General features: G+C 59.3%; 78 protein-coding genes. 28 read left to right on the forward strand and 50 right to left on the reverse strand.

The annotated features are described in order from the left end of the window. Positions 1-14 precede the first annotated feature (14 nt). On the reverse strand, positions 15-506 hold the full coding sequence (locus ACGSLL_RS23150; protein WP_090284622.1) for a sigma-70 family RNA polymerase sigma factor: 492 nt from the start codon (positions 504-506) through the stop codon (positions 15-17). 101 nt (positions 507-607) lie between these two features. Further along, positions 608-1,753, reverse strand: coding sequence for an MFS transporter (locus ACGSLL_RS23155; RefSeq protein ID WP_394508069.1), 1,146 nt, complete (start codon positions 1,751-1,753; stop codon positions 608-610). Positions 1,754-1,849: 96 nt separating this feature from the next. On the opposite strand from ACGSLL_RS23155, the gene ACGSLL_RS23160 reads away from it, so the two are divergent. After that, complete coding sequence (locus ACGSLL_RS23160) at positions 1,850-2,614, forward strand: AraC family transcriptional regulator (protein WP_394508070.1); 765 nt, start codon at positions 1,850-1,852, stop codon at positions 2,612-2,614. A gap of 56 nt (positions 2,615-2,670) precedes the next feature. Here ACGSLL_RS23160 and ACGSLL_RS23165 read toward each other — a convergent pair whose 3' ends face one another. Beyond that, positions 2,671-3,111, reverse strand: a complete 441-nt coding sequence (locus tag ACGSLL_RS23165) for a carboxymuconolactone decarboxylase family protein (protein WP_394508071.1) — start codon at positions 3,109-3,111, stop codon at positions 2,671-2,673. Between the two features lie 187 nt (positions 3,112-3,298). Between ACGSLL_RS23165 and ACGSLL_RS23170 the strand changes: the two genes are divergently transcribed. Continuing rightward, a complete protein-coding gene (locus ACGSLL_RS23170; RefSeq protein WP_394508072.1) occupies positions 3,299-3,652 on the forward strand; it encodes a hypothetical protein in 354 nt (117 codons plus the stop codon). Between the two features lie 160 nt (positions 3,653-3,812). Here the strand turns inward: ACGSLL_RS23170 and ACGSLL_RS23175 are convergent, their stop codons facing one another. From ACGSLL_RS23175 to ACGSLL_RS23195, 5 genes are all read right to left on the reverse strand, one after another. After that, a complete protein-coding gene (locus ACGSLL_RS23175; RefSeq protein WP_394508073.1) occupies positions 3,813-5,381 on the reverse strand; it encodes a sensor domain-containing diguanylate cyclase in 1,569 nt (522 codons plus the stop codon). A 233-nt stretch (positions 5,382-5,614) separates the two neighbouring features. Beyond that, the gene (locus ACGSLL_RS23180; RefSeq protein ID WP_394508074.1) at positions 5,615-6,136 is read right to left on the reverse strand and encodes a hypothetical protein; all 522 of its coding nucleotides are present in this window, start codon (positions 6,134-6,136) and stop codon (positions 5,615-5,617) included. Next, on the reverse strand, positions 6,136-6,864 hold the full coding sequence (locus tag ACGSLL_RS23185) for an alpha/beta hydrolase (RefSeq protein ID WP_394508075.1): 729 nt from the start codon (positions 6,862-6,864) through the stop codon (positions 6,136-6,138). Before ACGSLL_RS23185 ends, ACGSLL_RS23180 begins: the two co-directional genes overlap by 1 nt. Positions 6,865-6,867: 3 nt before the next feature. Next, positions 6,868-7,365 carry a PAAR domain-containing protein gene (locus tag ACGSLL_RS23190; protein WP_394508076.1) on the reverse strand — a complete coding sequence of 166 codons (498 nt, stop codon included), beginning with the start codon at positions 7,363-7,365 and terminating at the stop codon, positions 6,868-6,870. Between the two features lie 137 nt (positions 7,366-7,502). After that, entirely contained in the window at positions 7,503-8,168 is a 666-nt protein-coding gene (locus ACGSLL_RS23195) for a ribonuclease T2 (RefSeq protein ID WP_394508077.1), read from the reverse strand. A 164-nt stretch (positions 8,169-8,332) separates the two neighbouring features. Here ACGSLL_RS23195 and ACGSLL_RS23200 point away from each other — a divergent pair, with 164 nt between their 5' ends. After that, positions 8,333-8,806, forward strand: a complete 474-nt coding sequence (locus ACGSLL_RS23200) for a hypothetical protein (RefSeq protein WP_394508078.1) — start codon at positions 8,333-8,335, stop codon at positions 8,804-8,806. Positions 8,807-8,912: 106 nt separating this feature from the next. Continuing rightward, the gene (locus ACGSLL_RS23205; RefSeq protein ID WP_394508079.1) at positions 8,913-9,704 is read left to right on the forward strand and encodes a transporter substrate-binding domain-containing protein; all 792 of its coding nucleotides are present in this window, start codon (positions 8,913-8,915) and stop codon (positions 9,702-9,704) included. 3 nt (positions 9,705-9,707) lie between these two features. On the opposite strand, the gene ACGSLL_RS23210 is transcribed toward ACGSLL_RS23205, so the two are convergent. After that, positions 9,708-9,917 carry a hypothetical protein gene (locus ACGSLL_RS23210; protein ID WP_394508080.1) on the reverse strand — a complete coding sequence of 70 codons (210 nt, stop codon included), beginning with the start codon at positions 9,915-9,917 and terminating at the stop codon, positions 9,708-9,710. A 1,196-nt stretch (positions 9,918-11,113) separates the two neighbouring features. Between ACGSLL_RS23210 and dusA the strand changes: the two genes are divergently transcribed. Continuing rightward, positions 11,114-12,100 (forward strand): tRNA dihydrouridine(20/20a) synthase DusA, encoded by a 987-nt coding sequence (gene dusA, locus ACGSLL_RS23215; RefSeq protein ID WP_394508081.1) that lies wholly within the window; start codon positions 11,114-11,116, stop codon positions 12,098-12,100. A 49-nt stretch (positions 12,101-12,149) separates the two neighbouring features. Here the strand turns inward: dusA and ACGSLL_RS23220 are convergent, their stop codons facing one another. Continuing rightward, entirely contained in the window at positions 12,150-12,983 is an 834-nt protein-coding gene (locus ACGSLL_RS23220; protein WP_394508082.1) for an undecaprenyl-diphosphate phosphatase, read from the reverse strand. Between the two features lie 509 nt (positions 12,984-13,492). Between ACGSLL_RS23220 and ACGSLL_RS23225 the strand changes: the two genes are divergently transcribed. The 3 genes from ACGSLL_RS23225 to ACGSLL_RS23235 all read left to right on the forward strand — a co-directional run bounded on the left by ACGSLL_RS23225 (position 13,493) and on the right by ACGSLL_RS23235 (position 16,945). Further along, positions 13,493-14,230 (forward strand): winged helix-turn-helix domain-containing protein, encoded by a 738-nt coding sequence (locus tag ACGSLL_RS23225; RefSeq protein WP_394508083.1) that lies wholly within the window; start codon positions 13,493-13,495, stop codon positions 14,228-14,230. Between the two features lie 278 nt (positions 14,231-14,508). Next, positions 14,509-15,168: a winged helix-turn-helix domain-containing protein gene (locus ACGSLL_RS23230; protein ID WP_394508084.1), complete on the forward strand. Its 660-nt coding sequence runs from the start codon at positions 14,509-14,511 to the stop codon at positions 15,166-15,168. A 382-nt stretch (positions 15,169-15,550) separates the two neighbouring features. Continuing rightward, positions 15,551-16,945 (forward strand): undecaprenyl-phosphate glucose phosphotransferase, encoded by a 1,395-nt coding sequence (locus ACGSLL_RS23235; protein WP_090284665.1) that lies wholly within the window; start codon positions 15,551-15,553, stop codon positions 16,943-16,945. Positions 16,946-17,431: 486 nt separating this feature from the next. Here the strand turns inward: ACGSLL_RS23235 and ACGSLL_RS23240 are convergent, their stop codons facing one another. The 6 genes from ACGSLL_RS23240 to galE all read right to left on the reverse strand — a co-directional run bounded on the left by ACGSLL_RS23240 (position 17,432) and on the right by galE (position 23,632). Further along, positions 17,432-19,510 carry a YjbH domain-containing protein gene (locus tag ACGSLL_RS23240; protein WP_394508085.1) on the reverse strand — a complete coding sequence of 693 codons (2,079 nt, stop codon included), beginning with the start codon at positions 19,508-19,510 and terminating at the stop codon, positions 17,432-17,434. Then, positions 19,507-20,268, reverse strand: coding sequence for a capsule biosynthesis GfcC family protein (locus ACGSLL_RS23245; protein ID WP_394508086.1), 762 nt, complete (start codon positions 20,266-20,268; stop codon positions 19,507-19,509). Before ACGSLL_RS23245 ends, ACGSLL_RS23240 begins: the two co-directional genes overlap by 4 nt. Then, on the reverse strand, positions 20,265-20,930 hold the full coding sequence (locus ACGSLL_RS23250) for a YjbF family lipoprotein (RefSeq protein WP_394508087.1): 666 nt from the start codon (positions 20,928-20,930) through the stop codon (positions 20,265-20,267). Before ACGSLL_RS23250 ends, ACGSLL_RS23245 begins: the two co-directional genes overlap by 4 nt. An 11-nt stretch (positions 20,931-20,941) precedes the next feature. After that, positions 20,942-22,057, reverse strand: a complete 1,116-nt coding sequence (locus ACGSLL_RS23255) for a polysaccharide biosynthesis/export family protein (RefSeq protein WP_172833260.1) — start codon at positions 22,055-22,057, stop codon at positions 20,942-20,944. 90 nt (positions 22,058-22,147) lie between these two features. Then, positions 22,148-22,384 (reverse strand): hypothetical protein, encoded by a 237-nt coding sequence (locus ACGSLL_RS23260; RefSeq protein ID WP_016775457.1) that lies wholly within the window; start codon positions 22,382-22,384, stop codon positions 22,148-22,150. Between the two features lie 231 nt (positions 22,385-22,615). Then, positions 22,616-23,632, reverse strand: coding sequence for a UDP-glucose 4-epimerase GalE (gene galE / locus ACGSLL_RS23265; protein WP_394508088.1), 1,017 nt, complete (start codon positions 23,630-23,632; stop codon positions 22,616-22,618). Positions 23,633-24,019: 387 nt separating this feature from the next. Here galE and galU point away from each other — a divergent pair, with 387 nt between their 5' ends. Together galU and ACGSLL_RS23275 are read left to right on the forward strand one after the other, a co-directional pair. After that, on the forward strand, positions 24,020-24,853 hold the full coding sequence (gene galU / locus ACGSLL_RS23270) for a UTP--glucose-1-phosphate uridylyltransferase GalU (RefSeq protein WP_090284675.1): 834 nt from the start codon (positions 24,020-24,022) through the stop codon (positions 24,851-24,853). Between the two features lie 47 nt (positions 24,854-24,900). Next, entirely contained in the window at positions 24,901-25,311 is a 411-nt protein-coding gene (locus tag ACGSLL_RS23275) for a phosphohexomutase domain-containing protein (RefSeq protein ID WP_394508089.1), read from the forward strand. 106 nt (positions 25,312-25,417) lie between these two features. Here ACGSLL_RS23275 and ACGSLL_RS23280 read toward each other — a convergent pair whose 3' ends face one another. The 8 genes from ACGSLL_RS23280 to ACGSLL_RS23315 form a co-directional block, all read right to left on the reverse strand. Next, entirely contained in the window at positions 25,418-26,548 is a 1,131-nt protein-coding gene (locus ACGSLL_RS23280; protein WP_394508090.1) for an SGNH/GDSL hydrolase family protein, read from the reverse strand. 162 nt (positions 26,549-26,710) lie between these two features. After that, complete coding sequence (locus tag ACGSLL_RS23285) at positions 26,711-27,757, reverse strand: acyltransferase family protein (RefSeq protein ID WP_394508091.1); 1,047 nt, start codon at positions 27,755-27,757, stop codon at positions 26,711-26,713. 12 nt (positions 27,758-27,769) lie between these two features. Beyond that, positions 27,770-28,873: a hypothetical protein gene (locus ACGSLL_RS23290; RefSeq protein WP_394508092.1), complete on the reverse strand. Its 1,104-nt coding sequence runs from the start codon at positions 28,871-28,873 to the stop codon at positions 27,770-27,772. Further along, positions 28,864-30,096, reverse strand: a complete 1,233-nt coding sequence (locus ACGSLL_RS23295) for an MATE family efflux transporter (RefSeq protein ID WP_394508093.1) — start codon at positions 30,094-30,096, stop codon at positions 28,864-28,866. Before ACGSLL_RS23295 ends, ACGSLL_RS23290 begins: the two co-directional genes overlap by 10 nt. Further along, positions 30,093-31,205 carry a polysaccharide pyruvyl transferase family protein gene (locus ACGSLL_RS23300; RefSeq protein ID WP_394508094.1) on the reverse strand — a complete coding sequence of 371 codons (1,113 nt, stop codon included), beginning with the start codon at positions 31,203-31,205 and terminating at the stop codon, positions 30,093-30,095. Before ACGSLL_RS23300 ends, ACGSLL_RS23295 begins: the two co-directional genes overlap by 4 nt. Before the next feature lie 14 nt (positions 31,206-31,219). Further along, a complete protein-coding gene (locus ACGSLL_RS23305; RefSeq protein WP_342454848.1) occupies positions 31,220-32,302 on the reverse strand; it encodes a glycosyltransferase in 1,083 nt (360 codons plus the stop codon). 40 nt (positions 32,303-32,342) lie between these two features. After that, positions 32,343-34,571, reverse strand: a complete 2,229-nt coding sequence (locus ACGSLL_RS23310; RefSeq protein ID WP_394508095.1) for a polysaccharide biosynthesis tyrosine autokinase — start codon at positions 34,569-34,571, stop codon at positions 32,343-32,345. 39 nt (positions 34,572-34,610) lie between these two features. Further along, a complete protein-coding gene (locus ACGSLL_RS23315) occupies positions 34,611-35,051 on the reverse strand; it encodes a low molecular weight protein-tyrosine-phosphatase (protein WP_208940419.1) in 441 nt (146 codons plus the stop codon). A 294-nt stretch (positions 35,052-35,345) separates the two neighbouring features. Between ACGSLL_RS23315 and ACGSLL_RS23320 the strand changes: the two genes are divergently transcribed. Together ACGSLL_RS23320 and tal are read left to right on the forward strand one after the other, a co-directional pair. Continuing rightward, positions 35,346-36,302 (forward strand): cellulase family glycosylhydrolase, encoded by a 957-nt coding sequence (locus ACGSLL_RS23320; protein WP_394508096.1) that lies wholly within the window; start codon positions 35,346-35,348, stop codon positions 36,300-36,302. A gap of 202 nt (positions 36,303-36,504) precedes the next feature. Next, positions 36,505-37,431: a transaldolase gene (gene tal, locus ACGSLL_RS23325; RefSeq protein ID WP_394508097.1), complete on the forward strand. Its 927-nt coding sequence runs from the start codon at positions 36,505-36,507 to the stop codon at positions 37,429-37,431. 199 nt (positions 37,432-37,630) lie between these two features. Here the strand turns inward: tal and rssC are convergent, their stop codons facing one another. The 3 genes from rssC to ACGSLL_RS23340 all read right to left on the reverse strand — a co-directional run bounded on the left by rssC (position 37,631) and on the right by ACGSLL_RS23340 (position 40,328). Then, positions 37,631-38,113, reverse strand: coding sequence for an anti-sigma factor antagonist RssC (rssC, locus tag ACGSLL_RS23330; protein WP_003226553.1), 483 nt, complete (start codon positions 38,111-38,113; stop codon positions 37,631-37,633). Then, positions 38,113-39,294: a two-component system response regulator RssB gene (rssB, locus tag ACGSLL_RS23335; RefSeq protein WP_394508132.1), complete on the reverse strand. Its 1,182-nt coding sequence runs from the start codon at positions 39,292-39,294 to the stop codon at positions 38,113-38,115. The genes rssC and rssB overlap by 1 nt, the downstream gene beginning before the upstream one ends. A gap of 344 nt (positions 39,295-39,638) precedes the next feature. Continuing rightward, entirely contained in the window at positions 39,639-40,328 is a 690-nt protein-coding gene (locus ACGSLL_RS23340) for an MlaA family lipoprotein (RefSeq protein ID WP_394508098.1), read from the reverse strand. 198 nt (positions 40,329-40,526) lie between these two features. Here ACGSLL_RS23340 and ACGSLL_RS23345 point away from each other — a divergent pair, with 198 nt between their 5' ends. Further along, positions 40,527-41,147, forward strand: coding sequence for an HAD family phosphatase (locus tag ACGSLL_RS23345; RefSeq protein ID WP_394508099.1), 621 nt, complete (start codon positions 40,527-40,529; stop codon positions 41,145-41,147). Between the two features lie 108 nt (positions 41,148-41,255). Next, positions 41,256-41,519 carry a DUF4404 family protein gene (locus ACGSLL_RS23350; RefSeq protein WP_203418780.1) on the forward strand — a complete coding sequence of 88 codons (264 nt, stop codon included), beginning with the start codon at positions 41,256-41,258 and terminating at the stop codon, positions 41,517-41,519. Between the two features lie 189 nt (positions 41,520-41,708). Here ACGSLL_RS23350 and queF read toward each other — a convergent pair whose 3' ends face one another. Continuing rightward, complete coding sequence (queF, locus tag ACGSLL_RS23355; protein ID WP_394508100.1) at positions 41,709-42,539, reverse strand: NADPH-dependent 7-cyano-7-deazaguanine reductase QueF; 831 nt, start codon at positions 42,537-42,539, stop codon at positions 41,709-41,711. Between the two features lie 61 nt (positions 42,540-42,600). Further along, positions 42,601-43,134 (reverse strand): copper-resistant cuproprotein CopI, encoded by a 534-nt coding sequence (copI, locus tag ACGSLL_RS23360; RefSeq protein ID WP_394508101.1) that lies wholly within the window; start codon positions 43,132-43,134, stop codon positions 42,601-42,603. Positions 43,135-43,297: 163 nt separating this feature from the next. Between copI and ACGSLL_RS23365 the strand changes: the two genes are divergently transcribed. Both ACGSLL_RS23365 and ACGSLL_RS23370 read left to right on the forward strand, forming a co-directional pair. Next, on the forward strand, positions 43,298-43,978 hold the full coding sequence (locus ACGSLL_RS23365) for a heavy metal response regulator transcription factor (protein WP_394508102.1): 681 nt from the start codon (positions 43,298-43,300) through the stop codon (positions 43,976-43,978). Further along, positions 43,978-45,324 (forward strand): heavy metal sensor histidine kinase, encoded by a 1,347-nt coding sequence (locus ACGSLL_RS23370; RefSeq protein WP_394508103.1) that lies wholly within the window; start codon positions 43,978-43,980, stop codon positions 45,322-45,324. The genes ACGSLL_RS23365 and ACGSLL_RS23370 overlap by 1 nt, the downstream gene beginning before the upstream one ends. A 98-nt stretch (positions 45,325-45,422) precedes the next feature. Here ACGSLL_RS23370 and ACGSLL_RS23375 read toward each other — a convergent pair whose 3' ends face one another. The 3 genes from ACGSLL_RS23375 to ACGSLL_RS23385 all read right to left on the reverse strand — a co-directional run bounded on the left by ACGSLL_RS23375 (position 45,423) and on the right by ACGSLL_RS23385 (position 48,672). Next, positions 45,423-46,667, reverse strand: coding sequence for a lipoprotein-releasing ABC transporter permease subunit (locus ACGSLL_RS23375; protein WP_394508104.1), 1,245 nt, complete (start codon positions 46,665-46,667; stop codon positions 45,423-45,425). A gap of 63 nt (positions 46,668-46,730) precedes the next feature. Continuing rightward, positions 46,731-47,429, reverse strand: coding sequence for a lipoprotein-releasing ABC transporter ATP-binding protein LolD (lolD, locus tag ACGSLL_RS23380; RefSeq protein WP_093099885.1), 699 nt, complete (start codon positions 47,427-47,429; stop codon positions 46,731-46,733). Then, a complete protein-coding gene (locus ACGSLL_RS23385; protein WP_394508105.1) occupies positions 47,422-48,672 on the reverse strand; it encodes a lipoprotein-releasing ABC transporter permease subunit in 1,251 nt (416 codons plus the stop codon). Before ACGSLL_RS23385 ends, lolD begins: the two co-directional genes overlap by 8 nt. A gap of 94 nt (positions 48,673-48,766) precedes the next feature. On the opposite strand from ACGSLL_RS23385, the gene ACGSLL_RS23390 reads away from it, so the two are divergent. Next, complete coding sequence (locus ACGSLL_RS23390; RefSeq protein WP_394508106.1) at positions 48,767-49,348, forward strand: PilZ domain-containing protein; 582 nt, start codon at positions 48,767-48,769, stop codon at positions 49,346-49,348. A gap of 14 nt (positions 49,349-49,362) precedes the next feature. Beyond that, positions 49,363-50,085, forward strand: coding sequence for a glycerophosphodiester phosphodiesterase (locus ACGSLL_RS23395; RefSeq protein WP_090284724.1), 723 nt, complete (start codon positions 49,363-49,365; stop codon positions 50,083-50,085). A gap of 42 nt (positions 50,086-50,127) precedes the next feature. On the opposite strand, the gene sthA is transcribed toward ACGSLL_RS23395, so the two are convergent. Together sthA and ACGSLL_RS23405 are read right to left on the reverse strand one after the other, a co-directional pair. Further along, positions 50,128-51,522, reverse strand: coding sequence for a Si-specific NAD(P)(+) transhydrogenase (gene sthA / locus ACGSLL_RS23400; RefSeq protein WP_090284726.1), 1,395 nt, complete (start codon positions 51,520-51,522; stop codon positions 50,128-50,130). Positions 51,523-51,723: 201 nt separating this feature from the next. Next, positions 51,724-52,770: an FAD:protein FMN transferase gene (locus ACGSLL_RS23405; RefSeq protein ID WP_394508107.1), complete on the reverse strand. Its 1,047-nt coding sequence runs from the start codon at positions 52,768-52,770 to the stop codon at positions 51,724-51,726. Between the two features lie 75 nt (positions 52,771-52,845). On the opposite strand from ACGSLL_RS23405, the gene tcuC reads away from it, so the two are divergent. Next, positions 52,846-54,147, forward strand: a complete 1,302-nt coding sequence (tcuC, locus tag ACGSLL_RS23410; RefSeq protein WP_394508108.1) for an MFS transporter — start codon at positions 52,846-52,848, stop codon at positions 54,145-54,147. Positions 54,148-54,360: 213 nt separating this feature from the next. Here tcuC and ACGSLL_RS23415 read toward each other — a convergent pair whose 3' ends face one another. Then, on the reverse strand, positions 54,361-55,824 hold the full coding sequence (locus ACGSLL_RS23415; protein WP_016775482.1) for a glyceraldehyde-3-phosphate dehydrogenase: 1,464 nt from the start codon (positions 55,822-55,824) through the stop codon (positions 54,361-54,363). 354 nt (positions 55,825-56,178) lie between these two features. Here ACGSLL_RS23415 and mfd point away from each other — a divergent pair, with 354 nt between their 5' ends. Genes mfd through ACGSLL_RS23430 form a run of 3 tightly spaced genes read left to right on the forward strand, consistent with a single transcriptional unit; the run spans position 56,179 to position 62,906 of the window. Further along, positions 56,179-59,628, forward strand: coding sequence for a transcription-repair coupling factor (gene mfd / locus ACGSLL_RS23420; RefSeq protein ID WP_394508109.1), 3,450 nt, complete (start codon positions 56,179-56,181; stop codon positions 59,626-59,628). Positions 59,629-59,637: 9 nt separating this feature from the next. Continuing rightward, a complete protein-coding gene (locus ACGSLL_RS23425) occupies positions 59,638-60,204 on the forward strand; it encodes a CsiV family protein (protein WP_394508110.1) in 567 nt (188 codons plus the stop codon). Between the two features lie 11 nt (positions 60,205-60,215). Then, positions 60,216-62,906, forward strand: coding sequence for a DEAD/DEAH box helicase (locus ACGSLL_RS23430; RefSeq protein WP_090284734.1), 2,691 nt, complete (start codon positions 60,216-60,218; stop codon positions 62,904-62,906). Positions 62,907-63,035: 129 nt separating this feature from the next. On the opposite strand, the gene ACGSLL_RS23435 is transcribed toward ACGSLL_RS23430, so the two are convergent. From ACGSLL_RS23435 to ACGSLL_RS23450, 4 genes are all read right to left on the reverse strand, one after another. Next, entirely contained in the window at positions 63,036-66,326 is a 3,291-nt protein-coding gene (locus ACGSLL_RS23435) for a DEAD/DEAH box helicase (RefSeq protein ID WP_394508111.1), read from the reverse strand. Between the two features lie 9 nt (positions 66,327-66,335). Then, positions 66,336-67,073 (reverse strand): S-methyl-5'-thioinosine phosphorylase, encoded by a 738-nt coding sequence (locus ACGSLL_RS23440; protein WP_394508112.1) that lies wholly within the window; start codon positions 67,071-67,073, stop codon positions 66,336-66,338. Positions 67,074-67,084: 11 nt separating this feature from the next. Then, positions 67,085-68,095: a beta-N-acetylhexosaminidase gene (gene nagZ, locus ACGSLL_RS23445; RefSeq protein WP_394508113.1), complete on the reverse strand. Its 1,011-nt coding sequence runs from the start codon at positions 68,093-68,095 to the stop codon at positions 67,085-67,087. Between the two features lie 158 nt (positions 68,096-68,253). Next, positions 68,254-68,961: a TetR/AcrR family transcriptional regulator gene (locus ACGSLL_RS23450; protein ID WP_394508114.1), complete on the reverse strand. Its 708-nt coding sequence runs from the start codon at positions 68,959-68,961 to the stop codon at positions 68,254-68,256. A 229-nt stretch (positions 68,962-69,190) separates the two neighbouring features. On the opposite strand from ACGSLL_RS23450, the gene lexA reads away from it, so the two are divergent. Both lexA and sulA read left to right on the forward strand, forming a co-directional pair. Then, positions 69,191-69,799, forward strand: coding sequence for a transcriptional repressor LexA (gene lexA, locus ACGSLL_RS23455; RefSeq protein WP_064588433.1), 609 nt, complete (start codon positions 69,191-69,193; stop codon positions 69,797-69,799). A gap of 11 nt (positions 69,800-69,810) precedes the next feature. Further along, positions 69,811-70,284 (forward strand): SOS-induced cell division inhibitor SulA, encoded by a 474-nt coding sequence (gene sulA / locus ACGSLL_RS23460; protein ID WP_394508115.1) that lies wholly within the window; start codon positions 69,811-69,813, stop codon positions 70,282-70,284. A gap of 92 nt (positions 70,285-70,376) precedes the next feature. On the opposite strand, the gene ACGSLL_RS23465 is transcribed toward sulA, so the two are convergent. The 7 genes from ACGSLL_RS23465 to ACGSLL_RS23495 form a co-directional block, all read right to left on the reverse strand. Further along, positions 70,377-70,610 (reverse strand): hypothetical protein, encoded by a 234-nt coding sequence (locus ACGSLL_RS23465; protein WP_394508133.1) that lies wholly within the window; start codon positions 70,608-70,610, stop codon positions 70,377-70,379. A 106-nt stretch (positions 70,611-70,716) separates the two neighbouring features. Further along, positions 70,717-71,241: a DUF6586 family protein gene (locus ACGSLL_RS23470; RefSeq protein ID WP_394508116.1), complete on the reverse strand. Its 525-nt coding sequence runs from the start codon at positions 71,239-71,241 to the stop codon at positions 70,717-70,719. A gap of 142 nt (positions 71,242-71,383) precedes the next feature. Continuing rightward, positions 71,384-74,017, reverse strand: coding sequence for a type I DNA topoisomerase (gene topA / locus ACGSLL_RS23475; protein ID WP_394508117.1), 2,634 nt, complete (start codon positions 74,015-74,017; stop codon positions 71,384-71,386). Positions 74,018-74,131: 114 nt separating this feature from the next. Then, the gene (locus ACGSLL_RS23480; RefSeq protein WP_093099868.1) at positions 74,132-74,368 is read right to left on the reverse strand and encodes a DUF1653 domain-containing protein; all 237 of its coding nucleotides are present in this window, start codon (positions 74,366-74,368) and stop codon (positions 74,132-74,134) included. A gap of 93 nt (positions 74,369-74,461) precedes the next feature. Further along, positions 74,462-75,637, reverse strand: a complete 1,176-nt coding sequence (gene fadA / locus ACGSLL_RS23485) for an acetyl-CoA C-acyltransferase FadA (RefSeq protein WP_007910465.1) — start codon at positions 75,635-75,637, stop codon at positions 74,462-74,464. Positions 75,638-75,666: 29 nt separating this feature from the next. Next, positions 75,667-77,814 carry a fatty acid oxidation complex subunit alpha FadB gene (gene fadB / locus ACGSLL_RS23490; protein ID WP_394508118.1) on the reverse strand — a complete coding sequence of 716 codons (2,148 nt, stop codon included), beginning with the start codon at positions 77,812-77,814 and terminating at the stop codon, positions 75,667-75,669. Between the two features lie 524 nt (positions 77,815-78,338). Next, positions 78,339-78,776, reverse strand: a complete 438-nt coding sequence (locus ACGSLL_RS23495) for a hypothetical protein (protein WP_394508119.1) — start codon at positions 78,774-78,776, stop codon at positions 78,339-78,341. 102 nt (positions 78,777-78,878) lie between these two features. Between ACGSLL_RS23495 and ACGSLL_RS23500 the strand changes: the two genes are divergently transcribed. Continuing rightward, the gene (locus tag ACGSLL_RS23500) at positions 78,879-79,316 is read left to right on the forward strand and encodes a universal stress protein (protein WP_203418802.1); all 438 of its coding nucleotides are present in this window, start codon (positions 78,879-78,881) and stop codon (positions 79,314-79,316) included. 192 nt (positions 79,317-79,508) lie between these two features. Here ACGSLL_RS23500 and ACGSLL_RS23505 read toward each other — a convergent pair whose 3' ends face one another. Then, positions 79,509-81,431 (reverse strand): ATP-binding cassette domain-containing protein, encoded by a 1,923-nt coding sequence (locus tag ACGSLL_RS23505; protein WP_394508120.1) that lies wholly within the window; start codon positions 81,429-81,431, stop codon positions 79,509-79,511. 214 nt (positions 81,432-81,645) lie between these two features. Between ACGSLL_RS23505 and ACGSLL_RS23510 the strand changes: the two genes are divergently transcribed. Next, positions 81,646-83,574 carry a transglycosylase SLT domain-containing protein gene (locus ACGSLL_RS23510; RefSeq protein WP_394508121.1) on the forward strand — a complete coding sequence of 643 codons (1,929 nt, stop codon included), beginning with the start codon at positions 81,646-81,648 and terminating at the stop codon, positions 83,572-83,574. A 75-nt stretch (positions 83,575-83,649) separates the two neighbouring features. Here ACGSLL_RS23510 and ACGSLL_RS23515 read toward each other — a convergent pair whose 3' ends face one another. Together ACGSLL_RS23515 and ACGSLL_RS23520 are read right to left on the reverse strand one after the other, a co-directional pair. Next, positions 83,650-84,681 (reverse strand): Fic family protein, encoded by a 1,032-nt coding sequence (locus ACGSLL_RS23515; RefSeq protein ID WP_394508122.1) that lies wholly within the window; start codon positions 84,679-84,681, stop codon positions 83,650-83,652. A gap of 56 nt (positions 84,682-84,737) precedes the next feature. Continuing rightward, entirely contained in the window at positions 84,738-86,522 is a 1,785-nt protein-coding gene (locus ACGSLL_RS23520) for an ABC transporter transmembrane domain-containing protein (protein ID WP_394508123.1), read from the reverse strand. A gap of 259 nt (positions 86,523-86,781) precedes the next feature. Between ACGSLL_RS23520 and ACGSLL_RS23525 the strand changes: the two genes are divergently transcribed. Next, a complete protein-coding gene (locus ACGSLL_RS23525; protein ID WP_394508124.1) occupies positions 86,782-86,961 on the forward strand; it encodes a PA1571 family protein in 180 nt (59 codons plus the stop codon). A 166-nt stretch (positions 86,962-87,127) separates the two neighbouring features. On the opposite strand, the gene pdxB is transcribed toward ACGSLL_RS23525, so the two are convergent. Further along, positions 87,128-88,270: a 4-phosphoerythronate dehydrogenase PdxB gene (gene pdxB / locus ACGSLL_RS23530; RefSeq protein ID WP_394508125.1), complete on the reverse strand. Its 1,143-nt coding sequence runs from the start codon at positions 88,268-88,270 to the stop codon at positions 87,128-87,130. A 158-nt stretch (positions 88,271-88,428) separates the two neighbouring features. Between pdxB and ACGSLL_RS23535 the strand changes: the two genes are divergently transcribed. After that, positions 88,429-89,838: an MATE family efflux transporter gene (locus ACGSLL_RS23535; protein WP_394508126.1), complete on the forward strand. Its 1,410-nt coding sequence runs from the start codon at positions 88,429-88,431 to the stop codon at positions 89,836-89,838. The last annotated feature ends 230 nt before the right edge of the window (positions 89,839-90,068 follow it).

Consider the following 90,068-nt stretch of genomic DNA (forward strand, 5'->3'; position numbering starts at 1 on the left):
GAAATCGCCACCGGTCATGACTGCAAACCGTCGAGGCGATCGCGCAGATGCCGCAGGGTGCGGATCATATACTTTTCGACCATGTTCTTGGACAACCCCAGGCGTTCGGCGATTTCCGCCTGGGTCAGGCCTTCGATCTTCTGCCAGACAAAAATCTTCCGACAATTGACCGGCAACTCGGTCAGTGCACGCTCGATGGAGTCGGCCAACTGGATCGCATGCATGTAATGCTCCGGGTCGCCGGTCGACGACGCACTGTGCTCGATGGCCTGCGATTCCAGGGCGCCACGCCGGTCCTCACGTCGATAACCGTCAACGGCGATATTGCGCGCGGTCTGATGCAGATACGCCCGGGGCTGCTGCACCGCCGCTGAATCGGCCTCGAGCACGCGCACAAAGGTATCGTGCGCCAGATCCTCGGCCTGCGCGCGATTGCGCAGACGCCGGGTCCAGGTGCCGATCAACTCTTCGTAATGCTCGAAAAAGCCGGGTCTACGGGGACGCATGAGGTAGGAAACGGCGCGATGAGGAAAGGGCGTGAATAGTAATGCTTCGTATTAAGGCGAAGCAATGAATTCCTCGAATGGCTGTTTTGCGCCCCGGTTGATCAGTGTTGCCTTACTCGACTGGAATTCGCTTCGGCCCGGATCGCCAGCAGCCATGCAACGGCCGCGCACATCATCAGGGTTGCGCCAAGCGCCTGGAACCAGCCTGCCAGGATCAGGCCCAAGCCAATCAGCACGTAGTACATCAAGCCCAGTAGTGCTCCAGCCGTGCCCAACCGATCTGCATATTCAGCCAACGCAGAACCGAGAATGTTCGGGATCGCCATGCCGAACGCCAAGACCACCAGGAGCATCGGCAATACAAACGCGACATGGTTGTGCAGCAACCACACGCCCATGCCACCGAGTAACGCAGTGCCACTGGCGAGGCGGATCAGTTGCGACGGCTTGAACCCGTTGCTTAACAGAAATTTGTTTAACCACGCCCCCGACCCCGAACCCAACGCGAGCAGCACACCGCTGTAGCCAAACCAGGCCGGGTCTGCTCCCAGTCGCTCAAACATGAACGGCGCCAGGCTGTAATAACTGAACAGCGCGATGTTGAAAGACGCGATCAACAATGCAGAACGCCAGATACGCAGGTCGCGCAGCATGCGTGTGAGGGTTTCGAGCAGACCGACAGGAACGGGTGGTGCTGGACGGGTTTCCGCCAGTGCGCACCAACACCACAGCCACAGCAGCATTGCCAGCAACAGCAACGCGCCCAGTGCACCGCGATAACCCAACGCCTGAACCAGGCTGGCGCCGCTGAACAAGCCAATCGCCGGGCTGGCCGCGAGCGCGATGCCCATCAAGGAAAATACCTTGGCCAATTCGGCGCCGTTGAAGCGGTCGCGCAATACCGTTTGCGTGACCACCGAGCCCACCGCCGCGCCGAACGCCGCCAACATCTGTGCGAGCAGCAAAGCGCTAAAGCTGCTGACCCAAAGACCTGAGAACGTCGCCACGACATACATCGCCAGCCCAGCGAGCATCGTCGGCCGTCGACCGATACGGTCACACAGGCGCCCCCACACCACGACTCCGGCAGCAAAGGCTAGGAAATACACGGACATGAATTGCGACGCGGCTTGCGCACCGACGTTGAACTGACGCCCGATATCGCCCAACGCAGGGCTATACAAGCTTTGGGCTATTTGCGGGAACGCCAGCGCGATGATCAAGAGCAGCAGACTTCGATGAACCATTCTTGGAAACTCCTCAGTTAACGGCGAAGAGTTTAAGAATTGACGACTGGCGTATTATCGGAACTTCGCCAATCTATCGTTGAAATCGGACATACCATGGCTTGGCTTCATGCCCACGCGCGTTTTGACCCAGATCGTTTCACCGCACCAGTGATCGGTATCGCTTCGACGCTGGGCGATCATGATTCAGGCTCCCATCGCCACCAACGCGGCCAATTGCTTTACACCCGAGAGGGCTGCACGCGAATCACCCTGGCGCAGCATTTATGCTTGTTGCCACCGTCGCGGGCAGCGTGGATTCCACCCGGTATCAGCCACCGGGCGGTGATGCAGCGAAGCGTTGATTACCGCTCCATCTACCTGATCCCGCAGCTGTGTCAGGCCCTGCCGCAGCAGGTCTGCATCATCGAAGTCAGCCCTTTGCTGCGCGCGGTACTGGAACCCATGGCAGTCGCGGCGTTCGATACCGACTGGCAGCAAGGTCGATTCGTCCATTTGCTGGGCCTGTGCCTGAGCGAAATCGCTGAAGCAGCACAGCAACCGATGTTGTTGCCGTTGCCCCAGGACAAACGCCTTGCTCCGCTATTGAAAACGCTCACGCAACTGCCGCCGGAGCTCCAGGTTCTGGAACAACAGACAGGCGCGAGCAGTCGCACCATCGGACGGATTTTTCAACGCGAAACAGGTATGAGCTACCAGCAGTGGCGTCAACAATGGCGCCTGATGCGCGCCATGGAATGGCTCGTGACCGGACGCAGCCTCGGCTACTGCGCAAGCGCACTGGGCTTTGCCAGCGACAGTGCATTCATTGCGTTCTTCAAGGGCATGACGGGGAATACACCGGGGCATTGGCTCAAATGAAAAAGCGGCCGATCAGTCAGCAATGTCGCAACTGATCAGCCACTTTTGGCAAAGCCTCAAGCCTGCGGCATTTTTCGAAAGCCCACCGCCAAACGGTTCCAGCTATTGATAGTGCTGATCGCCACGGTCAGGTCGACCATTTCCTTCGGTGTGAACTGTGCGGCGACCACTTCGTAATCTTCATCAGGGGCATGAGTCAGGCTCAGTTGCGTCAGTGACTCGGTCCAGAGCAGCGCGGCGCGTTCGCGGTCGCTGAAGAACGGCGCTTCACGCCAGGCGGTGACCGCGAACAGCCGACGCGGGGTTTCGCCGTCCTTGATCGCGTCGGCGGTGTGCATGTCGATGCAGAATGCGCAGCCGTTGATTTGCGAGGCGCGCAGTTTGACCAGTTCGATCAGGGTCTTTTCCAGCGGCAGTTTGGACACTGCGGTTTCCAGCGCCATCATCGCTTTCAGGGCATCAGGGGACGCGGTGTAAAAATCGGTACGAGGTTGCATGGTGACTCCGGGTCGCAAGTGAATGTGCGACTACGTTAGTCCCAGCGGCGGTTTACAAAAATAGCCAATATCCACGAAGTTCAGGAGGCCACTTGCCTGGCCGCCGACCACTCGTCAGCCGACTGGCACCAAGGCTTTCGCGCGTCGGACCAATATCAGGTACATGCCATTTTTCAGGAGAAGGACCATGATGACGCGCAAATTCACTTCGCTGTTGCTGGCCGGCCTGCTGACCACCGCCTCGGCCGCCAGCTTCGCGGCGAACGACAGTACCGACGCTACCGGGACCAAATCAGGCGGCGCCAGCAGCTCGACCATGCCACCGGACAACACCCCCGGCGCGCCTTCTGGCGGCAGCGGTTCATCGGGTGGTTCCACTGGCGGTACGGGGACCAATTCAGGCACCGGTTCCATGGGCACCGGTGTTGGCACTGGCACCGGCACCAACGGTGGTGCCAGCGGTTCAGGCTCCGGCGCGGGCGGTGGCACCGGTTCGGCCGGCGGCGGCACTGGCGGTGCGGGCGGTGGCTCGGGCAGCTGAACGAACAAGAGCCATCCCAGGTAGGTAGGCAGGTAACCTTTCACTGTGGGAGCGAGCCTGCTCGCGAAAGCGGTCTATCAGTCGACATTTGCATGACTGACATTCTGCTTTCGCGAGCAGGCTCGCTCCCACAAGTTTTGCTTCAAGTCGAGGTCGACAGTCAGCGATCCGAGCGCATCAATTCGGCAAAGCCGCTGTCCAGTGACAACACCGCCGCGCGATTGCGGCCGGCATTTTTCGCCTGATACAACGCCGCGTCCGCGCGCTGGATGAAGGCTTCCGGGCTGTCATTGCCGCTCGGGATGAACGCGTAACACCCCAGACTTACCGTCAGATACCCGGTCGGCGAGCCGCTGTGGATGATGTGCTTGTCGATCACGCTGCGACGAATCTGCCCGGCGATCGCCAGCGCACCGTTGATGTCGGTGTCCGGCAGCAACACCGCAAACTCTTCCCCGCCGTAACGCACCGCCAGATCGGACTTGCGCTGGCAACACGTCCTCAGCACCTGGGCGACCTGCGTCAGGCACTGATCACCGGCAACATGCCCGTAGGCATCGTTGTAGCGTTTAAAAAAATCGATATCGAGCATGATCAGGCTGACCGGACTGACCTGCCGCGCGCCACGGGCGAATTCGATTTCCAGCGAACGCTCGAACAAACGCCGATTGGCCAGCCCGGTCAGGCTGTCGTGCGTGGCGATCTGCTCCAGCGCCCGTTGCGCCTTGCGCAGGTTTTTCTCGATGCGCTCGCCATCGCGTACTTGATGGATGAACACCCAGCCGAACAGGCCAATGCCGAGGATGACCAAGGCAACGATCACGCTCGACTGAAACGCGCGCTCATACCAACCCTGAAGAATCGTATCCCGCGAGGTCGCCGCCGATACCACTAGCGGATAAGACGCCAACTGCCGATAGCCATAAAGCCGTTCCGTGCCGTCGACATACGAATCGAGCATCGCCGTTCCCGCCGTGGCATTGGGCAGTAGCGTTTGAAAAATCTGCCCACGCGCCACCGAGGTGCCAATCAGCGATTCATCGAACGGCCGCCGCGCTAGTAGCGTTCCGTCAGTCAGGGCGAGGAACATGATGCCGTTGTCGTCGAGGCTGAAGCTTTTGAAGAACTGATCGAAGTACGACATCTTGATGCCGGCCATCAACACACCTTCGAAATGGCCGGCATGGTCATTGATGCGCTTGGAGATAGGGATGATCCATTCGCCATTTTCGCGGCTGCGAATCGCCGGCCCGATGTGCGCCAGCGTCGACGCGTTCTGCTGGTGAAACCTGAAATATTCGCGGTCGGCAACACCGTCGCCACGCGGCAGATTGGCAAACGAGGTGATCACCCACTGCCCGTCGCGATCGAACAGAAAGATGCCGTGCAACTGCGTCAGTTGCTGCGCACGCCGGGCGAAAATGCGCTGCAACCGCGGCTTTTGCGCAGCGCCGTAACCGTCATCCTCGATCCAGTCGACCAGACTGGTCATCACCAGATCGGCCGCCAGAAACGTATCCTCGGCCTGCTGTGCCATCGCCCGGGTCAGATTGCTCGAAGCCGCCTGCGCCACCGCCAGATCCTGACGCTGCGACTGCTGCAGTTGCAGATACAACAAACCGGACAGGCACAGGCTCACCGCGACGATAAACAGCACCGCTGCTTTACGTAACGGCAAGCGTTTAAGCGCGCCGGGGGCGTGTTGCTGATCGGGAATGGGGAAAGGCAAAAGCAAGTCCTGGGCAGATACGACGAGGGCGCCAGTGGAAAACCCTTATGTTTTTGAGCGTAGCCCAGCGGAATGTCCCCGGCAAACGCAGCGCCCATGCCTGTTATATCGGCGTGTGTCAGGAATGAATGATCGCGTTTCGTCGATTTATTTTGCGGCTTGGTCGGGTGGATTTTGCGGCTGCATGACGGGAGAGATCGTGGGGAATTCGCGCCTGGAACTCCCCGGGTTTTTCAGCGGGATTTGTTGATTTCCCGCAGCAGATCGGCGACGGGGATGTGCAGGGTGTTGGAGTAATAGGGTTTGTAACCGTAGGCGGTGACCACGACTTTGCAGGGGATTTGTTGTTTGTTGGACAGGAGGTGGTTGAGTTCTGTGGCTGATAAGTCTCTACGCGAACCACCACCGTTAGAAACTTCACTCAAGAACGCACTGCTGAGATAGGAATATTTGGCATGGTTTCCATCATTTTCTTCGGGCTCAATCGAACCAGTTGCAGAAAACCGGATGAATTTATCGACCGAAAAATCTTCGTCCCCTGCCAAGGCACACTCCAGCGTAGCGGAAGCCATCCCTTTTCCTTCCCCTCGATCAAAAAGATCAAGCACATCAACATCCGAATCAAATCTAACGTCGTATATAAGTGTGGTTTCGCGCTTAACAGAAACAAAATCAAGATTCGCAGGTGGTTTCGTGTGGTCTTTTGCACAGCCAGAGCAGAAAACCATCAGTACGCAAAGGAGTAACTTTTGCATCAGGAAAACTCCTTCATGATCGACTCATACAAAAAATCGCTCGCTGATTTATTACCCGCGATTACTGCTGTGAATAGTCCCGGTGCATCTGCATGATTGGTGTCGACGTTGGCGTTCAATGACGGGCCGCAAGAGATGATCCACTTTTCGCCAAAGTCAGCAACCCCATCTGAAGGATCTCTTTTAGTCGGAGTCGCTTTAATATTTATCCAATCCGCAGCGACCGGTTCTGGACGCTCGCGATAAATGTCCGAGCCTAGCCAAACGAGAGAACCTTCTCCGACGGGATCCAGCGTAATCAGCATTTGGATACGGTAACCCCAGTCCGTCATGATCTTTGTCAGGTGCGCGCCGTTCCATCCGCCAAGGCTATGTCCGACGATGTATACCGGACAGCTTTTATACGGTATCAATCCTAGAACATGCCGTTGAATATCTCGCGTTCCTCTGACCTCGTTGTAGCCCAACCACTCTGACGTATATCGGCCCTGTGTCATTAGCGCTTCAGTTCGTTTATTAAAATTCAACCACGCCAGCCGTATGTTCCTGTACGGACCCGAAAAATAATAACTCTCCTTATCCCCTGCCCCACCAATGAACAGAACAATCGCCTTGGTGCTCTCCACCGGCACAGCCTTCACTCTGACATCTTTCTTGTCCGTCAGCGCATGTTCCTTGTGCAGCTTGTAATTGTTGCCTTTCGGGCACGTTACCGTTTCAGTCGCCATGCCTCATTCCTCCAGAAACAACTTGATGGTTTCAGGCAGATGCGAGCTGACTTCGTGGGTAAACCCGGTGGCGTCAGACACGCCATGTTCCATGCGCCCGTCCGCGCGCTGGATCATGTAGGGGTGATCGGGCATAGGCTCACCGGTCACGTCGTTGACCAGTTGCAACTTGTCGGTGAAGTGCACCGGCATGGGCAGCAAACCACTGAAGGGCGCGGTGATCACCGTGTCACCGATGATGACCGTGCCGGAACCGCCAATGACCACGTTGCCATGGCCACCGGTGCTGTCCAGCGTTGCGGCGTTCAAGCCATTGATGAACACCGTCGAAGACACCGCGCCGGTGATAGCGCTGCCGCAGGCAGATTCGTCGGTCATGCGTGCAGCCGCCAGGCCATCGAAATTGACGTTTGGCGAACCGCTAACGATAGGATTGGTACCATGTCCCGGCAGCGGGCAGGCGGTTGGATCGGTGACGCGGGCAGCGGGTTTTCCGCTCATGAACAGCTCCTTGCAATCTAGCGTGTCGTCCTTTTGGGTGCGCAAGCATGCGGGAAATGCGCAGGTGCTTCAAACCTTCAGGCAAAAAAACAGGCGCCTTGCCGGGCGCCTGTTCTTGATCGCTGATACCGCTCGGATCACCGCGACGGCGGTACTCGGATATCGCCCGCCCGGCACTGGGTTTTCACGCCTTTGCCGCACGCCGCGAACTGTAGATCCTTGCCCATGCACACGCGTACTTCGGACAGTTCCGGGCCGCTGCAGATCACCGCGACACCATCGGCCGGAATCCCCGGGTTGGCCTTGCGGAACAACTGGGCAATCTCCTGCGCCTCGAAGTAATACGAGGTGCTGAACGGCTGCAGCTCGTCCGGGATTTTCACCGCCGCTACGGCCTTGTCCGCTTCATCCAGATACCCCATCGCGCCGAGGCCGCTGCAGGTGCCGTGCTTGGACCATTCGTGATCGAGCAGTTTTTTCGTTGGAAACAGGGTCAGGCCTTTGCTGGTTTCCGCCGCCGACAATTTCGTCAGCGGCGGGCAGGATTGCGGCCAGCCACCCGCGGCATATTGCGGCCACAGCCCGTGCAACACGAAGCCGTAACCCTTGCCGGAACACTGCACATCATCTTTATGGGTCAGGCAAAACGTTGGCGACCACGACAGCGCCAGCAGGTAGTAGTCGAACACCCCCGCCACCGATTCCGTCTGAGCCTTGCTTGATTGCGATTGCCGCGCCGAACTCAGGCCGATGCTACCGGCCGTCAGCGCAATCACTGCGAAAATTGTAAACAGCTTTTTCATCTACCCACTCCTTGGGACGCCTGCGTCCATGGTTTCGCTCCGGACCCGCCCGGGCCAGCGCTGATTTCGCCACGCTTGTGTTGCAAGCGCATGACGCAAGGCAAAGCCTGACGTCTTCGCAGGGTCTACGATTAACAGGCAGACATCCAACCAAGGGATCCGACATGAGTAAAGCAGACGAACTCGCCGCCAAACTCAAGCACGTCCATGCTGACGACATTACTTGCGCTGAACTGGAAATCGATTGCTGGCCCGCTCAGGTGTATGACTTGTACCACCGCATCGAAGCCTGGTTACAGCCCGTCACCGAGGTCGGACTGAAGATCCGGCGCAATCCTACGCATGTTTGCGAAACTTCACCGGACGGTGAAGCCCACGACTACGCCATCGACCAACTGATCATCGAGGCCAATCACCACAGCCTGACGTTCGACCCGATTGCGCGTTTTACCGAGGATGGCTGCGGACGGGTGCAAATCAATGTGCCGGGGCGCGATCATTCGTTACTGCGCACGGTTGATGAACATCACGAAAGTCATTGGTGGTTGCAGTCGGTCGAGACCGGGCAGGAGCTGGATGCGATTGCATTGACGGAGAACAATCTGTTGCAGGTGGTGCAGGAAGGGTTGGGGCTGTAGCGCGTTCCGTCATTTGCGCCGAGTTCAACATCGGACTGGATCAACGCTGAGAACGTGTTTAACTTCGAACACGTCCTCTCCGCCCATCCAGAGAAAAATCCGACAGATGCAAACGACAAAAACCACAATACTGCTCGGCGCTCTGCTCGCGTTGCCCTTCACCGCTCAGGCAGCCGACCCGATCACCCACCTCGACAGCATCCAGCAACAAGGCGAGCTGCGTGTTTGCACCACCGGGGACTACAAGCCCTACACCTTCAAACGCGCCGACGGCGAATTCGAAGGCATCGACATCAGCATGGCCCGCTCGCTGGCCGACAGCCTAGGCGTCAAAGTGCAGTGGGTGCAAACCACCTGGAAAACCCTGATGCCCGACATGCAGGCCGGCAAATGTGACATCGGCATGGGCGGCATCTCGGTCACCCTTGAGCGGCAGAAAAAAGCCTACTTCAGCAACACCCTCGACACCGACGGCAAAATCCCGCTGGTGCGCTGCGACGACGTCAGCAAATACCAGACCGTCGAGCAGATCAACCAGCCCAACGTGCGCCTGGTCGAACCCGCCGGCGGCACCAACGAAGCCTTCGTCCACGCCTTCCTGCCCAAAGCGCAACTGGCCCTGCACGACAACGTGACGATCTTCCAACAACTGCTCGACAACAAGGCCGACGTGATGATCACCGACGCCTCGGAAGCGCTGTATCAGCAGAAACTAAAACCGGGACTGTGCGCAGTGAACCCGCATCAGTACATGCAATATGGCGAGAAGGCTTATCTGCTGCCGCGCGATGACATTAGCTGGAAACTGTATGTCGACCAGTGGCTGCACCTGAGCAAAGTCACTGGCAAGTATCAGAAGACCTTGAGCGAGTGGATTGCCGTGCCTGATGCGCAATAAGGCTTAGTCGTCGTGCAGCATGCCGGAACTGTATTGGTTAAGGCTGCTGCCGATGCTGTTGCCGCCGAACTTCAGGGTGTTGGCGTTAGGGCTCTGCGGTGATTGGCAGTCGCTGAAGAAACAACTGGTGGTGGTCAGGCCGCCCGCTCCCGAACAGGCACTCAACATCGATACCGCTGCGGCAATAAGCAGCACATTGAAGATAAGGCGCATGGCACGACTCCCATCGGGATAAAGTGAAAAACCTGTGCAACATCCTAAGCCTGCGCTGAACGCGGCAAGATGAAACTGTGCTGATGGACAGCGCGTGTTCAGCATCGATCGCGGGCGATACGTAACCAGATCAGCGTTTTTGAGCAGAGCGAAATTGGTGAGCAGTTCGCTGGCGATGCATAAGCAGCACATCATGAGTCTTAGCGCGAAACCTACAGTCGCCGACGAAATCCCCTACGCGACCAGATGAAATGACTGAGCTCAGTAAATCATTTTTGACAGTTTAAGCATCAAAAAAAACCCGCTGCAGCCGAAGCTGAAGCGGGTTCCTCCCCTCAAAGATCGACCGTTACTTCAGGTCGTCAAAGTGGTCTCGCAGGAACTCGTAAAAGCGAAACGCTTTTAGCAATCTCCATACGAGGCTCAGCGTACGCAGCAAAAGCTTCATACTTTTGGCCTCCAGTTTGGGGGCCAAACCTCGAGAACGCTTACCGGATCACGCGCTCCTTCGGCTTACACGTCAATGTAGCCAGTGAGGCGGCCGGTTGAAGTCCCTCCGAGAAATCAATCCGGCACGGGTGCAAAACCGTGTCAGGGGGCGTGAAACTGTTAAGTCACCAGCCAAACCTCACCGCGGCACTAACATGTGAGCCCCGGCATGTTAACTTAGAAATTGCAGCCCGAAGACCACTCATTTGATTTGTCATAGACGCTGATCGGTCATATTTGTAAACCGTTATTTCTGCCAGTATCGCCAAAAAAACAACAATGCTCCAAACGGCTAACCGCAGGCAAAAATGACGTTGCATGTGCGCGCAAAGATTCATACCATGACCGCACGTCAATGTAGCCAGTGATGCACCAGTCTCGGTCGCAACTCGAGACTTGAAAAAACCGCCCAGCAAAGGCGGTTTTTTTTCGACTGGAATCTTGGGGCTACGTGCCAACCATTCCCAACGTCGCATTTTTTTTCAGTGCGCGATCAAGCTTGGCGCAATTCGAGTATTCTCGGAACAGCTCGCAGCTTCGCGAATGGAATTAGGGGCCAAATGGAATTAGGAGCCAGACCATGATACTCAGAGGATCTGCTCCAGATTCATAGCGAACGGGAACACGTGGTCACGACGCTTGGGACTCTGCCCCACGCTATTCCTGATAAACTCCCTCACCTTCGCCCCTCTGATCCAGATTCCCCAATGCCTTTACAACCCGCCCCACTCTCCCGCCGTTTTTCCGTCGCGCCCATGATGGATTGGACGGACCGCCATTGCCGTTTCTTCCTGCGCCTCCTGTCGAAGAACGCCCTGCTCTACACCGAAATGGTCACCACCGGCGCTCTCCTCAACGGCGATCACGAACGTTTCCTGCGTCACAACGAAGCCGAGCACCCTCTCGCGTTGCAATTAGGCGGTAGCGTTCCGTTGGATCTGGCCGCCTGCGCACGCATGGCCCAGGAGCATGGCTACGACGAAGTGAACTTGAACGTTGGCTGCCCAAGCGATCGGGTGCAGAACAACATGATTGGCGCCTGCCTGATGGGTCATCCGCAACTGGTGGCGGATTGTGTGAAGGCGATGCGTGATGCGGTGTCGATTCCGGTGACGGTGAAGCATCGCATCGGCATCAACGGTCGGGACAGTTATGCGGAGCTGTGTGATTTCGTCGGCACGGTGCGCGATGCCGGATGCACCAGTTTTACCGTGCATGCGCGGATTGCGATTCTCGAGGGGTTGTCGCCGAAGGAGAATCGCGACATTCCGCCGTTGCGCTATGACGTGGCGGCGCAGCTGAAGGCGGACTTTCCGGAACTTGAGATTGTGCTGAATGGCGGGATCAAGACGCTGGAGTCCTGCCATGAGCATTTGCAGACGTTCGACGGGGTGATGCTAGGGCGTGAGGCGTATCACAATCCGTATTTGTTGGCGGAGGTGGATCAGCAGTTGTTTGGCAGTGCGGCACCGGTGATCAGTCGGGCCGAGGCGTTGGCGCAGTTGCGTCCTTATATAGCTGAGCATTTGCTGGCCGGTGGTTCGATGCATCACATCACGCGGCATGTGCTGGGCCTGGGCACGGGGTTCCCGGGGGCGCGCAAGTTTCGTCAGTTGTTGTCGGTGGATATTCACAAGGCCAAGGATCCGCTGGCGTTGCTGGATCAGGCGGCTGAGTTGCTTGAAGGGCGTTGATGCCCTTCCCATCACTTTAGCCAGGCGGTAGATCCGCCTGGCTTGTCCTTCATGCCGCCGCAGCAGCGGTCCAGTTCACCCACCCAAACCCCCACGTCGCCAGAATCAACAAACCAAAACCAATCCGGTACCAAGCGAACGCGGCATAGCTGTGATTGGCAATAAACTTCAGCAAACCGCGCACGGCGATCATCGCGAAGATGAATGCGGTGACGAAGCCGAGGGCGAAGACTGGCAGGTCGTTGGGCTGGAACAGGTCGCGGTATTTGTAGCCGGAGTACACGGCGGCGCCGACCATGGTGGGCATGGCGAGGAAGAACGAGAATTCGGTGGCGGCTTTGCGCGACAGGCCGAACAGCAGGCCGCCGATGATTGTTGAGCCGGAGCGTGAGGTGCCGGGAATCATCGCCAGGCATTGTACGAAACCTATCTTCAGCGCGTCGGACCAGCGCATGTCGTCGACGTGTTCGACGCTGATCACATGGCTGCGTTGTTCGGCCCACAGCATCACGATGCCGCCGACGACCAGTGCCACGGCGACGGTGACCGGGTTGAACAGGTATTCATGGATGGCGTCGGCGAACAGCACGCCCAGGACAACGGCCGGCAAAAACGCGATCAACAAGTTGAGGGTGAAGCGTTGTGCATTGCGTTCGGTGGGGAGGCCTTTAACGATGTCGAAAATCTTCGGTCGAAACTCCCAGACCACGGCGAGGATGGCGCCCAGTTGAATAATGATGTTGAACGCCATTGCGCGCTCACCGCCGAACTCCAGCAAGTCGGCGACGATGATCTGGTGGCCGGTACTCGAGATGGGCAGAAACTCGGTCAGACCTTCTACCGCACCTAATATCAACACCTGGAAAAAGGTCCAGAAATCCATTAATCCTCCATCAGAGCGCTCTTTGAGAGCGACCGGTCAACTGCACTCAGGAATTGAGTATCGGAAATAAAACAATCGGCACGCCATTCCCATGAGCTGACGCGGCGCCGGCAGAATATGTCTTATCAAAAGCTACACTCAAGTCATGTTAGTAATCGTCGGCCGACGAACTAATCGACAAATATTTAGTGCAGGAGTGGAAAAAAGTTAACGCGCGCAATAAAGTGTGATCCAGTGCACAATATGAACAGATGGCGATACAGTGGCATATCGACATATTAAAAGCTGTCGCAATAGACTCAAAATAGTGGCACCATCGCATATCGCCATCATCTAAGCCGTAGTTCACTCTCTCGAGAAAATCAACTAAAAGCCTGAAAAGCTTACTTATTGTTAGAAATCTCGCGAGGCACGTCTAAAATCCGCGCAAATGTTACCAATTGTCAGTCACAGATGAGAACCGGTGCTTTAACATCCCGATGTCAGCACCTAATTCGAGTCAATGCACGATGCTCTCAGCGAACTTGGCGACTAGAAGCCCGCGCCCGACAAATGACGAACCCGGTGTTCTTACTCTGGGTCGTACCCGTGGCGTGGCCGAACATTTTAGAACGCTGATCGCCCAGCATGTCCGCAGCGACATGGCGCTTGAAGCCAGTGCCTACGCTAGTTCATATAACTTTAATGAACACGTGGGATCTTACCGGGCAATCTTCCTGGTTATCGATAGCCCACAAGCGCTCGAGGACAATCTCGCGCTAGTGGAGAATCTGCGCAACGATAACTTGAAGCCGATTATTTGCGCGGTTATCACCGGCCGCGGCGCCTTCAACAAGATCAAGTACTATCTGGCGGGTGCTGATATTTGTATCAAACTCAACACGCTTTCCGACGACGGCGCAGAGTTGCTGGGCGAGTTCTTCACCAGTGAGGAATGGCAGCGGGATATCAATCTGACGCTTGACCCGACGCGCATTTGCCTGATGGACAAGAGCAAGAAACTCGACATCTCGTTTGCCGAGATGAAGATTCTCGAAGCCTTTGCGCAAACCGGCAATCACATCCTGAGCCATGATGAAATCGCCGGCATCATGGGCCTCAATACCAATTTCTACGACCCTCGAGCGCTGGAAAAATCAATCAGTCGCTTGCGTGGAAAAATCAAGGACATGTATGGTACAAACGCGATTCAGAGCATTCGCGGTTATGGCTATCGCCTGCTGCGGGGTCTGATATCGACTGCCTGAGTCTCGGGCAGCCAATCCCTTTTGCAACGTACGAAGGATCGTCCAATGCAGCCATACAGCTCCTTTTCTGCTCCGCTTCTGTTTGAAATCAAGCAATTGAATGAGCGCGTCAACACGACCCATAACAATAAAACTCCATAACATAGCAGCAGTTCGAGTGGAATTTATCGAGGGCCAATATTGGGCCCAGACCCTGCCTATCGATTACTTCCGAGGAAGCTATTGCTCGCCTGCCGATTTTCTTTTAGCCAATTTTGGTATGTATTCAGGAGAGAGACATGGAAACCAGTACAACCCTCCCAAGGAAATATTTTGTTGTCGTGACTCACAGTACAACGTCGCAACGTGAACTGGAGAGCATCCTGTCCAGCGAACGTTTCAACTCGTTTGGCACGTCGCAGGCACAAATGTTTGTTGAAGGTGTTGCTTCGCCCTCCTCCGCGCCAATGGTGATGGAGTTCACATATCCGCACATCAGTCGAAAAAATGTCGCGCGCAGTATCGAGCACGATACTCAGCGAATTCTGGCCACACTTGAATCGGAATGGCTGGCCGCGCAATCGGCAAATACGTTCCAGCACAACTCTGTCATTACCGGCGATATCAGCAACATGCCCCCTGCCGTTCAAAATGATATGCCGGATAGCGCAACCTGGCATCTTGACCCGGAGCAAGGCGCGCTGATCAAAGAAGACATAGAGATCAGTCTGACCGGGCTGGAAACAGCACTGGTGCGCAAAATGCTCAGCCATGAAGAGCGTGTTGTCAGTCGTGACGACTTGATCATCAGCATCGGTCGCGAACCGGAACAATACCGTGGCCTGGAAATGTGCCTGAGTCGTCTGCAAGACAAATTCAAAAGCGCCAGCAACGGTGAGCGTCTGTTTCGCGCGGTAAGAAATCGCGGTTATTGCCTTATCCAGGACATCGTCGCGTAAATAACGCGAACCTCCGCCAATAAAACAAACAGAACAAGTGCGATTACAAAAACAACAAGAGCACTCTGTTTGGCTTTATCCCTCCTTGAGTTGTACTTTCCTGCCTCCAACAGTAACAAAACCCACACCGCATAATCACCCCCTGCTCTGCGACCTTTTCTAACAGCCTGCTATTTAATTATTAAAACAGTTGGCACTGTGCCATCTTGTTAGAACTCGTCAGACACCATTCCCGGCAATAACTTAGTCTATTGACTGACGACAGTTCGGCATATCGATGTTGTTACCTCAGGACACTCGCTACAACAAAAACAATAAGTCTGCATAACAACTCGGATTTCAACTGTTGAAACCTGAATGGACGTCTTTTGGGGATATTCGTATGGATCTTTCTCTCAGTATCAATCGAAACACGGGCCTCAAGGGACTGACCTTTTGGGGCCAATGGGCACTCGCTCAGGCGTTCGTGGTCACGCTGCTGTTTATCCTGGCCGAGCAACACACCGGTACGGTCGCGTTCTATTACCGAATGTGCGCAACGCTGGCGGTACTGGCCTCGGTTCCGGCCTACACGTTCACCGGTGTCTATCGCAAACGCGACAACTACCTGACCGGCCTGGGCCGGCTGTTCATGGGTTGGTCGATGACCATGGCGGCGCTGGCGTGCATTGCGTTCGTCTGCCAGGCCGATGAGCTGTTTTCGCGTCAGGTGATTCTGAGCTGGGCGGTGTATGGCTTCCTCGGTCAGGCTTTTCTCTACGCACCGCTGCACGCGTTTTCCAAGTACTACCAGCGTTCGCGCAAGAGTGAACACAAGACGCTGATCGTTGGTACCGGTGAACTGGCGCTGGGGCTGGCGAAGAAGCTCAGCCAGCTGGAAAACCTGCCGCTGGTGGGGCTGGTCAGCAACGGCGACGTGACCACGCTGGGTTCCGATGCGCCGCGCGTCGTCGGCGCACAGGAACAGCTGCTGGACCTGATCGCCGCCCATGACATTCGCCGTCTGTACATCACCCTGCCGCTGTGCGAAGCAGCGAAGATCGAGGCGATGTACGTCGATCTGCTGGGCGCCAACGTCGATGTGGTGTGGGTGCCGGATCTGAACAGCCTGACGCTGCTCAACCACTCGGTGAAAGTCGTGGACGGTCTGCCGGCGATCTACCTGAACGAAAGCCCGCTGACCAGCCGCCCGACCGCCGCACTGAGCAAGAGCCTGGTGGAGAAGGCAGTGGCGTTTCTGGCGATCATCGCGCTGAGCCCGATCCTGCTGATCATTGCTCTGGCGGTGAAGCTCAACTCCCCGGGCCCGGTGTTTTTCAAGCAGGATCGCCATGGCTGGAACGGCAAGGTGATCAAGGTCTGGAAATTCCGCTCGATGCGTGTTCACGATGACCGTGATGTGAAGCAGGCCAGCCGCAATGACTCGCGCATTACCGCCGTCGGCCGCTTTATTCGTCGCACCTCGCTGGATGAGTTGCCGCAACTGTTCAACGTCCTGCAAGGGCACATGGCCCTGGTTGGCCCACGTCCACATGCGGTCGCGCACAACAACTACTACTCGGGGAAAATCCTTGCGTACATGGCGCGCCACCGGATTAAACCGGGCATCACCGGCCTCGCCCAGATCAGCGGTTGCCGTGGAGAGACCGATACCATCGACAAGATGCAGAAGCGTGTGGAGATCGACCTGCAGTACATCAACAGTTGGTCGTTGTGGCTGGATCTGAAGATTCTGGTGAAGACACCGTTTACGTTGCTGTCGAAGGATATTTACTGAGGTTCAGGGTTGCACATGCAAGGGGACGAAAGTCCCCTTTTTTGTGGGCGGGATTTGGGGGTGGGTCGGGATTTGTGGCCTGACGAATAACCCATGTAGGAGTGAGCCTGCGCGCGATGGCGGCGTGTCAGGCAACATAAATATTGACTGGGCTTACGCCATCGCGAGCGGGCTCGCTCCCACAGGGGTTCGGCGGATGAGTTGGGATTTGTGTTCTGGCACATAACCCGTGTGGGAGCGAGCCTGCTCGCGATGGCGGTGTGTCAAGCAACATGAATATTGACTGGTCTGACGCCTTCGCGAGCAGGCTCGCTCCCACAGGGATTCGGCGGGTGAGTCGGGATTTTTGGTCTGGCAAATAACCAGTGTGGGAGCGAGCCTGCTCGCGAAAGCGGTGTGTCAGGCAACGGAGATGTTGCCTGATACGACGCCATCGCGAGCAGGCTCACTCCTACAGGGAATCTTTGTTGTAGCGGGGATCAGCGTCTACTCGGTTATCTTCTCGAAATTACGATAGAACATGTCCCCTTCCCGGCTATCGGTCATCGAATGCAATTGATAGCTGCGATTGAGTCGCGCGCCGCCGTCTCGGGTCAGCGGGGCCCAGACCAGGTTGGCGCGGCGCATGGTCGACATGCTCATCATTTCATCGAACGGGATCGACAGATACAGGCCTTTGTCGAAGCTACCTTCGCCATATTCGGCGCTGCTGGCGGTGGTGATCGTTGCCCAGGCGCCGACGCGTACGCCGTTGAAAAACTCCCGGGAGATATCCACCGTCGTGCCCCAGTCGCCGGCCAGATAGCGACCGACACTGACCGCCGCCAGCGTGTCGAACGGCAGGTCGGTGTAGCCGGTGATGTGCCCGGTCACCACCGAGTAATCGCGCAAGGCAAAACCCTGATCGAAATCGCGCTGACGCACCCAGTTCAGGTCCGCCCCCAGCGACCAGCGCTCGCCGGTCGGGCGGAACAGCACCTCGGCGCCGACACCGGCAAACATCGATTCCAGATAACCGCCATAGACCATGCCATACAGGTCTTTGTCGAGTTGCTCGGCATGGCTGACCTGGAACAGCGGCATGGTCGTATTGGAGGTGGTCAGGTACTGCCGCAGATCGGTTCGCACACGCGGTAATCCGCTGGGCGCGTCGTAGCTGAATTTGTCGAAGTTGTTCGCCAGGTTGGCGCTGAGCAAGCCGCTCCACCAGGTGTTGCGGTTGAAACGATATTCGGCGTCGGCATCGGCGCTGAATTGATAGAGCAAGCCATCCGGGCCGCCGACGTTCTGCTTGAAGCCCAGGCCCACGCCATAGCTGAAATGCTGCGGCGCCTCGGTGTAGAGGGTCGTCTCGTTGTGCGGCATGGCCGGGTTGATTTCGGTGGTGCGGTGCAGCGATTCCAGCGGCTCCTCGTTGTTGATCACTTCGCGGAAGGTCTGGCGCGGCAGGCTGGTTTCTTCCAGCGGCAAGTCGTAGCGCTTGTTGACCACGGTGAACCAGTCGATGTCGTCGTTGACGCTGTTATCGAGAATCCGGCTCGCCCGCCCTACGGCTTTGGACGAATGGAAATAGCGCTGCTGCTCGCCGTAGACGATCAGCTCGGAATCACGCTGGGCGATGCGCTCGACCTTGTAGCCGGCGTTCTGCTGCAAGCGCCTCGATACGTCGGCCCAGTTGACCTGCTCCATCGTCGCGGTCGGGGCTTTCGCCGGTAGCGGTTCCGGGGTCGGGTCGTAGGTTTTCGCCGGGGCCTTGCGGCTGACGAAATTGGTGTGAAAGGTCACCCCGAACATCGCCGTGTTGCCGCGCTCCCACGCGGCGCTGACGTCGATCGAATCGGTGACCTTGAACACCGCGCCGAGGTTGATCGGCGAGTCCTGCTTGATCTCGTTGTCCTTCGGTTCGTTTTTGTAATCGTTGCCTTCGAACTCTAGTTTCAGACTGAGACGATCCCACGGCGTCTGGTAGCTCACGCCACCGAACAACGAAGGCCGGCCACGGAAATACGAACCCGAGTTGACGTCACCGGTGCCCTCGAGCGCCGGCCGGGTATCAAAGCGACTGCTGGCATAGCCCAGCGGGTTATCGAAGTCGCCGCGATTGCCGATGTAGCCCCAGGCGATGCCGGCGCTGAAATCGAAATTGTCGTAGCGTTTGTTGGCGACAAAATATTCACTGGAGAACAAACCGGTACCACCGATATCTCGGAAGCCCAACGCCACTTCCGGCGCCCAGTGGCTTTCCTGCCAGAGCCGGACTTTAGCGTCGACCGCCTTGTCCTTATAGCTTTGGCTGCCGCTCAGGGCCTCCGAGCCGTACGGCCGGTTAGTGATCGCGGTGTAGCGAAACGAGCCCTCGAGCCAGTCCAGCGGTTGCAACGACACGCTGTAGCGGCTGTACGGATCGGTGCGGTTGGCGTTGACGCTCAATTCCCCCGCCGGGGCCATGCGCGCGGTCGGCGTCTGCCACAGGCCGGTGCCACCGAAGTCATTCTGAGTGATGCGCGGCTCGGCGTGAGCCAGACCGCAGGGCAATAACAACACAGCTGCAAAACGTAACTTCAACGAACCACCTCGGCCAGCTGCGTGGCAATGAATTCGGCCAACTGCTGATTCAGTTCAGGAAGAGGCGGATCAAGATCATCATTTTTCAGCGGCACCAGAATTTTGCTGCCGGCTACCGGGAATTGCCCGGACTCGCGATTCCAGTGAGCAATGCCCACGCGCCGTGACACGCCGTTGGGCTGGATCAGCCACAGATAATCGGCTTCGGCATCGTCGAGAATCGAACAGCCTTGCAAATACTCACGCGCCTCCTGCAACGGCTGATACGGCAAGTAGCATGGCGCGGCGACGGCGCCCAGCACTTGCACTTCATCGACCCTTTTCGGATAGACCAGACGATCGCCATCCTCGAGACGAATGTTGCGCGCGAATCCGGTTTCCACTGCCACCGGGTCGAGATCGGCGATCTGCCGACCGGTCACCGGCATCTGCCGCACGTCTTCAGCAACACGCTGCGCGAGTGCCACACGGCTCGGTTTGTCGAACAGCACGGCCATGCGCTGCAGCACCTCGAGATCGAACAGCACACCGACCTTGAGCCGCGTTTGCTGTTCGATCAGCGACTGACGCAGCAAGCCGCCGGCGAGCCAGTAACCTTCGGCGTTCGGCACCGCTTCACCGATGACATCGAGCAAGCGCCCGCCGGGCGGCAACGGAATCGGCCCCGGATTGGCGACATCGCCTGAAACGGTGACGGCAGCCTGGCTGGCGCCGGTCATCAGGATCAGGCCCGCGGACCACAATCTCAGGCGCTTCACGGCAGGTGCCTGCGAGCAGGCGTCAGTTGCACGACCTTGACGCGCAACTGCGTCGTCAGTTGCTGCTCGCTCTGCAGAATGAACCCGTCGCGCGGGTCGACCCAGTAATGATTGGTCGCGTGCAAGCCGATGGCTGGCGCGTCAATCTGCTCATCGACCCGCAGCACGGCGTATTCCTTGTCGAGAATATTCAGGGTGGTGTCCGCGCGACGGCTGAAGCGGCTGTTGACGATCACCCCGACTTCCTGGCCCTTGTACAGGTCGATCCAGCGGCGCGTGATGAAACCATCGGCGACGTGATGCAGGCCTCGCTTGAACGGCGAGTCATCGGCCAGGCGTGTGCCGTCCAAGTCCCCTTCCAGGCCCAGGCCGATGCTGCGCACGGCGAGGCCATCGCGCAGCAGCAGGACTTGCTTGCCGGAGGCGACCCAGAACTGCAGGTCCTCACGCTCGCGCATCAGCGCCAGCACGCCGGAGCCGGACGGCGTGGTCAGCTTCAGTTGCGGGTAATTGACCGCGGCCACTTCAGCGGCCGTCACGTCCACTTCGTCCGGGCCGACCACTGCGGCTTTGAGGTTGTTCAGCGACGCGCTCATCAGCGGATTACAACCACTGAGCAACACCGCCGCACACAGGCAGACGCCAACTTTCAACGTATTCACAGTCGGCGACCTTATTTGCTGTTGTTACTGTATTCGCTCCAGTTCTTCGCCGCGGAAGCCCCGGTGCCGACAATCGATGCCGACGGCACCAACTGGCTGATGAAGCGGTTCCAGCGCGTGACGTTTGCCGGACCGACGTAGACCACATCCTGCGGGCGCACCTGAAAGTGCGAGGCCAGCGCCATGGCGGTCGGTGATTCGGCTTCCAGCTGATAGATCTTCGCCGGCTCGACATCGAGGTTTTCCACGCCACGAATGACGTACACCGCGTTGCCGTTGGAACTGGTCTGGCTGAGGCCACCGACCGAACCGAGCACGTCAGAGAGGTTCATCGTCGCCGTCTTGAAGCTCAACGCGCGCGGCTGGTTGACCTCGCCCATCACGTAGATGCGCTTGTTGTCGTTGTACGGCAGATACAACTGGTCGCCGCCCTTGAGAAAGACGTTCTGCAACTCCGAATCCTGCTGATTGAGCGCGTCGAGATTGAGCGGATACGTGCGCCCGTTGCGCGTCAGCAAGAGCCCGGACAGATCGGCGTTGTTGGTGTCGATACCGGCCGAGCCGAGCGCTTCGACCACGCTCAACGGGTTGGTGGAAATCGCTTGCGGGCCGGCCTTGGTGACCGCACCGGTGACCACGACTTTCTGGCTGGCAAAACGCAGTACCGCGACGTCAACCTGCGGCTCGGCAATGAACGCCGACAAGCGCTGCTCGATGTCCGCGCGCAGTTGCTGGATGGTGCGGCCGGCGGCCTGCACTTCCTTGATGAACGGGTAATACAGCGTGCCATCGGAGCGCACCAGACGGCCGTTGGCATCAATCTGTTGCTGCGCGCCGGACGGGGCCGTCAGCTCCGGGTGATCCCACACGGTGATGTACAGCACGTCGTTGTTGCCGATGCGGTACTCGGCGGGGGTCGCCAACAGCTCCGCTGGCAGCGACTCGTGCTTTTGCGTCGCGCGGTTCATGGCGATCAGCTTCGGCGTGATCGGAATCAGCTCGACCCGGCTGCTTTCACTCGCGCCCTGGCGGGTGATGTCGCTGGTGCTGAGGTATTGACCGGGGGAAAACATGCAACCTTGCAGAGCGAGACTTGCCAACATTAAAAGATAAACACTACGAGTCATAATGGCACTACGCTATTCAAGGGCGAATCCAAAAACAAAGTCACCCGACTTGCGTCGGGCGACCCTGTACTGCACTAACAGAACTTCCTGTTAGTTATGCGTGCCGGTTGTACCGGTGGTACCCGTCGTACCGGTGGTACCGCCGTTGGCACTGCCACCGCTGTTGGACGCCGCTACAGCACTGGCAACCATTGCAGTACTGGCTGCGGGCGCTTGAGAAGCCGCCACACTGCCACCTACATTGGTTACCGCTGTCAACGGCGCTTCAGCGGCGGCAGCCCAGTTGCTCAACATCGTCAACAGGGCAACTGCCATCACTTTTTTCATATCAACTCCTTTCTAACATTCGGCCTGTTAAAAAACCGGCCTGTGTTAGCGGTGGTAGAGTTCAAGTCCGCAAAAAGCGCGAACAAGATCCGTTGTTCTTTCACAGTCAAACGCAACTGATAAAAGTCGAACGGCAGGCTTATATCTACGGACTTGCAAAAGGCATTGCCAGTGTAATTTCCCGACGTTATCTAACAACCTGACTGAAAATAACATTGGACTAATTGGCCATCATCCCGAGTAGCCATTGGGATGATTGGATTGCCAGCGCCAGGTGTCGGCGACCATGTCCTGCAAGTTGCGTGTGGCCTTCCAGCCAAGTTCTTTCGCTGCTTTCGAAGCGTCGGCAAAACTCTCGGCAATATCACCAGCGCGACGCGGCATCATCCGGTACGGCACCGGCCGTCCACAGGCTTGTTCGAATGCCTGCAACACTTGCAGCACGCTGTAGCCATCGCCGGTGCCGAGGTTCCAGGTGTGGATGCCAGTGCGCTCGCTGATCGACTGCAACGCCTTCAAATGCCCGTCCGCCAGATCAACCACGTGGATGTAATCGCGCACCCCGGTGCCGTCGACCGTGGGGTAGTCGTTGCCGAAGATCGACAACTCTTGCAGGCTGCCGACCGCCACCTGGCTGATGTACGGCACCAGATTGTTGGGAATGCCGTTGGGGTCTTCGCCCATGTGGCCGCTCTGGTGCGCGCCGATCGGGTTGAAGTAGCGCAGCAAGGCGATGCTCCAGCGCGGCTCGGCACGGCTCAGATCGCGCAACACGTTTTCCACGATCAGCTTCGACTGGCCGTAGGGATTGGTCGGCGTGCCGGTCGGGAAATCTTCGCTGATCGGCATCTGCTCAGGCTCGCCATATACCGTGGCCGAGGAGCTGAACACCAGGCGGAACACCCCCGCCGCCGCCATCGCCTGACACAGCGTGACGCTGCCGCCGACGTTGGTTTCGTAGTATTCGAGCGGCTTGCGCACGCTTTCGCCCACCGCTTTGAGCCCGGCGAAATGCAGCACCGCTTCGATCTGATGCTCACGGAAGATCCGGTCGAGCAACGCGCGGTCGCAGACATCGCCGCGAATCATCCAGGCACTCTTGCCGCAAATCGCTTCGACGGCGTGAAGTGCCGCGTCGCTGCTGTTGCAAAGATTATCCAGAACCACAACTTCATAACCTGCTTCAAGCAATGCAAGTGTGGTATGCGAGCCGATATAGCCGGCGCCACCCGTTACCAGAATCTTCATAGCGCGGTCCGTCTTTTGGATAAGTGACAAGTAACGTGTCAAGCCTTGTGTATCGAACCTGTGTCACAGTCGACACAAACAAGGCGACAACAACCGAAAACAAATTCAGTTCAATGACTGGCAATAAATATTTTTGCAGGTCACACTGTATTGCCGTTACTTATTAGCACTCCCGGCGCACTCATCACTATCAACAGATACCGACTAAAAATAACTAACAAGGCACTTACCGACATCCTCTAACATTGTCGGCTTTTAGCTGCCTGATCAATTGCAATGAATAACCTGACTCGGGTATTAAAGTAAGCCTTCAATCCTTATTGAAACTTGCCGCCTGCTCAGGTGCGCAACCGTCGCCTGTGTTCCATGACTGTCCAGGATACTTTTATGATTCGTAAATGTTTGTTCCCCGCTGCCGGTTATGGCACGCGTTTTCTGCCGGCCACCAAAGCCATGCCGAAAGAAATGCTGCCGATCGTCAACAAGCCGTTGATCGAATACGCCGTCGAGGAAGCGCGGGACGCCGGGCTGCAACACATGGCCATCGTTACCGGCCGCGGCAAGCGTGCGCTGGAAGACCATTTCGATATCAGCTACGAACTCGAGCACCAGATTCGCGGTACCGAAAAAGAGAAATTCCTCGCCGGCACCCGCGAACTGATCGACACCTGCACCTTCTCCTACACCCGTCAGGTAGAAATGAAAGGCCTCGGCCACGCAATTCTCAGCGGCCGCCCGTTGATTGGTGACGAACCGTTTGCCGTGGTGCTGGCCGATGACTTGTGCCTGAACCTGGAAGGCGACGGCGTGCTGTCGCAGATGATCCAGCTGTACAAGAAATTCCGTTGCTCGATTGTCGCCATCCAGGAAGTCCCGGCTGACCAGACTCACAAGTACGGGGTGATTGCCGGCGAGCTGATTTCCGAGGGTATCTACCGGGTGAATAACATGGTGGAAAAACCGGCACCGCAAGACGCGCCGTCGAACCTTGCGATCATCGGTCGCTACATCCTCACGCCGGACATTTTCGACCTGATCGCCGACACCCAACCGGGCAAGGGCGGCGAAATCCAGATCACCGACGCGCTGATGAAACAGGCGCAGAACGGTTGCGTGCTGGCCTACAAGTTCAAAGGCCTGCGCTTCGACTGTGGTGATGCCGAGGGTTACTTGCAGGCGACCAACTTCTGCTACGAAAACGTTTACCTCAAGGGCCGCTAAGACGGCTCCAGCATTGCGGATTCACTCATTATTTCAGGCAGGCAACCATGAACATTGCACACTATTCAGCAGAGATTGAACGTGAGGTGGACAACCTTGGAATGATGAGCTGGCTGTCGCGCCATCAGCCGTTGCCCAGCGCCAACGAAACCTGGCTGGGCACGATTTTGCTGGTGGAGCGGATCGGCGTGTTTCCGGCGTCCGGTGATATTCGCCGGCCAATGCGTGATCCGTATCCCCTGCTCGCGCATTTGAAAACGCTGTATGGCGAACAGGCGCTGGAAATGGATGACCGCGACGGCCTGAAAGTGATCTTCAGCGACTGGCGCTTCCGGGTGCGGATCTGCTGCAACGACCCGGCGATCATCATCAACGTCGAAACCCGTTGTGATGCGCGGTTGATGCCGCAGAAGCTCACCGAATTGCTCGATCAGGTCGACGCCTACACACAGAACTGATCGTTCCCACGCTCTGCGTGGGAATGCCGCCTGGGACGCTCCGCGTCCCTTCGCCGGGTGACGCAGAGCGTCACAGGATGCATTCCCACGCAGAGCGTGGGAACGATCATCGTGAGGCAGCGTTGCAATCAGTCTTGCCCCCCATGATCCAGCCGTAGAAATAATCGGCAATCACCTTGCCGCCCGTGGCCGGCAGCGGATGAATCTTGTCCGGACCGATCATCGCCGCGGCGTAGCGTTTGACGTCGGGGCCGAATGCGCATTGCAGGTTGGCGAACCCCAGGTGCTGCTCACGCGCCCAAGGCTCGAGCACCTGCGCATACGCCGCCATCGGGTAAGCGCTGGAACGCGTGGTGTCCTGGCGCATGATCAGGTTGATGCTAGCGGCCGGTTGAATCTCGCGCAGCATGCCGACCAGACCTTGCACGTTGTGCAGATACTGCTCGGGCTTCACGCCGAAACCCTGGTCGTTGCCGCCCAGCATGATCAGATAAACGTCGGCGGGAATCTTCGCTACCGCTGCTTTCCACTGCGCCTGCCATTGTCGGTCGGCGTGATAAAAATCCGCCGAAGCCGCACCCGACGCCGCCAGTTTCGACACGCGAATGCCGGGCTGATCGTTGCGCATCCACAGCCCGAACAAGGTCGGCGCGCCTTTGCGCACTTCGAGCCTGAACGACCAGTCTTTCGCGGTGGACAGGCCGGCAAGCGGCACTTCCTGCACGCCCGAACCGACAAGTTTCAACGGTTGCCAGTCTTGCGCCGGCGACCAGCGATAACGCAGCTCACTGGTTTCGCCGTTGCCCAGATACAACAGCTTCGCCTGAGTTACTGCCGTATCGATGCGCGGCGTAGGGTTGGCATCCACCTGCAGCCAGGCCCCGGCGCGGCCGGTGACGGTGCGGCTGTCGGGGCTGGCCTGGCCCAGCTCGGAGACTTTCCAGCCGCCGCCAAAGTATTGATCGCTGCTGCGGGTGTATTTGAAATGCGTGCCGCCGAGTGCCGCGCCGTGGTTGAAACCGACATAACCCGGCCCGGCAAAACCGGTTTCACCGGCCACCCGTTGCACCAGTTTGTTCAGGTAGAAATCCTGTCCGGCGGTGTAGCTGTCACCGATCACCGAGACCGACAACACCTTGCCGGCCTTGCCCTCGCGCCATTGCGCGAAGCGCTCGCGAGCGTCGCCCACCTGAATCACCGATGCAGAAACGGGTTGGGCATTATCAACTGCCACCATGCAAAAATTTCCTCCAGTCTGGAATGGCCCCTTCGCGAGCAGGCTCGCTCCCACAGGGGGTTCTGAGTCATCCACAAAATGTGTTCATTTCATGAACCCTGTGGGAGCTGGCTCTGTGTCGTGCACAAATCCATTGTGGGAGCGAGCCTGCTCGCGAAGCTTTTAGCTGCTCTGGGTTTGCACCACGGGGGTGATGACCGCTGCTGGTTTCTTCCTGCTCGCCTTCTCACCAAGGAACAACACCGAAGTAAAGTTGAACCGGCTGAAAATCATCGCCAACACTACCGGCCCGAGCAGGCCGACACTCAAGCCACCCAGCACCAACAGACTCTCATCCTTCACGCCGAGACGCCCCAGGACAAACCGTGACGTCGCCGCGAACAGCACATGAAACAGAAAAATCGCATAGGAATAGCCACCGAGCCAGGTCAGCGCTTTCGAGCGCATGTCGCTGGACAACAATGCGATGCACGACACACACCCCACCGCCAGGCCGATCAGGCTGCGACGATCGACGATCAACTCGCGATCGATCGCCGCGACGTACAGCAGCGTCAGCGAGATCAGCACAAACAACAGCGGCCCGAGCACCTTGAAGCGCTGCTTGAGAACATCGACATTCTCCTGCCCGATCATCCCCGCAACAAAAAACGGCAGCAGGTAAATCGCGCCGTTGATGCCAAACGCATCGAGCGGCAACGGTGGCAGCAGAAACAACAGCGCGGCGAAGGCAAACAGGCCATACAGGCGCGTCGCCGAACGCAGCAGACCGCGCCACTCCAGCAGGCCGACGAAGATGAAGATGATGAACACCGCCTGGAGAAACCAGAAGTGGTTGATCGGCACCCAGAACGACAGCAACGCGTCGATCACGCCGACATCCTTGTTCACCCCCGGCCCCACCGCTTGCAGCACCGAGAACGGCACGCCGACGCAAAACAGCGGCACGATCAAACGGCGCACCTTGCCGCTGACGAACGCACCGAAGTCATTGCCACGGATTTTGTAGATCGAATAGATGTAGCCCGAGATGAAGGTGAACAGCGGCATGCGCACGTACACCATCGAGTCGGCGATGACCCGGAACGGCGAGCCGATATCGATCTTCAACCCGCCGCCCAGCGGCCCGATGACGTGGTACAGCACCAGCAGCAGGCACGCCAGGCCACGCAGGGTTTCGATCTCCAGGGACTTTTTCTTGCTCGACATAAAGCACCTGCCTCAATTCAGAATTCTGGATTCAACCTGCACCGGCTTGTTCGCCCGCAGCATCAAGCCGAGGCCAACGAACAACACCGGCACCACCATCGAAAAATGCCGGGCAAAGGAACCGAAGTCCGGCTCGAACAGGCCTTGCACCAGCAGGAAGGCCAACGGAATCGCGATCAGTTCCTTGGGTTTGGTCTGGATCGGCGCGCCCTTGTAATCGGTCGAGGTGATGACTTTGAACAGCAGCAGCGCGGTCATGATCATCAGCGCAACAAAGATCACCTGACCCGGCCCGGACAGCAGAATCAGCTCCACCGGGAACGACAGCCGGAAGAAAATGATCATCGAGTCCAGCGCCTGCGAGACGAAGTCGCTGCCGCTGAGCCACGACACGATCAACGACTTCGAGCCCTCCTCCCCTGCCGTGCGCAGTTCGTTGTTGCTGGCGCGAATCGACGACACCGGAAAGCCCAGCGCAACCTGAATGGCCATGGCCACGGCCAGATAAAACAGAAACAGCATCAGGAAAAAGGTGAAGCGCGACACGTACTTCTTCATCACGCAGACGCCGACCCATGACAGCGAAAACAGAATCCAGTACGGCCGGATCAGCACGCCGTAGATCACCGCCGACAAGAAAAAACCGCCGCGATATTTGCGCGTCAACGAGCTGAGCAGAATGCTCAACACCGCCACCGATACGATGATTTCCTTGGTCAGGTTCTCAAGGAAAAACGAACGCACGATGCCCCACAGACACAAGGTGCCGAAGATCGTCAGCGGCATGCGTCGAAACACCACCACCGGAATCGCCGTGAGGAAAAAATTGCAGAACATGCCGTAGGCCCAGGCATTGGTCAGGTTGATACCGGTGGGCCGCAGCAGGAACGCCGAGCACTCGTAGGACGAGCGATCGGGCGAGAACGGGTTCCAGAAATTGCAGTTGTCGGCGCGCGCGTAGGACGACCACAAGGTCATCGCATCCGGCCCCGGATCGCGCGGGATCAACAGCGGCATCGCCACCGACAGAAACAGCCCGGTAAACAGGATCAGAAACGAAAGCGAAGAATCGAGTCGCTTGCCGCGAAACTCGATGCACGGCAACTTCAGGCCCATGACAACGCAGCCTTCTTCGCCGCGGTGACACGGGTCAGCAGCGCAATCACTGCGAGCTGCACGACGATGGCGAAGACATTGCCCCACGCCGCGCCGTAGATCGAGTAATGCTTGATCAGCACATAGCTGACCGGTACCGAAATCAGCAGGCAGATCGCCGCGCTGGCCAGCGACACCCGGCTGTTTTTCGAAGCAATCAAACCGCCCCAGACGATGTCGCCGATGGCCCGTAGCGCGAAGGAAAAAATCAGCACACCGAGGATCGCGTTATCCGGACGCGGCACGCTGGTAGCGACGTAATCGAGCACCAGGTTGAAAAACACGTAGATCGCCACGGCGACAACGGCGGACACCACCAGCGAGCGCATCACCCACTTGTTCACGAACAGTTGCTTGACCGTGAACGCCTGTTGATCGGCCTGAAAGCGCTTGGCCAATACCGGAATCCCGACCACCGCCACCACTGCGTACGACAACGCCTGCAAGGTGTTCGCCGCCGACCACGCGTACACGTATTTACCGAGGCTGGCGTAGGGTTCCAGATCGATGATCAGAAAGCGCTCGGCGTACTGACTCAGGGCGATCAAACCGGTGCCGAGGTAGAACGGCAACCCGGCCTTCCATACGGTGGCGGTGTCCAGCACCGCCGCCTCCCGGCCCTTGTGTACCCGCGCCACGATCAGGTAACCGGCGATAATCACCAGCACGTTGGCAGCCACCCACAGCCACAACACGCTGGCGATGCCCGCGACCCAGCCGAGCATCATCCCGGCCACCGCCAACACCGCCCACAGGCCGGTCTTGATGAAAAACAGCAAGGCCCCGGCGGTGGCTTTCTGGGCGGAAAACACGAAGGAGTTGATCTCGAACGACAGGTGCTCGGTGAGCAATACCAACGTCACGCAAAGCACCAGCGCAGCGCTCGCTTCGACCTGCTGGAACAACGAATAGATCAACACCGTGACCACCGACAACAGCAGCCCTACTGCCAGATACAGAAGCAGGACTTTGTCGACCACACGACGCGAACTGCCGCCGACACTGATCAAGCGATTGATCTCGGAACTGAAACCGACGCTGTAGAACTTCGACGCAATCAGCGACGCCGCCACCACCACGCCGTAAAACCCCAGCGCCTCGTAGCCCAGATAATGGGTGATCGCGAGCACCAGCAGAAACTTCGCGCCCAATGCCCCGCCGCGAAGCAACAGGCGAAATATCATCGAACGACACCCTTGATGATCTCGTCCATGGCCACGGTTTTTGCCTCGATCTCGCGGCAGGTGTCGGTCAGACGTTTGCCGAAATCCGCCAATGCATTCGGCGCGTAAACCGTGTTGATGATGGTGTCGACGTCAATATCGCCGCCGTTGATCACCCAGTCCTCGACGCCCATGTCCTGATAGGCGCCAAAGCCTTTGCGCTCGTAGCTGATATGGAACGCCGGCACGCCGGACAGCAGCGATTCGATGGCGCCGTGCAGACGTACGGAAATCACCAGGTCCGGTTGGTATTTGGCGATCGTGGCTTTCAGCGACAGCAGGTCTTCAGTGATGCCCAGTTCGCGATAGAACGCGCCGTCATCGTTGCCACGCACCGCGCTTTGCACGGCGCAGACCACTTCGCTTTTGTTCTTCAGCCGCTGCAGCAGCAACTTCAGATTGGCGACGTAAGCGACTTTCTTCTCTTTGCTCCACTCCGGCGGCTTGCGCAGCACCACGCACACCGTGGCCGGCGACGCGGCGCAACGGGTGAACTTGGGCTGCTGGAGAATCTTGCTGGCCAGCGACTGCACCGCCAGATCCGGCGCGCGGTAGACGTTTTCGCAGGCATCGAAAATCGCCGAGGAGCGATTGTCACGGACGAACACTGCGTCGGCGCTGGCGTAGTGCTCGACGATCTTGCTGCTTTCGCCATGGAACGGGCCGATGCTCTGCGGCAGGTACACCGACGGCACCTTGCTGAGAATTGCGGTCTCCAGTTGCTTGGCGTGGCCGAGCTTCAATTTGATGTGTTCGAACGCGCTTTTCGAGCGCATGTAACCGCCACCGACGCCGACGATCAGGTCGGTCTTTTTCAACAGATCGGCGAGCCCGGCGTACGACTGATTGAGAAACACTGCCTGCTTGACCCGGCCCAGGCCTTTGGCGGCCATCACCGGCGCGTCGAAGCGCGGGTGCGGCAGGTAGTTGAAGGAGTCCGGGTCGGAGGCGACGACGCTGATCGCGGTGTCTTCACCAAAGTTGCGCTGCACCAGCGCGATTGCCAGGTCGACGAGCAAACCGTCACCGGAGTTGGAGGCACTGTAGCCGTGCAAAATCGTTACGTTCATAGCGTGAGTTCTACTTAATAAGTGGGAGCGCGATACAGGTCGTAGGTCTGGCGAATCATCAACGCGGCGCTGAAACGCTCGCGGACGATGCTCCGGCCTTCGTTGCCGAGGTCGAGCAGGCGCGGTTTCTGGATGATCGTCAGCACATCGGCGAGTGCCTGGTGGTCGCCGCTGGGGAAGACGTAGCCGGACACTTCGTTGGTGACCAGCTCCGGCAGCGACGTGCAATTGCTGGCAATCACCGGCAAGCCCATGGCCATGCCTTCCAGCGGCACCATGGCAAACCCTTCCCAGCGACTGGGCACGATCAGCGCATCGGCTTTCTGATACAGCGCCTGCACTTCACTCGGTGTTACCCACGGCAGGTACTCGACCGAGTCCATCGGCGGGCAATCCACCGAATCCTCGTTCACCGCACTGCCGACCACCGTCAGTTTGAGGTCCTTGCGCTGGACTTTGGCGAAGGCCTTGAGCAGCACGTCGAAACCTTTTTGATAGTCGAGACGGCCGACGAACAGTAGATGGATCGGCTCGGTACCCGCGGCTTTCGGCGCGTCGTCCTTGTGATGGATGCCGTTGTAGATCAGCTTCATGCGCTTGCGCTCGATGCCGAACCGCGCGGCTTTGTCGAGTTCGTACTGGCTGACGCAGATGATCACGTCGGTGACTTTTTGCAGCACCCGCTCGATCCACGCATAGACCTTCTGCTTGGTCGGCGAGCTTTCCATCAGGAACGAAAACGCGTGCGGGCAATAGACGATCTGCGGCTTGCGCCACGGTCGCAACAGCACGCAGACACAGCGGCCGATCACCCCGGAAAACGTGCTGTGCAGATGCACCACATCGGGTTTTTCCTTGATCAGCACCTGGCTCAGGCGCCAGGCGAAACGCAACAGCGACGGCACGTTGCGGCCGCTGCGGGCGAAGGTGCGAATCTGCGGTGGCGCGATGCCGTGCAGTTCTTTTTCCTGATCCTCGGGGACCAGATACACCAGCTCGTAGTTCGCCGCGTCGCCTTCGGGAGAAGCCGAAATCGTGCGGATCACCGTCGCGACGCCACCTTTGATCGTCTCTGCCACGTGCAGTATTTTCTTCACAACTCACCCACTTCAAACAGGAAAGGACAATCGCCAGATTTCAGGATTTGTCGGACGCGTATTCGTAGTTGTAATAGCCGTAGCCACCGTTGCCGTAGTAGCTGGCGGCACGCTTCTCGACGCCGTTGAACACCGCACCTTTGAGCTCGATGCCGTTCTGCGCGAAACGGCGGATGGTCAGTTCGATTTCCTTCGCCGGGTTCACCCCGAAGCGCGTGACGATCAGGCTGATCCCGGCTTCACGGCCGACAATCGCCGCGTCGGTAACCGCCAGCAGCGGCGGCGTGTCGATGATCACCAGGTCGTAGCGCTCGCTCAGTTCCGCCAGCAGGTCGCGGAAATTCGCATGCATCAACAGCTCGGAAGGATTCGGCGGCACTTGGCCGCGACTGATGAAATGCAGGTTGTCGACTTCGACGGTGTGGATCGCCTCATCAATGCTGCAACGCTTGACCAGCAGGTCGGACAAGCCGTTGGTGATTGGCGTGTTGAGGGTCTTGTGCAGGTGACCTTTGCGCATATCGGCATCGATCAGCACCACGCGCTGGCCGCTCAAGGCCATGACCGCCGCGAGGTTGGACGAGACGAAGGTCTTGCCGACCTGCGGGCTCGGCCCGGAAATCATGATGCGGTTGTTGGTTGAATCGAGCCCGGCGAAGTGCAGGCAGGTGCGCAGGCTGCGAATCGACTCGATCGACAGGTCAGTCGGGTTGCGCAGGGCCAGCAAGTACGCCGGTTTGTCGACGCCGTCGCGGGCGCGCCCTTTTCGGCCGTCTTCTTCCTCTTGCAGTGCACTGTAGGGAATCGACGCATACACCGGCAGACCCAGTTGCTCGATCGCCTCCGGACCTTCCAGCCCGCGGCTCAGGGATTTGCGCAGCAGCACCAGCGCGACGCCGACGAAGGCGCCCAGGAACGTCGCGATCAGCACGATCAGCGGCTTCTTCGGCTTGACCGGGCTGGTCAGGTCGACATCGGCGGTATCGACCAGGCGCACGTTGCCCACCGCACCCGCGCGGACGATGTCCAGCTCCTGGGACTTATTGAGCAACTGCGTGTAGATCTGCGAGGCGACTTCGACGTCGCGGGTCAGGTTGAGCAGTTCCTGCTGGGTCGCCGGCAAGTCCTGGACTTTGCCTTCCAGCGATTTCTGTTGCTGGGTCAACTCACCGATCTGGCTCATCAAGGCGCGATAGGCCGGATGCTGTTTGGTGAACTTGCGATCCAGCTCCGCCTGCTGCATTTTCAGCTCGGAGATGCGCGTTTCCAGCGCCACCGACTGGCCCAGCACCGACTGGGTTTCCAGCGAAATGTTTACGGTCTTGCCATGGGTCTGATAGGCGTTCAGCGCGTCGCTGGCCTTGGCCAGATCACGCTTGACCTGCGGCAACTGGCTCTGCAGAAACGCCAGGCTCTGCGCCGCTTCCGCCGAAGTCCGCCGCACGTTCTGCTCGACGTACAGCGCGGCGATCTTGTTGAGGATCTTCACCGCTTCAGCCGCGTCGGAACTGGCCAGCGCCAGACGGATGATCCCCGACTCCTTGCCTTGCTCGGAAATATCCAGCGCGTCCTGATAGCCCTGAATGGTCACGATCCGCGGATTGCGCACCACTTCGAAGTGGGTACCGGGGTTGGCCGACAGCTGCGTGATCAGGCCTTCGACGTCGTCCTGGGCGAACGCCTCGCCGGCGCGACCTTCAACCAGCAGGTTGTCGTTGTCATCGAATAGCTGGAAGCGTTGTTGCTCGCCAGCAATCAGCGTGAGTTTCTTGCCGAGCAACTCCTTGGGCAGATTGAGCCGGGCAAATTCCAGGCGCTCACCGCCCCAGGCGTAGCTGTTCAGGCCGAAGCGCGGCGCGGCGACACTGGACTCGGTTTCGCCGCGATAACGGCGGGCAAGAAAACCGCCAATCATCGGGAAGGTTTTCGGCGTGACGTCGATGTCCAGACGCAGGTCGTCGACGGTTTTGCCGATCACCGCGCGGGATTTGATGATGCCGATTTCGGTCACCGACGGCGATTGCCCGCCGAGCATGCTGTTGAGGTCGGAGAACCCGAGCATGTCGTTCTTTTTCGGCTCGACCTGCACCAGCGCGTTCGCCAGGTACACGGGCGTGGCCAACACCGCATAAGCCACGCCGGCGACCATGAAGGCGCCGGTCAATGCGCCGATCAACCATTTCTGATCGATCAGGCTGCCGAATATGCCGAGCAGATCAATACTGTCTTGATCATTGTCACGGGTGCCGATTACTGACGGTAACTGCATAAGTCTGTTCTTACCATTGACTGTTCTGAAGAATATGGGTCATTGCCCGAGGCGCTTTGCCCATGAACTAACTGCGTCTTCAATCAATGCGTGAGCATGAATAAAAGCGGCCTTGCCTTGACGATACGGATCCTGTATTTCGCGCTCGCTCTGCCACTTGCCGAGGAGAAACACTTTGCCTCGGGCATGCGAGGCAATCTTCAGTACTTGATTGACGTGTTGTTTTTCCATGACCAGGATCAGGTCCGAGTCATTGACGATATCTGCGGTGAGTTGCCGCGCCTTGAAACTCTCGGCACTGTGCCCGTGCTCTTCCAGAACCTGCCGCGCAGACGCCTCGACGCCTTCGCCAACCCGTGCCGAGAGGCCTGCGGAAGCCACGGAGATGGCCGAGGAACCCAGCGCATTGCGCAACAACAGTTCTGCCGTCGGACTACGGCAAATATTGCCCACGCAGACAACGAGGATCTTTTTGAACAAGGTTTTACTTTCCTGTGTAATGTCAAACGGCCAATATCCCGAGAGCATTCGATTGAACCCTCAAGATCTTTCTGCGCTCGGAAATAGATTCGCCCTGTTAGTCCCGAAGTATTAAGTACCACAGCGTTTAAAAGCGCCCCAACCACAATTAGCGGACTAAAAATAACTGTGATTTTCGAGCGTTTGTTTTCTGACAAAAAATAACATTCGTGCACTAAGTGCCAGCACTCCGTTCGAAAATCCAGTAATACGATGATCAATTCGCAGTTGTCATTTCTCTTCGGGAGAGCAGACATGAAACCGACCCATTTCCAACGCGCCGGCGCCTTGACCCTGATGCTGCTGGGCGCGACTACTCAGGCCCAGGCCAGCGAACTGTTTCCCAACCTGCCAACGAGGACCATTGGCGTTCAGGTGAAAATCCAGAGTTTCACCGCGGCAGACGCTGAGCAGATCAAAGCCGCCGGTTTCAGCTTCGTGCGCTTCGGTGTGTGGAGCGACAGCCTCAGCGCCAGGACTTATCAGCAACAGGTCAGCAACGCCTTCGCTGCGGCCAAGTCAGCCGGGCTGCCGGTGCTGCTGACCGTGCGCGCGATCAAGGCGCTGCCGGCCACCACGCCCGCCGAGCTGACAAGCGCCGGTGAGACCTTCGCCAAAGCCGTCAACGGCCTGCAGCAGTCGTACAGCAGCCAACTGGTGGCGATCGAGCTGTGGAATGAGCCGGACCTGGAAACCTATTGGCCGACGCGCAATTTCTCCACGACGTTTGTGCCGTTCATGAGCGGCGTGTGCAAAACCCTGCAGGCACAGCCACAACTGACCCCGGTGGTCGGGTTCGGCTTCGCCCGGCCGCCCAGCGCCGGTTCGGCATCAACCACGGCGTTGAGCCGCATCGTCAGTGACTACCCGCAGTGCCTCGACGCGGTGTCCTATCACCCTTACGGCATGACGGCGACGCAGATCAGCAATGCGCAGACGTTCATTCAACAGAATTTCAATCTGCCGGGCGTGATCAGTGAGTGGGGAGTGTCGGCGCTCGCCTCGAACGGGGGCGCGGAAGGCCAAGCGAGCAAGATCAGCGCGTTTATCACTGACGTGAAACGCCTCAATATTCCGCTGAGCTCCATTTATGAATGGCGAAACAGTGACACCGGCAGCAACGATCGCGAGAAGAACTTCGGTCTCCTGACATCGGACGGTCAGGCCAAACCGGCGCGGCTGTCGGTGGAAACTCAGCTCAACGCCGAGTAGACCATGGGCGACCGATCTGTTCGCAGGTCGGTTGCTTTGAACCTGTGCGCGGTTTTGGCATCGTATTCATCGGTACCACGCCCCGCCATTCAAACAATCGTTTTCAGGTTGTTGCCGCAGGGGCCATCGAGACACGCAACCGCCCTTGAGTGGCTGTCAGCGCTCGGGTAATGTCACCAGACCCACAGGACAGAGCACGCCCATGACTTCCAAGCTGGAACAACTCAAACAATTCACCACCGTGGTTGCCGACACCGGCGACTTCGAAGCGATCGCCCGGGTCAAACCGGTCGACGCCACCACCAACCCTTCCCTGCTGCTCAAGGCGGCGGCCATCCCGGCCTACGCCGAGCTGCTCAATGCCTGCGTCGGCGACTGCAAGGGCGATGTCGGCCTGGCCAGCGACCGCTTCGGCGTTGCGGTCGGCCAGGAAATCCTCAAGGTTATTCCGGGCCGTATCTCCACCGAAGTGGATGCACGCCTGTCGTTCGACAAGGACGCCGTGCTCAAACGCGCCCATCGCCTGATCGAGCTGTACGACAAGGCCGGCATCGGCCGCGACCGCGTGCTGATCAAGATCGCCTCGACCTGGGAAGGCATCCGCGCCGCTGAAGTGCTGGAAAAAGAAGGCATCCAGACCAACCTGACCCTGCTGTTCTCCTTCGCCCAGGCCGCCGCTTGCGCTGACGCCGGCGTGTTCCTGATTTCGCCGTTCGTGGGCCGTATCTACGACTGGTACAAGAAAGCCAACGGCAACGACTACACCGGCGCCGATGATCCGGGCGTGCAGTCGGTCACCCGCATTTACAACTACTACAAGGCCAATGACTACAAGACCGTGGTCATGGGCGCGAGCTTCCGCAACCTCAGCCAGATTGAACAACTGGCTGGTTGCGACCGCCTGACCATCAGCCCGGACCTGATCGACAAGCTGGCCGCCGACACCGGCAAGCTGGAGCGCAAACTGGCCCCAGGCAATGCCGGCGAAGCGCGTCTGAGCCTCAACGAAGCGCAGTTCCGCTGGTTGTCCAACGAAGACGCGATGGCTACCGAGAAACTGGCTGAGGGCATTCGTCAGTTTGCCCGCGACCAGGAAAAGCTCGAGGCGCTGTTGCAGGCCAAGCTGTGATCTGAGTTGGTGTAATGCAAAAAGGGCGAACCCTCACGGGTTCGCCCTTTTTTGTGTCTGTCGGAAAATTTTCGTTGCTCTTGCGACCGCTTTCGCGAGCAGGCTCGCTCCCACATGGAGATTTGTGGTCGACGCTGATCCAGTGTGGGAGCGAGCCTGCTCGCGAAGAGGCCAGCCCAGACACCATCACTTCATCAGATCAATGTCTTTCCAGAGCATTCACCAGGTCATGAAACGCTTCGCGATTGGAATCGTTCAGGCCCATGAGGATCTTGTGCGCTTCGAGCACCTTGATCCGCACCACTTCTTCGGACTGATCCTGATCCGGCAGATCGTCCAGGCACTCCGGGCATGGCACCGGGTGATTGACGATATTGAACACCTGCTCGAAACCCATCGACTGCAGCAGCCGGGTGATGTCTTCGTGGGTGGTGACGACGGTCGGCAACAGGCCGACCTTTTGCCGCGACAGGATCGACAGTTTGGCCAGCAAGCCAAGGGTCGTGCTGTCGATGCTGCGGGTTTCGGTCAAATCGATCACGATCGCGTTGAAATTCAGCGCGGTGAAGATTTTCTCAATAGTCGCATCCAACGCCGAACACAGGGTCAGGCGAACTTCACCGACGAACTTCAGGACGAAGGTGCCGTCCTGCTCGGCGAACTGGATTCTACCGGTACTCATTAAAGATTCCTGCTCAACACCAACAGGGCGATATCATCCGGCATCTCCCCTAGCGTGGCCAATCCAAACACTTGCCGCAGACCATCCAGGCTGCCGCCCGCCGACTTCACCCGTTGAGGCAAAGCGGCTTCTTTTTCTTTGAGCGTCGGTTCTGGCAAAAGGTCCAGAATGCCATCCGACATCAGCGTCAGGCTGAACGTTGGCGGCAGCTCAAGCACGTGGTCTTCGTAGGTGGCTTCATTGAACAGCCCCACCGGTAGGCCACGGCCTTCGAGATAACGAACACTGTCAGGCGTGTACAACACAGGCAACGGCAGATGGCCGCCGATGCTATAGGTCAACAAACCGGTCTCCTCGTCGATGACTCCACCGACCATTGTGACGTGTTTACCCAGCTTACAACTGATCAGCCCCCGGTTGATATGACCGAGCACTTCCGAAGGCTTGAATTCCGGCAAAGTGCCGTTGCGCTTGGATTCGAACAGCAAACGCGTGGTCATGAACTTCAACAGCACAGTGACGAACGCTGAAGACGCGCCATGCCCGGACACGTCCGCCAGATAAAACGCCACGCGGCGCTCGTCGACACGGAAATAATCGACAAAATCACCCGACAGGTACAACGACGGAATGATCTGGTGGGCAAACTGAAACTCGTCAATGCTCCACGGGCTTTCCGGCAGCATGTTCATCTGCACCTGGCGACCGGCGTTCTGGTCTTCCTGAAGCAGATTGAGGCTGGCCTCAAGTTCGCGGTTAGCCTTTTCCAGCTTCTCGCGGTAACGCTGGTTTTCCTGCAGCAGACGCGCGCGATCCAGGGCTCGACGCACGGAATGCTCGAGCACCGCCAGATCTTCGAGAGGCTTGATCAGGTAATCCGCCGCGCCCAGGCGCAGGGCTTCGACCGCGTCGTTCATCACGCCGGCACCCGAGACGACAATCACCGGCGTCTGCGGTGAGCGCTCGGTAACCTGACGAATCAGTTCGAGACCGCCCATCTGCGGCATGCGCAGATCGCAGATGACCAGGTCGGGCGTTTCTTGCTCGAATACCTGAAGACCCTGTTGACCGTTGCCGGCCTGCAGGACGCTGAAACCACTGTCTTCCAGATAGGCCGCGAGACTCGCGCGCACTACCTCGTCATCATCGATTATCAGCAGCGTGGCACTGGTTTTTGGCATGTGGGCAAACGGCGCCAGAATTAGGTTGGCGTAGGTGGCGAGGCCTCGGGCCTTGCGCAGACTACTGGATTCGCTTTCTAGCCTCTCTGCTGCAGCGCTTTCAAGCATTCGCTTTGCACGCGGTTTTAAACAGAGGTGCCCTTCTAAGGCGCAGACGGTACTCCCATCCGCAGAGCGTTTCAAGCGTGCGCCGATGGTCGCTTGACGACTTTGTTTGTCAAAGCACCGAGAGTTATAAGAATGGCCGGAAGCGTAACCGGATGGAAGGTCGCCCTGCCGGGCCGAGCCTCCGTCACAGACAAAAAAGGCGACCCTGAGGTCGCCTTCCTGTTTAGCGGTCGAAATCAGAAATCGTCTTCGACCTGACCATCCTTGACCTTGAACTCGCGGTTCTGCAGGTAGGCATTGCGGATGAACGTGTACTTGTCGCCGCTGATCAGCTTCTCGCTCGACAGCAAGCTGGCGCGGGTGTCGACGATGTTCAGGCCGAAGATCGAGTTACGCGTCGGCACGTGGTCGATGTAACGGTACATGCCAGTGTAGCTGTCGACGTACTTGGAAGGCGCATCACGCAGAGTGCTCGGGCCCATCAGCGGCAGCATCACGTACGGACCGCTGCCCACGCCCCAGTAGCCGAGAGTCTGGCCGAAGTCCTCGTCGCTGCGGTTCAGGCCCATCTTGGTGCCGACGTCGAAAAAGCCGAGCAGACCGAACGTGGTGTTGAAGATCAGACGTGCCGTATCGACGCCAGCGGCCGCCGGTTTCGCCTGCAGAATGTTGTTGGCCAGGTTGGTGACGTCGCCGACGTTGCGGAACATGTTGTGAATACCGTCTTCAACGAACTGCGGCGTAACGAATTCATAACCCTGCGCCAATGGCTTGAGCGCGTAGGTATCAACGAAATCGTTGAACTGGAAGATCGGACGGTTGACGCTTTCCCAAGGATCCTCTTCCGTGGCCGCCTGGCTGGCCAATGGCGTCAGCAACAGGCCGGCATAGACACAAAGCTGAGTGAGCGGGTGGCTCAAGCGCATAGAAAAACTCCTTGGATTTGTACCGTCGCGGACGTCGGGGTCCGGGCATTAAGGCCGCTAGTATAAGCGTAAACGCCGGTTTGGACAGTCTGGCCGATGCAACGGCCTGTAGGATTTTTCCGCGCGAGTCCTTCACCTCATTGTCATCCAACTGTCACCGACACCCCCTAGCCTGAGCGTTATTTCAGGGACGTTGCCATGACTCACGCCGAAACCTTGCCCCTCGCCGCCTCGAGCCTGACTGCCGTGCTGTTTGGCCTGAGCGGTTGCCTGGTGGATTTTGGCGCTCGCGCACGGCAACAGGCCAGCGCCCTGCCCGAGCATGCCGAGACCACGCCGGGTGCGCTCGACAGCTTGCGCAGCTTGCAGCGCCAGCAGATTCCCTGTGCCTGGCTGGATGAGCTGCCAGCCGCTGTAACGCAGTCGTTGTCAGCCATGCTGCCGTCCTGGATCAAACCGGCGCAATATTCGGCAACAACAATTCCATGGCCGGCGCCCAATGCTTGCTGGCAAACGCTGATGGCGTTGAACGTCGGCAGCCTTGATGGATGCGTACTGGTCAGCGGCGAACCGCGATTGCTGCAATCTGGCCTCAACGCCGGACTGTGGACCATCGGCCTCGCCTCCTGTGGCTCGCTCTGCGGGCTGACGCCCACGGAATGGCAGGCACTGGGCCAGAAGGAGCGCGAGTTGTTGCGTGGCAAGGCGACAATGCAACTGTTCGCCCTCGGTGTGCACTCGGTGATCGATCATCTGGGCGAGCTCGACACCTGCCTGGCGGACATCAACCTGCGCCGCCTCAAAGGCGAAAAGCCCTGATCCGGATCATGCAGGTTTGGCGTGAGTGGATTAATCTAAAGGTCAGCCACCGACCTTTGGCGCGCGGCTGCGGTCAATGCCAGTGCCTATTGATAAAAGGAAACCACCATGCCCGCCCAAGAACTGCAAAAACAGCTCGATACCCTGCGCGAGCAGCTGGAACAGAATCCACCGCTGTCGGAAGCCGAGCGTGAAGATCTGCATGCGCTGATGGCGCAGATTGAATCGGAAATCCAGCTGGAAACTGCCACACAGGACGCAAGCATCGCCGATGGCGTGAATCTGGCGGTCGAGCGCTTCGAAGTCGAGCACCCGGCCATCGCCGGCACCCTGCGCAACATCATGAACACCCTGGGCAGCATGGGCATCTGAATGCCCCGCCGCACAAAAAAGCCCTGCCAGCGATGGCAGGGCTTTTTCATGTCTACGATTTGCAACGCAGTCCCTTGTGGGAGCGAGCCTGCTCGCGAATGCGTCGTGTCAGTCGACATCATCGTTAAATGACACAGCGCATTCGCGAGCAGGCTCGCTCCCACATTGGATATCGCACATTCCGGATCTTTATTGCCGCACGAGGCGATGGTTCGGCAGCTGTACGCTTTCAGTGCTGCGATACGGGTTGATATCCAGCCCGCCACGACGCACGTAACGTGCAAACACCGTCAGCTTTTCTGGTTTCAGAAGACGCTGCAGGTCGAGGAAAATCCGCTCGACACACTGCTCATGAAAATCCGAATGCTGGCGAAAGCTGACGATGTACTCAAGCAGGCTGGCGTGATCCAGCGCCGAGCCGCGATATTCCACCACCACCGTGCCCCAGTCTGGCTGGCTGGTCACCGGGCAATTGGATTTGAGCAGGTGGCTATAGACCGTCTCTTCGACAACCCGCGATTCATCGCAACGCAGCAGTTCCGGGCGCGGGTGTTCGTAGTTGCTGACGCTGATATCCAGATCGTCGATGCACACGCCCGGCAACGCCACGACGCCTTCCGCTTCAACCTCTTTGAGGCTGCGCACGCGCACGCCTACGGGTTTACCGGCCGCTGCGGACAAGTCCTTGACCAGGGTTGCCTCCAGCGAAGCGATGTCAGCGAACGGCGTCTGGTTCAGCGAATTCAAGTACAGCTTGAACGACTTCGATTCGATGATGTTCGGCGAATCGGCCGGGATGCTGAATTCGCCAATCGCTACCACCGGTTTGCCCGAGGGCAACAGCCACGACAGTTCAAAGCAGTTCCAGAAATCCACGCCTTTGTACGGCAGGGTTTCGGCGGTCACACCCAGCTCGGCCCATTTCGCGGTGCGCGGGATCGGGAACAGCAGGGACGGCGTGTACGTGGCGATGTATTCGCTGGATTTGCCCAGCGGCGAATGTTCGGCTGCGGGATGCATGGCGGAAACCTGACTGAAGAATCAGCGGATTCTACCAGCCTTTGCCCGCGCCTTTGAGTGCTTACTGACTGACAGTCAATTTGCCAACCATGCCGGCCTGATAATGCCCGGGAATGTTGCAGGCAAATTCCAGACTCGTCGCTTTGTTGAAGGTCCAGGTCAATTCAGCGGTCTTGCCCGGCTCGACCAGCACACTGTTGGGATCGTCGTGCTTCATGCCGTGGCCCATCGCGGCGTGGTCCATGCCCGCCATGACGTGGGACATTTCCTTCACGCTGGTAGGCGTGAGCATGCCGCTTTGCTGCATCTGCAACATTTCCTGCTGGTGTCTGGCATGCATCGCGGCGTCCCCGAGGTTGAATTCATGCAGCAACTGGCCCTTGTTCACCAGCACAAAACGAACCGTCTCACCGGCCTTGATCTGAATGGCTTTCGGATCGAACGACATATCACCCATGACCACCTCAACGCTGCGAGAAGCCTGGGCGGCGGACGCGGGTTGACCGAAATCGTAGGTGTGCGCCGGCGCCGCCCACACCGGTGCGCTCAGCGCCAGCAGAGCGGCGGCCAACATCAGGGATTTACGCAAAAACATGCTCACGCTCCAACAAGATAAGGTTCAGCCTGTGGGACACTCTAGCCGCCGTGCGCTGGCACTCACCTGACAGGCAGATTACAACTTTGTCAGGTTGGCGCCTGGCGCGAGCGCCCAAGGTATAACGCAATCGTTCGAACACCGGAAAACACCCGAGCCGCCCATGAAACTGTTGATTGTCGAAGACCAAGCGAAAACCGGCCAATACCTGCGCCAGGGCCTGACCGAGGCCGGGTTCAACACGGAGCTGGTGGCTGACGGCAACAGCGGCCAACAATTGGCGCTGAGCGGTGATTACGCCTTGCTGATACTCGACGTGATGCTGCCGGGGCGCAGTGGCTGGCAGATTGTCCAGGCGGTGCGCAGTGCCGGGCTGGACACACCGGTACTTTTTCTCACCGCCAAAGACGCGGTGGAGGACCGGGTTCGCGGCCTTGAGCTCGGCGCCGATGATTATCTGGTCAAGCCCTTCGCCTTTTCCGAACTGCTCGCGCGGGTGCGAAGCCTGTTGCGCCGCGGCAGCGCTGCACCACAGGAAACCAGCCTGCAACTGGCCGATCTGCGCCTGGACCTGATCCGCCGCCGTGTCGAGCGCGGCGGCCAGCGCATCGACCTGACTGCCAAGGAATTCGCCCTGCTGGAAATGCTCCTGCGCCGCCAGGGCGAGGTGTTGCCGAAGTCGCTGATCGCTTCGCAGGTCTGGGACATGAATTTCGACAGCGACACCAATGTCATCGAAGTGGCGATCCGCCGTTTGCGCCTGAAGGTCGATGACGACTTCCCCGACAAGCTGATCCACACCGTGCGCGGCATGGGCTATGTGCTCGAAGAGCGTGGCGCCTGATGCACAGGCTGTCGTTGAGTTCGCGTCTGGCCCTGCTGTTCGCCGCCTGCACTGCCGTGGTATCGCTGTTCGCCGGCGTGCTGTTCGATCGCGCCAGCGAGGCGCACTTTATCGAACTCGACCAGCAGCAACTGGAGACCAGACTCATCGGCCTGCGCCGCGCCTTGCAGGACATTCAGCCCGCTCAACGTGATGCGCGCCTTGCGGATGAACTGAGCCGCCAGGCCGATCTTTCGCTGCGTATCACCAGCGGCGACGGTCAGCATTGGTACGACAGCTCGGCAAAAATCCCGAAAAACCTGCCGTTGCAACCGGGCGTGTCGACGATCAGCACTGACGGTACCGATTACCGCGTCCTGCGCGCCTCGCTTTACCCGGACACAGCGGATTCACCGCAGCTAACGCTGCTGCTGGATATCACCCACCACCAGCATTTTCTGCAACGCATGCAGCGCCTGATCTGGCTGACCATGGGTTTATCCGCGCTGGCCACTGCGCTGCTCGGCGCTTGGGCGGCACGCAGTGGCTTGAGGCCGTTACGGCGCATGAGCGCGGTGGCTCGGGGGATTTCCGCACAGTCGCTCAATGCCCGCCTACCAGAGACGCAAATGCCGCCCGAGCTTGCCGAATTGGCCCACAGCTTCAACGCCATGCTCGTACGCCTCGATGACTCGTTTCAGCGGCTCTCGGCATTCTCGGCCGACATCGCCCATGAGCTGCGCACGCCGCTGTCGAACCTGCTGACCCACACCCAGGTGACCCTCACCCGCCCTCGCCCGCTTGAAGACTATCGCGAAGCGCTGCACAGCAACCTCGAAGAACTGCAATGGATGGCGCAACTGGTCAACGACATGTTGTACCTGGCCAAGGCCGATCACGGCTTGCTGGTGCCCAAGCGCGAAGCGCTGGAACTGGCGGATGAAAGCGATGCGCTGCTGGAGTTTTTTGCGCCGTTGGCGGAGGACGCGGGGATTGAATTGAGTCGAGACGGCCAAGCGCGAATCGACGGTGATCGCGGCATGTTGCGCCGCGCCTTGTCGAATCTGCTGGATAACGCGCTGCGGTTTACCCCGGCGGAAGGGTACGTGCGGCTGAGCATTGCCGATCAGGCGAGCGTTGTTCGCGTCTGCGTCGAGAACAGTGGCGAGGGAATTTCAGCGCAGTGGCTGCCACGTTTGTTTGACCGTTTCTATCGGGCCGATCCGGCACGGCAAGAAGGCAGCAGTGAACATGCGGGGTTGGGATTAGCGATTACGCAATCGATCGTGCGTGCCCATGGCGGGCAGATCCATTGCGAATCGGAAGCCGGGGTGACACGGTTCGTGATTGAGTTGCCCCGAACCTGAGGCCAGCAAGTCAGGCCCCTTCGCGAGCAGGCTCGCTCCCACAGTTGGAATGCGTTTTCCTGTGGGAGCGAGCCTGCTCGCGAAAGCGGTCTAAAAGGTTACGAATATCTCAGGGCGTGAGCCGGCTCGATCTTCGCCGCCCGCCACGCCGGGTATACCGTTGCCAGGAAGCTCAGGATAAAACCCGCCGAGCAGATCAACAGCACATCACCGCCCTGCAACTCTGAAGGCAGGTTGCTGACGAAATACACGTCAGAACTGAAGATGTGCTGCCCGCTGACGCGCTCGACCCAGCCGACCATTTCGCTGACGTTCAGCGCGGCGATCACGCCCAGCACGCCGCCGATGATGGTGCCGACGATACCGATCACCGTGCCCTGGACCATGAAGATCGCCATGATCTGCCGTGGCGTGGCGCCAATGGTGCGCAGGATGGCGATGTCCGCGCCCTTGTCGTTCACCACCATGATCAGCGTGGCGATGATGTTGAATGCCGCTACCGCGACGATCATCAGCAACAGCAGGCCGATCATGGTTTTTTCCATCTTCATCGCGCTGAACAGACTGCCCTGAGTGTGGGTCCAGTCGTCAGCCTTGAATTCGGCGCCCAGGCCCGCGGCGATGTCCGAGGAGACCTTCGGCGCGGCGTAGAGATCCTTGACCGCCAGGCGCACGCTTTGCACCTGATTCGGCTGCCAATGCTGCATGGTCGCGGCATCGGCGACGTGAATCAGGCCCATCGAGCCATCCAGCTCGGCGCCGACCTTGAACACGCCGACCACGTTCAAGCGCTGCATGCGCGGGGTGATGCCGCCCGGTGCGGTGCTGACTTCCGGGACGATCAGGGTGATTTTATCGCCGACATTCAAACGGAAACGCCGCGCCGTGATCTCACCGATCACCACACCGAACTCGCCCGGTTTCAACGCATCGAGACGGCCCTGCACGATGTGCTGGGCGACGATCGAGACCTTGCCTTCCTGCGCCGGATCGACGCCGCTGATCTGGATCGGCTGCATCGAGCCCTTGTAGGACAGCATGCCTTCCATTTCAGTGAACGGCACGGCGGCGGTCACTTCGGGGTTTTTCATTGCAGCAGCGGCCACCGGCTGCCAAGCGTCGATCGGCTTGACGCCGACGATGGTCGCGTGCGGCACCATGCCGAGGATGCGCGAACTCATTTCGCGCTGGAAGCCGTTCATTACCGACAACACCACGATCATCGCCAGCACGCCGAGGGCGAGGCCGATCATCGAGGTCATCGAGATGAACGAAACAAAGCGATTGCGGCGCTTGGCGCGGGTATAGCGCGTGCCGATAAAGATCGATAACGGTCTGAACATTCGCTGGGGCACCGTAAATAAATAAAAGACCCGGCGCCGTTACGGGCGCCGGGTTTCAGCCAGTCAGATGGGGGTCAGGCAGCCTTCCTGCAATTGCAGGACGCGGTCCATCTGGCGGGCCAGATTCATGTCGTGAGTCACCACCAGAAACGCCGTGCGCATCGAAGTGCTCAACTCCAGCATCAAATCCTGGATGCCTTCGGCGGTATGCAAATCGAGGTTGCCGGTGGGCTCGTCGAGCATCACCAGGCCAGGATTGTTCACCAGCGCCCGGGCGATGGCCACACGCTGGCGCTCGCCGCCGGACAGCTCCGAAGGCTTGTGTTCGAGGCGATGGCCGAGGCCGACCCGTTCCAGCAAGGCCGTGGCACGCTGACGCGCTTCGGGGATCGCCGTCTTGCCGATCAACAGCGGCATGCAGACGTTTTCCAGCGCGGTGAATTCCGGCAGCAAATGGTGGAACTGGTAAACGAAACCGAGGGCGCGGTTACGCAGCAGGCCACGCTTCTTCTCGCTCAGCGCCGAGAGTTCTTCGCCGTCGAGCCAGACGCTGCCCTGGGTCGGTGTATCGAGGCCGCCAAGCAGGTTGAGCAAGGTACTTTTGCCCGAACCCGACTTGCCGACGATCGCCACCCGCTCGCCCGGATGCAACTCCAGTTGCAGGCCGGCCAGCACTTGTACCGACTCCGGGCCTTCTTCATAGGATTTGCCCAGGTTGCGGCAGCTCAGGATTGCTTGTTCACTCATGCCCGACTCACTCATAACGTAACGCCTCCGCCGGCTGGGTGCGCGCGGCACGCCAGGCGGGATACAGGGTGGCGAGGAAACTCAGGACCAACGCAGCAGCGCAGACCATGACCACGTCCTGGCTCTGTACCTGCGAAGGAAGATAATCGATGAAATACACGTCAGCATTAAGGAATTTGTGGCCGATCAGGCCTTCCAGTGCGGCGATGGCTGCGCTGACGTTCAGTGCGGCGAAAATCCCGACCACCGCGCCGATTGCGGTGCCGACCACGCCGATCACCGTGCCTTGCACCATGAACGTGCGCATGATCGTGCCCGGCGTCGCACCCAAGGTGCGCAGGATGGCGATGTCGCCCTTCTTGTCGTTGACCACCATCACCAGCGTGGAAATGATGTTGAACGCGGCGACGGCAACGATCAGCAGCAACAGCAGGCCGATCATGGCTTTTTCCATGCGGATCGCCTGGTACAGATTGCCGTGGGTGCGGGTCCAGTCGCGGGCGTAGAAACGGTCTTCGCCGAGCTGCTGGGCAATATTCCACGCCTCACGCGGCGCCTGGAACAGGTCGTCGAACTTCAGGCGCAGGCCCTGTACCTGATCGGCTTTCCAGCGATGCATCTTCGCCAGATCCTGCAGGTTGGTCACACCCAGATAGCCGTCGAGTTCACCGGCGCCGACGTGGAAAATGCCGACGACGGTGAAGCGCTTCATGCGCGGGAACATCCCGGCCGGGGTCACGCTGACTTCCGGCGCGACGAAGGTGACCTTGTCACCGATGCCCACCCCCAGCTTGGTCGCGGCCTTGTCGCCGATGACGATGCCGAAGCTGCCGGGCGTCAGGTCGTCGAGTTTGCCCTGCTTCATGAAGTTGTCGATGATCGACACATTGCGCTCGAGCGCAGGATCAATGGCATTGAGCAGCACCTTGGAGACCTGACCGTTATTGGTCAGCAAGCCCTGCATCTGGGTGAACGGCGCTACTGCCGCCACCTGCCGATTCTGTTTCACCTTGGCGGCGAGGCTCTGCCAATCATTGATCGGCTCGCCGGTTTCCAGGGTGGCGTGGGGCACCATGCCCAGCACGCGGGTGCGCATCTCATGATCGAAGCCGTTCATCACCGACAGCACGACAATCATCACGACCACGCCAAGGGCGAGTCCGATCATTGAAGTCAGGGAAATAAAGGACACAAAATGATTGCGACGCTTTGCACGGGTATAACGCGTGCCGATAAATACGAAGAGAGGTCTGAACATGTCGGGGCTTGTTCGGAGGGAAAAGGAACGTCCTTGTGGCGGGGGTCGATAACCAGCTTTACACTCAGACCACCGCCGCTACCATGGGTTCGCCATGTCGACATTAGATGAAGAAGATCGCCGCGAATACTACCGTATCGAGGACATGATCGCACTGGAAATTCGGCCCCTGTCCGCTCCCGAAGCGGCAGGCGAGGAAGTGTTGCAGGATGCTTCCCCACTCTTCAACCTGCTCAGCGAACTGCACCTGAGCGAATTCGAGTCGCAGCACCTGTTGCGCCAGATCAGCGAGCGCGACCGCGCCATCGCTGCGTTCCTCAAATCACAGAACAAACGCATCGACCTGCTCAGCCAGGTGGTCGCCCTGACCGTGCTCGGCCACATCGGCGAGCCGCAACCGGTGATCATTTCCGAAGGCGGGATCGACTTTCAATACCCCACGCCGATCGCCACCGGCGCGCACCTGTCGGTGAAACTGGTGCTGATGCCACAGGCCCTGGGCCTGCTGCTGCGCGCCCGGGTCACGCATTGCGATCCCAAGGGCAATGGCTACGACGTCGGCACCGAGTTCGAACACTTGACCGACGCCCAGCGCCAATTGCTCGCCCGCTATATCTTGCAAAAGCAGGCCCAGGAACGACGCCTGGCCCGCGAACAGAACGAATCAGGCATTTAACTTAAGGAAGAACCGTGACCCTTATCTACGGCCACCGCGGCGCCAAGGGCGAAGCACCGGAAAACACCCTGAGCAGTTTTCAGGCCTGCCTTGCGCATGGCGTGCGCCGCTGCGAACTGGACCTGCACCTGTCCAAGGACGGCGAGCTGATGGTCATCCATGACCCGACACTCAAGCGCACCACTGACCGGCGCGGCAAGGTGGTCGAGCACACCGCTGCCGAGCTGGTCACCTATGACGCGCGCAAGGGCGGGCCGGGCTGGGTCAAACCGTGTCCGATTCCGACGCTGGAAGAGCTGTTCGAGAAGTGTGATTTCGAGCATTGGCAGCTGGAAGTCAAAAGCGCTTCGCGCACCCGCGCAGCAACCACCGTGCTGGCGATTCGCGAAATGGCTCAGCGCCACGGCCTGCTGGACAAGGTGACGATCACCTCGAGTTCGCGGGAAGTGCTGAAAGCGGCACTGGATCTGGTGCCGGATGTGTCGCGTGGACTGGTCGCCGAATACGCCTGGCTCGACCCGTTGAAGGTCGCGGCAAGCTATGGCTGCGAAATTCTCGCGTTGAACTGGACGCTGTGTACGCCGGAACGCCTGCAGAAGGCGCAGCGTCAGGGCCTGCATGTGTCGGTGTGGACCGTCAACGAGCCTGCGCTGATGCGCAGACTCGCCGACTTCGGCGTTGACAGCCTGATTACAGACTTTCCCGGTTTGGCCACTGCCACCCTTGAGAATTGCTGAAATCGGTCTCCCCGGCCGGCTCAGGCCACCGGCCGGAGCCCGTCAAAAAAGCCGGTTGAGGCCGTCGTACGCGGCTACCCGATAGGCTTCGGCCATGGTCGGGTAGTTGAACGTGGTGTTGACGAAATACTTCAGCGTGTTCAGCTCGCCCGGCTGGTTCATGATCGCCTGACCAATGTGGACGATCTCCGAGGCCTGATAACCGAAGCAGTGCACGCCGAGCACTTCCAGGGTTTCGCGGTGGAAGAGGATCTTCAGCATGCCTTGTGGCTCGCCGGCGATCTGCGCCCGCGCCATGCTCTTGAAGAACGCCTTGCCGACTTCGTACGGCACTTTCGCCTGGGTCAGCTCCTGCTCGTTCTTGCCGATCGAGCTGATTTCCGGAATGGTGTAGATGCCGGTCGGCACGTCGTTGACGAAGCGCCAGCTGCCATTGTCGACAATGCTGCCAGCGGCCGAGCGACCCTGGTCGTGGGCGGCACTGGCCAGGCTCGGCCAGCCGATCACGTCACCGGCACCGTAGATGTTCTCTACACAGGTGCGGTAGTTCTGGTCGACTTCGATCTGGCCACGGCTGTTGACCTTGACGCCGATGTTTTCCAGACCCAGCTGATCGGTGTTACCGGTACGGCCGTTGCACCAGAGCAAGGCGTCGGCCTTGATCTTCTTGCCGGACTTGAGATGCAGGATCACGCCGTTGTCGACGCCTTCAACGCGGTCGTAGTCCTCGTTGTGGCGCACGGTGATGTTGTTGTTGCTGAAGTGGTAGCTCAACGCCTGGGAGATTTCCGAGTCGAGGAAGCTTAGCAACTGCCCGCGGTTGTCGACCAGCTCGACCAGCACGCCCAGACCACTGAAGATCGAAGCGTATTCACAGCCGATCACACCAGCGCCGTAAACGATCAGTTTGCGCGGGGTGTGGCCGAGGCTGAGGATGGTGTCGCTATCGTAGATACGCGGGTGATGGAAATCGATATCCGCCGGGCGATACGGACGCGAGCCGGTGGCAATGATGATGTGCTTGGCCACTAGTTTTTCTACCACGCCATTGCCGCAGACCACTTCGATGGTCTGCTCATCGGCGAAGCTGCCGGTACCGAAGAACACGTCGACGCGGTTACGGGCGTAGTAGCCGGTGCGCGAGGCGACTTGCTTGGAAATGACTTTTTCGGCGCTTTTCAACACGTCCGGGAAGGAGAACCAGCGTGGCTCGCCAATCGCACGGAACATCGGGTTGGTGTTGAACTGCATGATCTGCCGCACCGAGTGACGCAGTGCCTTGGACGGGATGGTGCCGAGGTGGGTGCAGTTGCCGCCGACCTGGCGACGGCTGTCGACCATCGCGACCTTGCGCCCCGCTTTGGCGGCGTTCATTGCCGCGCCTTCTCCCGCCGGGCCGGAACCCAGTACCACCACGTCGTAGTTGTAGACAGCCATGCGTACTCCTCAGAACAGGCCGCGGTGCCAGCAGCACCGGCGGCTAAATCACGCCGAACGGCGGCGCGAAGGAACAATTGGGGGCCAGTACAGAACCCGGACACAGTCTATAGAAGCGTCAACGCCGCGCACATTAACCCTTGGTCGCGTCGTAGGCTACTTTTGCCTGCACTACAACGCCAGCTTTCGTCTTGTCTTCAGTCAGTTTTTTGCGCCAACCAGCCGCTCGAACGCCTGACTGCTGCGGATGACAAAACCTGTATCGGCACGCTCGACGAAGAATGCAGCAATGTCATGCGTTTGGGCATAGTCCCGCGCCCTTTCCGGCCCGAGAATCAGCAACAGCGTCGATAATCCATCGGCCATCAACGCTGAAGGATGAATCACCGTGACGGACGCCAGGTCGTGTAGGACAGGCACACCGCTGCGGGCATCGAAGGTGTGGGAATAGCGCCGGCCGTCTTGCAGAAAATAATTACGGTAGTCGCCAGAGGTCGAGACTGCGTAACCGTCGATATCAATGACGCGCTCAGCAACCTGCTGATCATCGCGCGGTGCTTCCAGCGCAATACGCCAGGGCGAGCCGTCGGGTTTACTGCCTTGCGCCTTCAGCTCGCCCGTGGCTTCGGCCAGGTAATTGTCGATGCCCATGGCTTGCAGCCTGGCGGCGATGGTATCGACCGCGTAACCGGCGGCGAGGCTGTTGAAATCGACTTCGACGGCCGCGTCTTTGCACAGCCGCTGGCCATCGATGCGTAGATGCTGATGACCGACACGCTGCATCACCTCGGCGACGGCAGCGCTGGAAGGGATTTTTTCCTCCCGGCCTTGCGGACCGAAGCCCCACAGATTCAACAGGGGCTCGACCGTAAGGTCGTAGGATCCTTCGCTTTCAACCGAAAGCTTTTCGCCGACGCGGATCAATTCGAGCAGCGGTGCCGGCATGGACTGACAACTGTTGGTCGGCAAAGCGTTGAAACGCTCGATGTCCGAATCATTGCGATAAGTGGACAACTGACGGTCGACTTCGCCAAGGATGGCTTCCACTTCGCGGCGAACCTGCGCGGGATCGGCAAGCCCAGCGTGACGCACGTATTTGACCGACCACGTGCTGCCCATGGTTGAGCCGCCGACCACCTCCAGGGTGTCGCCATTGCCGCAGCCGGCCAACACCGCCGCCAACATCACAAGCCCCGCCCAGCGTCCAGTTAACAAATCTTCATCTCTGCGCAAAACCATGGCGGCCATTATGAACTACAGCGCCCGCGCGCTCGCGCCGGGCGGCAAGCCTTTTTATAAAATTGAAACAGTGAGTAACCGACCATGTCCACCACCCCGGGCACCGGCAAGGCGATCTTTCGCGTTGTCAGCGGCAACTTCCTCGAAATGTTCGACTTCATGGTCTACGGCTTTTACGCCACGGCCATCGCCAAGACGTTCTTTCCCACCGACAGCGCGTTCGCGTCGCTGATGCTATCGCTGGCGACCTTTGGCGCCGGTTTCCTGATGCGTCCGCTCGGGGCGATTTTCCTCGGCGCCTATATCGACCGTCACGGTCGGCGCAAAGGCCTGATCATCACCCTCGCGATGATGGCCGCCGGTACGGTACTGATTGCCTGCGTGCCGGGCTATGCGACGCTCGGCGTCGCCGCACCGCTGCTAGTGCTGTTCGGCCGTTTGCTGCAAGGCTTCTCGGCGGGCGTCGAACTGGGCGGTGTTTCGGTGTATCTGGCGGAAATTTCCACGCCGGGGCGCAAAGGTTTCTTCGTCAGTTGGCAGTCCGCCAGCCAGCAAGCGGCGGTGGTCTTCGCCGGACTGCTCGGCGTCGGCCTCAACCATTGGCTGAGCCCCGAGCAGATGGGCGACTGGGGCTGGCGCGTGCCGTTCCTGATCGGCTGCATGATCGTGCCGGTGATTTTCGTCATTCGCCGTTCGCTGGAGGAAACACCGGAGTTCCAGGCCAGAAAACACCGCCCTACCCTGCGCGAAATTGTCCGCTCGATCGGTCAGAACTTTGGCATCGTCATCGCCGGCATGGCACTGGTGGTGATGACCACGGTGTCTTTTTACCTGATCACCGCCTACACCCCGACCTTCGGCAAGGCCGAACTGCACCTGTCCGATCTCGATGCGCTGCTGGTGACGGTGTGCATCGGCTTGTCGAACTTCTTCTGGCTGCCGGTAATGGGCTCGGTGTCCGACCGGATCGGGCGCAAGCCGCTGCTGCTCGCGGCGACGATTCTGGCAATTCTGACCGCCTATCCGGCGCTGTCGTGGCTGGTGGCGAATCCGAGTTTCAGCCATTTGCTGATCGTCGAATTGTGGCTGTCGTTTCTGTACGGCTCGTACAACGGCGCGATGGTCGTGGCACTGACCGAAATCATGCCGGTGGAAGTGCGCACCACCGGGTTCTCGCTGGCCTACAGCCTGGCGACCGCGACGTTCGGCGGCTTCACCCCGGCGGCGTGTACTTATCTGATTCATGTGCTGGACAACAAGGCTGCGCCGGGGATCTGGCTCAGCGGTGCGGCGGTGTTGGGGTTGATTGCGACGCTGGTGTTGTTCCGTGGCAACAAGCATGAACTGCGCACGGCGCAAGCAGCCATAGCAGGCGGCGTTCGATAGCATGCCTTCGCGAGCAGGCTCGCTCCCACACTGGATCTGTGGTCGCGATCGTTCCCACGCTCTGCGTGGGAATGCAGCCCGGGACGCTCTGCGTCCCATTGGAACGCGGAGCGTCCCTTGAGGCATTCCCACGCAGAGCGTGGGAACGATCATTTTTCAGGCATAAAAAAACGCCCCGACACACATCGGGGCGTTTTCATTGACCGCTAAGGCTTAGCGCGGGAATGCTGGCGGATTTACATCAGCCATGTCTTCCATCACGCGAACCACCTGGCAGCTGTAGCCGAACTCGTTGTCGTACCAGACGTACAGTACAACGCGGTTGTCCTGAACGATGGTCGCTTCGGCGTCGACCACACCGGCGTGGCGCGAGCCAACGAAGTCGGTGGACACCACTTCCTGCGAATTGACGAAGTCGATCTGCTTGTGGAGCTCGGAGTGCAGCGCCATGTAGCGCAGGTACTCGTTCATCTCTTCACGGGTGGCGGCTTTCTCAAGGTTGAGGTTGAGAATGGCCATCGACACGTTTGGCGTCGGAACGCGGATCGCGTTACCGGTCAGCTTGCCGGCCAGCTCAGGCAGGGCCTTGGCAGCAGCGGTGGCAGCACCGGTCTCGGTGATGACCATGTTCAGCGCGGCGCTGCGGCCACGACGGTCGCCCTTGTGGAAGTTGTCGATCAGGTTCTGGTCGTTGGTGTACGAGTGAACGGTTTCGACGTGACCGTTGATGATGCCGAACTTGTCATTTACCGCTTTGAGCACCGGCACGATGGCGTTGGTGGTGCAGGAAGCAGCGGACACGATCTTGTCGTCAGCGGTGATTTCACCGTGGTTGATGCCGTGAACGATGTTCTTCAGCTTGCCCTTGCCAGGCGCAGTCAGAACAACGCGGTCGATACCCGGGCACGCCAGGTGCTGACCGAGGCCATCGGCGTCACGCCATACGCCGGTGTTGTCTACCAGCAACGCGTCTTTGATGCCGTACTGGGTGTAATCCACCTCGGTCGGGTTCTTCGCGTAGATCACCTGGATCAGGTTACCGTTGGCGGTGATGGTGTTGTTTTCTTCGTCGATGGTAATGGTGCCGTTGAACGAACCATGTACCGAATCGCGACGCAGCAGGCTGGCGCGTTTGGTCAGGTCGTTTTCGGCGCCTTTACGCACGACGATGGCGCGCAGGCGCAGGCCGTCGCCACCACCGGTTTTCTCGATCAGGATGCGCGCCAGCAGGCGGCCGATACGACCGAAACCGTACAGCACGACGTCGGTGCCTTTACGTGCGGAAGCGTTCTGCTGACCAACCACGTCAGCCATTTCTTCACGAACGAACTGCTCGGCGCTGCGGCCATTGCCTTCGTTACGGAATTTGAACGCCAGCTTGCCCAGATCCACCGAAGCCGCGCCGAGCTTGAGCTCGCTCATGGCTTTGAGCAGCGGGAATGTTTCGTGGACGGAGAGTTCGCTGTCGTCGGAAGAACGGTGGCGAGCAAAGCGGTGGGCTTTGAGAATCGCGATGACAGACTGGTTGATCAGACTGCGGCCATAGATCGAGCTCACCACGTTGTTATTGCGGTAGAGCTGACCGATAAGCGGAATCATCGCTTCTGCGAGTGCTTCACGGTCGATCCATTCACCAAGACACTGGTCGGGCTTCTGAGTCACGGTAACCTTCCACATGTAGGGGCAGAAAAAAGGGGCTACATTATGCCGCCGACAACCTGCCGTAGCAATGCGCGCTTGTCGCGCAATCGGTAACAAATTTCCGTTCAAAAAAATTACGCCCCGCGCCAGCCCAGTAAAACCGCGGCCTGCAGCGTAGTCAATTTTTCGACGAGTGTTAGACGATGTCTGTAACCCTCCGTAACACCACCCGGTTTCGGCACTACATAACCCCATAAAAACTGCTCGTTTTTATGGTTACCACTACATTTCGTCAAAACAGCGAAGATAGACGTAGTCTGCAACTGACAGCCGACACCCGACGCCGCTACAATTACCGACTTTGTCGCAAAGCCTGGAGCTCAACCTTCCGTGCCTGTTCTGCGTCTACCGCTACTCCCTGCCGAGGCAGGCAAACAGCACTGGGGCAATCTGCCCGGTGCTGCCCTCAGTCTGGCGATTGCCGAGGCTGCCAGCGCTGCCAAGCGCTTCACCCTGCTACTGACCGCCGACAGCCAGAGCGCTGAACGACTGGAACAGGAGCTGAGTTTCTTCGCCCCGGATTTGCCCGTTCTGCATTTCCCCGACTGGGAAACCCTGCCCTACGACCTGTTCTCGCCGCACCAGGACATCATTTCCCAGCGCATCGCCAGCTTGTACAGGCTGCCGGAACTGGCCCATGGCGTGCTGGTGGTGCCGATCACCACGGCCTTGCATCGTCTGGCGCCGACCCGATTCCTGCTCGGCAGCAGTCTGGTGCTGGATATCGGCCAGAAGCTCGACGTCGAGCAGATGCGCTCGCGGCTCGAAGCCAGCGGCTATCGCTACGTCGACACGGTGTATGAGCACGGCGAATTCACCGTGCGCGGCGCACTGATCGATCTGTTCCCGATGGGCAGCAAACTGCCCTATCGCATCGATCTGTTCGACGACGAAATCGAAACCCTGCGCACCTTCGATCCGGAAACCCAGCGTTCGATCGACAAGGTCGAGTCGGTCAAGCTGCTGCCGGCGCGGGAATTTCCGCTGCAGAAAGACGCGGTCACGCGCTTCAAGGCGCGTTTTCGTGAGCGCTTCGACGTCGATTTCCGCCGCTGCCCGATCTTTCAGGACCTGAGCAGCGGCATCACCCCGACCGGTATCGAGTACTACCTGCCGCTGTTCTTTGATGAAACCTCGACGCTGTTCGATTACCTGCCGCAGGACACCCAGGTGTTTTCGCTGCCGGGTATCGAGCAAGCGGCGGAGAATTTCTGGAACGACGTGCGCAATCGTTATGAAGAACGCCGCGTCGATCCCTCTCGTCCTCTGTTGCCACCGGCCGAATTGTTCCTGCCGGTCGAAGACTGCTTCGCCCGTCTGAAGAACTGGCCACGCGTGGTGGCCAGCCAGCAGGACGTCGAAACCGGTGTCGGCCGCGAACGTTTCCCGGCGCACGCGCTACCCGATCTGGCGATCGAAGCCAAAGCCACGCAACCGCTGGCCGCGCTCGCCGCGTTCCTTGATGAGTTCCCCGGTCGGGTGCTGTTCACCGCCGAATCCGCGGGCCGTCGCGAAGTGTTGCTGGAGTTGCTCGAACGCCTGAAGCTGCGGCCGAAAACCGTCGACAGCTGGCCGGATTTCGTTGCAAGCAAGGATCGTCTGGCGATCACCATTGCGCCACTTGATGAAGGCATGGCGCTCGACGACCCGGCGCTGGCGCTGATCGCGGAAAGTCCGCTGTTCGGTCAGCGCGTCATGCAGCGCCGCCGTCGTGAGAAACGCAGCGACGTCAGCAATGACGCGGTGATCAAGAACCTCACCGAACTGCGCGAAGGCGCGCCGGTGGTGCACATCGACCACGGTGTCGGCCGCTATCTGGGCCTGACAATTCTGGAAATCGACAATCAGGCCGCCGAATTCCTCACCCTGGAATACGCCGAGAACGCCAAGCTCTATGTGCCGGTGGCCAACCTGCACCTGATCGCGCGCTATACCGGTAGCGACGACTCGCTGGCGCCGCTGCATCGCCTCGGCTCGGAAACCTGGCAGAAAGCCAAGCGCAAAGCCGCCGAACAGGTGCGTGACGTCGCCGCCGAACTGCTCGACATCTATGCCCGCCGCGCCGCCCGCGAAGGCTACGCGTTTGCCGACCCGAAAGCCGATTACGCAACGTTCAGCGCCGGCTTCCCGTTCGAAGAAACCCCCGATCAGCAATCGACCATCGAAGCGGTGCGCGAAGACATGCTCGCGCCAAAACCGATGGACCGCCTGGTCTGCGGCGACGTCGGCTTCGGCAAGACCGAAGTGGCGATGCGTGCGGCGTTCATTGCCGTGCACGGCGGTCGGCAAGTAGCGATTCTGGTGCCGACCACCCTCCTCGCCCAGCAGCACTACAACAGCTTCCGCGACCGCTTCGCCGACTGGCCGGTGACCGTGGAAGTGATGAGCCGCTTCAAGTCGGCCAAAGAAGTGAATGCGGCCATCGCCGATCTGGCCGAAGGCAAGATCGACATCGTCATCGGCACGCACAAGCTGCTGTCCGACGATGTGAAGATCAAAAACCTCGGGCTGGTGATCATCGACGAAGAACACCGTTTCGGTGTGCGCCAGAAAGAACAGCTCAAGGCCCTGCGCAGCGAAGTCGACATTCTGACCCTGACCGCAACGCCGATTCCGCGCACGCTGAACATGGCGGTGTCGGGCATGCGCGACCTGTCGATCATCGCCACGCCGCCAGCGCGACGCCTGTCGGTGCGCACCTTCGTCATGGAGCAGAACAAGAGCACGGTCAAGGAAGCCCTGCTGCGTGAATTACTGCGTGGCGGTCAGGTTTATTACCTGCACAACGATGTGAAGACCATCGAGAAATGCGCCGCAGACCTCGCCGAACTGGTGCCGGAAGCCCGCATCGGTATCGGTCACGGGCAGATGCGCGAGCGCGAACTCGAACAGGTGATGAGCGATTTCTATCACAAGCGTTTCAACGTGCTGATCGCCTCGACCATCATCGAGACCGGTATCGACGTGCCAAGCGCCAACACCATCATCATCGAGCGCGCCGACAAGTTCGGCCTGGCGCAACTGCATCAATTGCGTGGTCGCGTCGGCCGCAGTCACCACCAGGCTTACGCCTATCTGCTGACACCGCCGCGCCAGCAAATCACCTCGGACGCGGAAAAGCGTCTGGAAGCGATCGCCAACACTCAGGACCTCGGCGCCGGCTTCGTGCTGGCCACCAACGACCTGGAAATCCGTGGCGCCGGCGAATTGCTCGGCGATGGCCAGAGCGGGCAGATTCAGGCCGTGGGCTTCACGCTGTACATGGAAATGCTCGAACGCGCGGTGAAGTCGATCCGCAAGGGCGAGCAACCGAACCTCGATCAACCGCTCGGTGGCGGCCCGGAGGTCAATCTGCGGGTGCCGGCGCTGATTCCGGAAGACTATCTGCCGGATGTCCATGCACGTCTGATTCTGTATAAACGCATCGCCTCGGCCACCGACGAGGAAGGCCTGAAAGATCTGCAGGTGGAAATGATCGATCGTTTCGGCCTGTTGCCGGAGCCGACCAAGAATCTGGTGCGCATCACCGCACTCAAATTGCAGGCGGAAAAGCTCGGCATCAAGAAAGTCGACGGCGGCCCGCAAGGTGGCCGAATCGAGTTCGAGGCGCAGACGCCCGTGGACCCGATGACGTTGATCAAGCTGATCCAGACGCAACCAAAACGCTACAAATTCGAAGGCGCGACGATGTTCAAGTTCCAGGTGCCGATGGAACGCCCGGAAGAGCGCTTTAATACTGTAGAGGCGTTGTTCGAGCGCCTCCTCCCGAAAACTGTTTAAGGACGCCCAATGCGCCTGTTTCGCTCGCTGACTTTGCTACTGGCTTTGGTAGCACCTGCGGCATTTGCCGATGACACCTATCAGGTCGAAATGATTCTGGTGCGCCAGAATTCCGTACCCGCCATCGTCAGCCGCGCCGCACCGGAAGACTGGGCCGCCGGCGCACAGCGTTTGAGCGATGACAGCCAACGCACGCCAGCGTTGAACGACGTGGTCAGCAAACTTGGCGCCAGCGGCGACTACACCGTACTGATGCACAAGGCCTGGCAGCAGACGCTGGGCGAAACGCCGGCGAAAGTGGCGGTCAGCGACGGTCAGGAGCAATTCGGTCAGTTCCCGATCGAGGGCACGCTGGAAATGAAACTCGGCCGCTTCACCGATGTGAGCGCCGATTTCTGGGTCAATCAGATCGACGCCAATGGCCTGGTCACCGCCAGTGAGCGCCTGAAACAGGACAGCCACACCAAGAATGGCCAGCTCAATTACCTCGACAACGGCCACCTGGCCCTGCTGATCAAGATCACTTCCCTGACCGCACCTGCGCCACGGGAAGCGCCTGAAGTCGTACCGGACTGATCGAAGTCCCTATGTCACCGCCCCTGAGCAAACCGTTGGCACCCTCGTGGGTCAGCCGGTTCAAGGAACAGAGCCTGGAGCGCGGCCGCCGCTATGCCCTGGAAAACCGCGTGCGCATCGCTCAGGTCGGCGATGCGACCATCACCGCCAGTTGCGAAGGCTCTGGCGGCAGCGTCTACCGTCAGACCATTCACTTGCGCGAGTCGGCCAAAGGCACCTTGTTGCTGGTCGACGCCGGTTGCACCTGTCCCGTTCGCAACAACTGCAAACACTGCGCGGCGGTGCTGCTGAAAGTCCAGGAAACCCTCGATTACCCCGCCGCCGCCAAAGACGCCGAGTTGCTGGAAAAACTTCAGGCAGTGCTGGAGAACCGCGGCCCGAAGGCGCCGCCACAAGTGCTGGTCGACAACGTGCAACCGTTGCCCCGCCTGTGGCTGGCCAGCGTCGAGTTCAGCGCCTTCGAACCACGCAACGGGCGGATGCAGCGCTATATCCAGCACCGTGCGGCGCTGTCGTTCAGTTATCTGGACGAGTACGTCAGCGGGCAAAAAAACAGCGACATCCTGATTCGTCAGGACACCCAGACCCTGCGCGTCAAACGCCACCCCGACGTCGAGCAGTCCTACCGCGAACAATTGCGCATCCTCGGTTTCCGCATCGCCACCCGCCAGAGCAAAGCCCTGCCGGAAAGCGCTGGCGAGCTGTATGAAATGGTCAACGACAGCGCCTGGCTGACCTTCACCCTCAACGACCTGCCGAAGTTGCGCAGTCAGGGCTGGGAATTGCAGATCGACGAGGAATTCGGCTTCGACCTGACCGCCGTGGACGACTGGTACGCCACCGTCGAACAGGCGCCGGAACGCGACTGGTTCGATCTGGAGCTGGGCATCATCGTCAATGGTGAGCGCCTGAGCCTGCTGCCGATCCTGCTCAACCTGATGCGCTCGCACGCGGAAATCCTCAACCCTGAACGTCTGGCCCGCCGTCGCGATGACGAGCTGATTCTGGTCAACATTCCGCAGCGCAACAGCGAACACGGGCCACTGCAAGTGGCGCTGCCGCTGGGCCGTTTGAAGCCGGTATTGATGACGCTGGGCGAGTTCTATTTACAGGAGCCGGGCGAAACCACCCTACGCCTGAGCAAGGCGGATGCCACGCGCCTCAATTCACTGGAAGGCATTCCGTTATTGTGGGAAGGCGGCGAGCAGATCCGCACTTTCGCCCAGCGCTTGCGCGACATCCGTGACTTCAGTGCTGAAGCGCCTGAAGGCCTGAACGCAACCTTGCGCCCCTATCAGCTCGAAGGCTTGAGCTGGATGCAATCGCTGCGGCAACTGGAAGTCGGCGGGATTCTTGCGGATGACATGGGCCTGGGCAAAACCTTACAGACCCTGGCGCATATCCTCAGCGAGAAAAACGCCGGGCGCCTTGATCGGCCGTGCATGGTGGTGATGCCGACCAGCCTGATTCCGAACTGGCTCGACGAAGCCGCGCACTTCACCCCGCAATTGAAAGTCGTCGCGCTGTACGGCGCCACTCGCAAAAAGCACTTTGATCACCTCGCGGATTTCGACCTGATCCTGACTACCTACGCGCTGCTGCCCAAGGACGTCGAGCGTCTGGCGAAACAGCCGCTACACGTATTGGTGCTCGATGAGGCGCAGTACATCAAGAACCCCAACAGCAAAGCCGCACAGGCTGCCCGCGAGTTGAACGCACGCCAACGCCTGTGCCTGAGCGGCACGCCGCTGGAAAATCACCTCGGCGAACTGTGGTCGCTGTTCCACTTTTTGCTGCCGGGCTGGCTCGGCGATGTGAAAAGCTTCAATGCCGATTACCGTGTGCCGATTGAAAAGCGCGGCAGCGAAGTCAGGCTTCAGCACCTCAACGGTCGGATCAAACCGTTTCTGCTGCGCCGCACCAAAGAGCAGGTAGCGACCGAGTTGCCGCCGAAAACCGAGATTATCCATTGGGTCGATCTCAACGAAGCGCAACGCGACGTCTACGAAACCATGCGCCTGGCCATGGACAAGAAAGTCCGCGACGAGATCACCCGCAAAGGCGTGGCGCGCAGCCAGATCATCATTCTGGAAGCGCTGCTCAAGCTGCGTCAGGTCTGCTGCGATCTGCGCCTGGTCAACGACGCCACCCTGCCCGCCCGTGGCAGCACCTCGGGCAAGCTCGACAGCCTGATGGAAATGCTCGAAGAGCTGTTTGAGGAAGGTCGGCGCATTCTGTTGTTCTCGCAGTTCACCTCGATGCTCGCGTTGATCGAAGACGAACTGAAAAAACGCAAGATCGCCTACGCACTGCTGACCGGTCAAACCCGTGACCGACGCACCCCAGTGAAGGAATTTCAGAGCGGCAAGCGTCAGATCTTTCTGATCAGTCTGAAGGCCGGCGGTGTGGGCTTGAACCTGACCGAGGCGGACACGGTGATCCACTACGACCCGTGGTGGAACCCCGCGACCGAGAACCAGGCGACAGACCGGGCATACCGGATTGGCCAGGAAAAACCGGTCTTCGTGTACAAGATGATTGCTCGCGGCACTGTGGAAGAGAAGATTCAGCACCTGCAAAAGGAAAAGTCCGACCTCGCCGCCGGCGTGCTCGACGGGCGCAAGGCCGGGGACTGGAAGTTGCAGAGTGATGATATTGAAGCGTTGTTTGCGCCGTTGCCGGACAAGATCGACAAGCGGTGAGATTTGCGTCGCTGGCTAGATTCCTTTCGCGAGCAGGCTCGCTCCCACATTGGATCTCCAGTGAATCTGGATTAAGTGTGGGAGCGAGCCTGCTCGCGAAGGGTCCCGACTCGGTTCAAACCCTGAACCTCAATCCCTGGAAACAGGCAACGGCGCAAACAGCGCCTCGATATCGCTCTGCTCCAATTTGAAACCACCCGTCGTACCGCCTTCCAGCACCGCCCCGGCCAGCGCCGCCTTCTCCTGCTGCAGCGCCTGGATTTTTTCTTCCACCGTGCCACGGGCAATCAGCTTGTAGACGAACACCGGATTGTTCTGGCCGATGCGATACGCCCGATCGGTGGCCTGATTTTCCACTGCCGGGTTCCACCACGGATCAAAGTGAATCACCGTGTCGGCGGCGGTCAGGTTCAAACCGGTGCCGCCGGCCTTGAGGCTGATCAGAAACAGCGGCACCTTGCCACCCTGAAAATCCTTCACCGGCGTGCGTCGATCGGTAGTGTCGCCGGTCAGCAATGAATAGCCGATCCCGCGCTGCTGCAATTCCTGCTCGATCAATGCGAGCATCGAGGTGAACTGCGAGAACAGCAGAATCCGCCGCCCTTCGCCGAGCAACTCCTCAAGCATCTCCATCAAACTGATCAACTTGCCGCTGCCGGAACGCAGCGCCTTGGCCGTCAGCGGCGTGTTGATCAGCCGCAGGTCGCAACAGACCTGACGCAGCTTGAGCAACGCATCGAGAATGATGATCTGGCTGCGCGCGACGCCACTGCGAGCGATTTCGTCGCGGACCTTTTTGTCCATGGCCACGCGCACGGTTTCATAGACGTCGCGCTGGCCATCGCTGAGTTCGACCCAGTGGACGATTTCGGTTTTCGGCGGCAACTCGGTGGCGACCTGATCTTTCTTGCGGCGCAGCAGGAACGGCTTGATCCGCGCGGTCAGGTGCTGCATGCGCCCGGCATTGCCGTGTTTTTCGATCGGCGTGCGGTAGTCGCGATTGAAGGTTTTGCTGTCACCCAACCAACCCGGCATCAGGAAGTGGAACTGCGACCATAGCTCGCCCAAATGGTTTTCCAGCGGCGTGCCGCTCAGGCACAGGCGCTGGTCGGCCTGTAAATCGCAGGCAGCCTGGGCGGCCTTGCTTACCGGGTTCTTGATGTTCTGCGCTTCATCGAGAATCAGCACGCTCCACGGCTGCGGCTGCAGCACTTCCAGATCCCGTGGCAACAACGCATAGGTGGTCAGCACCAGATCGTATTCGGTCAGGCCGGCGAAGTCTTTTTGCCGTGCTGATCCGTGTAGCGCCAGCACCTTCAATTGCGGGGTGAAACGCTGCGCCTCGTCCAGCCAGTTCGGAATCAGGCTGGTGGGCATCACCGCCAACGCCGGACGATCAAGGCGCCCGGCCTGTTTTTCCGTCAGCAGATGCGCCAGGGTCTGCAGGGTTTTGCCCAGCCCCATGTCATCGCCGAGAATGCCGCCCACCCCCAGTTCGCGCAGGGTCTGCATCCAGTTCAGGCCTTCGAGCTGATAGGGGCGCAACTGCGCGTTGAGGCCGGCAGGTGCAGCGACCGGTGTGTAAGTCGATTCGCGCAGGCGTTGGGCGAAACTGCGCAGGCGTTCGCCGCCCTGCCAGGTCAGCGGCACCCCGTCGAGCAGCGTCAGACGCGCCGCATCCGGAGCGCTCAAGCGCAAGCTTTCAACGCGATGGCCGCCCAGATACAACTCACTGAGCGTGGCCATCAGCGGTTTGACCCGGCCGTAAGGCAGTGCGACTTTGCCACCGTCGGCAGCATCAATGCGCCCGCCTCTCAACTCAACCAACAGCAGCTCGTCGTCACCGCGCTCTGCCAGGGAAACAGGATCGAGCAACTGCGGCTGGCTACGCAGCAGATGCAGAAGAATCGGCAACAGGCTGTGGCGCTCGCCATTGACGACAATGCCTAATTGCAGATCGAACCATTGCCGACCGGCATCCTCTTCGATCTCGGCGTACCAGTCTTCGACCGGTTCCACGTTGAAATGAAAATTGCTGCTGACGTCGACCTTCCAGCCGGCACCGCGCAAGACCGGGACACCCTGCTGGGCAAAGGTCAACCACGCAGAATCATCGGGTAGCGTGAACATCTCACCCGGAAGATCGATGCTGCTCTTGCGCGAGGCTTTCTTGAAACCGTGTTTTTGCAGTTGTTGACGCAAGGTTTTTTCGGCGGCGGGTTGACGCTGGATACGCTGGGTTTCGGCGCCGGACAGAATCATCACTTCCGGGTTGCGATCCTGCGCCGGATGGCCGTCGTAGGTGAACAGCAAAGCGGCGCAGTGCTCCGGCTCGTATTGCCAGCGCGTGTAGCGTTTGCCGCTCGCCAGGATCAGATAAGCCTGGGGAGCCACATCCTCGACGATGCGCTCCGTCAGTTTGTGCGGAGGCGCCACCTTGGTCGCCGCGCTCATGCGATGGCTGAACTGCAACGCCTGATGCGCCGGAATCTCCGGTGCCAGGGCCAGGTGGCAGGCCAGCTTCTCATCGAGATCATTGAGTAACAGACCGATCTGGCGCTGCTCGCGATCCAGATAATAAAGCGGCTCCAGCGCCAGCACGTTTTCCACCGGCGCCTCGGCACTTGTCCATTGCGGGCGATAACTGCCGTCAGCCTGTTCGGCCCAGGCAAACTGCGCACTGCGGCTGGAGCCCGCCGTCAGCGGCTGCAAGGTTTGAAAATCGAGGAACAGCCGCGACGTGCGCAGGAGCATTTCCAGCAGCTCGGCACCGCTGCTGCCCTCCAGCGGATAACCGCTGTAATAGGCGTGATGGGAGTGCATCGCCATCAGCAACCGGGCAATGCGCAGATCCTGCTCGGTCAGGTAACCGGGCTGGCGCATCAACAGGTCCGACAGCGAGTACAACGGTTTGACGTCGCGTAGCTCACCGCTCTTGAGCTGATAAACCTTGAAAATATCCAGCTGCCACTTGCCGGCAACCGGTGAAGCCTTCAGTTGATAAAACAGCCGCGTGCTCGCCGCTTGCGAAGTTTCCTCGGCAGCCTGGGCGGTCGCGGGAATGGTGGACAGCCAATGCTCGAGTGAGCGACCGAGCTCAACCGTAGCCTCCTGCCCGGAGGCTTCGCTGACATTCATATCCAGACAATAAAGCACCGCTGCACAATGCTTGCAGTCGAAGCCGACCGGACATGAGCAATAGCAACGCAGGCCGCCCCCGCCTCGGTGCCGGGCTATGGAAAGGGTTTGCTCATAGGCCGTCTGATTGGACCCGACGCAGAATGCGGTGATTTGCCTGTCATTGACTTCGAGGATCTCGACGCGATCCTCAAGCGCATAAGCGCGAGCCTTGGCCAGCGCGTTGCTAGTGAACGCGTCGGTCCACGGCAGCGATAGGATTTCCTCGATAAGCGCGCTCATGAACAGTCCTTAGCCGGCCAATACCCGCGCCAACGTCGATTTGACCTTGCCCATGCCAGCGTGCAGCGCCTGCTCGATCTCGGCCATGGTGATGACTTCGGTCGTCTTGCCCGCCGCCGGGTTTACCACCAATGCCAGACAGGCGTAATCCAGGTCCAGCTCACGGGCAAGCGCGGCTTCTGGCATGCCGGTCATACCGACGATATCGCAGCCGTCACGCTCCAGGCGCACGATCTCGGCGACCGTTTCCAGGCGCGGCCCTTGGGTGCAAGCATAAACGCCCTGGTCGCTGTACTCGCAGCCTTCGGCGGCCACGGCGGCGATAAGGCGCTGACGCAACGCTTCGCTATAGGGAAAGCTGAAATCGATGTGCGTAACGTGTTCCAGGTCATCGGCGAAGAAGGTGTGCTCACGACCGCTGGTGTAGTCGACGATCTGGTGCGGTACACAGAAATGCCCGGTGCCCATCGCCGGATGAATCCCGCCCACCGCATTGACCGCGATGATCGCTTCAGCGCCGGCCTGCTTCAACGCCCAGAGGTTGGCGCGGTAGTTGACCTTGTGTGGCGGAAAGCGATGCGGGTGACCATGACGGGCGAGGAACAGCACTTCCTTGCCAGCGTACTCGCCAATCTGCACCTCGGCCGACGGCGCGCCATACGGGGTGTCCACCGCCAGCGACTGGCGAATGCTCAAGCCTTCGAGCTGGGTCAGTCCGGTGCCACCGATGATTGCGTAAACGGTCATAGCGAAAATCCTTAATCGATCAGTTGAGCGTCTTTGAGCGCGCCGATGGCGGTGAGCCAACGCGGATCCTGACGATAATCGGTGCTGGCAAAGGCCTGACCACGCATGCGTGCAATACGCGCAGACGGCTTGACCTTCATGCGCTGCGCAGCGCTGAGCGCGAGTTCAGCGGCGGCGCGGTCGTTGCACACAAGGCCCATGTCGCAACCGGCGGTGAGTGCGGCTTCGATGCGGCTGGCGGCATCGCCGACCACGTGAGCGCCGGCCATCGACAGGTCATCGCTGAAGATCACTCCGTCAAACTGCAGTTCGCCGCGCAGGATGTCCTGCAGCCAGCGGCGAGAGAAACCGGCCGGTTGCGCATCGACTTGCGGGTAGATGACGTGCGCCGGCATCACGGCGGCCAGCTGCTTGCTGAGCCTGGCAAAGGGTACCAGGTCGTTGGCGCGGATCTCTTCCAGGCTACGCTCGTCGTTCGGGATCGCCACATGTGAATCCGCCTCGGCCCAACCGTGGCCGGGGAAATGCTTGCCGGTGGCGGCCATGCCGGCGCCGTTCATGCCGCGAATGAATGCTCCAGCGAGGACGGCGGCGCGTTCCGGATCGCCTTCGAACGAACGGGTACCGACCACGGCACTGCGCTGATAGTCCAGATCGAGCACCGGGGCGAAGCTCAGGTCGAGACCGACCGCCAGCACTTCGGTGGCCATCATCCAGCCGCATTGCTCGGCCAGGTATTCGGCGTTCGGGTTGTCAGCGATGGCGCGCATCGCTGGCAAACGCACAAAGCCCTGACGCAGACGCTGCACCCGGCCGCCCTCCTGATCCACCGCCAGCAGCAGATCAGGGCGCACCGCGCGAATCGCTGCGCTGAGTTCGCGCACTTGTCGCGGATGTTCAATGTTGCGGGCAAAAATGATCAGGCCGCCCACTTCGGGCTGGCGCAACAATTGGCGATCTTCGGCCGTCAGCCAGGTACCGGCGACGTCCACCATCAACGAGCCTTGCAGGCCAGCAGTCATAGAAATTCCTTGGAAACAGAAAACCCGGTCGACAGCCAGTGACTGCCGTGAGCAGCACTCGGCAGGTCAGTGACTTTTCTGTTGATCGGGTTCAGAACGAGAATCGGCATGGGCGGCTAGCTTAGCGGATCCCCGCTGCCGCGCCCACCCGTGTGCGGTCAAACCTTGGCGGCAACCGGTGTCGATTTGCTGCGCGGACGCAACTGCGCAGTGGCCATGGCTGCATCAGTGACGCCGGTTTCAGCGCGCATGCCGGCGGCGAGGAATGGCACCATCAGGCGCATCACTTGCTCGATCGAGGTATTGACGCCGAAATCAGTCTCGGCAATCGCCCGCAAGGCCTTGATGCCGGACATGCTGAACGCGGCGGCGCCGAGCATGAAGTGCACGCGCCAGAACAGCTCGATCGGTGGAATACGCGGCGCCGCTTCGTTGACCAGCAACATGTAGCGACGAAATACCTTGCCGTACATGTCTTCCAGATAACGGCGCAAGTGGCCCTGGCTCTGACTGAAAGCGAGGCCGAGCAAACGCATGAAGATCGACAGGTCATTGCCGCTGCGCGGTTGAACCACCAGCGCCTGCTCAACGAGAATTTCCAGCAGCTCTTCGAGGCTCGGCTTGTTGTCAGGTTTGGCCTGGCGCCGCTCCAGCTCTTTGTCGAGGCTGATGCAAAACGGCCCGAGGAAGCGCGAAAACACCGCTTGAATCAGCGCTTTCTTCGAGCCGAAGTGATAGTTCACCGCTGCCAGGTTGACGCCGGCCTTGCTGGTAATCAAACGCAATGAGGTTTCCGCGAAACCTTTCTCCGCGAACAACTGTTCGGCAGCATCAAGAATGCGTTCAACGGTTTCCGACTGGGCCATGGCTACTCCGCCTGACAAACACTTGTTTGAAACATACGTTTCAGCCTATGCAATGTCAAGCCTGCCGGTTCGTTTTGGGAATGGTCGGTCAGCTATTTAACCACACAAGCCCGGCGGATTAAAAAGCGTGCCTGCTGACCGTCTGGCGGCGTCCCGAAAAACGGTCATTGCCAAGCTCGCTTCACTGTATATAATCCCAGTCACTGTATAAAAAGACAGAGCGATCAATATGCTAAAGCTGACGCCACGCCAAGCCGAGATTCTGGCCTTTATCAAACGTTGCCTCGAAGACAACGGCTATCCGCCAACCCGTGCGGAAATCGCTCAGGAGCTGGGCTTCAAATCGCCCAATGCCGCTGAAGAACACCTTAAGGCGCTGGCCCGCAAAGGCGCCATCGAGATGACCCCCGGCGCCTCTCGCGGGATTCGCATTCCCGGTTTCGAGGCCAAACCCGACGACTCCACCCTGCCGATCATTGGCCGGGTCGCCGCCGGCGCGCCGATCCTCGCACAGCAGCACATCGAAGAGTCCTGCAACATCAATCCGACCTTCTTCCATCCCCGCGCCGATTATTTGCTGCGGGTACATGGCATGAGCATGAAGGACATCGGCATTTTCGATGGTGACTTGCTGGCGGTCCACACCACGCGTGAAGCTCGCAACGGTCAGGTCGTAGTGGCCCGTATCGGCGATGAAGTGACGGTCAAACGCTTCAAGCGTGAAGGCAGCAAGGTCTGGCTGATTGCCGAGAACCCGGAGTTCGCACCCATCGAAGTCGACCTGAAGGATCAGGAACTGGTGATCGAAGGCTTGAGTGTCGGCGTCATCCGCCGCTAATAGGAGGCTTTATGCAGTTCCCACATACCCCTCAGCAAACACAACTGCCTTTGTTTGAAGCGTTTCTGGCGCAACCGTTGGCGCCGATCCTCAAAGACGTGGTCGAGCGCCCATGGACTGCCGAACCTGAAGTATTCAGCGAGCTGTCACTGCGTGGCGCTGCCGGGAACTGCCTGAACCTGCTCGCGCCGATCCTGCGCGAACTCAGCGAAGATCAGGATGCGCGCTGGCTGACGCTGATCGCGCCACCAGCCAGCCTGACACAGACCTGGCTGCGGGACGCCGGCCTGAACCGCGAACGCATTCTGCTGCTGCAACCGCGGGGGGCACAAAGTGCTCAGCAACTGGCTTGCGAAGCGTTGCGGCTGGGTCGCAGTCACACGGTGGTTACCTGGCTCAATCCGCTGAACGCCAGTTTGCGCCAGCAACTGATCGGCGCCGCCCGTACAGGCGATGCGCAGAGTCTGAATATTCGATTGGGTTGATGCGGAGTACGCGCTGTGTGAAGAGCAGGGCTTCTCCAGGGAAAGAGAAGCCGATCTGAAGCGGTAATGCCGATGACGAAAACAGGGCAGAATCAATGAAGAACCCGCGGCCCCTCTTCCTTATCAAACTCGCCCTCGACCATGCGGCCGGCCATTTGCACGCCGACGCTCAACATCGCCTTGGCGATTTCAACATGCTGACCTTGCAGGAATACTTTGGCATCCTCGGAGAAATCCAGTGTCACCAAAGAACCTTCGTCCTCGGCCCTGCGCAGTTCGATTCGGCCGTCTGGTAACTCGACAATTTCTAGAAAGGACGTTGGCATAAAAGTCTGTTCTCCACGAAAGGCAGGCATTATATAGACATCATTCGGGCTTCGCTCGGGATCTTGACCAGTAGCATGTTTCAGATTGCCACCGCCTCAATCGCCCTCAGCATTCATTCAGGCCTTCGCGAAAACGAATGGCCAGGCCTTTCAGATTCTGCCGCCAGCTCTCAAGCTCCTCACGACTCAATTCCTCCGGCGCCTGCTCTTCATCCAGATTGATCGCCTGGATCAACGGCTGCGTTACGTCGCCCTTGGGTTTATGTGGCGCTCGCGGTGGCTGAAACAACGCTGAGTGTGCGGCCAGCAATTTTGCCAGCCAGGTTTCCGAATTAGCCGCCAGCTCGACCATCTCAGCCAGTTCGGGAATCGCAATCGACTCCAGCACTTCACGTGTCAGCAACATCTCTGCACGTGGCGCACTCGCCTGCGGCAGGCGATAGAAACCGGCGATCTCATGGCAAAGCCCCAATAAGGCACCGTAGAGGTGAAACAGCGCCGATTCACGTCCGGCCTGAATCAGCGCCAGCGAATTCATTGCCCGCCCTTCCTCGGCGCGAGCCAGGGCTTCCAGCGACAGGCCGGCGAAATAGATCTTCTGGTTGGTGCGGGTATAGAGTTCGTGAGCCATGACGGCAGCCTCCACGACGAAATAATTGCTTCACACAGGCCGGACAGTGTCATGGATCAGCCGATCCGACCGCAAGCACAAAACAAAAAGGCCGCATGTAAACGAAGGTTCACATGCGGCCTTTTCAGTGTCTGACTAACGCTTACTCAGCCTTGGCTTTCGCGCTGCGCTTGTCTTCCACCGTCCACTTGCCACCGTCGTAATACGCTTTCCAACCGGTTGGTTTGCCGTCGACTTCGGTCTGCACGTATTGCTCCTTGGTCTTGCGGCTGTAGCGGATCACTGCTGGCAAACCATCAGGATCCTTCTGTGGCGCTTCGCAGAGGAAGTGATACTTTGGATCGATCTCGTCCTTGTGCGGCAGAATCTCGATCACCAGCGGAGCACGGGTCTCGCGGTTTTTCGGGAACTGACTGGCCGCCAGGAACAGCCCGGATGCCCCGTCACGCAGGATGTAGGTGTCGTTGACTTTTTCGCATTTCAGCTCAGGCATCTTCACCGGGTCCATCTTCGGTGGCGCCGCATCACCGCTTTTCAGCAGTTTGCGGGTGTTCTTGCAAGTCGGGTTGGTGCAACCGAAGAACTTGCCGAAACGGCCGGTCTTGAGTTGCATCTCGCTGCCGCACTTGTCGCACTCCAGACTCGGACCTTCGTAGCCCTTGATCCGGTAGCTGCCCTCTTCGATTTCGTAGCCGGCGCAATCCGGGTTGTTACCGCAGATGTGCAGCTTGCGCTTCTCGTCGAGCAGGTAGGCATCCATCGCCGTGCTGCAGATCGGGCAGCGATGCTTGCCGCGCAAAACCAGCGACTCCGATTCACCCTCGTCGTCCGCAGCGATCTCGTCGCCTGGCACCAGATTGACGGTGGCCTTGCAACGCTCTTTCGGCGGCAGGCTGTAACCCGAGCAACCGAGGAACACGCCGGTCGACGCGGTACGGATCTGCATCGGACGGCCGCAGGTGGTGCACGGAATGTCGGTCATGACCGGCTGGTTGGCACGCATGCCGTTGTCCGGGTTTTCGGCTACTTCGAGTTTCTTTTTGAAGTCACCGTAGAACTCGTCCAGCACGCTTTTCCAGTCGCGCTCGCCCTGTGCGACGTCATCGAGGTTCTCTTCCATGCCGGCGGTGAAGCCGTAGTCCATCAGGTTCGAGAAGCTCTCGGACAGACGCTCGGTGACGATGTCGCCCATCTTTTCCGAATAGAAGCGACGGTTGTGCAGGGTCACGTAACCGCGATCCTGAATGGTCGAAATGATCGCCGCATAAGTCGAAGGACGACCGATGCCACGTTTTTCCATTTCCTTTACCAGGCTGGCTTCCGAGTAACGCGCCGGCGGCTTGGTGAAGTGTTGCGACGGATCGAGCTTGATCAGCTTCATCACGTCGCCCTGCGCCATGTCGGGCAGCACGTCGTCATCGCCAGGCTTGGCAATTTGCGGCATGACGCGGGTGTAGCCGTCGAACTTGAGGATGCGGCCCTTGGCACGCAGCTCGAAGTCGCCAGCGCCGACGCTGACGGTGGTCGACAGGTATTGCGCCGGCAGCATCTGGCAAGCGAGGAACTGGCGCCAGATCAACTCGTAGAGGCGCTCTGCGTCACGCTCCATGCCCGCCAGCTTGCTCGGGATGGTGTTGGCGTCAGACGGACGAATGGCTTCGTGCGCCTCTTGTGCGCCTTCCTTGCTGCTGTAGACATTCGGTGATTCCGGCAGGTACTTCTTGCCGAACTCTTCTTCGATATAGGTCCGTGCCATCGCCACGGCATCAGCCGAGAGGTTGGTCGAGTCGGTACGCATGTAAGTGATGTAGCCGGCTTCGTACAGACGCTGGGCCATCATCATGGTTTTCTTCACGCCGAAGCCCAGGCGGTTGCTCGCCGCCTGTTGCAATGTAGACGTAATGAACGGTGCCGACGGCTTGCTGCTGGTCGGCTTGTCTTCGCGCTTGACGATGCTGTAGCTGGATGCCTTGAGCTTTTCCAGCGCAGCCATGGCCTGGGCTTCGTTCAGCGGCTTGAAGGCTTCGCCTTTCTCGCGAGCCACTTCGAAACGCACGGTCGAGCCCTTGGTGGTGCCGAGATCGGCATGCACTTCCCAGTACTCTTCCGGGTTGAACGCACGGATTTCCCGTTCGCGCTCGACTACCAGTTTCACCGCAACCGATTGCACCCGGCCAGCGGACAGGCCGCGGGCGATTTTCGCCCAGAGCAGTGGCGAGACCATGTAGCCGACGACACGGTCAAGGAAACGCCGCGCCTGCTGTGCGTTGACCCGATCAATGTCCAGCTCGCCCGGCTGGGAGAAAGCTTCCTGAATCGCCTTTTTGGTGATTTCGTTAAACACCACGCGCTTGTAGCGGCTGTCGTCACCACCGATGGCTTCGCGCAGGTGCCAGGCAATGGCTTCCCCTTCGCGATCCAAGTCGGTTGCGAGATAGATGGTGTCAGCATCCTTGGCGAGCCGGCGCAGCTCTTCGATGACCTTCTCTTTACCCGGAAGGATCTCGTACTGGGCCTTCCAGCCATGATCGGGATCGACACCCATACGCGAGACCAGCTGCTTGCGCGCTTTCTCTTTCGGCGTGAGTACCGGAGCTTCACCCGCGGCAGCCTTGCCACGCTTGGCGGCTGGCTCTTTGCTGGCGCTAGCCGAACCGCTGGTGGGCAGGTCTCGGATATGGCCGATACTCGACTTCACCACGTATTGGTTACCCAGATACTTGTTGATGGTCTTGGCCTTAGCCGGGGATTCCACAATGACCAGCGATTTGCCCATGGATCAGAAAATTCCTGAATTCTAGAAGTGAAAGGCGGTTGGCGCCTGACGCGGCACCGCTATATATAGTTGATACAAGGTGAGGTCAAGCACAGGGTTGTCTGCGCCCTCGCCTCATGCCTTGTCAAAAACGCTCGGTTCGACCTGCACCAAAGCAAAGCGTGGCACCTGTTCGCCGTCAACCTCGACCGACTCGAGAAACATGCTCAGCGGGCGTACCCAAAAGCCGTAATCGCCATACAGGGCTTGGTAGAAGACCACTTCTTCTTCGGTCTCGGAGTGCCGCGCAACACTGAACACACGGTACTGCGGACCTTTGTAATGTTGGTAGAGCCCAGGTTGTATCGGCATGCTTCGGCCCTCACTGAAATTTTTTCAAAATAAAATAAAAAACCCAAAAACAAAAACCGGGGCACTGGGCCCCGGCTTCCATCGACGAGACGCTTAAACGCGTTCGAAGACGGTGGAGATGCCTTGGCCGAGACCAATGCACATAGTGGCCACCCCGAAGGTGCCGCTATTCTGCTTCATCACGTTCAGCAAGGTGCCGGAAATACGTGCACCGGAGCAACCGAACGGGTGACCCAGGGCGATCGCGCCGCCGTGCAGGTTAACCTTCTCGTTCATCTTGTCGAGTACTTTCAAATCTTTCAGCACTGGCAGAGCCTGTGCAGCGAAAGCTTCGTTGAGCTCGAAGAAGTCGATATCGTTGATGCCAAGGCCCGCACGCTTCAGGGCTTTTTGTGTTGCCGGCACAGGACCATAGCCCATGATTGCCGGGTCCACACCCGCCACTGCCATCGAACGGATCACCGCCATTGGCTGGATACCGAGGTCCTGGGCACGCTGCGCCGACATCACGATCATGCACGAAGCACCATCAGTGATCTGCGACGAAGTACCGGCAGTCACGGTGCCGCCCTTCGGATTGAATGCCGGCTTGAGCGCCGCCAGACTTTCCAGGGTGGTTTCCGGACGAATGGTTTCGTCGTAGTCGAACAGTTTCAGGAAACCGTTCTCGTCGTAGCCCTGCATCGGGATGATTTCGTCTTTGAACTTGCCTTCCACGGTGGCCTTGTGGGCCAGCTGGTGGGAGCGCACGCCGAAGGCGTCCTGCTGCTCGCGAGTGATGCCGTGCATTTTGCCAAGCATTTCAGCGGTCAGACCCATCATGCCCGAGGCTTTCGCCGCGTACAGCGACATGTGCGGGTTCGGATCGACACCATGCATCATGCTTACGTGGCCCATGTGCTCGACGCCACCGACGACGAACACGTCACCGTTGCCGGTCATGATCGCTTGCGCGGCGGTGTGCAGCGCACTCATCGACGAGCCACACAGACGGCTGACGGTCTGGCCGGCCGAGGTGTGCGGGATCTGGGTCATCAGCGACGCCATGCGCGCAATGTTCCAGCCCTGCTCCAGGGTCTGGTTGACGCAGCCCCAGATCACGTCCTCGACTTCAGCAGGATCGACCTTGGCGTTGCGTTCCAGCAATTTGCTGATCAGGTGCGCCGACATGTCTTCGGCGCGGGTGTTGCGGTGCATGCCGCCCTTGGAGCGGCCCATCGGAGTACGACCGAAGTCGACAATCACGACGTCTCTAGGATTCAAGCTCATAAGTTCACTCTCACTCTAGTTGGGGGCGCTTAACCGAAGAAGCTCTGGCCGTTCTTGGCCATTTCGCGCAGCTTCGCGGTCGGGTGGTACAGCGCGCCCAAATCAGCGTACTGGTCAGCCAGGGCAACGAACTCGGCAACACCGATCGAATCGATGTAGCGCAGCGCACCGCCACGGAATGGAGGGAAACCGATACCGTAGACCAGACCCATGTCGGCTTCGGCGGCGGTTTCAACGATGCCGTCTTCCAGGCAACGCACGGTTTCCAGGCACAGCGGGATCATCATCCAGTTGATGATGTCTTCGTCGGTGACTTCGCGCTGCTCGTAAACGATCGGCTTGAGCACTTCGAGCACCGACGGATCGGCAACTTTCTTCTGCTTGCCTTTCTTGTCAGCCTCGTAGGCGTAGAAGCCCTTGCCATTCTTCTGGCCCAGGCGCTTGGCTTCGTACAGCACGTCGATGGCCGAGCGACGGTCATCCTTCATGCGGTCCGGGAAACCTTCCGCCATCACGTCACGACCATGGTGGCCGGTGTCGATGCCGACCACGTCCATCAGATAGGCCGGGCCCATTGGCCAGCCGAATTTTTCCATGACCTTGTCGATACGGACGAAGTCGACGCCGGCGCTGACCAGCTTGGCGAAACCGCCGAAGTACGGGAACAGCACGCGGTTGACCAGGAAGCCCGGGCAGTCGTTGACGACGATCGGGTTCTTGCCCATTTTCTTGGCGTAGGCAACGGTGGTGGCAACGGCCAGCTCACTCGACTTCTCGCCACGGATCACTTCCACCAGCGGCATCATGTGCACCGGGTTGAAGAAGTGCATGCCGACGAAGTTCTCCGGACGCTTGAGGGCTTTCGCCAGCAGGCTGATGGAAATGGTCGAGGTGTTGGACGCAAGGATGGTGTCCTCTTTGACCTGACCTTCGACTTCTGCCAGTACCGCTTGCTTGACCTTCGGGTTCTCGACGACTGCTTCGACAACCAGATCGACGTGACCGAAGTCTCCGTAGGACAGGGTCGGACGGATGCCGTTGAGCACTTCAGCCATTTTCGCAGCGGTCATGCGACCTTTGTCAACGCGGCCAACCAGCAGCTTGGCGGCTTCGGCCAGGCCTTGCTCGATACCGTGCTCGTTGATGTCCTTCATCAGGATCGGCGTGCCTTTGGACGCCGACTGATAGGCGATACCGCCACCCATGATGCCAGCGCCGAGTACCGCAGCCTGCTTCACGTCTTTGGCGATTTCGTCGTAGGCCTTGGCCTTTTTCTTCAATTCCTGATCGTTCAGGAACAGACCGATCAAGCTCTGCGCGGCAGACGTCTTGGCCAGTTTGACAAAACCGGCGGCTTCGACTTCCAGGGCCTTGTCACGACCGAAGTTCGCGGCTTTCTGGATGGTCTTGATCGCTTCGACCGGCGCCGGGTAGTTCGGGCCAGCCTGACCGGCCACGAAACCTTTGGCCGTTTCGAAAGCCATCATTTGTTCAATGGCGTTCAACTTGAGTTTTTCAAGTTTCGGCTGACGCTTGGCCTTGTAATCGAACTCGCCGGAGATGGCGCGCTTGATCAGTTCAAGGGCCGCTTCCTGCAGTTTCTCAGGGGCAACCACAGCGTCGACAGCGCTGACTTTCAGGGCGTCTTCAGGGCGGTTTTCCTTGCCGGCGGCAATCCACTCGATGGCGTTATCGACACCGATCAGGCGCGGCAGACGCACGGTACCGCCGAAGCCTGGGTAGATGCCCAGTTTGACTTCCGGCAGGCCGATCTTGGCTTTGGTCGACATGACGCGATAATCAGCCGCCAGGCACATTTCCAGACCGCCGCCGAGGGCAATGCCGTTGATGGCCGCTACGGTTGGCACGTTGAGGTCTTCGAAATCGCTGAAGATCTTGTTGGCTTCGAGATTGCCAGCAACCAAGTCGGCATCCGGCAGCTTGAAGTTGTCGACAAATTCGGTGATGTCGGCGCCGACGATGAATACGTCCTTGCCGCTGCTGACGATCACGCCCTTGATCGAAGCATCTGCCTTGATGGTGTCTACGGCCTGACGCAGTTCGTTCAGGGTTAGACGGTTGAACTTGTTGACGGACTCACCCTTGAGGTCGAATTTCAATTCGACGATGCCACTTTCAAGAGCTTTAACCGTGATGGCTTTACCTTCGTAAATCATCAACTGATCTCCACGATATGGAAGCTGAACAGTACACGTCGGACGCAGGCGAATGGCTCGGCAGGACGCTTTTTCGTCAATGCTAACGCCAATCCACCCGGCACACCCGCCAACGCGATAGTCGGGATTCTGTAGGAGCAGTCTGCAAGACAAACGCTCAATTCATACGCCCGTTTGATTTGGGTACGTCACCTTCTCGGAATTCCCGGCAATTGTCAATCGCCCAAAATACCGGTTGAAATGCGACTTTGCGGTCATTTCCGTAGGACAAAGACCTGCAACACGCACTTGCATGTCCAGCCATTCATAGAATCAATAATTAGAAAAATCGCCCTGATCCATCGCAGCCTTTGTTTAAAGGGCTACGCTGGTGGGACTACAGGGAAATGCACAGCGCTTGAAACCGCGCCAGCAGAAAACTATTTCCGGCCTGCCTGGCCAACCCCGCCCGATGAATCATGTCGGGCTTTTTAATGCGCGTCTGCCGGACCTTTCACACCGTTGCAGTGCGAAAAGTCCGCAGTTCATGCCAGCGCTTTCAGTGTTGCGTCAATATCCTGCAAAACCGCAGCGTCACCCTTCTCGCCCCAATACAGCGCAATCATCTGCTTGTCGGCCTCTACCTTGAAGACGTTGCCTGGCAATTTTTCGAAATGATTGAGCAATGCACGATCCTCGCAGACTTCCTGCCATTGATTGACCCACACCCCCGGCGATTTCTGCCAGTACGTCCAGCAGGCCGACTGATTGCTGCGACGCGGGCGATAGTATTGCGCGCACGGGTTTGGCGGCTGCTGCGTCAGCCAGTGCGGCCATTCCTGAGGTGCCAGTTGCATGGCCAGACCGATGCGTCGCGCCTCCGTGCGCAGTGCAATGCGTCCGCTTTGCGCGCGGGAGGGCCGCAGCCAGGCCAGCGGACTTAAAACCACCAGCAGGATTGACACCACCAACCAGACCGTCATATCTCTATTCCCCATTCTCGGTGAGCGCCATGTGTCACTTTGGAACCATTGCGCTCGAAACCAGCCATACTTACCACTATTGAAACCTCAGGAGAGCACCTCATGCCCTACCACCACATCCTGGTCGCCGTAGACCTGACTGAAGAGTGCGACCCTGTCATCCACCGCGCCCGTGAGCTTTCGGTCAGCAATGGCGCCAAACTGTCGCTGGTGCATATCGTCGAACCGATGGCCATGGCGTTCGGCGGCGACGTGCCGATGGATCTGTCACAACTGCAACAACAGCAGTTCGATCAGGCCAAAGAACGCCTCGAGAAGCTGAAATCGAAATATCCCGAGCTCGAAGGCGCCAATTGTCATTTGACCTACGGCCAGCCACGCCAGGAAATCCATCACTTCGCCAAGGAACAAACCTGCGATTTGATCGTGGTGGGCAGCCATGGCCGCCACGGTCTGGCGCTGTTGCTTGGCTCGACCGCCAACGACGTATTGCACGGTGCGCCGTGCGATGTGCTGGCGGTGCACCTGACGAAGCGCTGAAAGGCATTGACCATTGTGGGAGCGAGCCTGCTCGCGAAGGCGGCTACACATACAGCATGAATGTCGCCTGATACACCGCTTTCGCGAGCAGGCTCGCTCCCACATTCTGACCTGCACCCGCCTTCGAATCGCATCACATATGAAAAGCCCGGCGCTCATCACTGAGCGCCGGGCTTTTTACATCCGGATCAATCAGGCATCCAGCTCGGCCCAACGCTCCACCAATGCATCCAGCTCGGCCTGCAACTGCTCCAGCGAAGCGATCACCTTGGCAGTCTCTGCCGGCGGGCGCTGATAGAAACCAGCCTCGGCCATTTCCGCTTCGACCGCCGCGATCTGCTGTTCCTTGGCGTCGATGTCGCCCGGCAAGGCTTCCAGCTCGCGTTGCAGCTTGTAGCTCAGCTTTTTCTTCGCCGCCGGAGCCGCAGCGGCAGGTGCCGCCACCTGTGCCGGCTCAGCGGTGACCACAGCCGAATTCAGGTCAGCCTTGCCCGACTTGCTTTCGGTCACGCCCAGCAGGCGTGGCGAGCCCCCCTGACGGATCCAGTCCTGATAGCCACCGACGTATTCACGCACCTTGCCTTCACCTTCGAAGACCAGCGTGCTGGTGACCACGTTGTCGAGGAATGCCCGGTCGTGGCTGACCATCAGCACTGTACCGTTGAAGGTCAGCAGCACTTCTTCGAGCAGCTCGAGGGTTTCGACGTCGAGGTCGTTGGTCGGTTCGTCGAGCACCAGCAGGTTCGCCGGTTTGCTGAACAGCTTGGCCAGCAACAGACGCGCACGCTCACCACCCGACAGCGCCTTGACCGGCGTGCGCGCACGCTGCGGGCTGAACAGGAAGTCACCGAGGTAACTCAGGACATGCCGGCTCTGGCCGTCGATATCGATGAAGTCGCGGCCTTCGGCAACGTTGTCGATCACGGTCTTTTCCAGATCCAGCTGATGGCGCAACTGGTCGAAATAGGCCACATCGATGCGCGTGCCCTCTTCCACTTTGCCGCTGGTCGGTTGCAGACCGCTGAGCATCAACTTCAGCAGGGTGGTCTTGCCGGTACCGTTGGCGCCAAGCAGACCAATACGGTCGCCACGCTGCAACACCATCGAGAAATCCTTGATCAGGAACGGCCCGCCCGGGTGAGCAAAACTCACATTCTCGAGGACCATCACCTGCTTGCCGGACTTGTCGGCGGTTTCCAGCTGAATGTTGGCCTTGCCGGTACGCTCGCGACGTTCGCTGCGCTCCACACGCAAGGCTTTCAGCGCACGTACGCGGCCTTCGTTACGGGTGCGACGGGCTTTGATGCCCTGACGGATCCACACTTCTTCCTGAGCCAGACGCTTGTCGAACAGCGCGTTGGCGGTCTCTTCAGCCGCCAGTGCAGCTTCTTTGTGCACGAGGAAACTGGCGTAGTCGCCATTCCAGTCGATCAGGCCACCACGGTCCAGTTCGAGAATGCGCGTGGCGAGGTTTTGCAGGAAGGAACGGTCGTGCGTGATGAACAGCACGGCGCCCTGGAAATCCTTCAGTGCTTCTTCGAGCCAGGCAATCGCCCCGATATCGAGGTGGTTGGTCGGTTCGTCGAGCAGCAGCAGATCCGGCTCGGAGACCAGCGCCTGTGCCAGCAGCACGCGACGACGCCAACCGCCGGACAACTCGGCGAGCGTCTTGTCGGCCGGCAGTTGCAGGCGGCTGAGGGTGCTGTCAACCAGCGTCTGCAAGCGCCAGCCATCGCGGGCTTCGAGGTCGTGCTGAACGTGCATCAGTTTGTCCAGATCGGCATCGGTGACGATGTTCTGGCTCAGGTGATGGTATTCGGCGAGCAACGCACCGACACCATCAAGGCCTTCGGCAACCACGTCGAACACGGTCCGCTCGTCGGCCACCGGCAACTCTTGTGGCAATTCGCCGATTTTCAGACCGGGGGCACGCCACACCGAGCCGTCATCGGGCTTCTGGTCGCCCTTGACCAGTTTCATCATGCTGGACTTGCCAGTGCCGTTGCGGCCGATGATGCACACCCGCTCACCACGGGCGATCTGCCAGGACACCTTGTCCAACAACGGCATAGCGCCGAACGCAAGGGACACATCGCTGAATTTGAGCAGGGTCATGAGCTTCTCCAAAAACCGGGGGCGCATTCTACCTGAAACAGCGCTCGCGCAGGCCGGCAATTTGTCTGTGGAAGCACTCTGCACAACATTTGTTGCGAACTTGTGCTGTAAGCCCTGCAAAGCTTTCGCCGCTTGCTGGCAAAAGGCTAAGCTACAGACAATTCAGTGCTGACCGAGGTCGGCACTTGTCATGATTTCTCTGCCCGGATGTCTCATGCGCAGTCGCCTTTTCAGTGTTTTGTCCTGTTTGTTGTTCACCGCCGCTGCCGCTCAATCCGCCCAGGCGGTGGACCTCTCCACCCAACGCCAGTATTACGATGAAGCCAAGCGCGCGCTGGCCAAGGGCGATACCGGCCCGTATTTCCGTTACAGCCAGGCGCTGGCCGATTATCCGCTGGAACCGTATCTGGCCTACGACGAGCTGACCGCGCGCCTGAAGTCTGCAAGCAACGCCGAGATCGAGAAGTTTCTCGCCGAGCACGGTGATCTGCCTCAGGCCAACTGGATGAAATTGCGCTGGCTGCGCTGGCTCGCCGACCGCGGCGACTGGGCCACCTTCGTCAAGTATTACGACCCGAAGCTCAACTTCACCGAACTCGACTGCTTGAATGCGCAATACCAGATCAGCCACGACAAGAAGGCCGAGGGTTACGCCAACGCGGAAAAACTCTGGCTGACCGGCAAATCGCAACCGGCGGCGTGTGATGCACTGTTCGGCATCTGGGCGGCTGACGGCCAGCTCACCGAACAGAAACGCTGGGAACGCACCAAACTCGCCGCGCAAGCGCGTAATTATCCGCTGGCGAACAGCCTGATCAACGGCTTGACCACCCTCGCCCCGCGCGGTCGTTTGCTGGTCGACGTTGCACAAAAACCTGAGCTTCTCAACCAGCCGTCGCGCTTCACCCCGGCCGATGAGCCGATGTCCGACGTGGTCAGCCTCGGCCTGCGCCGCCTCGCCCGTCAGGACCCGGACAAGGCCATGGCTCTGCTCGATGGTTACGCCAGCAGCATGCACTTCTCCCGTGATGAAAAAGTCGCGATCGCCCGCGAAATCGGCTTGACCCTGGCCCGCCGTTTCGACAGCCGCGCCCTCGACGTGATGACCAAGTACGATCCGGAACTGCGCGACAACACTGTTTCCGAATGGCGCTTGCGCCTGCTGCTGCGTCTGGCCCGCTGGGACGACGCTTATGAGCTGACCAAACGCCTGCCGCAGGATCTGGCCACCACCAACCGCTGGCGCTACTGGCAGGCGCGCAGCCTCGAACTGGCCCAGCCGCAGAATCCACAAGCCCAGACGCTGTACAAGAACCTTGCGCGGGAGCGTGACTTCTATGGCTTCCTCGCCGCCGATCGCTCGCAATCGCCGTACTCGCTGAACAACAAGCCGCTGGTGCTTAGCCAAGCCTTGATCAACAAGGTGCGCAACACACCGGGCGTGCGTCGTGCGCTGGAATTCCACGCGCGCGGGCAGATCGTCGACGGTCGCCGCGAGTGGTATCACGTCAGTCGCCATTTCAACCGTGACGAAATGGTCGCCCAAGCCAAACTCGCCTATGACCTGAAATGGTATTTCCCGGCGATCCGTACCATCAGCCAGGCGCAGTATTGGGACGATCTCGATATTCGCTTCCCGATGGCCCACCGCGACACGCTGGTGCGTGAAGCCAAGGTACGTGGCTTGCACTCGAGCTGGGTGTTCGCCATCACCCGTCAGGAAAGCGCTTTCATGGACGACGCCCGCTCCGGCGTCGGCGCCAGCGGCCTGATGCAATTGATGCCCGGCACCGCCAAGGAAACTGCACGCAAGTTCAGCATCCCGCTGGCCTCGCCGCAGCAGGTGCTCGACCCGGACAAGAACATCCAGCTCGGCGCCGCCTACCTGAGCCAGGTACACAGCCAGTTCAACGGCAACCGCGTCCTCGCCTCCGCCGCCTACAACGCCGGCCCGGGCCGCGTACGCCAATGGCTGCGCGGCGCCGACCACCTGAGTTTCGACGTCTGGGTGGAAAGCATCCCGTTCGACGAAACCCGCCAGTACGTGCAGAACGTGCTGTCGTACTCGGTGATCTACGGCCAGAAGCTCAACTCGCCACAGCCGCTGGTGGATTGGCATGAGCGGTATTTCGACGATCAGTGAGAACAACGCGGACTCCGAGTAATAAAAAATGCCCGTATCGTGAGATACGGGCATTTTGTTGAAAAGCTCGAAGCCTTATTTTCGTTTCAAGCTGGAGGCTGTGGCTGTTCCGAGGTCAGTCAGGCGATATTTCTGGGTCGGGCTTTTCGGATTTTCTGGATCAGACATTTCGATTAATCCGACCGCCAATGCTGGTTTGAGATAGTTGTTTCTGAAAGTCGCCCTATGTGTCAGCCCGATCTCAACCATCAGCTCGCTGGTTCTCATGGATCGATTTTCGAGTGTCAGCAACAGCTTTTCTACTGGGTCGGTTACTGGGTCGGTTACTGGGTCGGTCACCGACTCGGAACCAATCGCCTCACGCAGCGAAATGTTCAATGCCTGTAGCATGTATTCAACGAACGGCGTGGCCTCGGCCATCCGGTCAGCCGCCGACAGCGCTGCGTAATAGGCATCCTGCTCCTCGCGTATGACCGCCTCAACAGGCAGATAAGCCAGTACCGGTCGCCATTGACTGAGTATCAACGTTTGCCACAACCGCCCCATTCGCCCGTTTCCATCAGCAAACGGATGGATGAATTCGAATTCATAATGAAAAACACAGCTGGTGATCAACGGATGCCAGTCCGACTTGTCGAGCCATGCCAGCAGATCGTCGATCAGCGCGGATATCCGACTCGGCGGCGGGGCCATATGAACCAATTGATCACCGCGATAAATTCCTACGCCTGCCCGACGCAGTCGTCCGCATTCATCAATCAACCCCTGCATCAATAATTCATGGGCTCGAAGCAAGTCGGACCTGTTGGCTGGCTGCCATTGCGGCATGGCCTCATAAGCCGTGAAAGCATTGCGCACTTCCTGGATTTCTTTCGGTAATCCAAGCACTCGACGTCCTGCGAGAACGGCGGTGACCTGCTCGATGCTCAGCGTGTTGTTTTCAATCGCCAAAGAAGCCTGAATCGTCCGAATACGATTGCTGCGGCGCAACTGCGGTGTTTGCCTGTTGTCGTCCACGGCCGAGAGTTGACCGATTTGTTCGCTGATTTCCGCAATCAGGGCGATCATTCGGGCGGTGAGAGTCAACGGCGGTCGATAACGACTCATGTGTCCATCCAGGCATTCAAACAAGCCGCCATAATGCCCGATCCACGCACCTTTGATCACAGTTGATCAGTGATTTCGTTTCCATCATTAAACTGCAACGCCGCCAACCGCGCATACAGCACATTGCTGGCAATCAGTTCCTGATGCGTACCTATCGCCACAAGCCTGCCCTGATCCATTACGGCAATCCGGTCGGCATTCTTGACCGTGGCCAGACGATGGGCGATCACCAGGGTGGTGCGGTTGTGCATCAGGCTGGGCAGGGCTTGCTGGATCAGGTGCTCGCTCTGCGCGTCGAGGGCGCTGGTGGCTTCGTCCAGCAGCAGGATCGGTGCATCCACCAGCAAGGCGCGGGCGATTGCCAAGCGCTGGCGCTGGCCGCCGGAAAGTCCGAGGCCGCCGTCGCCCAGGTGCGTCTGGTAGCCGTCAGGCATCTGTTCGATAAAGTCATGAGCATGGGCGATGCGGGCGGCTTCTTTGACCTGCTCCAGCGTCGCCGTCGGGCAGCCGTAGCGGATATTCTCCTCGACGCTGCCGAAAAACAGCGCCGGTGTTTGCGAGACGAGGGCAAAGCAACGGCGCAGATCCAGCGGGTCAAGGCTTGTCAGCGGCACGCCATCGACCAGGATTTGTCCCGCCAGCGGATCGTAGAAACGCAGTAACAAGTCATACACCGTAGACTTGCCCGCACCGGACGGGCCAACCAGGGCGAGGGTTTCGCCCGCTTTCACGGTCAGATTCAAGCCGTCGACCGCATAGCTTTCTGGACGCGACGGGTAGGAAAAACGCACATCCTTGAGTTCGAGTTCACCTTTGACCCTGGCCGGCAAGGTCACCAGCCCAGTCTTGGGTGGCTGGATGATGTTCTCCGAGCGCAGCAGTTCTGCGATGCGTTCAGCGGCACCTGCCGCGCGCTGCAGTTCGCCGATGACTTCGCTCAGGGTGCCGAAGGCACTGCCGACGATCAGGCTGTAGAAAACGAATGCCGCCAGTTCACCTGCGGTAATTCGCCCGGCCATGACGTCCATGCCGCCGACCCACAACATCACCGCCACCGCGCCAAGCACCAGCACGATAACCAGCGTAATCAGCCACGCACGTTGGAAAATCCGTTTGCGCGCAGTCTCGAACGCCTGCTCGACCGTCGAGGAAAAACGCTGTTCGTCCTGTATTTGATGGTTATAGGCCTGCACGGTTTTGATCTGCCCAAGTGTTTCGGAAACGTAGCTGCCAATGTCAGCGATCCGGTCCTGGCTCAGGCGCGACAGATTGCGCACGCGTCGGCCGAACAGCAGGATCGGCGCGATCACCAGCGGCAGTGCGATTACCACGATGCTGGTGAGCTTGGGGTTGGTAATGAACAGCAGCACAACGCCGCCGATCACCATCAGCAGGTTGCGCAAAAACAGCGACAGCGAAGAGCCGATCACCGATTGCAACAGCGTGGTGTCGGCGGTCAGGCGCGACTGAATTTCCGAGCTGCGGTTGTTCTCGTAAAAGCCCGGATGCAAATACACAAGATGGTTGAATACCTGGCGGCGAATGTCGGCGACCACGCGCTCGCCAATCCACGACACCAGATAGAAACGCGCGAACGTACCCACGGCCAGCCCCAGCACCAGCAGCATGAAAATCCCGATGGACTGGTTCAGCAGATGCGGCGAGCGGGTCATGAAACCTTGATCCACCAGTAATTTGATGCCCTGCCCCATCGATAAAGTGATGCCGGCGGTAACGATGAGTGCTAGCAGCGCGCCAAAGGCGTGCCAGCGATACGGCAGGAGAAAATGACTGGTCAGGCGCAAAGCGCGCCGGTGCCGGGAAGAGAGCATCGAAATCATGGAATTCACGTCTGTGCTGGGTGAATAGGGCCTGCCTGTTGATTCAGATGGGGTGGAACTCTGTAAATCACAATGAGTCAGGTTAAATATGCCCGTGATCTCAGGATGCTAGAAACGATTGGTCTAAGGTTGCGGTTGAGACGAGCGGCCATTTCTGTTTGAGTAAAGATGCCGTTCGCCAACCGACCACCGGGAGTTGTCACAGCCTGGTCACGCGGCGGTTTTAATCTAGGCACACAACCTGATGAGGAGACAGGCCATGTCCTTGCAACACAGCAGCGAAGACAAGATTGAAGTGATTCGCACCAAACCCGGCCAAGCTCTGGGTTGCTCGATTATCGATAAGGACGGGCGTGAGGTACCGATCACTGAAGACATGATCCAGGACGCGTGCCGCGAACTGGACAAGCGATTGGTCAAGCCTGCCGAACAAAAATGATATAGCCACCGTCTTCCTGACCCGGCCCTGATGGCCGGGTTTTTTATGGCTGCAGATCCGGGATTTGTGGCGACCTTCGCGAGCAGGCTCGCGCCCACATGGAGATCTCATTCACTGAAGATCCCTGTGGGAGCGAGCCTGCTCGCGAAAGCGTCGCCGCGGGTTTCTAGACTGCCACAGCCCCAAGCGCCGCGACGATCTGCGCCAATGCCGGCGCGTCCCCTTCAATCCGCACCTGCAAGCCTTCGATCTCGCGCCGCACCGGATATTGCTTGCGCAGCACATCAAACGCCGCACGCTGCTCAGCGACATTGCCTACCAGGCTGCGGCGAAAATCCGCATCGTCGCGACGCGGGTCGTACACGCCCCGACACAACATCGCCAGCGCCCAGGCCGGATCGCTGTCGGCGTGCAGCGTCACTTGCGACAACCACGGCGCCGGCAGCAGCTCCGCGAGCTGAATGCTCGCCGGTTGGCCGATAAAGGCGCAAAACGCCTGATAGATCTGCGCCGTGCCGCGCTGTTTGCCATCGAGGCTGTAACCGGCGATGTGCGGGGTCGCCAGCACGCAGAGCTCAGCCAAGGCGACGTCGACTTCGGGTTCAGCCTCCCAGACATCGAGCACGGCCTGCAGATCTTCTCGCTCCAGCAGCACCTTACGCAGCGCGGCGTTATTCACCACCGGGCCGCGGGCGGCGTTGATCAACCATGCGCCCGGCTTGAGCTGGCGCAAACGCTGCTGATCAAACAGATGCCAGGTTGCGCTTTCACCGCTACGGGTCAGCGGTGTGTGCAGGCTGATCACATCGCACTGCTCAATGATTTGCTCGAGGCTGAGGTAATCGCCGCCTTCGGCTGCCTGACGCGGCGGGTCGCAGACTTTTACATCCCAGCCCAGGCCTTTGAGCACCTTGACCAAACGCCCACCGACCTCACCCGCACCGACAACGCCGTAGGTGCGTCGAGTCAGATCGACACCTTCGATTTCAGCGAGGGTCATCAGGCTGCCCAACACATAATCGACCACGCCACGGGCATTGCAGCCCGGCGCACTAGACCAGGTAATGCCGGCCTGATCGAAGTACTCCAGATCCAGATGATCGGTGCCGATCGTGCAGGTGCCGACAAAGCGTACCTTGCTGCCCTCCAGCAACGCACGGTTGACCGGAGTCACCGAGCGTACAAGCAGCACGTCGGCCTGCTCGACCGTTGCACGGTTCATAGCGCGGCCGGGCACTCGGCGGATCTCGCCGAACCCGGCAAAAAAGGCATCGAGCAGCGGGATATTTTCGTCGGCAACAATCAGCATGGCGGGCTCCTTGGGCGGATCGGCAGTTTAGGTGCAGATCGCTTGCCGGGCCAGCGGCCTTTGCGCTTACAAATCCGCTACGAGGATTTTTCCTGACTGCAATGTCAGCGGCGTAGAATGCGGCGCCTTGCGCATCAACACCTGTGGACGTTTTGCCTGTGAATTCCGTTACTGATCAACCTGTCGCCGTTAGCCTTTCTCGCCCCGCGCGGATTCGCCTGGAGCTGAAAACCCTGCTCGCCCTGGCCTTGCCGATCATCATCGCCCAACTGGCGACCACCGCCATGGGCTTTGTCGATGCGGTGATGGCCGGGCGTGTCGGGCCGAAGGACCTGGCGGCAGTGGCGCTGGGCAACTCGATCTGGGTGCCGGTGTTTCTGCTGATGACCGGCACACTGCTGGCGACCACACCGAAAGTCGCCCAGCGCTTTGGCGCCGGTACGCACAGCGAGATCGGCCCGATTGTCCGTCAGGCCCTGTGGCTGGCGCTGGTGGTCGGTCTGATCGCCACGGCGATGTTGCTCGCTGCCGAGCCCGTTTTGCACTTGATGAATGTCGATCCGGAACTGATCGGCCCTTGCATGCAATATCTGCACGGCATCGCCAGCGGGCTGCCAGCGGTGGCGTTCTACCATGTGCTGCGCTGCTTCAGTGATGGCCTGGGCCGCACGCGGCCGGCGATGGTGCTGGGCCTGTGCGGTCTGGCGCTGAACATTCCGCTGAACTACATCTTCATTTATGGTCATTTCGGCTTGCCGGCCATGGGCGGCGTCGGCTGCGGTTGGGCCACGGCGATTGTGATGTGGGTGATGGCGCTCGGTCTGGCCGGCTACGAGCGCTGGGCTCCGGCGTATCGCTCAAGCGAGCTGTTCAGCCGTTTCGACTGGCCACAGTGGGCGGTGATCAAGCGGCTGCTGGCAATCGGTCTGCCAATTGGTATTGCGGTGTTTGCCGAGTCGAGCATTTTTGCGGTGATCGCCCTGCTGATCGGCAGCCTCGGCGCCACGGTGGTCGCCGGGCATCAGATTGCCCTCAATGTCAGTTCGCTGGTGTTCATGATCCCCTACTCGCTGGGCATGGCCGTCACCGTGCGCGTCGGCCAGGCGTTGGGCCGTGAGGAGCCGCGTGAGGCGCGTTTTGCTGCGGGTGTCGGCATGGCCACGGCACTGGCCTATGCGTGCCTGTCAGCGAGCATGATGCTGGTGCTGCGTGAGCCGATTGCGGCGATCTATACGGCTGATCCGACAGTGATCCACATTGCCGCGATGCTGATCGTCTATTCGGCGCTGTTCCAGTTTTCCGATGCGATCCAGGTCACTGCCGCCGGCGCCTTGCGCGGTTATCAGGACACGCGGGTGACGATGATTCTGACTCTCTTCGCTTACTGGGGGATTGGTTTGCCGGTCGGTTACGCCCTCGGCCTGACCGACTGGCTCGGCGAACCACGCGGCCCGAGCGGTCTGTGGCAGGGTCTGATTGTCGGCTTGAGCTGTGCGGCGCTGATGCTGTCGATCCGCCTGACGCGCAGCGCGCGCAAACGCATTCGCATCAGTCGCTCGACTGGCTGAGCACTTTCTACCGCGACAAAAAATGTGGGAGCCAGACTGCTGGCGATCGCAGCAGATCAGTCACAGAGATATTGACTGATTTGCCGTCATCGCCAGCGGACTGGCTTGTATGGTAGGACTCGAAGGGGTGGGTGGGACCTCAAGCTGGCTTCTGACTGTTAGCCGCAGTACAGACCGTGGGAGACATCGCCCCACCCCTTCCACCAAAGCGCCGATAAAGAATGCTTCGT

Origin of the sequence: Pseudomonas retamae (assembly GCF_043496865.1) — a bacterium.
In the GTDB taxonomy this organism is placed as follows: Bacteria; Pseudomonadota; Gammaproteobacteria; order Pseudomonadales; family Pseudomonadaceae; genus Aquipseudomonas; species Aquipseudomonas retamae.

What these genes read in the sequence shown, in the direction of transcription:
- ACGSLL_RS23150 (WP_090284622.1), bottom strand. Translation starts at nt 506, where the DNA reads ATGCGTCCCCGTAGACCCGGCTTTTTCGAGCATTACGAAGAGTTGATC.
- ACGSLL_RS23155 (WP_394508069.1), bottom strand. Translation starts at nt 1,753, where the DNA reads ATGGTTCATCGAAGTCTGCTGCTCTTGATCATCGCGCTGGCGTTCCCG.
- ACGSLL_RS23160 (WP_394508070.1), top strand. Translation starts at nt 1,850, where the DNA reads ATGGCTTGGCTTCATGCCCACGCGCGTTTTGACCCAGATCGTTTCACC.
- ACGSLL_RS23165 (WP_394508071.1), bottom strand. Translation starts at nt 3,111, where the DNA reads ATGCAACCTCGTACCGATTTTTACACCGCGTCCCCTGATGCCCTGAAA.
- ACGSLL_RS23170 (WP_394508072.1), top strand. Translation starts at nt 3,299, where the DNA reads ATGATGACGCGCAAATTCACTTCGCTGTTGCTGGCCGGCCTGCTGACC.
- ACGSLL_RS23180 (WP_394508074.1), bottom strand. Translation starts at nt 6,136, where the DNA reads ATGCAAAAGTTACTCCTTTGCGTACTGATGGTTTTCTGCTCTGGCTGT.
- ACGSLL_RS23185 (WP_394508075.1), bottom strand. Translation starts at nt 6,864, where the DNA reads ATGGCGACTGAAACGGTAACGTGCCCGAAAGGCAACAATTACAAGCTG.
- ACGSLL_RS23190 (WP_394508076.1), bottom strand. Translation starts at nt 7,365, where the DNA reads ATGAGCGGAAAACCCGCTGCCCGCGTCACCGATCCAACCGCCTGCCCG.
- ACGSLL_RS23195 (WP_394508077.1), bottom strand. Translation starts at nt 8,168, where the DNA reads ATGAAAAAGCTGTTTACAATTTTCGCAGTGATTGCGCTGACGGCCGGT.
- ACGSLL_RS23200 (WP_394508078.1), top strand. Translation starts at nt 8,333, where the DNA reads ATGAGTAAAGCAGACGAACTCGCCGCCAAACTCAAGCACGTCCATGCT.
- ACGSLL_RS23205 (WP_394508079.1), top strand. Translation starts at nt 8,913, where the DNA reads ATGCAAACGACAAAAACCACAATACTGCTCGGCGCTCTGCTCGCGTTG.
- ACGSLL_RS23210 (WP_394508080.1), bottom strand. Translation starts at nt 9,917, where the DNA reads ATGCGCCTTATCTTCAATGTGCTGCTTATTGCCGCAGCGGTATCGATG.
- dusA (WP_394508081.1), top strand. Translation starts at nt 11,114, where the DNA reads ATGCCTTTACAACCCGCCCCACTCTCCCGCCGTTTTTCCGTCGCGCCC.
- ACGSLL_RS23220 (WP_394508082.1), bottom strand. Translation starts at nt 12,983, where the DNA reads ATGGATTTCTGGACCTTTTTCCAGGTGTTGATATTAGGTGCGGTAGAA.
- ACGSLL_RS23225 (WP_394508083.1), top strand. Translation starts at nt 13,493, where the DNA reads ATGCTCTCAGCGAACTTGGCGACTAGAAGCCCGCGCCCGACAAATGAC.
- ACGSLL_RS23230 (WP_394508084.1), top strand. Translation starts at nt 14,509, where the DNA reads ATGGAAACCAGTACAACCCTCCCAAGGAAATATTTTGTTGTCGTGACT.
- ACGSLL_RS23235 (WP_090284665.1), top strand. Translation starts at nt 15,551, where the DNA reads ATGGATCTTTCTCTCAGTATCAATCGAAACACGGGCCTCAAGGGACTG.
- ACGSLL_RS23255 (WP_172833260.1), bottom strand. Translation starts at nt 22,057, where the DNA reads ATGACTCGTAGTGTTTATCTTTTAATGTTGGCAAGTCTCGCTCTGCAA.
- ACGSLL_RS23260 (WP_016775457.1), bottom strand. Translation starts at nt 22,384, where the DNA reads ATGAAAAAAGTGATGGCAGTTGCCCTGTTGACGATGTTGAGCAACTGG.
- galE (WP_394508088.1), bottom strand. Translation starts at nt 23,632, where the DNA reads ATGAAGATTCTGGTAACGGGTGGCGCCGGCTATATCGGCTCGCATACC.
- galU (WP_090284675.1), top strand. Translation starts at nt 24,020, where the DNA reads ATGATTCGTAAATGTTTGTTCCCCGCTGCCGGTTATGGCACGCGTTTT.
- ACGSLL_RS23275 (WP_394508089.1), top strand. Translation starts at nt 24,901, where the DNA reads ATGAACATTGCACACTATTCAGCAGAGATTGAACGTGAGGTGGACAAC.
- ACGSLL_RS23280 (WP_394508090.1), bottom strand. Translation starts at nt 26,548, where the DNA reads ATGGTGGCAGTTGATAATGCCCAACCCGTTTCTGCATCGGTGATTCAG.
- ACGSLL_RS23285 (WP_394508091.1), bottom strand. Translation starts at nt 27,757, where the DNA reads ATGTCGAGCAAGAAAAAGTCCCTGGAGATCGAAACCCTGCGTGGCCTG.
- ACGSLL_RS23290 (WP_394508092.1), bottom strand. Translation starts at nt 28,873, where the DNA reads ATGGGCCTGAAGTTGCCGTGCATCGAGTTTCGCGGCAAGCGACTCGAT.
- ACGSLL_RS23295 (WP_394508093.1), bottom strand. Translation starts at nt 30,096, where the DNA reads ATGATATTTCGCCTGTTGCTTCGCGGCGGGGCATTGGGCGCGAAGTTT.
- ACGSLL_RS23300 (WP_394508094.1), bottom strand. Translation starts at nt 31,205, where the DNA reads ATGAACGTAACGATTTTGCACGGCTACAGTGCCTCCAACTCCGGTGAC.
- ACGSLL_RS23310 (WP_394508095.1), bottom strand. Translation starts at nt 34,571, where the DNA reads ATGCAGTTACCGTCAGTAATCGGCACCCGTGACAATGATCAAGACAGT.
- ACGSLL_RS23320 (WP_394508096.1), top strand. Translation starts at nt 35,346, where the DNA reads ATGAAACCGACCCATTTCCAACGCGCCGGCGCCTTGACCCTGATGCTG.
- tal (WP_394508097.1), top strand. Translation starts at nt 36,505, where the DNA reads ATGACTTCCAAGCTGGAACAACTCAAACAATTCACCACCGTGGTTGCC.
- rssC (WP_003226553.1), bottom strand. Translation starts at nt 38,113, where the DNA reads ATGAGTACCGGTAGAATCCAGTTCGCCGAGCAGGACGGCACCTTCGTC.
- rssB (WP_394508132.1), bottom strand. Translation starts at nt 39,294, where the DNA reads ATGCCAAAAACCAGTGCCACGCTGCTGATAATCGATGATGACGAGGTA.
- ACGSLL_RS23340 (WP_394508098.1), bottom strand. Translation starts at nt 40,328, where the DNA reads ATGCGCTTGAGCCACCCGCTCACTCAGCTTTGTGTCTATGCCGGCCTG.
- ACGSLL_RS23345 (WP_394508099.1), top strand. Translation starts at nt 40,527, where the DNA reads ATGACTCACGCCGAAACCTTGCCCCTCGCCGCCTCGAGCCTGACTGCC.
- ACGSLL_RS23350 (WP_203418780.1), top strand. Translation starts at nt 41,256, where the DNA reads ATGCCCGCCCAAGAACTGCAAAAACAGCTCGATACCCTGCGCGAGCAG.
- queF (WP_394508100.1), bottom strand. Translation starts at nt 42,539, where the DNA reads ATGCATCCCGCAGCCGAACATTCGCCGCTGGGCAAATCCAGCGAATAC.
- copI (WP_394508101.1), bottom strand. Translation starts at nt 43,134, where the DNA reads ATGTTTTTGCGTAAATCCCTGATGTTGGCCGCCGCTCTGCTGGCGCTG.
- ACGSLL_RS23365 (WP_394508102.1), top strand. Translation starts at nt 43,298, where the DNA reads ATGAAACTGTTGATTGTCGAAGACCAAGCGAAAACCGGCCAATACCTG.
- ACGSLL_RS23370 (WP_394508103.1), top strand. Translation starts at nt 43,978, where the DNA reads ATGCACAGGCTGTCGTTGAGTTCGCGTCTGGCCCTGCTGTTCGCCGCC.
- ACGSLL_RS23375 (WP_394508104.1), bottom strand. Translation starts at nt 46,667, where the DNA reads ATGTTCAGACCGTTATCGATCTTTATCGGCACGCGCTATACCCGCGCC.
- lolD (WP_093099885.1), bottom strand. Translation starts at nt 47,429, where the DNA reads ATGAGTGAGTCGGGCATGAGTGAACAAGCAATCCTGAGCTGCCGCAAC.
- ACGSLL_RS23385 (WP_394508105.1), bottom strand. Translation starts at nt 48,672, where the DNA reads ATGTTCAGACCTCTCTTCGTATTTATCGGCACGCGTTATACCCGTGCA.
- ACGSLL_RS23390 (WP_394508106.1), top strand. Translation starts at nt 48,767, where the DNA reads ATGTCGACATTAGATGAAGAAGATCGCCGCGAATACTACCGTATCGAG.
- sthA (WP_090284726.1), bottom strand. Translation starts at nt 51,522, where the DNA reads ATGGCTGTCTACAACTACGACGTGGTGGTACTGGGTTCCGGCCCGGCG.
- ACGSLL_RS23405 (WP_394508107.1), bottom strand. Translation starts at nt 52,770, where the DNA reads ATGGCCGCCATGGTTTTGCGCAGAGATGAAGATTTGTTAACTGGACGC.
- tcuC (WP_394508108.1), top strand. Translation starts at nt 52,846, where the DNA reads ATGTCCACCACCCCGGGCACCGGCAAGGCGATCTTTCGCGTTGTCAGC.
- ACGSLL_RS23415 (WP_016775482.1), bottom strand. Translation starts at nt 55,824, where the DNA reads ATGTGGAAGGTTACCGTGACTCAGAAGCCCGACCAGTGTCTTGGTGAA.
- ACGSLL_RS23425 (WP_394508110.1), top strand. Translation starts at nt 59,638, where the DNA reads ATGCGCCTGTTTCGCTCGCTGACTTTGCTACTGGCTTTGGTAGCACCT.
- ACGSLL_RS23430 (WP_090284734.1), top strand. Translation starts at nt 60,216, where the DNA reads ATGTCACCGCCCCTGAGCAAACCGTTGGCACCCTCGTGGGTCAGCCGG.
- ACGSLL_RS23435 (WP_394508111.1), bottom strand. Translation starts at nt 66,326, where the DNA reads ATGAGCGCGCTTATCGAGGAAATCCTATCGCTGCCGTGGACCGACGCG.
- ACGSLL_RS23440 (WP_394508112.1), bottom strand. Translation starts at nt 67,073, where the DNA reads ATGACCGTTTACGCAATCATCGGTGGCACCGGACTGACCCAGCTCGAA.
- nagZ (WP_394508113.1), bottom strand. Translation starts at nt 68,095, where the DNA reads ATGACTGCTGGCCTGCAAGGCTCGTTGATGGTGGACGTCGCCGGTACC.
- ACGSLL_RS23450 (WP_394508114.1), bottom strand. Translation starts at nt 68,961, where the DNA reads ATGGCCCAGTCGGAAACCGTTGAACGCATTCTTGATGCTGCCGAACAG.
- lexA (WP_064588433.1), top strand. Translation starts at nt 69,191, where the DNA reads ATGCTAAAGCTGACGCCACGCCAAGCCGAGATTCTGGCCTTTATCAAA.
- sulA (WP_394508115.1), top strand. Translation starts at nt 69,811, where the DNA reads ATGCAGTTCCCACATACCCCTCAGCAAACACAACTGCCTTTGTTTGAA.
- ACGSLL_RS23465 (WP_394508133.1), bottom strand. Translation starts at nt 70,610, where the DNA reads ATGCCAACGTCCTTTCTAGAAATTGTCGAGTTACCAGACGGCCGAATC.
- ACGSLL_RS23470 (WP_394508116.1), bottom strand. Translation starts at nt 71,241, where the DNA reads ATGGCTCACGAACTCTATACCCGCACCAACCAGAAGATCTATTTCGCC.
- topA (WP_394508117.1), bottom strand. Translation starts at nt 74,017, where the DNA reads ATGGGCAAATCGCTGGTCATTGTGGAATCCCCGGCTAAGGCCAAGACC.
- ACGSLL_RS23480 (WP_093099868.1), bottom strand. Translation starts at nt 74,368, where the DNA reads ATGCCGATACAACCTGGGCTCTACCAACATTACAAAGGTCCGCAGTAC.
- fadA (WP_007910465.1), bottom strand. Translation starts at nt 75,637, where the DNA reads ATGAGCTTGAATCCTAGAGACGTCGTGATTGTCGACTTCGGTCGTACT.
- fadB (WP_394508118.1), bottom strand. Translation starts at nt 77,814, where the DNA reads ATGATTTACGAAGGTAAAGCCATCACGGTTAAAGCTCTTGAAAGTGGC.
- ACGSLL_RS23495 (WP_394508119.1), bottom strand. Translation starts at nt 78,776, where the DNA reads ATGACGGTCTGGTTGGTGGTGTCAATCCTGCTGGTGGTTTTAAGTCCG.
- ACGSLL_RS23500 (WP_203418802.1), top strand. Translation starts at nt 78,879, where the DNA reads ATGCCCTACCACCACATCCTGGTCGCCGTAGACCTGACTGAAGAGTGC.
- ACGSLL_RS23505 (WP_394508120.1), bottom strand. Translation starts at nt 81,431, where the DNA reads ATGACCCTGCTCAAATTCAGCGATGTGTCCCTTGCGTTCGGCGCTATG.
- ACGSLL_RS23510 (WP_394508121.1), top strand. Translation starts at nt 81,646, where the DNA reads ATGCGCAGTCGCCTTTTCAGTGTTTTGTCCTGTTTGTTGTTCACCGCC.
- ACGSLL_RS23515 (WP_394508122.1), bottom strand. Translation starts at nt 84,681, where the DNA reads ATGAGTCGTTATCGACCGCCGTTGACTCTCACCGCCCGAATGATCGCC.
- ACGSLL_RS23520 (WP_394508123.1), bottom strand. Translation starts at nt 86,522, where the DNA reads ATGATTTCGATGCTCTCTTCCCGGCACCGGCGCGCTTTGCGCCTGACC.
- ACGSLL_RS23525 (WP_394508124.1), top strand. Translation starts at nt 86,782, where the DNA reads ATGTCCTTGCAACACAGCAGCGAAGACAAGATTGAAGTGATTCGCACC.
- pdxB (WP_394508125.1), bottom strand. Translation starts at nt 88,270, where the DNA reads ATGCTGATTGTTGCCGACGAAAATATCCCGCTGCTCGATGCCTTTTTT.